99 protein-coding genes and 2 pseudogenes (2 of these 101 only partly in view) are annotated in these 114,804 nt (G+C 64.0%); 37 read left to right on the forward strand and 64 right to left on the reverse strand.

Going from position 1 to position 114,804, the window contains the following annotated elements:
- The 3 genes from KSS95_RS19350 to fabB form a co-directional block, all read left to right on the forward strand.
- A protein-coding gene (locus KSS95_RS19350; protein ID WP_217848796.1) for an ATP-binding protein crosses the window boundary here: on the forward strand, positions 1-681 show its end. Its footprint begins 1,239 nt before the window's first position; 681 of the gene's 1,920 nt are visible here — the last part of the coding sequence; its start codon lies beyond the left edge, outside the window; it ends in the stop codon at positions 679-681.
- A gap of 206 nt (positions 682-887) precedes the next feature.
- The gene (gene fabA / locus KSS95_RS19355) at positions 888-1,403 is read left to right on the forward strand and encodes a 3-hydroxyacyl-[acyl-carrier-protein] dehydratase FabA (RefSeq protein ID WP_011534736.1); all 516 of its coding nucleotides are present in this window, start codon (positions 888-890) and stop codon (positions 1,401-1,403) included.
- Positions 1,404-1,414: 11 nt separating this feature from the next.
- Positions 1,415-2,632, forward strand: coding sequence for a beta-ketoacyl-ACP synthase I (gene fabB / locus KSS95_RS19360; protein WP_217848798.1), 1,218 nt, complete (start codon positions 1,415-1,417; stop codon positions 2,630-2,632).
- A gap of 128 nt (positions 2,633-2,760) precedes the next feature.
- On the opposite strand, the gene KSS95_RS24915 is transcribed toward fabB, so the two are convergent.
- The 3 genes and pseudogenes from KSS95_RS24915 to KSS95_RS19370 all read right to left on the reverse strand — a co-directional run bounded on the left by KSS95_RS24915 (position 2,761) and on the right by KSS95_RS19370 (position 5,509).
- Positions 2,761-3,624 carry a methyl-accepting chemotaxis protein gene (locus tag KSS95_RS24915; RefSeq protein ID WP_437179625.1) on the reverse strand — a complete coding sequence of 288 codons (864 nt, stop codon included), beginning with the start codon at positions 3,622-3,624 and terminating at the stop codon, positions 2,761-2,763.
- Positions 3,616-4,419 (reverse strand): annotated as a pseudogene (locus tag KSS95_RS24920) (MCP four helix bundle domain-containing protein); the annotation flags it as partial. The gene KSS95_RS24915 and the pseudogene KSS95_RS24920, both read right to left, overlap by 9 nt.
- An 82-nt stretch (positions 4,420-4,501) precedes the next feature.
- On the reverse strand, positions 4,502-5,509 hold the full coding sequence (locus tag KSS95_RS19370) for an amidohydrolase family protein (RefSeq protein WP_217848802.1): 1,008 nt from the start codon (positions 5,507-5,509) through the stop codon (positions 4,502-4,504).
- A 115-nt stretch (positions 5,510-5,624) separates the two neighbouring features.
- Between KSS95_RS19370 and KSS95_RS19375 the strand changes: the two genes are divergently transcribed.
- On the forward strand, positions 5,625-6,488 hold the full coding sequence (locus KSS95_RS19375) for a pirin family protein (protein ID WP_217848804.1): 864 nt from the start codon (positions 5,625-5,627) through the stop codon (positions 6,486-6,488).
- Between the two features lie 116 nt (positions 6,489-6,604).
- Here KSS95_RS19375 and KSS95_RS19380 read toward each other — a convergent pair whose 3' ends face one another.
- From KSS95_RS19380 to KSS95_RS19395, 4 genes are all read right to left on the reverse strand, one after another.
- A complete protein-coding gene (locus tag KSS95_RS19380; protein ID WP_217848806.1) occupies positions 6,605-7,330 on the reverse strand; it encodes a dienelactone hydrolase family protein in 726 nt (241 codons plus the stop codon).
- 108 nt (positions 7,331-7,438) lie between these two features.
- Positions 7,439-9,346, reverse strand: coding sequence for a molecular chaperone HtpG (htpG, locus tag KSS95_RS19385; RefSeq protein WP_217848808.1), 1,908 nt, complete (start codon positions 9,344-9,346; stop codon positions 7,439-7,441).
- A gap of 95 nt (positions 9,347-9,441) precedes the next feature.
- The gene (locus KSS95_RS19390; RefSeq protein ID WP_217848810.1) at positions 9,442-9,900 is read right to left on the reverse strand and encodes a PaaI family thioesterase; all 459 of its coding nucleotides are present in this window, start codon (positions 9,898-9,900) and stop codon (positions 9,442-9,444) included.
- Positions 9,897-10,373, reverse strand: coding sequence for a PaaI family thioesterase (locus KSS95_RS19395; RefSeq protein WP_217848812.1), 477 nt, complete (start codon positions 10,371-10,373; stop codon positions 9,897-9,899). The genes KSS95_RS19390 and KSS95_RS19395 overlap by 4 nt, the downstream gene beginning before the upstream one ends.
- Before the next feature lie 136 nt (positions 10,374-10,509).
- On the opposite strand from KSS95_RS19395, the gene KSS95_RS19400 reads away from it, so the two are divergent.
- Positions 10,510-10,794, forward strand: a complete 285-nt coding sequence (locus KSS95_RS19400) for a hypothetical protein (protein WP_134693145.1) — start codon at positions 10,510-10,512, stop codon at positions 10,792-10,794.
- Between the two features lie 67 nt (positions 10,795-10,861).
- Here the strand turns inward: KSS95_RS19400 and KSS95_RS19405 are convergent, their stop codons facing one another.
- The 11 genes from KSS95_RS19405 to sdhC form a co-directional block, all read right to left on the reverse strand.
- The gene (locus KSS95_RS19405; protein ID WP_217848814.1) at positions 10,862-11,605 is read right to left on the reverse strand and encodes a DUF599 domain-containing protein; all 744 of its coding nucleotides are present in this window, start codon (positions 11,603-11,605) and stop codon (positions 10,862-10,864) included.
- A gap of 212 nt (positions 11,606-11,817) precedes the next feature.
- Entirely contained in the window at positions 11,818-13,131 is a 1,314-nt protein-coding gene (brnQ, locus tag KSS95_RS19410; RefSeq protein WP_217848816.1) for a branched-chain amino acid transport system II carrier protein, read from the reverse strand.
- Between the two features lie 461 nt (positions 13,132-13,592).
- On the reverse strand, positions 13,593-14,477 hold the full coding sequence (sucD, locus tag KSS95_RS19415) for a succinate--CoA ligase subunit alpha (protein ID WP_004376004.1): 885 nt from the start codon (positions 14,475-14,477) through the stop codon (positions 13,593-13,595).
- Positions 14,477-15,643 (reverse strand): ADP-forming succinate--CoA ligase subunit beta, encoded by a 1,167-nt coding sequence (sucC, locus tag KSS95_RS19420; protein ID WP_011534748.1) that lies wholly within the window; start codon positions 15,641-15,643, stop codon positions 14,477-14,479. Before sucC ends, sucD begins: the two co-directional genes overlap by 1 nt.
- 171 nt (positions 15,644-15,814) lie before the next feature.
- Complete coding sequence (gene lpdA, locus KSS95_RS19425) at positions 15,815-17,251, reverse strand: dihydrolipoyl dehydrogenase (protein ID WP_102684708.1); 1,437 nt, start codon at positions 17,249-17,251, stop codon at positions 15,815-15,817.
- Between the two features lie 92 nt (positions 17,252-17,343).
- A complete protein-coding gene (gene odhB, locus KSS95_RS19430) occupies positions 17,344-18,567 on the reverse strand; it encodes a 2-oxoglutarate dehydrogenase complex dihydrolipoyllysine-residue succinyltransferase (RefSeq protein ID WP_102684707.1) in 1,224 nt (407 codons plus the stop codon).
- Positions 18,568-18,609: 42 nt separating this feature from the next.
- Complete coding sequence (locus KSS95_RS19435) at positions 18,610-21,441, reverse strand: 2-oxoglutarate dehydrogenase E1 component (RefSeq protein ID WP_134693149.1); 2,832 nt, start codon at positions 21,439-21,441, stop codon at positions 18,610-18,612.
- A 243-nt stretch (positions 21,442-21,684) separates the two neighbouring features.
- On the reverse strand, positions 21,685-22,389 hold the full coding sequence (locus tag KSS95_RS19440; protein WP_012315348.1) for a succinate dehydrogenase iron-sulfur subunit: 705 nt from the start codon (positions 22,387-22,389) through the stop codon (positions 21,685-21,687).
- An 11-nt stretch (positions 22,390-22,400) separates the two neighbouring features.
- Positions 22,401-24,173: a succinate dehydrogenase flavoprotein subunit gene (gene sdhA, locus KSS95_RS19445; protein ID WP_194790991.1), complete on the reverse strand. Its 1,773-nt coding sequence runs from the start codon at positions 24,171-24,173 to the stop codon at positions 22,401-22,403.
- A gap of 3 nt (positions 24,174-24,176) precedes the next feature.
- Positions 24,177-24,545, reverse strand: coding sequence for a succinate dehydrogenase, hydrophobic membrane anchor protein (gene sdhD, locus KSS95_RS19450; protein ID WP_011534754.1), 369 nt, complete (start codon positions 24,543-24,545; stop codon positions 24,177-24,179).
- The gene (sdhC, locus tag KSS95_RS19455) at positions 24,539-24,925 is read right to left on the reverse strand and encodes a succinate dehydrogenase, cytochrome b556 subunit (RefSeq protein WP_023628897.1); all 387 of its coding nucleotides are present in this window, start codon (positions 24,923-24,925) and stop codon (positions 24,539-24,541) included. Before sdhC ends, sdhD begins: the two co-directional genes overlap by 7 nt.
- Before the next feature lie 352 nt (positions 24,926-25,277).
- On the opposite strand from sdhC, the gene gltA reads away from it, so the two are divergent.
- Positions 25,278-26,567 carry a citrate synthase gene (gene gltA / locus KSS95_RS19460; RefSeq protein WP_134693150.1) on the forward strand — a complete coding sequence of 430 codons (1,290 nt, stop codon included), beginning with the start codon at positions 25,278-25,280 and terminating at the stop codon, positions 26,565-26,567.
- 181 nt (positions 26,568-26,748) lie between these two features.
- Here the strand turns inward: gltA and KSS95_RS19465 are convergent, their stop codons facing one another.
- The 6 genes and pseudogenes from KSS95_RS19465 to uraH form a co-directional block, all read right to left on the reverse strand.
- Positions 26,749-27,354, reverse strand: coding sequence for an START domain-containing protein (locus tag KSS95_RS19465; RefSeq protein WP_217854039.1), 606 nt, complete (start codon positions 27,352-27,354; stop codon positions 26,749-26,751).
- A gap of 33 nt (positions 27,355-27,387) precedes the next feature.
- The gene (locus KSS95_RS19470) at positions 27,388-27,642 is read right to left on the reverse strand and encodes a YkgJ family cysteine cluster protein (RefSeq protein WP_217848818.1); all 255 of its coding nucleotides are present in this window, start codon (positions 27,640-27,642) and stop codon (positions 27,388-27,390) included.
- A gap of 107 nt (positions 27,643-27,749) precedes the next feature.
- Complete coding sequence (locus tag KSS95_RS19475; protein ID WP_217848820.1) at positions 27,750-28,247, reverse strand: hypothetical protein; 498 nt, start codon at positions 28,245-28,247, stop codon at positions 27,750-27,752.
- Positions 28,248-28,307: 60 nt separating this feature from the next.
- Positions 28,308-29,750, reverse strand: coding sequence for an aminotransferase-like domain-containing protein (locus tag KSS95_RS19480; RefSeq protein WP_217854040.1), 1,443 nt, complete (start codon positions 29,748-29,750; stop codon positions 28,308-28,310).
- Positions 29,751-29,896: 146 nt separating this feature from the next.
- A pseudogene (locus KSS95_RS19485) lies at positions 29,897-30,157 on the reverse strand (methyl-accepting chemotaxis protein); the annotation flags it as partial.
- Positions 30,158-30,237: 80 nt separating this feature from the next.
- Positions 30,238-30,591 (reverse strand): hydroxyisourate hydrolase, encoded by a 354-nt coding sequence (uraH, locus tag KSS95_RS19490; protein ID WP_217848822.1) that lies wholly within the window; start codon positions 30,589-30,591, stop codon positions 30,238-30,240.
- 378 nt (positions 30,592-30,969) lie between these two features.
- Between uraH and puuE the strand changes: the two genes are divergently transcribed.
- The 7 genes from puuE to KSS95_RS19525 all read left to right on the forward strand — a co-directional run bounded on the left by puuE (position 30,970) and on the right by KSS95_RS19525 (position 37,967).
- A complete protein-coding gene (gene puuE / locus KSS95_RS19495; protein ID WP_217848824.1) occupies positions 30,970-31,896 on the forward strand; it encodes an allantoinase PuuE in 927 nt (308 codons plus the stop codon).
- A complete protein-coding gene (gene uraD / locus KSS95_RS19500; protein ID WP_217848826.1) occupies positions 31,896-32,411 on the forward strand; it encodes a 2-oxo-4-hydroxy-4-carboxy-5-ureidoimidazoline decarboxylase in 516 nt (171 codons plus the stop codon). Before puuE ends, uraD begins: the two co-directional genes overlap by 1 nt.
- 103 nt (positions 32,412-32,514) lie before the next feature.
- A complete protein-coding gene (locus tag KSS95_RS19505) occupies positions 32,515-33,018 on the forward strand; it encodes an ureidoglycolate lyase (protein WP_217848828.1) in 504 nt (167 codons plus the stop codon).
- A gap of 45 nt (positions 33,019-33,063) precedes the next feature.
- Complete coding sequence (locus KSS95_RS19510) at positions 33,064-34,383, forward strand: urate hydroxylase PuuD (protein ID WP_217848829.1); 1,320 nt, start codon at positions 33,064-33,066, stop codon at positions 34,381-34,383.
- A 167-nt stretch (positions 34,384-34,550) separates the two neighbouring features.
- Entirely contained in the window at positions 34,551-35,906 is a 1,356-nt protein-coding gene (locus tag KSS95_RS19515) for a nucleobase:cation symporter-2 family protein (protein WP_217848831.1), read from the forward strand.
- A gap of 141 nt (positions 35,907-36,047) precedes the next feature.
- On the forward strand, positions 36,048-36,833 hold the full coding sequence (locus KSS95_RS19520; protein WP_217848833.1) for an outer membrane protein OmpK: 786 nt from the start codon (positions 36,048-36,050) through the stop codon (positions 36,831-36,833).
- Positions 36,834-37,184: 351 nt separating this feature from the next.
- Entirely contained in the window at positions 37,185-37,967 is a 783-nt protein-coding gene (locus KSS95_RS19525) for an outer membrane protein OmpK (protein ID WP_217848835.1), read from the forward strand.
- A gap of 159 nt (positions 37,968-38,126) precedes the next feature.
- Here the strand turns inward: KSS95_RS19525 and KSS95_RS19530 are convergent, their stop codons facing one another.
- Positions 38,127-39,041 carry a DUF808 domain-containing protein gene (locus KSS95_RS19530; protein ID WP_217848836.1) on the reverse strand — a complete coding sequence of 305 codons (915 nt, stop codon included), beginning with the start codon at positions 39,039-39,041 and terminating at the stop codon, positions 38,127-38,129.
- 132 nt (positions 39,042-39,173) lie between these two features.
- Here KSS95_RS19530 and KSS95_RS19535 point away from each other — a divergent pair, with 132 nt between their 5' ends.
- Positions 39,174-39,785: a TetR/AcrR family transcriptional regulator gene (locus tag KSS95_RS19535; protein WP_217848838.1), complete on the forward strand. Its 612-nt coding sequence runs from the start codon at positions 39,174-39,176 to the stop codon at positions 39,783-39,785.
- A gap of 125 nt (positions 39,786-39,910) precedes the next feature.
- Here KSS95_RS19535 and KSS95_RS19540 read toward each other — a convergent pair whose 3' ends face one another.
- Entirely contained in the window at positions 39,911-40,351 is a 441-nt protein-coding gene (locus tag KSS95_RS19540) for a GlcG/HbpS family heme-binding protein (RefSeq protein WP_217848840.1), read from the reverse strand.
- A gap of 257 nt (positions 40,352-40,608) precedes the next feature.
- On the opposite strand from KSS95_RS19540, the gene gcl reads away from it, so the two are divergent.
- From gcl to KSS95_RS19580, 8 genes are all read left to right on the forward strand, one after another.
- Entirely contained in the window at positions 40,609-42,384 is a 1,776-nt protein-coding gene (gene gcl, locus KSS95_RS19545) for a glyoxylate carboligase (protein WP_217848842.1), read from the forward strand.
- A 52-nt stretch (positions 42,385-42,436) separates the two neighbouring features.
- Entirely contained in the window at positions 42,437-43,219 is a 783-nt protein-coding gene (hyi, locus tag KSS95_RS19550) for a hydroxypyruvate isomerase (RefSeq protein WP_217848844.1), read from the forward strand.
- Positions 43,220-43,396: 177 nt separating this feature from the next.
- Positions 43,397-44,290: a 2-hydroxy-3-oxopropionate reductase gene (locus KSS95_RS19555; RefSeq protein WP_217848846.1), complete on the forward strand. Its 894-nt coding sequence runs from the start codon at positions 43,397-43,399 to the stop codon at positions 44,288-44,290.
- 260 nt (positions 44,291-44,550) lie between these two features.
- The gene (locus tag KSS95_RS19560) at positions 44,551-45,825 is read left to right on the forward strand and encodes a glycerate kinase type-2 family protein (RefSeq protein ID WP_217848848.1); all 1,275 of its coding nucleotides are present in this window, start codon (positions 44,551-44,553) and stop codon (positions 45,823-45,825) included.
- Positions 45,822-47,237, forward strand: a complete 1,416-nt coding sequence (gene pyk, locus KSS95_RS19565; RefSeq protein ID WP_217848850.1) for a pyruvate kinase — start codon at positions 45,822-45,824, stop codon at positions 47,235-47,237. Before KSS95_RS19560 ends, pyk begins: the two co-directional genes overlap by 4 nt.
- Before the next feature lie 207 nt (positions 47,238-47,444).
- Positions 47,445-48,320 carry an urea transporter gene (locus KSS95_RS19570; RefSeq protein WP_217848852.1) on the forward strand — a complete coding sequence of 292 codons (876 nt, stop codon included), beginning with the start codon at positions 47,445-47,447 and terminating at the stop codon, positions 48,318-48,320.
- A gap of 45 nt (positions 48,321-48,365) precedes the next feature.
- On the forward strand, positions 48,366-49,187 hold the full coding sequence (locus tag KSS95_RS19575; RefSeq protein WP_217848854.1) for an ion transporter: 822 nt from the start codon (positions 48,366-48,368) through the stop codon (positions 49,185-49,187).
- A gap of 165 nt (positions 49,188-49,352) precedes the next feature.
- A complete protein-coding gene (locus KSS95_RS19580) occupies positions 49,353-50,351 on the forward strand; it encodes a sulfate ABC transporter substrate-binding protein (RefSeq protein WP_217848856.1) in 999 nt (332 codons plus the stop codon).
- Positions 50,352-50,420: 69 nt separating this feature from the next.
- Here KSS95_RS19580 and KSS95_RS19585 read toward each other — a convergent pair whose 3' ends face one another.
- Positions 50,421-51,350 (reverse strand): class I SAM-dependent methyltransferase, encoded by a 930-nt coding sequence (locus KSS95_RS19585; protein WP_217848858.1) that lies wholly within the window; start codon positions 51,348-51,350, stop codon positions 50,421-50,423.
- Between the two features lie 160 nt (positions 51,351-51,510).
- Here KSS95_RS19585 and KSS95_RS19590 point away from each other — a divergent pair, with 160 nt between their 5' ends.
- Positions 51,511-52,140 carry a DsbA family oxidoreductase gene (locus KSS95_RS19590; RefSeq protein ID WP_217848860.1) on the forward strand — a complete coding sequence of 210 codons (630 nt, stop codon included), beginning with the start codon at positions 51,511-51,513 and terminating at the stop codon, positions 52,138-52,140.
- 10 nt (positions 52,141-52,150) lie between these two features.
- Here the strand turns inward: KSS95_RS19590 and KSS95_RS19595 are convergent, their stop codons facing one another.
- The 12 genes from KSS95_RS19595 to KSS95_RS19650 all read right to left on the reverse strand — a co-directional run bounded on the left by KSS95_RS19595 (position 52,151) and on the right by KSS95_RS19650 (position 72,019).
- The gene (locus tag KSS95_RS19595) at positions 52,151-53,053 is read right to left on the reverse strand and encodes a LysR family transcriptional regulator (protein ID WP_217848862.1); all 903 of its coding nucleotides are present in this window, start codon (positions 53,051-53,053) and stop codon (positions 52,151-52,153) included.
- Positions 53,054-53,142: 89 nt separating this feature from the next.
- Positions 53,143-53,463, reverse strand: coding sequence for a hypothetical protein (locus KSS95_RS19600; RefSeq protein ID WP_217848864.1), 321 nt, complete (start codon positions 53,461-53,463; stop codon positions 53,143-53,145).
- Between the two features lie 266 nt (positions 53,464-53,729).
- The gene (locus KSS95_RS19605; RefSeq protein ID WP_217848866.1) at positions 53,730-54,089 is read right to left on the reverse strand and encodes a hypothetical protein; all 360 of its coding nucleotides are present in this window, start codon (positions 54,087-54,089) and stop codon (positions 53,730-53,732) included.
- A 237-nt stretch (positions 54,090-54,326) separates the two neighbouring features.
- Entirely contained in the window at positions 54,327-54,674 is a 348-nt protein-coding gene (locus tag KSS95_RS19610; protein WP_217848867.1) for a DUF3969 family protein, read from the reverse strand.
- Positions 54,675-54,785: 111 nt separating this feature from the next.
- Positions 54,786-55,292, reverse strand: coding sequence for a hypothetical protein (locus KSS95_RS19615; protein WP_225935533.1), 507 nt, complete (start codon positions 55,290-55,292; stop codon positions 54,786-54,788).
- Positions 55,289-55,558: a polymorphic toxin type 24 domain-containing protein gene (locus tag KSS95_RS24705; RefSeq protein WP_217848869.1), complete on the reverse strand. Its 270-nt coding sequence runs from the start codon at positions 55,556-55,558 to the stop codon at positions 55,289-55,291. Before KSS95_RS24705 ends, KSS95_RS19615 begins: the two co-directional genes overlap by 4 nt.
- 245 nt (positions 55,559-55,803) lie before the next feature.
- Positions 55,804-56,205: a hypothetical protein gene (locus KSS95_RS19625; protein ID WP_217848871.1), complete on the reverse strand. Its 402-nt coding sequence runs from the start codon at positions 56,203-56,205 to the stop codon at positions 55,804-55,806.
- 501 nt (positions 56,206-56,706) lie between these two features.
- Positions 56,707-57,027, reverse strand: a complete 321-nt coding sequence (locus tag KSS95_RS19630) for a hypothetical protein (RefSeq protein WP_217848873.1) — start codon at positions 57,025-57,027, stop codon at positions 56,707-56,709.
- Positions 57,028-57,674: 647 nt separating this feature from the next.
- Positions 57,675-58,124, reverse strand: a complete 450-nt coding sequence (locus tag KSS95_RS19635) for a hypothetical protein (protein ID WP_217848875.1) — start codon at positions 58,122-58,124, stop codon at positions 57,675-57,677.
- Between the two features lie 7 nt (positions 58,125-58,131).
- Complete coding sequence (locus KSS95_RS19640; protein WP_217848877.1) at positions 58,132-69,210, reverse strand: two-partner secretion domain-containing protein; 11,079 nt, start codon at positions 69,208-69,210, stop codon at positions 58,132-58,134.
- A gap of 88 nt (positions 69,211-69,298) precedes the next feature.
- Positions 69,299-70,993, reverse strand: a complete 1,695-nt coding sequence (locus tag KSS95_RS19645) for a ShlB/FhaC/HecB family hemolysin secretion/activation protein (protein ID WP_217848879.1) — start codon at positions 70,991-70,993, stop codon at positions 69,299-69,301.
- Positions 70,994-71,122: 129 nt separating this feature from the next.
- Complete coding sequence (locus tag KSS95_RS19650; RefSeq protein ID WP_217848881.1) at positions 71,123-72,019, reverse strand: DMT family transporter; 897 nt, start codon at positions 72,017-72,019, stop codon at positions 71,123-71,125.
- Positions 72,020-72,152: 133 nt separating this feature from the next.
- Here KSS95_RS19650 and KSS95_RS19655 point away from each other — a divergent pair, with 133 nt between their 5' ends.
- The 3 genes from KSS95_RS19655 to KSS95_RS19665 all read left to right on the forward strand — a co-directional run bounded on the left by KSS95_RS19655 (position 72,153) and on the right by KSS95_RS19665 (position 75,458).
- The gene (locus KSS95_RS19655) at positions 72,153-72,590 is read left to right on the forward strand and encodes an Lrp/AsnC family transcriptional regulator (RefSeq protein ID WP_217848882.1); all 438 of its coding nucleotides are present in this window, start codon (positions 72,153-72,155) and stop codon (positions 72,588-72,590) included.
- Between the two features lie 586 nt (positions 72,591-73,176).
- The gene (locus KSS95_RS19660) at positions 73,177-74,712 is read left to right on the forward strand and encodes an NCS1 family nucleobase:cation symporter-1 (protein WP_217848884.1); all 1,536 of its coding nucleotides are present in this window, start codon (positions 73,177-73,179) and stop codon (positions 74,710-74,712) included.
- Positions 74,713-74,729: 17 nt separating this feature from the next.
- Entirely contained in the window at positions 74,730-75,458 is a 729-nt protein-coding gene (locus KSS95_RS19665; RefSeq protein WP_217848886.1) for an aspartate/glutamate racemase family protein, read from the forward strand.
- Between the two features lie 441 nt (positions 75,459-75,899).
- Here the strand turns inward: KSS95_RS19665 and KSS95_RS19670 are convergent, their stop codons facing one another.
- From KSS95_RS19670 to KSS95_RS19680, 3 genes are all read right to left on the reverse strand, one after another.
- Positions 75,900-77,093, reverse strand: a complete 1,194-nt coding sequence (locus KSS95_RS19670; RefSeq protein WP_217848887.1) for a D-amino acid dehydrogenase — start codon at positions 77,091-77,093, stop codon at positions 75,900-75,902.
- A gap of 196 nt (positions 77,094-77,289) precedes the next feature.
- Positions 77,290-77,628, reverse strand: a complete 339-nt coding sequence (locus KSS95_RS19675; protein WP_217848889.1) for an FKBP-type peptidyl-prolyl cis-trans isomerase — start codon at positions 77,626-77,628, stop codon at positions 77,290-77,292.
- 75 nt (positions 77,629-77,703) lie between these two features.
- Positions 77,704-78,117: a GFA family protein gene (locus KSS95_RS19680; RefSeq protein WP_217848891.1), complete on the reverse strand. Its 414-nt coding sequence runs from the start codon at positions 78,115-78,117 to the stop codon at positions 77,704-77,706.
- Between the two features lie 1,396 nt (positions 78,118-79,513).
- Between KSS95_RS19680 and KSS95_RS19685 the strand changes: the two genes are divergently transcribed.
- The 6 genes from KSS95_RS19685 to KSS95_RS19710 are packed head-to-tail and all read left to right on the forward strand — an operon-like array spanning position 79,514 to position 86,335.
- Complete coding sequence (locus tag KSS95_RS19685) at positions 79,514-80,473, forward strand: AAA family ATPase (protein ID WP_134693940.1); 960 nt, start codon at positions 79,514-79,516, stop codon at positions 80,471-80,473.
- A gap of 3 nt (positions 80,474-80,476) precedes the next feature.
- Positions 80,477-81,421 carry a DUF58 domain-containing protein gene (locus KSS95_RS19690; RefSeq protein ID WP_217848893.1) on the forward strand — a complete coding sequence of 315 codons (945 nt, stop codon included), beginning with the start codon at positions 80,477-80,479 and terminating at the stop codon, positions 81,419-81,421.
- 13 nt (positions 81,422-81,434) lie between these two features.
- Positions 81,435-81,929 carry a DUF4381 domain-containing protein gene (locus KSS95_RS19695; RefSeq protein WP_217848895.1) on the forward strand — a complete coding sequence of 165 codons (495 nt, stop codon included), beginning with the start codon at positions 81,435-81,437 and terminating at the stop codon, positions 81,927-81,929.
- On the forward strand, positions 81,922-82,998 hold the full coding sequence (locus tag KSS95_RS19700; protein WP_217848897.1) for a vWA domain-containing protein: 1,077 nt from the start codon (positions 81,922-81,924) through the stop codon (positions 82,996-82,998). The genes KSS95_RS19695 and KSS95_RS19700 overlap by 8 nt, the downstream gene beginning before the upstream one ends.
- A complete protein-coding gene (locus KSS95_RS19705) occupies positions 82,995-84,713 on the forward strand; it encodes a vWA domain-containing protein (protein ID WP_217848899.1) in 1,719 nt (572 codons plus the stop codon). The genes KSS95_RS19700 and KSS95_RS19705 overlap by 4 nt, the downstream gene beginning before the upstream one ends.
- Positions 84,710-86,335, forward strand: a complete 1,626-nt coding sequence (locus KSS95_RS19710) for a BatD family protein (RefSeq protein ID WP_217848901.1) — start codon at positions 84,710-84,712, stop codon at positions 86,333-86,335. The genes KSS95_RS19705 and KSS95_RS19710 overlap by 4 nt, the downstream gene beginning before the upstream one ends.
- 83 nt (positions 86,336-86,418) lie before the next feature.
- Here KSS95_RS19710 and KSS95_RS19715 read toward each other — a convergent pair whose 3' ends face one another.
- Entirely contained in the window at positions 86,419-86,844 is a 426-nt protein-coding gene (locus KSS95_RS19715) for a DUF2628 domain-containing protein (protein ID WP_217848903.1), read from the reverse strand.
- 332 nt (positions 86,845-87,176) lie between these two features.
- Here KSS95_RS19715 and KSS95_RS19720 point away from each other — a divergent pair, with 332 nt between their 5' ends.
- Genes KSS95_RS19720 through KSS95_RS19730 form a run of 3 tightly spaced genes read left to right on the forward strand, consistent with a single transcriptional unit; the run spans position 87,177 to position 92,646 of the window.
- Entirely contained in the window at positions 87,177-88,415 is a 1,239-nt protein-coding gene (locus KSS95_RS19720; RefSeq protein ID WP_217848905.1) for an exonuclease SbcCD subunit D C-terminal domain-containing protein, read from the forward strand.
- Positions 88,412-92,056, forward strand: a complete 3,645-nt coding sequence (locus tag KSS95_RS19725; RefSeq protein ID WP_217848907.1) for an AAA family ATPase — start codon at positions 88,412-88,414, stop codon at positions 92,054-92,056. The genes KSS95_RS19720 and KSS95_RS19725 overlap by 4 nt, the downstream gene beginning before the upstream one ends.
- On the forward strand, positions 92,053-92,646 hold the full coding sequence (locus KSS95_RS19730) for a glutathione S-transferase (RefSeq protein ID WP_217854042.1): 594 nt from the start codon (positions 92,053-92,055) through the stop codon (positions 92,644-92,646). The genes KSS95_RS19725 and KSS95_RS19730 overlap by 4 nt, the downstream gene beginning before the upstream one ends.
- Before the next feature lie 149 nt (positions 92,647-92,795).
- Here KSS95_RS19730 and KSS95_RS19735 read toward each other — a convergent pair whose 3' ends face one another.
- From KSS95_RS19735 to KSS95_RS19785, 11 genes are all read right to left on the reverse strand, one after another.
- Positions 92,796-92,972, reverse strand: coding sequence for a hypothetical protein (locus KSS95_RS19735; RefSeq protein WP_217848909.1), 177 nt, complete (start codon positions 92,970-92,972; stop codon positions 92,796-92,798).
- Between the two features lie 260 nt (positions 92,973-93,232).
- Positions 93,233-94,363 carry a lactonase family protein gene (locus KSS95_RS19740; protein ID WP_217848911.1) on the reverse strand — a complete coding sequence of 377 codons (1,131 nt, stop codon included), beginning with the start codon at positions 94,361-94,363 and terminating at the stop codon, positions 93,233-93,235.
- The gene (locus KSS95_RS19745) at positions 94,329-94,619 is read right to left on the reverse strand and encodes a DUF5629 family protein (RefSeq protein WP_217848913.1); all 291 of its coding nucleotides are present in this window, start codon (positions 94,617-94,619) and stop codon (positions 94,329-94,331) included. Before KSS95_RS19745 ends, KSS95_RS19740 begins: the two co-directional genes overlap by 35 nt.
- Before the next feature lie 109 nt (positions 94,620-94,728).
- Positions 94,729-97,122, reverse strand: coding sequence for an efflux RND transporter permease subunit (locus tag KSS95_RS19750; RefSeq protein ID WP_217848914.1), 2,394 nt, complete (start codon positions 97,120-97,122; stop codon positions 94,729-94,731).
- Positions 97,119-98,135 (reverse strand): WD40/YVTN/BNR-like repeat-containing protein, encoded by a 1,017-nt coding sequence (locus tag KSS95_RS19755; RefSeq protein WP_217848916.1) that lies wholly within the window; start codon positions 98,133-98,135, stop codon positions 97,119-97,121. Before KSS95_RS19755 ends, KSS95_RS19750 begins: the two co-directional genes overlap by 4 nt.
- Before the next feature lie 268 nt (positions 98,136-98,403).
- Complete coding sequence (gene pepN, locus KSS95_RS19760; protein ID WP_217848918.1) at positions 98,404-101,061, reverse strand: aminopeptidase N; 2,658 nt, start codon at positions 101,059-101,061, stop codon at positions 98,404-98,406.
- A 13-nt stretch (positions 101,062-101,074) separates the two neighbouring features.
- Positions 101,075-101,905, reverse strand: a complete 831-nt coding sequence (locus KSS95_RS19765; RefSeq protein ID WP_217848920.1) for a DUF2797 domain-containing protein — start codon at positions 101,903-101,905, stop codon at positions 101,075-101,077.
- Positions 101,902-102,162, reverse strand: a complete 261-nt coding sequence (locus KSS95_RS19770) for a YeaC family protein (protein ID WP_133328852.1) — start codon at positions 102,160-102,162, stop codon at positions 101,902-101,904. The genes KSS95_RS19765 and KSS95_RS19770 overlap by 4 nt, the downstream gene beginning before the upstream one ends.
- Before the next feature lie 13 nt (positions 102,163-102,175).
- A complete protein-coding gene (locus tag KSS95_RS19775; RefSeq protein WP_217848922.1) occupies positions 102,176-103,048 on the reverse strand; it encodes a rhomboid family intramembrane serine protease in 873 nt (290 codons plus the stop codon).
- Complete coding sequence (locus KSS95_RS19780) at positions 103,045-104,016, reverse strand: metallophosphoesterase (RefSeq protein WP_217848925.1); 972 nt, start codon at positions 104,014-104,016, stop codon at positions 103,045-103,047. The genes KSS95_RS19775 and KSS95_RS19780 overlap by 4 nt, the downstream gene beginning before the upstream one ends.
- Positions 104,016-104,906: an NAD(+) kinase gene (locus KSS95_RS19785; RefSeq protein WP_134693921.1), complete on the reverse strand. Its 891-nt coding sequence runs from the start codon at positions 104,904-104,906 to the stop codon at positions 104,016-104,018. The genes KSS95_RS19780 and KSS95_RS19785 overlap by 1 nt, the downstream gene beginning before the upstream one ends.
- Positions 104,907-104,949: 43 nt before the next feature.
- Between KSS95_RS19785 and KSS95_RS19790 the strand changes: the two genes are divergently transcribed.
- Both KSS95_RS19790 and KSS95_RS19795 read left to right on the forward strand, forming a co-directional pair.
- Complete coding sequence (locus tag KSS95_RS19790) at positions 104,950-105,939, forward strand: DUF1853 family protein (protein WP_217848928.1); 990 nt, start codon at positions 104,950-104,952, stop codon at positions 105,937-105,939.
- 127 nt (positions 105,940-106,066) lie between these two features.
- Entirely contained in the window at positions 106,067-106,612 is a 546-nt protein-coding gene (locus tag KSS95_RS19795; RefSeq protein WP_217848930.1) for a cytochrome b, read from the forward strand.
- Here KSS95_RS19795 and KSS95_RS19800 read toward each other — a convergent pair.
- From KSS95_RS19800 to ccmD, 10 genes are all read right to left on the reverse strand, one after another.
- Positions 106,603-107,496: a 1-aminocyclopropane-1-carboxylate deaminase/D-cysteine desulfhydrase gene (locus KSS95_RS19800; protein ID WP_217848932.1), complete on the reverse strand. Its 894-nt coding sequence runs from the start codon at positions 107,494-107,496 to the stop codon at positions 106,603-106,605. The two genes, KSS95_RS19795 and KSS95_RS19800, sit on opposite strands and share 10 nt — an antisense overlap.
- Positions 107,489-107,710, reverse strand: a complete 222-nt coding sequence (locus KSS95_RS19805) for a hypothetical protein (RefSeq protein WP_217848934.1) — start codon at positions 107,708-107,710, stop codon at positions 107,489-107,491. Before KSS95_RS19805 ends, KSS95_RS19800 begins: the two co-directional genes overlap by 8 nt.
- An 867-nt stretch (positions 107,711-108,577) precedes the next feature.
- Entirely contained in the window at positions 108,578-109,516 is a 939-nt protein-coding gene (locus tag KSS95_RS19810; RefSeq protein ID WP_217848936.1) for a 2-hydroxyacid dehydrogenase, read from the reverse strand.
- Positions 109,517-109,593: 77 nt separating this feature from the next.
- Positions 109,594-110,019, reverse strand: a complete 426-nt coding sequence (locus KSS95_RS19815) for a hypothetical protein (protein WP_217848938.1) — start codon at positions 110,017-110,019, stop codon at positions 109,594-109,596.
- A 12-nt stretch (positions 110,020-110,031) separates the two neighbouring features.
- Positions 110,032-111,219 carry a c-type cytochrome biogenesis protein CcmI gene (gene ccmI, locus KSS95_RS19820; RefSeq protein ID WP_217848940.1) on the reverse strand — a complete coding sequence of 396 codons (1,188 nt, stop codon included), beginning with the start codon at positions 111,217-111,219 and terminating at the stop codon, positions 110,032-110,034.
- Positions 111,212-111,688, reverse strand: a complete 477-nt coding sequence (locus tag KSS95_RS19825; RefSeq protein WP_217848942.1) for a cytochrome c-type biogenesis protein — start codon at positions 111,686-111,688, stop codon at positions 111,212-111,214. Before KSS95_RS19825 ends, ccmI begins: the two co-directional genes overlap by 8 nt.
- Complete coding sequence (locus KSS95_RS19830) at positions 111,685-112,221, reverse strand: DsbE family thiol:disulfide interchange protein (protein WP_217848944.1); 537 nt, start codon at positions 112,219-112,221, stop codon at positions 111,685-111,687. The genes KSS95_RS19825 and KSS95_RS19830 overlap by 4 nt, the downstream gene beginning before the upstream one ends.
- Positions 112,218-114,191, reverse strand: a complete 1,974-nt coding sequence (locus tag KSS95_RS19835) for a heme lyase CcmF/NrfE family subunit (RefSeq protein ID WP_217854043.1) — start codon at positions 114,189-114,191, stop codon at positions 112,218-112,220. Before KSS95_RS19835 ends, KSS95_RS19830 begins: the two co-directional genes overlap by 4 nt.
- Positions 114,192-114,202: 11 nt before the next feature.
- On the reverse strand, positions 114,203-114,658 hold the full coding sequence (gene ccmE, locus KSS95_RS19840; protein ID WP_217848946.1) for a cytochrome c maturation protein CcmE: 456 nt from the start codon (positions 114,656-114,658) through the stop codon (positions 114,203-114,205).
- A protein-coding gene (ccmD, locus tag KSS95_RS19845; RefSeq protein ID WP_011534872.1) for a heme exporter protein CcmD crosses the window boundary here: on the reverse strand, positions 114,655-114,804 show its 3' portion. Its footprint extends 27 nt past the window's final position; only the last 150 of its 177 coding nucleotides appear in the window; the start codon falls outside the window, past its right edge; the stop codon is at positions 114,655-114,657. The genes ccmE and ccmD overlap by 4 nt, the downstream gene beginning before the upstream one ends.

Consider the following 114,804-nt stretch of genomic DNA (forward strand, 5'->3'; position numbering starts at 1 on the left):
TTGCTGTGGCTCACCTGCACGGTGCGCGACACCGGTATCGGCATCGACAGCAATCGCCTGGAAATGATGTTCGTCGCCTTCCAGCAGGCCGACAGTTCGATCTCCCGGCGCTATGGCGGCACTGGCCTGGGCCTGTCGATCGCCCGCACCCTGGCCGAACGCATGGGTGGCCAACTGCGTGGCGAAAGCCGCGAGGGCCTGGGCTCGACCTTCACCCTGGAGATGCCCCTGGCCCTGGCCAGCGCGCCTGTTGCGCCGGAACCTGCGCAACCGCTGATCCACGACAACGGCGGGCGCATCCTGCTGGTGGAAGATAACCCGGTCAACCAGAGCGTCATCGAGGCCATGCTGCGCAGCCTGGGCTTCGAGGTGAAACTGGCCATGGACGGCGCCCAGGCCATCGACCTGGTGAGCCAGCAACCCTTTGCCGCCGTCTTGATGGACTGCCGCCTGCCGCAGGTCGACGGCTTCGAGGCAACCCGGCGCATCCGCCTGCTGCCCCAGGCCGCCGAGCTGCCGATCATCGCCCTGACCGCCAGCGCCCTGGAGGGCGATCGCGAGCGTTGCCTGGCCGCCGGCATGAACGACTACCTGAGCAAACCCTTCAAACGCACCGATCTGCAGCGCATTCTCGGCCGCTGGCTACCCGGCCGGACAGCCGCGACTGGCGATAAATGCTAAAGTGCGGCAGTCTTAAAGACTGGACAGGACCGCCGCAGGACCTGAAAATAACATTTCAGTGCACACCTGTACTTCTTTTGCCAGGTGCGCTGTGACTTTCACTACAACGCAATAGTCTACCTGTAGGCTGCCGCCCCGAACGCAGAGCGATTCGGATCGGCCGGGAAGATTCATCCCCTGCCACAGGGGGTTATTGAGGAGCTCGCATGACCAAACAAAACGCCTTTACCCGGGAAGACCTGCTGCGCTGCAGTCGCGGTGAGCTGTTCGGCCCCGGTAATGCGCAACTGCCCGCCCCGAACATGCTGATGGTCGATCGCATCACCCACATCAGCGAGGAAGGCGGCAAGTTCGGCAAAGGTGAATTGGTCGCCGAGCTGGATATCAATCCGGACCTGTGGTTCTTCGCCTGCCACTTCGAAGGCGATCCGGTGATGCCGGGCTGCCTGGGCCTGGACGCCATGTGGCAGCTGGTCGGTTTCTTCCTCGGCTGGCAAGGCCTGCCGGGCCGCGGTCGCGCCCTGGGTTCGGGCGAAGTGAAGTTCTTCGGCCAGGTCCTGCCTAGCGCCAAGAAAGTCACCTACAACATTCATATCAAGCGTGTCCTCAAGGGCAAGCTGAACATGGCCATCGCCGACGGCTCGGTCAGCGTCGACGGTCGCGAGATCTACACCGCCGAAGGCCTGCGGGTCGGCGTGTTCACCTCCACTGACAATTTCTAAGGGTTATTCGCATGCGCCGCGTCGTTATCACTGGTCTGGGCATCGTATCGTGCCTGGGCAATGACAAAGCTACCGTCACCGAAAACCTGCGCAACAGCCGTCCGGGTATCCGTTACAACCCGGAATACAAGGAACAGGGGCTGCGTAGCCAGGTTTCCGGCTCCATCGACCTCAACCTCGAAGAACTGATCGACCGCAAGGTCTACCGCTTCGTCGGCCACGCTGCCGCCTACGCCTACCTGGCGATGCAGGACGCGATCAAGGACGCCGGCCTGACCGAAGAGCAGGTCTCCAACCCGCGTACCGGCCTGGTTGCCGGCTCCGGCGGCGCCTCGACCCTGAACCAGATGGAAGCGCTGGATACCCTGCGCGAAAAAGGCGTCAAGCGTGTCGGCCCGTACCGCGTCACCCGCACCATGGGCAGCACCGTGTCGGCGTGCCTGGCCACCCCGTTCAAGATCAAGGGCATCAACTACTCGATCTCGTCGGCCTGCGCCACCTCGGCACACTGCATCGGCACCGCCCTGGAGCAGATCCAGTGGGGCAAGCAGGACATCGTCTTCGCCGGTGGTGGTGAAGAAGAGCACTGGAGCCAGTCGTTCCTGTTCGATGCCATGGGCGCCCTGTCGACCAAGCGCAACGACACCCCGGAACTGGCCTCGCGCGCCTACGACGCCGACCGTGACGGCTTCGTCATCGCCGGTGGCGGCGGCATGGTAGTGGTCGAGGAGCTCGAGCACGCCCTGGCCCGCGGCGCCAAGATCTACGCCGAGATCGTCGGCTATGGCGCCACCTCCGACGGCTACGACATGGTCGCCCCGAGCGGCGAAGGCGCGATCCGCTGCATGCAGCAGGCGCTGTCCACCGTCGACACCCCGATCGACTACCTGAACACCCACGGCACCTCCACCCCGGTCGGCGACGTCGCCGAGATGAAGGGCGTGCGTGAAGTGTTCGGCGCCAAGGCACCGAAGATCAGCTCGACCAAGAGCCTGTCCGGTCACTCGCTGGGCGCCGCTGGCGTGCACGAGGCGATCTACTGCCTGCTGATGATGGAAAACGACTTCATCGCCGGCTCCGCCAACATCGACGAGCTGGACCCTGAAGTGGCCGACCTGCCGATCGTGCGCAAGACCGAAGACGCCAAGCTCACCACCGTGATGAGCAACAGCTTCGGTTTCGGCGGCACCAACGCCACCCTGGTGCTCAAGCGCTGGGAAGGCAAGTGATCGGCTGACACGCTGAACGAGAACGCCCGGACCTCAGGTCCGGGCGTTTTTGTTTGTGCTTCAGCCCAACTTCTCCCCCTGTAGGAGCGGCCTTGCCGGGCCGCTCCTACAGGGGGGGGTGATGAACGTCAAACAGAGAACCGCTGCACCAGGGTATTGAGGTCCACCGCCAGGCGTGACAGCGCCTGGCTGGCGGCGGAGGTTTGCTCGGCCCCGGCCGACGACTGATGCGCCAGGTCACGAATGGTGGTCAGGTTGCGGTCCACCTCCCGCGCCACCTGGGCCTGTTGCTCCGAGGCACTGGCAATCACCAGGTTACGCTCGTTGATCTGGCCGATGGCCGCGGCAATCGCCTCCAGGGCATCACCCGCGGCATGGGCGCCGTCCAGGGTCGAGCGCGCCTGGGCATCGCTGTGCTGCATGCCCTGCACCGCCCGCTCGGCACCGCTGCGGATGGCGACGATCATCTGCTCGATCTCCTGGGTCGAACTTTGCGTGCGATGCGCCAGGGCCCGCACCTCGTCGGCAACCACGGCGAAACCACGCCCGGCCTCCCCGGCCCTCGCCGCCTCGATGGCGGCATTGAGCGCCAGCAGGTTGGTCTGCTCGGCAATCGAGCCGATCACATCCAGCACCTTGCTGATGTCGTGCACCTGCTGCGCAAGCTGGCCGACCTCCTCGGCATTGCCCGCCACACCGCTGGCCAATGCCTCGATGGCGGCGACCGTGCCGCGCACCTGCTCGCGCCCTTCGCGGGCGATCTGGTCGCAGCTGCGGGACGCCTCGGAGGTGGCCACCGCATTGCTCGCCACCTCCTCCACCGCCGCGGTCATCTGGTTGACCGCCGTGGCGGCCTGCTCGATCTCCATGCTCTGTTGCTGCAGGCCGCGGGTGGCATCCTCGGTGACCGCGCTCAGTTCCTCGGAGGCTGAAGCCAACTGGCTGGCCGAATCGGAAATCCGCCCGATGGTCTCACGCAGGCTCTGCTGCATGCTCTTGAGCGCCGCCAGCAGACGTGCCGGCTCGTCATCGCCCTGCACGGTGATCTGCGGCGTCAGGTCGCCTGTGGCCACCGTTTCGGCTACCTGCAGCGACTGCCCGAGCGGGCGCACGATACTGCGGGTCAGGGCCAGGGCCAGCACCACGGTCAAGCTCAGGGCGACCACCAGCAGCACGCCAACCCACACCTTGGCTGCGCTGTACACCGCCTCGGCCAGGTCGGTGGCGGTATTGGCCTGGTGGTTGTTCAGCTCGATCAGTTGGTTGAGGGTGCTGGTCATCTGGTCGGCCAGCTGGTTCATCTCGCCATTGACCAGTGCCGCCGCGGCATCGATGCGCCTTTCGCTGGCCAGCTGCACCACCTGGCCCTGCAAGACCATGTACTGGCGCTCCAGGCCCTGGTAGCGGTCGAACAGGCTGCGTTCCTCGGGCAGCACGATCAGCCCGTCATAGTGATTCTGCGCCTTGCTCAGCCCCCCTTTGATCTCATCGATGCGCGCGCGGTTCTGCTGCTGGGCGGCCGGGTCGGTGTTGACCAGCAGGCGCAGGGTCAAGGCGCGGATGCGCAACATGTCCTGGGTCATGCTACCCACCGAGATCACGCTGGGCAGCCAGTTGTTGTCCACCTGTTCGGACTGCTGGCGCATGTTGGTCATCTGTTGCAGGGCAAAACCACCCAGGGCCACCACCAGCAGCGCCATGATGCCGAAGCCAAGGCCAGCGCGCGGGGCGATATTCAAGCGTCTCAGGCTCATTTCCAGGATCCCTCCCATCAGCGTTGATTCCATTGCCTAAAGAAGGTATCGGGCCATTTGGGATTTGCGTAAGACGAAAAGGCAATATCAAAACGCTATCCGCGATTGAAAGGCGCTACTTCACGTTTTTTGGCAGCAGATCGAGAAAATTCCGCCGGCTCACCTGCTCTGCCACGGCCGCAGGCAAGGCATCGAGGAAGGGATCGAAGCCGTGCAGCTGTTCGCCCAGGCTGGCGAACCGCCCGACCAGGTCGGAGCCCAGCATGAACCGGCTCGGGAAGCGCTCGACCAGCTCGACCCAGGCCTTGCGCGGCACACCCTCGCCATCGAGCAGGTAGGGTTCGAGCACGCTCCAGGACAGATCCACGTACAGGTTCGGGTAATCCTCCAGCAACCGGCTTAGTACCGGCAGCAGAAAATCCATCTGTTCCTGGTGGCGGTGGATCTCCAGGCTGCTGCCAGCATGGGCCCAGATGAAGCGGGTGTGCGGATGGTTGCGCAGCGGCTCCTCGATCTCGGCCAGGTACAAGGGGTTGCGCTCGCGCTTGGAAGTGATGTTCGAGTGCAGCAGCACCGGCAGGTCGCGTTCGGCGGCCAGATGGTAGATGCGGGTCATGGCTTCGTTGTTGGCCCTGGGCGTATCACCGCTGGTCAGCGCGGTGAGGTCGTCGTGGCGAGTGAAGACTTCGCCGATGCCTTGCCACAGGCCAGGGTAGAGTTCGAGCATGCGCTCGATATGGCTGACGGCGTTCTTGTCCACCGGATTGAAACCGCTGAGAAACGGATGGAAGCGCCGCCGCTGCTCGGCCGGCAGTTTCTCCAGGGCCGCCGCCACATACAGGTCGGTGGCGCTGTACCAGTACGCATCGGCGTCATCACCAGCGTAATAGCGCGGGCGCTTGGGCTCATCCTCGTGCCACTTCTTGGCCACCGGGATGCCGGAGATCATCGACTGCTCGACCCCGGCTTCATCCATCGCCTTGAGCAAGGCTGGCATGCCTTCGGTTTCCTGGAAGAAATCCACATAGTGCAGGTGCGCATCGCTATAGCGGTAGTCGCGGGCGTGCACGCTGTCGAGCAGGCCCGTGCCCAACAACAGGCAGGCCAATGTGCGGGCGATCATCTCAGGCTCCTTTGCCGATACCGTAAGAGTAGACCCGGCACCGGCACCGACGGTTCAGCCGCGGGCCGCGAACCGCTATGCTTGCAGGCGTCACCTGCCCGCCCGGAGTTTCACCATGAGCAGCCCCCTGGTCATCCGCCCACGCGCCGAGTCGGTCGAGGGCCAACCCATCCTGCGCCCGCTGCCCTCGGCCCAGTGCCGCAGCGTCGGGCCCTTCGTGTTCTTCGACCATATGCTGGAAACCGACTACGCCCCAGGCCATGGCATGGACATCCGCCAGCACCCGCACATCGGCCTGTCGACGCTTACCTATCTGTTCGAAGGGACAATCCTGCACAAGGACAGCCTCGGCTCGGCGCAGCGGGTGCTGCCGGGCGACGTCAGCTGGATGACGGCCGGCAGCGGCGTGGCACATGTCGAGCGCACGCCTGAAGACGCCCTGGCCCAAGGTTCACGCCTGCACGGGCTGCAGGTATGGCTGGCGTCGCCACGCGAACAGGAGCAAGGCGCGCCCAGCTACAGCCATCACCCGGCGGCCAGCCTGCCGGTCAGCGACAGCCTGGGGGTGCGTATCTGCATGATTGCCGGTAGCGGGTTCTGCCTGGAATCGCCGGTGCCAGTGCTGTCCCCTACCCTTTACGCGCATGTGCGGATGCAGCCGGCAACCACGCTACAGGTACCGAACGAGCACGTGCAGCGGGCGCTGTACCTGCTTGATGGTGAGCTGATGATGAACGACGAGGATGTGGATCCGTGCAGCCTGATGCTCCTGCCGGAAGGCGAAGAGGTGACGCTGTATGCGCAGGGTGACTGCCAGCTGGTGCTGATTGGTGGCGCGCCGCTGGATGGCCCGCGGCGGATGAACTGGAACTTTGTCGCCAGTGATGCGCAGCTGATCGAACAGGCCCGGGCCAGGTGGGCTGCGGGGGATTGGCCGGTGGTGCCGGGGGAAACCTCAAGAATCGAATTGCCGCGCTGATTTTGGGGCTGCTTTGCAGCCCAACGCGACACAAGGCCGCTCCTACAGGGGGAACGCGTAACCCTTGTAGGAGCGGCCTTGTGTCGCGTTGGGCCGCACAGCGGCCCCATGCAAACTCAGCGCTGGAACACTTCGCTCAGCAGGTTGTGCATCGAGCGGAACGCCCGCTCGGAGGTGCGCCGGTCATACTGCATCTTGCCCGGCACGTTGGCATTCGGGTCGGTGAACGAGTGCACCGCACCGCCATAGCTGAGCAGCTGCCAGTCGACCTTGGCGGCATTCATTTCCTCTTCGAACGCCGGCAGTTGCTCCTTGGGTACCAACGGGTCGGACGCGCCATGCAGCACCAGCACCGAGCCCTTGATGCGCTTGGCGTCCTCGGGGTTCGGCGTATCCAGCGTGCCATGGAACGACACCGCCGCCTTCAGCTCGGCGCCGGTACGGGCCAACTCCAGGGCACAGCAGCCACCGAAGCAGAAACCGAAGGTGGCGACCTTGCCCGGCACCAGCCGCGCCTTCGACTGCCCCAGCAACTGCGCCAGCGCTTCGTGCATGCGCTTGCGCAGCTCGGCGCGATCGTTCTTCAGCGGCATCATTGCCGCGCCCGCCTCATCGGCATTGGCTGGGCGCACCGATTGGCCATAAAGGTCGGCGATCAGCACCACGTAGCCTTGCTCCGCCACTTCCTTGGCGATTCGTACGGCGCCCTCGCCGATACCCATCCAGTTCGGCGCCATCACCAGGCCCGGCTGCGGCAACGCGTCCGGGGTATAGACCAGGCGGCTTTCATAGGCCTTGCCTGACAGGTGATAGACCAGCGACTCGACGATGACCTTGCTCATTCAGCTCTCCTTGGGCTTGCACGGGTCAGAACAGGATAGATGCTCCCACCGCTGCAATTTTCCTCGAATGAAAAAAAGCCCGCCGAAGCGGGCTTTGTCTGCGTCAGATCAAGCGGACAGCTCGACCAGCAGCTTGTTCAGACGACGCACATAGGCCGCCGGGTCCTTCAAGCTGTCGCCCGCCGCCAGCGCCGCCTGGTCGAACAGGATGTGCGACAGCTCGGCGAAGCGGTCTTCGCTCTGCTCGCCATCGAGCTTCTCGATCAGCGGGTGGCTCGGGTTGAACTCGAAGATCGGCTTGGACTCTGGCACCTTCTGCCCGCTGGCCTCGAGGATCTGGCGCATCTGCAGGCCCAGGTCCTGCTCGCCGATGGCGAGGATCGCCGGCGAGTCGGTCAGGCGGTGCGAGACACGCACCTCGGCCACGCTGTCACCCAGCGCGCCCTTCAGGCGCTCGACCAGGCCTTCCTTGTCCTTGGCGACTTCTTCCTGGGCCTTCTTGTCCTCTTCGGAGTCCAGCTTGCCCAGGTCCAGGTCGCCACGGGCGACATCGACGAAGGCCTTGCCATCGAACTCGTTGAGGTAGCTCATCAGCCACTCGTCGATGCGATCGGTCAGCAGCAGCACTTCGATGCCTTTCTTGCGGAAGACTTCCAGGTGCGGGCTGTTCTTGACCTGGGCGTGGGACTCGCCGGTCAGGAAGTAGATCTTGTCCTGGCCTTCCTTGGCGCGTGCCAGGTAATCGGCCAGGGCCACGCTCTGCTCACCGCTGTCGTCATGGGTGGAGGCGAAGCGCAGCAGGCCTGCGATCTTCTCCTTGTTGGCGAAGTCTTCCGCCGGGCCTTCCTTCATCACCTGGCCGAAGTTCTTCCAGAAGCCCTTGTACTGCTCTGGCTCGTTCTTCGCCAGCTTCTCCAGCATGTCCAGCACGCGCTTGGTCAGCGCGGTCTTCATCGACTCGATGATCGGATCCTTCTGCAGGATCTCGCGGGAGACGTTCAGCGACAGGTCGTTGGAGTCGACCACGCCCTTGATGAAGCGCAGGTACAGCGGCAGGAACGACTCGGCCTGGTCCATGATGAACACACGCTGCACATACAGCTTCAGGCCGCGTGGCGCTTCGCGCTGGTACAGGTCGAACGGCGCGCGGGCCGGCACATACAGCAGCGAGCTGTACTCAAGCTTGCCCTCGACCTTGTTGTGGCTCCAGGCCAGCGGGTTCTCGAAGTCGTGGCTGATGTGCTTGTAGAACTCCTGGTACTCCTCGTCCTTGACCTCGGTACGCGGACGGGTCCACAGGGCGCTGGCGCGGTTGACGGTTTCCCACTCCTGCGCTGGCTGCTCTTCGCCTTCGGCGGCAGCGGCCTGCTCCTTGGGCAACTCGATCGGCAGGGCGATGTGGTCGGAGTACTTCTTGACGATGTTGCGCAGGCGCCAGCCATCGGCGAACTCGTCTTCACCGGCCTTCAGGTGCAGGACGATGCGGGTGCCGCGCTGCGGCTTGTCGACGGTGGCGACTTCGAACTCACCCTCGCCCTTGGACGACCAGTGCACGCCCTCGGCGGCCGGCAGGCCGGCACGGCGGCTGAACACGTCGACCTTGTCGGCAACGATGAAGGCCGAGTAGAAACCCACGCCGAACTGACCGATCAGGTGCGAATCCTTCTTCTGGTCACCGGTGAGGTTCTTCATGAAGTCGGCGGTGCCGGACTTGGCGATGGTGCCCAGGTGGGCGATGACGTCCTCGCGGCTCATGCCGATACCGTTGTCCTCGAGGGTCACGGTGTTGGCGGCCTTGTCGAAGCTGACGCGGATCTTCAGGTCGGCGTCGCCTTCGAGCAGCTCAGGCTTGGCCAGGGCCTCGAAGCGCAGCTTGTCGGCGGCGTCGGAGGCGTTGGAGATCAGTTCGCGCAGGAAGATCTCCTTGTTCGAGTACAGGGAATGGATCATGAGGTGCAGCAGCTGCTTCACCTCGGTCTGGAAGCCCAGGGTTTCTTTTTGAGTCTCCACACTCATGGTCTTCAAAACTCCAATCTGTTGGTTGGTGGCGCCCGACGGCCGTCATGGCCTGCGTTTTATGGCGGATGTCCAGCAGATGGGGGCAGCCCCGACTATTTCAAGGGCTGTTCCGGTTCGATCTTGAAATGCGCCCGCGCCGTGGCGATCGGCGCGTCGCGATCACCCTGCCAGGCGGTGATGGCGACATTGGTCACCCGCCGGCCCTGGCGCCACAGCTGGCACTGGGCGAAGGTGTCGCGGTAGTGCCCGGCGCGCAGGTAGTCGATGGAAAAATCGATGATTTTCGGAATGCTCGCGCTTTCGCTGTAGATCAGCAGGTACAGCGCCGCCGACAGCTCCATGAAACCGGCGATCACCCCGCCATGGATCGCCGGCAACAACGGGTTGCCGATGTTGTCGGGGTTGGCCGGCAGGTGGAACAGCAGGTCGTCGCCCTGGCGCTCGCAGCGGATGCCAATCAACCCGGCGTAGGGAATCAACGCCAGCAACGGCTGGTAGTCGCACCGGGCATGGGCCTGGTTCAGTTGCTGGCGAATATCGGCCGGGATCATGCGCGCTGCTCCTTGAGGCTGTTGCCGAAGCGGATGCCGCCCTTGATGTCCTGGCCCAGGCGCATGAAGGTGCCGACCACCTGGCAGATCGGCTGCGCCGGATCGTCCTGGTAGGCCGTGCCGCGGGTGAAGATCACATCGCGGGTCACCCGGTAGCACAGGGCGTGGCCGTAGATATCCTTGCCCGCCTCGGCCGGGTGCATGTAGTCGATACGCAAATCCAGGGTCGGACACACCTCGAAGCGTGGCAAGGCACACAAGGTGGCCATGCCGCAGGTGGTGTCCATCAGGGTGGTCAGGACCCCGCCATGCACCGCACCGCTCTGCGGATTGCCGACGATGGCCGGCGACCAGGGCAACACCAGGGTCATGCCCTGGGCATCGGCGTGATGCACACGCATGTTCAACACCTGGCAATGTTTAAGCGCCGACAGGAAACGTTCGGCCATGCCCTGCAAGGCAGTGTCGTTCATTATCAACCCCGCATGAAATCACTGAAAAGTCCATATAGCTCGGGCAGTTATATATCTGTAACCTGGGTGGAACTTATTCGCCCCCGGCGAACTCGAAGGAACAAGTAAAGTTATTCCACCAAGGAGAGACACCCCCATGCGTAAACCTTTTGCTTTTGCTCTGATGCTGGCCGCTGCCATGGGCCTGGCTGCTTGCGATAAAGCGAGCGAAGACAAGGCCCAGGACGCACAGCAACACGCCGAGCAGGCCCAGGAAAAGATGGGCGAAGCTCAGGATAAATTGAACGACGCCGCCAAGGAAAACGCCGAAGCCGCCAAAGATCAGGCCGAAGCGCAGCAGAAGGCCGCCGAGGAAGCCGCACCGGCTACCCCAGCGCCAGAAACCGCGCCAGCGACCCCTGCCGAACCTGCCAAGCAGTAATCGCGCAGCATAAAAAAACCCGACGCTGTCGGGTTTTTTTATGCCGGGTATTTATAGCTGAAAGGCTTCAGCCGACACTATTGGAACTGTCCCTGTCCACCGCAGACGTGGCCGTGGGGGTGAATACCATCACTTCCAATACATGGGAATGGAACTCCCGGCGATACAAAATGAATACCACGCCGACACTCATGACCATGAACAGCCACGGGCCGATGAACCAACTCAACATGGCCATGCCGAAATAATAAGAACGCAGGCCCAGGTTGAACTGGTTGGCGGCCAGCGACAGCACCCTCGCTGCCCGGGAAGCGAAGGCCTTGCGCTCCAGTTCGTTGACCTCGCGCTCGCCGATCATCGGCGCCGAGCCCACCAGCACGGCCGCGAAGTTGTATTGGCGCATGCACCAGCTGAAGGTGAAGAAGGCATAGACGAACACCGTCGCCAGGCACAGCAGCTTGATTTCGGACATGCCCTGGGACGCCTGCTGCACCAGCGGCAGGTCGGCCAGCAACGACAAGGCGCGGTCCGAGGCGCCCAGCACGGTGAGGATGCCGGCGAGGATGATCAGCGTGCTGGAGGCGAAGAACGACGCATTGCGCTCCAGGTTGCCGATTACGCTGGCGTCGGCGATGCGGTTGTCACGCAGCAGCATGCGGCGCATCCAGTCTTCGCGGTACAGGTGCAGCACGCTGGCCAGGCAGGCGGTGTCACGCCCCTTCCAGGTGGCATAGCGGGTGTAGCCACCCCAGCAGATGGCGAACCAGCAGACGGCCAGGAGGTTGCCCAGGTTGTTTAGGATGAAGCTCATGCAGGAACCCCATGAAAGAGAAACAGTCCGCATTCGACGCCAGGATTCGGTAAAAGGCACGCCATCGAATAAAAATCGCCGGACAGGCCCCCGATTGCGTCGGAACAGGCCACAAAAAACCCCGCGCCTCTCGGCAGCGGGGTTTCGACATCCACCCTGGGCAGGCGCTCTGCGGCTTGTGGCCAGCACCCTGCCCTTGCGGCTTCAATCCATCAGGCCAGCGCCTCGCGCGGCTTGCCGAGCAAGCGGTCGCAAACCACGGCAGCGCCCAGGGTGATGACCGAAGGCACCAGCCAGGCCAGGCCCTGGTCGCTCAGCGGCAGGTGGGCCATGGCGTCCGGCAGCATGTGCGCCAGGCTGCTGCCCTTGATCGCGTCGACCATGCCGAACAGCAGCGACACCAGCATTACCGGGGCCAGGATACGCACCGGCGAGTTCCACAGCTCTTTGACGAAGCTCAGGCCCACCACCACGATGCACGGCGGGTAGATGGCCGTCAGCACCGGGATCGAGAACATGATCAGCTTGGTCAGGCCAAGGTTGGAGATCAGCAGCGAGAAGCCGGCGAGAATCACCACCAGGGCGCGGTACGACAGCGGCAGGATCTGGCTGAAGTACTCGGCGCAGGCACAGGTCAGGCCAACGGCGGTCACCAGGCAGGCCAGGGCGATCAGCACGGCAAGGAAACCGCTGCCGAGCGAACCGAAGGTGTGCTGCACGTAGGCATGCAACACGGCCGCGCCGTTGCTGGCGCCCATGGCAATGTCATGGCTGCCGGCGCCCAGGCGGAACAGGCTGATGTAGACCAGGGCCAGGCCGACACCGGCGATCAGGCCGGCGATGATGGCGTAGCGGGTGATCAACTGCGGCGACTCGACACCACGCGAGCGAATGGCATTGACGATGACGATGCCGAACACCAGTGCACCGAGGGTGTCCATGGTCAGGTAGCCGTTGATGAAGCCTTGGGAGAACGGCGCGGCGACGTATTGCGGCTGCGCTTCGCCGATGGTGCCAGCCGGCAGCGCGAAGGCGGCAATGCCGAGCACGGCCAGGGCGATGATCTTCAGCGGGGCGAGGAAGCGGCCGACGGTATCGAGCAGCTTGCCCGGGTACATCGACACGGCCAGCACCACCAGGAAGTACACCAGGCTGTAGATGAACAGCGCCGTCGGGCTCTCGCCGGTCAGCGGCGCGACGCCTACCTCGAACGACACGGTCGCGGTGCGCGGGGTGGCGAACAGCGGGCCCACCGACAGGTAGCACACCGCTGCCAGCAGGCCGCCGAAGAACTTGCCGATCGGGCTGCTCAGGGCGTCCATGCCGCCACCGACCTTGGCCAGGGCGACCACGGTGATGACCGGCAGGCCCACGGCGGTGACCAGGAAGCCAAGCGCCGCCATCCACACGTGTGGACCGGACTGCAGGCCGACGATGGGCGGGAAGATGATGTTGCCGGCGCCGACGAACAGCGCGAACGTCATAAAGCCAAGCGCCAGGATATCCTGGCCTTTTAACACTTTCATTTAAGGAAATACCACACTGCTGAAATCGGGAGTCGGAGGGGATTTCCCACAGGATTAAGGGAAATGCTGCCCGGCTTGGTGAGCCAGACCCGTTTAGCGTGTCGTTCCCTTTTGGGGTACGGGCACAGAGTGAACGCGTAGGGTACCTGTTTTGCCTGACAAACGCACTGGCACAGTGCTGCTTGTCCGATGTGCGTATGTGTTTGTCGTCTGGTTGAACGTGTCAGGCGACAATTTATTGCGTATTTGAGTGATTGTCTGGTTGAAAACACTGATTGAAGTGATCAAATTTTCCGTAGGAGCCGGCCTTGCCGGCGAACACCGGCTAAGCCGGTGCCTCCCTGCGCGTCGCCTATGTTCGCCGGCAAGGCCGGCTCCTACACCAGACCGTGCACAGCCACGGAAACGACAAAGGCCACCCGAGGGTGGCCTTTGTGCGCGTGGGGGGTATTGCGTGTTGCTTACTTCTTGACTTCCCAGCCAGTCAGCTCGGCCAGGGCCTTGCCGATGTCAGCCAGGGAACGCACGGTTTTCACACCGGCGTCCTGCAGGGCGGCGAACTTCTCGTCCGCAGTACCCTTGCCACCAGAGATGATGGCGCCAGCGTGGCCCATGCGCTTGCCCGCAGGTGCAGTTACACCGGCGATGTAGGAAACGACAGGCTTGGTCACGTTGGCCTTGATGTAGGCCGCGGCTTCTTCTTCAGCCGAACCGCCGATCTCACCGATCATGACGATCGCTTCGGTCTTCGGGTCTTCCTGGAACAGCTTCAGGATATCGATGAAGTTGGAGCCCGGAATCGGGTCACCGCCGATGCCGACGCAGGTCGACTGGCCGAAACCGGCGTCGGTGGTCTGCTTGACGGCTTCGTAGGTCAGGGTGCCGGAACGCGAAACGATACCGACTTTGCCTGGCAGGTGGATGTGGCCTGGCATGATGCCGATCTTGCACTCGCCCGGGGTGATGACACCTGGGCAGTTAGGGCCGATCAGGGTAACGCCCAGCTCGTCGCACTTGACCTTGGCGTCCAGCATGTCGAGGGTAGGAATACCCTCGGTGATGCAGACGATCAGCTTGATGCCACCGAAGGCGGCTTCCAGGATCGAGTCCTTGCAGAACGGCGCCGGTACGTAGATCACCGACGCGTCGGCGCCGGTGGCTTCTACTGCTTCCTTGACGGTGTTGAACACCGGCAGGCCCAGGTGGGTGGTGCCACCCTTGCCTGGGGTGACGCCGCCGACCATCTTGGTGCCGTAGGCGATAGCCTGTTCGGAGTGGAAGGTACCCTGCGAGCCGGTGAAGCCCTGGCAGATGACTTTGGTGTCTTTATTGATCAGGACGCTCATTACTTGCCCTCCGCAGCTTTGACAACTTGTTGAGCAGCGTCGGTCAGGCTGGTTGCCGCAATGATGTTCAAACCGCTTTCTGCCAGTACTTTAGCGCCCAGTTCGGCGTTGTTGCCTTCGAGGCGAACGACGACCGGAACCTTGACGCCGACTTCTTTCACTGCACCGATGATGCCTTCGGCAATCATGTCGCAGCGAACGATGCCGCCGAAGATGTTGACCAGAACGGCCGCGACATTGCTGTCGGACAGAATGATCTTGAACGCTTCGGTAACGCGCTCTTTGGTAGCGCCGCCGCCCACGTCGAGGAAGTTGGCTGGCTTGCCGCCGTGCAGGTTGACGATGTCCATGGTACCCATGGCCAGGCCGGCACCGTTGACCATGCAGCCGATGTTGCCTTCGAGGGCGACGTAGTTCAGTTCGAACTTGGCGGCGTGGGCTTCACGGGCGTCGTCCTGCGACGGGTCGTGGAAGGTTTTCAGCTTAGGCTGACGATACATGGCGTTGGCGTCGATGTTGATCTTGGCATCGAGGCAGTGCAGATCGCCATCGGCCTTGATCACCAGCGGGTTCACTTCCAGCAGGGCCAGATCGTGATCCTTGAACAGCTTGGCCAGGCCTACGAAGATCTTGGCGAACTGTTGAACTTGCTTGCCTTCCAGACCCAGCTGGAATGCCAGTTCACGGCCCTGGAACGGCTGAGCGCCGACCAGTGGGTCGATAGTGGCCTTGAGGATCTTCTCAGGCGTTTCGTGAGCGACTTTCTCGATGTCCACGCCACCTTCGGTGGACGCCATGAACACGATGCGACGGCTCGAACGATCGACGACAGCGCCCAGGTACAGCTCTTTGGCGATGTCGGTGCAGGATTCGACCAGGATCTTGGAAACTGGCTGGCCATTGGCGTCGGTCTGGTAGGTCACCAGGTTCTTGCCCAGCCACTGCGCAGCGAACGCCTTGGCGTCTTCCTTGCTGCGAACCAGCTTGACGCCGCCCGCCTTGCCGCGACCACCGGCGTGAACCTGGGCCTTAACAACCCACTCGGAACCGCCGATCTTGTCGCAGGCTTCTGCCGCTTGCTCAGGGGTATCGACTGCGAAACCCTTGGAAACTGGCAGGCCGTATTCAGCGAACAGCTGCTTACCCTGATACTCGTGAAGATTCATGCTTTTTACCGTCTTCGTTAGGTACTGCGCTTCGGCGCTGCGCCATCACTGGCGCCGCACCACCTGTGACCGTTGACCCCGGGTTTCCCGTGTGATCCGGTCCGGCGGACGTTCCGCGGTGAGTCTTGCACGCAAGACCCACGACGGGCAGCCCGCCGTGGTTTCTTATAATTAACGCTTCTTACGGTTGGCGACGTGAATGGCACCGCCATTCACCGCCAGCGCTGCTTCATGCAGCGCTTCGGACAGGGTCGGATGGCTGAAGACCATCATGCCCAGATCCTCGGCACTGGTGCCGAATTCCATTGCGATCGCGCCCTGCTGCACCAGCTCGGCAGCCGATGGGCCGATCACGTGCACACCCAGTACGCGGTCGGTCTTGGCATCGGCGATGACCTTGACGAAACCGCCGGTGTCGTTGGCCGCCATCGCACGGCCGCTGGCCGCGAACGGGAAGGTGCCCACGTTAACCTCAACGCCTTCGGCTTTCAACGCCTGTTCGGTCTTGCCGACCCAGGCGATTTCCGGGTGGGTGTAGATGACCGACGGGATCAGGTCGTAGTTCATCTGCGCCTTGTGGCCCTTGATGCGCTCGACGACCATGATGCCCTCTTCCGAGGCCTTGTGCGCCAGCATCATGCCGCGCACCACGTCACCGATGGCAAACACGCCCGGCACGCTGGTGGCGCAGTGATCGTCGACGAAGATGTAGCCACGCTCGTCGATGGTCACGCCGCTGTCGGCGGCCAGCAGGTCAGTGGTCACCGGACGACGGCCGACCGCGACGATCAGCTTGTCGAAGGTGATCTTCTGCTCGCCTTCGGCGTTGGTGTAGGTCACTTCGACTTCGTTGCCGTTGACTTTCGAGCCGGTGACGCGCGCGCCCAGCTTGATGTCCAGGCCTTGCTTGGTCAGGGTCTTCTGGGCTTCTTTCGACACGGCGGTGTCGGCAGCCATCAGGAAGGTGTCCAGGGCTTCCAGGACGGTCACTTCAGCACCCAGGCGAGCCCATACCGAGCCCAGCTCCAGGCCGATCACGCCAGCACCGATAACGCCCAGGCGCTTGGGCACGGCCTGGAATTCCAGGGCGCCGGTGGAGTCGACGATGACGTTCTGGTCGACCGGAGCCGGTGGAATGTCGATCGGACGCGAACCGGAAGCCAGGATCACGTTCTCGGCTTCGATGACTTCGGTGGTGCCGTCAGCCTTGGTGACTTCGACCTTCTTGCCAGCCAGCAGCTTGCCGTGGCCCTGGATCGAAGTCACGCCGTTGGCCTTGAACAGGGTGGCGACGCCACCGGTCAGGTTCTTGACGATGCCGGCCTTGCGGCCAACCATCGCGGCGACGTCCATCTTCACTTCGCCAGTGGAGATGCCGTGGACGTTGAAGCTCTCTTTGGCTTCCTTGTATTTCCAGGAGCTGTCCAGCAGCGCCTTGGAAGGAATGCAGCCCACGTTCAGGCAGGTGCCGCCCAGGGCCAGCTTGCCCTCGGCGTCGGTGTACTTCTCGATACAGGCAGTCTTCAGACCAAGCTGGGCAGCCTTGATGGCAGCCACATAGCCGCCAGGACCTGCACCAATCACCACTACGTCGAATTTCTGGGTCATAAAAGATTCCTTATCAGCTACAAGCTACAAGCCGCGAACCGTGCGGCCCCGCCTCTTGCGAGGCCGGGGCCGGACGATAGGCAGCTAGTTGATTAGATGTCCAGCAGCAGGCGAGACGGATCTTCCAGCAGGTTCTTGATGGTCACCAGGAAGGTTACCGCTTCCTTGCCGTCGATCAGGCGGTGGTCGTAGGACAGCGCCAGGTACATCATCGGGCGGATCACCACTTGGCCATTGATGGCCATCGGGCGCTGGATGATGTTGTGCATGCCCAGGATGGCTGCCTGCGGCGGGTTGACGATCGGGGTCGACATCATCGAGCCGAAGGTACCACCGTTGGTGATGGTGAAGGTACCGCCGGTCATCTCTTCGATGGCCAGCTTGCCGTCACGGGCCTTCTTGCCGAAGGTGGCGATGCCGTTCTCGATCTCGGCCAGCGACATCGACTCGGCGTTGCGCAGCACCGGAACCACCAGGCCACGGTCGCTGGAGACCGCGACGCCGACGTCGGCATAACCGTGGTAGACGATGTCGTTGCCGTCGATCGAGGCGTTGACGGCCGGGAAGCGCTTCAGCGCCTCGGTGGCAGCCTTGACGAAGAACGACATGAAGCCCAGGCGCACGCCGTTGTGGGTCTTCTCGAACAGGTCCTTGTACTTCGAACGCAGGGCCATGACTTCGGTCATGTCGACTTCGTTGAAGGTGGTCAGCATGGCCATGTTCGACTGGGCTTCGACCAGACGCTCGGCGATCTTGGCGCGCAGGCGGGTCATCGGCACGCGCTTCTCGGTGCGGTCGCCTGCGGCAACCACAACCGGGGCAGCAGCAGCGGCGGCGGCAGGCTTGGCAGCCGGCGCCGGGGCCGATTTCTTGTTGGCGACGGCGGCGACGACGTCTTCCTTGGTGATGCGACCGCCTTTGCCGGTGCCGGCAACGGTCGCCAGGTCGATGCCGTTCTCTTCAGCCAGCTTGCGCGCGGCCGGGGCGGCAACCGGGTCGTCTTCGCCAGCGTCGGCAGCAGCGGCGGCAGCCGGAGCAGCAGCGGCCGGGGCGGCAGCAGGCGCGGCGGCGGCAGCGCCACCTTCAACGATCGAGCCCAGGACTTCGTCGGACAGGACGGTGTCGCCCTCGCCCTTGACGATGGCACCCAGCACGCCATCGGCGGTGGCCAGGACTTCCAGGACGACTTTGTCGGTTTCGATGTCGACGATCAGCTCGTCACGCTTGACGGCGTCGCCCGGCTGCTTGTGCCAGGTGGCAACGGTGCCGTCGGCGACCGATTCCGGGAAGGTTGGGGCTTTGATCTCGATAGCCATTAGCAGTGTTTCCTTAAATTCGGTTTCAGGTGCGCGAAGGCGTTAGACAGTGAAGGCGTCTTGCAGCAGTTTTTCCTGCTGTTCGGCGTGCTTCGATGCGTAACCACAAGCTGGCGCGGCGGATGCGTCGCGACCGGCGTACTCCAGGACCAGCGCCTTGTTGTGGCGGCCCAGGATACGGCGCATGTGGTGCTGGCTGCTGTACCAGGCGCCCTGGTTCATCGGTTCTTCCTGACACCAGACCGCATGCTTGAGGTTGGTGTACGGCGCCAGGATTTCGACCAGGTCGTCCTCAGGGAACGGATACAGCTGCTCGATACGCACGATGGCGATGTCTTCGCGGCCTTCGGCACGGCGTTTTTCCAGCAGGTCGTAGTAGACCTTGCCACCACACAGCACCAGGCGCTCGACCTTGGCCGGATCGATCGCGTCGATTTCCGGGATCACGGTCTGGAACGAGCCTTCGGCCAGGTCTTCCAGGGTCGAGATGGCCAGCTTGTGGCGCAGCAGCGACTTCGGCGTCAGGACGATCAGCGGCTTGCGCAGCGGACGAATGACCTGGCGACGCAGCAGGTGGTAGATCTGTGCCGGGGTGGTCGGTACGCAGACCTGGATGTTGTGCTCGGCGCACAGCTGCAGGTAGCGCTCCAGGCGCGCGGAGGAGTGCTCCGGGCCCTGCCCTTCATAGCCGTGTGGCAGCAGCATGGTCAGACCGCACAGGCGGCCCCACTTGTGCTCGCCGCTGGTGATGAACTGGTCGATCACCACTTGCGCACCGTTGGCGAAGTCGCCGAACTGGGCTTCCCAGATCACCAGCGCGTTCGGCGTGGTGGTCGAGTAGCCGTATTCGAAGGCCAGTACCGCTTCTTCCGAGAGGAAGGAGTCGTACAGGTCGAAACGCGGCTGGCCCGGGAACAGGTTCTTCAGCGGTACGTAGGTGCTGGCGTCCTTCTGGTTGTGCAGCACCGCGTGACGGTGCGAGAAGGTGCCACGGCCGATGTCCTGGCCGGTCATGCGGATCGGGTGACCTTCGAACTGCAGGGTGGCGTAGGCCATGGTCTCTGCATAGCCCCAGTTGATCGGCAAGCCACCGGCCTGCATCTTCTGGCGGTCTTCGTAGATCTTCGCGACCTGGCGCTGGACGACGAAGCCTTCCGGCAGTTCCAGCAGCTTGGCCGACAGTTCCTGCAGGGTCTTGAGGTCGAAGCGGGTGTCGTGACGCGCGGTCCAGGCATGGCCCAGGTAGGGGCGCCAGTCGACGAACAGCTCGCGGTTCGGCTCCTTGACCAGGCTCTTGACCACGTGCAGGCCGTTGTCCAGCGCGTTGCGGTACTCGTCGATCTTGGCCTGGGCGCGCTCGGCGTCGATGCGACCGGCCTGGATCAGCGCCTCTGCATACAACTCGCGCGTGGTGCGCTGCTTGCTGATCTGCTGGTACATCAACGGCTGGGTGCCGTTCGGCTCGTCGGCCTCGTTGTGGCCGCGACGACGGTAGCAGACCAGGTCGATGACCACGTCACGCTTGAACTGCATGCGGTAGTCGATGGCCAGCTGGGTGACGAACAGCACCGCTTCCGGGTCATCGCCGTTCACGTGCAGGATCGGCGCCTGGATCATCTTGGCAACGTCGGTGGCGTACTCGGTGGAGCGCGCGTCCAGCGGGTTGCTGATGGTGAAGCCAACCTGGTTGTTGATCACGATGTGCACGGTGCCGCCGGTCTTGAAACCGCGGGTCTGCGACATCTGGAAGGTTTCCATGACCACACCCTGGCCGGCGAACGCAGCGTCGCCGTGGATGGAGATCGGCAGAACCTTGTCACCCACGGTGTCGTTACGACGGTCCTGGCGGGCGCGAACCGAACCTTCCACCACTGGCGAGACGATTTCCAGGTGGGAAGGGTTGAACGCCATGGCCAGGTGCACTTCGCCACCGGTGGTCATCACGTTGGAGGAGAAGCCCTGGTGATACTTCACGTCACCGGAGCCCAGCTCGTTCATCTTCTTGCCTTCGAACTCGTCGAACAGCTCGCGCGGGTTCTTGCCGAAGGTGTTGACGAGCACGTTCAGGCGGCCACGGTGGGCCATGCCGATCACGACTTCCTTGGTGCCGTAGGAACCGGAGCGCTGGATCATTTCGTCCAGCATCGGGATCAGGCTTTCGCCGCCTTCCAGGCCGAAACGCTTGGTACCTGGGTACTTGGTGCCCAGGTACTTCTCCAGGCCCTCACCGGCCGTGACGCGTTCGAGCAGGTGAGCCTGCACGTCGGCGGAGAATTCCGGACGGCCACGTACGCTTTCCAGGCGCTGCTGGAACCAGCTGCGTTGCTCGGAATCGACGATGTGGGTGAATTCGGCACCAATGGTGCGACAATATGTCTTCTCGAGCGCCTCGAAGATTTCGCGTAGGCTCGCTTCCTCTTTGCCGATGAACAGGTCGCCGGCACGGAAGGTCGTATCAAGATCGGCATTGGTCAAGCCGTAGTGATTGATCGACAGGTCTACGGGCGCAGGACGCTGCCACAACCCCAACGGGTCGAGCTTGGCAGCCTGATGGCCGCGCATACGATAGGCCTGGATCAGTCGCAGAACTTCAACCTGCTTCTTCTCGTGTTCACTGCTCACGCTCCCGGCGGAAACCGGTTGGGCGCGGCGCTGGTTCTTTGCCAGCAGTACGAAATGGTCGCGGATCGTCGAGTGCGATACATCGGTAGCGGTGCTGCCGTCGGCGGGCAATTTCTGGAAGTAAGTGCGCCACTCTTCTGGCACAGCGTTAGGGTCGTGCAGGTAGAGCTCATAAAGCTCTTCCACATATGCAGCGTTACCACCTGAAAGGTGGGCGCTTTCCCACATGCGCTGCATCACGCTTTCTTGCATGCTTGGTCACCCTCGGTTAGGGGACTGATCGGCGAGAGCCACAGCAAACCTGGAAAAGTCCGAACACAGCGACTGAACCACGCCACCTGGATCCTGCTGATTTTCCGGGTACCAGCCCGGAAGCCCCTGCTGGTCTCATATCTTCATAGGTAATGAGCGCGGGCGTTATCGGCCCTTGCTCGGGTTTTACCTCGGTGCGGGCTCACCACCCGCACCTCGGCTTACTGCAGGTACAACGGTGAATCAGGTGCCGCTTTGCAGCAGCATGTTACGCACGTGACCGATTGCCTTGGTCGGGTTCAGACCCTTCGGGCACACGTTCACGCAGTTCATGATCCCGCGGCAGCGGAATACGCTGAACGGGTCATCCAGGGACGCCAGGCGCTCCTGAGTCTTGGTGTCACGGCTGTCGGCCAGGAAGCGATAGGCCTGCAGCAGCGCGGCGGGGCCCAGGAACTTGTCCGGGTTCCACCAGAACGATGGGCAGGAGGTCGAGCAGCAAGCGCACAGGATGCACTCGTACAGACCGTCCAGCTTGTCGCGATCTTCCGGCGACTGCAGACGCTCGATGGCCGGGGCCGGCGTGTCGTTCTGCAGGAACGGCTTCACCTTCTCGTACTGCTTGTAGAAGATGCTCATATCGACGACCAAGTCACGAATGACCGGCAGGCCCGGCAGCGGGCGCAGCACCAGCTTGTTGCCCTTAACCACGCCCGACAGCGGGGTGATGCAGGCCAGGCCGTTCTTGCCGTTCATGTTCATGCCATCGGAACCGCAAACGCCTTCACGGCAGGAGCGACGGTACGAGAAGCCCTCGTCCTTCTCCTTGATCAGCGCCAGCACGTCCAGCACCATCAGGTCCTTGCCGCCGGTATCGACGTCGAACGACTCCATCTTGGGCGCCGAGTCGGTGTCCGGGTTGTAACGATAAACTTCGACTTTCAACATAGCGGCCACCCTTAGTAAGTCCGGACTTTTGGTTCGAAGGCAGGAACTGTCTTCGGCGCAAAGTTGACGCCACGCTTGGCGACGCGCTTCTCACCCGGGTAGTACAGGGTGTGGCACAGCCAGTTTTCGTCGTCACGGTCTTCGAAGTCTTCACGGGCATGCGCGCCGCGGGACTCTTTACGGGCTTCGGCCGCAATGGCGGTAGCTTCGGCGACTTCCAGCAGGTTCTGCAGCTCCAGCGCCTCGATACGCGCGGTGTTGAAGGCCTGGGACTTGTCGTTGATCTTGACGTTGGCGATGCGGTCACGCAGGCCGGCCAGTTGCTCGATGCCCTTCTGCATGTATTCGCCGGTACGGAACACACCGAAGTAGTTCTGCATGCAGCTCTGCAGCTCGCGCTTCAGGCTGGCAACGTCTTCGCCGCTGGTACGCTCGTTGAGCTTGTTCAGACGGTTCAGGGCAACATCGACGTCGGTGTCGCTGGCATCGCGGTACTCGACGCCATCGCTCAGCGCCTTCTCCAGGTGCAGGCCGGCGGCGCGACCGAAGACCACCAGGTCGAGCAGCGAGTTGCCGCCCAGGCGGTTGGCACCGTGAACCGATACGCACGCCACTTCACCCACGGCGAACAGACCCGGAATGATGTGATCCTTGCCTTCGGCGTCCATGGTGATGGCCTGGCCGTGAATGTTGGTGGCAACGCCGCCCATCATGTAGTGGCAGGTCGGCACGACCGGAACCGGCGCGACCACCGGGTCGACGTGGGCGAAGGTCTTGGACAGTTCGCAGATGCCTGGCAGGCGGCTGTGCAGCACTTCCTCGCCCAGGTGATCCAGCTTCAGCAGCACGTGGTCCTTGTTCGGGCCCACGCCGTTGCCGGCGATGATTTCCTTGACCATGGAACGGGCAACCACGTCGCGGCCGGCCAGGTCTTTGGCGTTCGGCGCGTAACGCTCCATGAAGCGCTCGCCGTGGGCGTTGATCAGGTAGCCACCCTCACCGCGGCAACCTTCGGTGACCAGTACACCGGCGCCGGCGATGCCGGTCGGGTGGAACTGCCACATCTCGATGTCCTGCACCGGCACGCCGGCACGCAGGGCCATGCCGATACCGTCGCCGGTATTGATCAGGGCGTTGGTGGTGGAGGCGTAGATACGGCCGGCACCGCCAGTGGCCAGTACGGTGGCCTTGGACTTGATGTACATGGTTTCGCCGGTTTCGATGCAGATCGCGATCACACCGACGAAAGCGCCGTCCTGGTTCTTCACCAGGTCAACGGCGTAGTACTCGTTGAGGAAGGTGGTGCCTGCCTTCAGGTTGCCCTGGTACAGGGTGTGCAGCAGCGCGTGACCGGTACGGTCGGAGGCAGCGCAGGTACGGGCAGCCTGGCCACCCTTGCCGAAGTCCTTGGACTGGCCACCGAACGGACGCTGATAGATGCGACCGGTTTCGGTACGGGAGAACGGCAGGCCCATGTGGTCCAGCTCGAAGACCGCGGCCGGGCCTTCCTGACACATGTACTCGATAGCGTCCTGGTCACCGATGTAGTCGGAGCCCTTGACGGTATCGTACATGTGCCAGCGCCAGTCGTCGTTCGGGTCGGCCGAAGCGATGGCGCAGGTGATGCCGCCCTGGGCGGAAACGGTGTGCGAACGGGTCGGGAAGACCTTGGTGACCACGGCGGTCTTGTGGCCGCCTTGAGCCAGTTGCAGCGCTGCGCGCATGCCTGCCCCGCCGCCACCGATGATGATGGCGTCGAAGGAAATGGTTGGAATGTTAGCCATGAATCAGATACCCCAGAGAATCTGCACACCCCAGACGAAGTAAGCGAACATCGCAACGCCGCATACCGCCTGGAACAGGAAACGAATCGCAGTCGCCGACTTGCCGAACGACATCGGCGTCAGGTAGTCGGTGGCAATGGTCCACATGCCGACCCAGGCGTGAGCGCCCAGGGCAACCAGGGCCAGCAGACTGAAGATACGCATCGCGTTGTTGGAGAACAGACCGTGCCACTGGGCGTAGTCGATGCCCGGGTGGGCGGCGAGGTAGCCGATCAGGAAGATGAAGTAAGCCGCGAGAACGACCGCCGAGACGCGCTGCGCCATCCAGTCATAGAGGCCCGAACGCGACAGGTTCGTGACATTAGTTACCATACCCAAACTCCCGCCAGAACGATCAGCACCACGGAGATGACGATCACGATTTTCGAGCCCAGCTTGCCGCCTTCCAGCGTCTCACCGACACCCATGTCCATGATCAGGTGGCGCACACCTGCCACGAGGTGGTACAGCAGGCCGGACAGCAGGCCCCAGGTCACCAGTTTGGCCAGCGGGCTGGTCAGACACGCCTTCACCTCGGCAAAGCCTTCCTCGGAACCCAGCGACTTGCCCAATGCGTAAAGCATGATGGCAAGGCCGAGGAACAGGATGACGCCGGAGATACGGTGAAGAATGGACGTGTACGCGGTGATCGGGAGTTTGATGGTCCTTAGGTCTAGGTTTACAGGTCGTTGGCTTTTCACGGCTTTTTTCACACTGAAGAGCCCCTAGCTAACAGGGCAAAGTTGTTGGTAAGTGTACTGGTCAGGTACCCACCACCCAGGAGAGCGACGACACCCAGCAGGACGGGCTGGAAAGCCCCTGGGAGTCGGCTGCCGAGTATAGACAGTTAGGCTGCTCATGACAACGTGAGGGGCTCGCCCAAATAGCGCATTGCCTTTAATGAACAAAAGGCGTAAACGGGCGAGAATTTCGTGAAAAACCAGGCCTTAGAGGGCGTTTCAACCAGCCTTTAGGCAAATTGACATTCGAATTTATCCCTCTATAGTGGTGCGGGCCCTGCGTGGGGGGTCTGTCTGATGATTTCAAGCATTAATAGGAGGCCACATGGCTGACAAAAAAGCGCAGTTGATCATCGAGGGCGCTGCCCCCGTCGAGCTGCCCATTTTAACCGGCACCGTTGGTCCCGATGTTATCGACGTCCGCGGGTTGGGGGCATCCGGCCACTTCACCTTCGACCCCGGCTTCATGGCGACCGCCTCGTGCGAGTCGAAGATCACCTACATCGACGGCGACAAGGGTGTCCTGCTGCACCGCGGCTACCCGATCGAACAGCTCGCCGAGCAATCGGACTACCTCGAGACCTGCTACCTGCTGCTCAACGGCGAACTGCCCAATGCCGAGCAGAAGGCCCAGTTCGTCAGCACCGTGAAGAACCACACCATGGTTCACGAGCAGTTGAAGTCGTTCTTCAACGGCTTCCGTCGCGACGCTCACCCCATGGCGGTGATGTGCGGCGTGGTCGGCGCCCTGTCGGCGTTCTATCACGACTCGCTGGACATCAATAACCCGCAGCACCGCGAGATCTCCGCCGTGCGCCTGGTCGCGAAAATGCCGACCCTGGCGGCGATGGTCTACAAGTACTCCATGGGCCAGCCCATGATGTACCCGCGCAACGACCTGTCGTACGCGGAAAACTTCCTGCACATGATGTTCAACACCCCGTGCGAGATCAAACCGATCAGCCCGGTGCTGGCCAAGGCGATGGACCGGATCTTCATCCTCCACGCCGACCACGAGCAGAACGCCTCCACCTCCACCGTGCGCCTGGCGGGCTCCTCGGGTGCCAACCCGTTCGCCTGTATCGCCGCCGGCATCGCCGCGCTGTGGGGCCCTGCCCACGGCGGCGCGAACGAAGCCGTGCTGACCATGCTCGATGAAATCGGCGATGTCTCGAACATCGACAAGTTCATCGCCAAGGCCAAGGACAAGAACGACCCGTTCAAGCTCATGGGCTTCGGTCACCGCGTGTACAAGAACCGCGACCCGCGCGCCACCGTGATGAAGAAGACCTGCGACGAAGTGCTCGGCGAGCTGGGCATCAAGAACGACCCGCAGCTGGAACTGGCCATGCGCCTGGAAGAGATCGCCCTCACCGATCCGTACTTCGTCGAGCGCTCGCTGTACCCGAACGTCGACTTCTACTCGGGCATCATTCTCAAGGCCATCGGCATCCCGACCAGCATGTTCACCGTGATCTTCGCCCTGGCACGTACCGTGGGCTGGATCTCGCACTGGAAGGAAATGCTCTCCGGCCCGTACAAGATCGGCCGTCCGCGCCAGCTGTACACCGGTCACGAGCAGCGCGACATCGTTGCGCTGAAAGACCGCAAGTAAGCCTGCCGGCCGAACGCAAGAAGGCTGCCCTCGGGCAGCCTTTTTTGTTCCGATCTGCCCAACCCCCTTGTAGGAGCGGCCTTGTGTCGCGAAAAGGGCGCGCAGCGCCCTCAGGGTCTTGGCAGCCGTGGAGATTGTCGGGGCCCGCGCAGACCAGCGCCGACAGGGCGCAAGCTAGCCTTCAGTGCTTCTCGGCACGCTCTTTCAACCCCTTGAGGGTATTGAACGGCGCATCCACCACGAACTTGTTGGCCAGCCACGACGGCACGCTACCACCCGGCTCGGTGTGCACCTGGTAGGTCACCTCAGTGCTGTCGCCCTTGGGCACCAGCTTCCAGAAGCCCTCCACCTGGGCGACACGCACGAAACCCTTCTCTTCCGGCAGATACGTCGGCTGCTCCTGAAGCTTGCGGGTCAGGCTGCCATCGGCTTCCTGGACCGTGGTCACATGCAGGATCGAATCCCGCGGCGTCACCGGCCAGGGCGTGTTGAACTGGGTGTAGGTCCAGCTCTGCTCGCCCTCGGTCTTGAGCAATTTCTGAGTCTTGCACTCATGAATCCAGGCGCAGGCGCCCACCACGTCCTCCTGCAACGCCTTGACCTTGGCCAACGGCGCCTTGATCACGGTCACACCGCGATAAGCCTTGTACTTGGAGCCCGCCACTTCGCTGAGGGAGACCTTGATGCCCTCCTCGTCCTTGGCCACCTGCCAGTTCTCGGCCCAGGCCGCCGGCGCCAGCACCACTCCCATGCCACACAGCAGGGCAATACGCTTGATCGATCTCATCATGTTGTTCCTTGTTGTCGAAGATCCAACCTGTCACGCCGCCGTCACCTGCTCCAGCCACCCGATGATGCGGATGGCCTCGTCGCGATCGCTGCCACAGATGTCCACTTGCGCCTTGAAGCCGCCACACACCGGCGGCCGCTCGGGCTTGCCGAACAGCGCACAGAGGTTATCGACATTCAGGTGCAGGCAACGTTCGCCGGCCGGCTTGCCCTGGGGCATGCCTGGAATCGGCGAACTGATGGACGGGGCGATGCAGCAGGCACCACAACCCTCGCGGCATTTCATGACAACAGGACTCCCAGGAGCAAAGCGGGACGAACGTCCCTGGATACTAACCGCTCAAACACACGTTTGAAATTACCGGACGGATGAAATCGCGCGTGACCCAATAGTCAGTTGCGAAATTCGAAATCGATGGCCGCCCCTTCCACTTCGCGGCGGCTGTCGTTGCGCAGTTGCAACTGCATTTCGTTGCTGATCAGCCGACCATTGAGCTGGAAGGGGCTGCTGTCGGATTCAGGCTTGGTGGGAAACATCGAGGGCAGCAAGGGCTTGCGTACCACCGGCGTATCCCCCAGGTCCGGCTCGAGATGCCTGACCAGCTCGCTGGGCAGGCTCAAGTCGACCTTGGCCTTGGGCAGCGGCTTGGCGAGCGCCTTGCTGACCGGTTTAGCCTTGGGCTTTGGCTTGGACTTGGGTTTAGCCTTGGCCTGAGGCTTTGCCGCCACCTTGGGCTTGGCGCTCGCCTTGGGCTTGGCAGGCGCCTTGGCGGCAGCCTTGCCTTGGGCACTCCGAGCCTTGGCCACGGGCTCGGCGGCCTGGGCCGCGGCACTGGGCAACCAGGGCAAGGCGAGACACAGGGCGAGGACGAGGGGACGAAGCGCGTTCATGAGTACCGGGGGCAACCTTTAAAACGCGTATGCTCCCTGTTCCCCGCGCATCTGACAAGCCTACAAAAGTGAGAGCGACATCTCCTGGCACAATTGCCGGGCCAGCAGGCCCAGCGTGATCACCGCGCGCTCGGCCTCCTTGTTCCAGGGAATGGCGCAATTGAGCCGGATACAGTGGTTGAATTGCTCGGTATTGCTGAAGATCAGCCCTGGGGCGATGCTGATGCCCTGCTCCAGCGCCCGCACGTGCAAGTCCTGGGTGTTGACGCGCCCCGGCAGGCTCACCCAGAGAATGAACCCGCCGGTGGGCCGGGTCATCTGCGTGCCTTCGGGGAAGTGCTGCTGCACGGCCAGCTGGTAGGCGCTGAGGTTCTTGCGGTATTCCTGGCGGATGTAGCGCAGGTGGCGGTCATAGCCACCGTTCTCCAGGTAGGCCGCCACCCCCATTTGCGTCACGCTGCACGCCGAGTGGGTAGTGAAAGTCTGCAGGCGCTGGATCTCGTCCTGGTAGCGCCCGGCGATCATCCAGCCGACGCGCACGCCCGGCGACAAGGTCTTGGAAAAGCTCGAGCAGTAGATCACCCGGTCGAGGCGATCGAACGCCTTGAGCGCCTTGGTACGCCCTTGCTCGAACATCAGCTCGCCATAGATGTCGTCCTCGACGATCTGGATATCGAAGTCCGAGGCCAGGCGCAGCAATTGCTTCTGCCGCTCCTCCGGCATGGTTCCGCCCAGCGGGTTGCTCAAGCGCGGCGTCAACACCAGGGCCTTGATCGACCACTGGTTGGCCGCCAGCTGCAAGGCTTCAAGGCTGATCCCGGTGGCCGGATCGCTGGGGATTTCGATGACCTTCAGGCCCAGCAGGTCCGCCAGCTGCAGCAACCCATAGTAGGTCGGCGATTCGGCGGCGATCAGATCCCCGGGGCGGGTCAGCACCCGCAACGACATTTGCAGGGCATCGACACAACCGTGGGTCACCACCACTTCGCGCGGATCGACCAGGACCCCGGCGTCGCGCATGCGAATGGCGATCTGCCGACGCAGCGGCTCGAACCCTGGGCTGAACATATAGCTGAAGGCGCGCGGGCTGTGGAAACGGGTGACCTTGGCCAGTTGCTGGTGCAGCGCGCGCACCGGCAGGTAGTCGACATGCGGCACCGCCGCGCCGAACGGGAACACGCCGTCACGGCGCGCCTCGACCAGCACCTGCTGGATGATGCTGGCACGGGTGACCAGGCCAGGCCGTTCGACGCGGGCGATGTCCGGGGTTTGCGCGGTCAGGGCGGGGGTCTGGTGCACGTAATAGCCCGACTGCGGCCGGGCGCGGATCAGGCCCTGGTCTTCGAGGTTGGCGTACGCCTGCAGCACGGTGGCGTGGCTGACATTGAGCTGGGCGCTCATCTTGCGTACCGAAGGCACGCGCTCGCCGGGCTGATAGACACCACGCCGGATATCGTCGGCCAGTTGCTGGGCGATGCGCTGGTACAACAGCAGGTTGGTCATGGCGTTGTCTCGAAGCACGGACGGGATCGTTGTTCTTGTGCGGCTCACTGCCGGAGCCAGAATACCGTAACAGTTGCAAAGTGTACTGGGACAGATCGCAGGATAGTCAAGATTACAGTTACGTAACAGAGGGAATCTGCACGGCAGGACCGGCGTGCCGACGAACGATCGCCATCGCGGCGATTGTCGACCCGCGCAGCAAAACCACCCTGGCTGAGCTGGGCAACGTACTCGATCAATTGCCGGATCGACTCGACCCGGCTGCGATTGACCAGCCACAGCCTGAACAACTCGACCAGCAGCGCCGAGGCCAGCATCACCAGCACGGCCAGCCACAAGGTACGCTCGGCGCTGCCATTGATCTGCGCGGAGCGGCCACCGGCATTGGTGCGCAACTGCTCGACCAGCACGCACAAACAACGGACGAAAAAAAGCCCGCCAGTGTGAGAGCGGGCCAAGGACCTACGAAGATTCTTCTAGCGACCAACTAGCTTCCACGGTAGGTCGAGTAACTGTAAGGCGAGATCAGCAATGGCACGTGGTAGTGCTCCTGCTGCTCGTCGATGCCAAAGCGCAGCACGACCACGTCGAGGAACGCGGCGTCCGGCAGCTTCACGCCCTTGGCGCGGTAGTAGTCACCGGCACTGAACTGCAACTGATAGACGCCGGTCCGGTAATCGTCGCCTTGCAGCAGCGGCGCGTCGACGCGGCCATCGCTGTTGGTCAGTGCGCTGTTCAGCAGCTCCAGCTGCTGGCCCTCTACGCGATACAGCTCGACCTTGATCGAGCTGCCCGGGCAGCCATGCGCGGCGTCCAGTACGTGTGTGGTCAAACGTCCCATTTGCTTGTCGCCTCTTGTCGTATGCGTGGGCAAAAAATACACGGCAATCACCGGGCACAGGGCCTGCGGCGTGCGGGAATGAAGCCATTAAGACAGTTTACCGACAAATTGTACACAATTTTTTATCCGCTTCCGGGGCAACCTTCGCAAAGACTCCGCCAGTCGCAAAGACACGGCCCATGCATACGCCAACACCATTAGCTGACCAAGCAGGCAGGTTTCTTGCAAGGTTTTTTGCGCCGACAAATGGGCAGAAATGCGGAAAAACAGGCTTACAAAAGATTTAAGAACTTGTATACAATCACTCCATCCGGTGGTGCGACACCCTGACGCGGCCCGCCCACCCCCCGCACTAAACGTACAAGAAGGAAGACTGCAGTGAGCGCTGACTACCCTCGCGACCTGATCGGTTACGGCAACAACCCACCTCATCCGCAATGGCCGGGGAATGCCCGCATTGCACTGTCCTTCGTGCTCAACTACGAAGAAGGTGGCGAGCGCAACATCCTGCACGGCGACAAGGAGTCCGAAGCGTTCCTTTCCGAAATGGTCGCCGCCCAGCCGCTGCAGGGCGCGCGCAACATGAGCATGGAGTCGCTCTACGAATACGGCAGCCGCGCCGGCGTCTGGCGCCTGCTCAAGCTGTTCAAGGACAGCGGCGTGCCGCTGACCGTGTTCGCCGTGGCCATGGCCGCCCAGCGCCATCCCGACGTGATTCGCGCGATGGTCGAGGCCGGCCACGAAATCTGCAGCCACGGCTACCGCTGGATCGACTACCAGTACATGGACGAGGCCCAGGAACGCGAGCACATGCTCGAAGCCATCCGCATCCTCACCGAGCTCACCGGCGAGCGCCCGCAAGGCTGGTACACCGGCCGCACCGGCCCGAACACCCGGCGCCTGGTGATGGAGGAAGGCGGCTTCCTCTACGACAGCGACACCTACGACGACGACCTGCCCTACTGGGAGCCGAACAACCCCACCGGCAAGCCGCACCTGGTGATCCCCTACACCCTGGACACCAACGACATGCGCTTCACCCAGGTGCAGGGCTTCAACTGCGGCGAACAGTTCTTCCAGTACCTCAAGGATGCTTTCGACGTGCTTTACGCCGAAGGCGCCGAAGCGCCGAAGATGCTCTCGATCGGCCTGCACTGCCGCCTGGTCGGCCGCCCGGCGCGCCTGGCCGCGCTCAAGCGTTTCGTCGACTACGCCAAGAGCCACGAGCAGGTCTGGTTCGCCCGTCGCGTGGACATCGCCCGCCACTGGCACGCCACCCATCCGTACAAGAAAGAGAACGCCTGATGACCGCCTTCACTACCCTCACCCCCTCCACCCTGGACCGCGCCGCCTTCGTCGAGGCCTTCGCCGACATCTACGAGCACTCGCCGTGGGTCGCCGAAAAAGCCTACGACCTCGGCCAGCTGGGTGAACTGGACGAGATCGAGGCGCTGCACCAGCGCATGAGCGACATTCTGCTGAGCGCCAAGCACGCCGACCAGCTGGCGCTGATCAACGCCCACCCGGACCTCGCCGGCAAGGCCGCGATCCAGGGCGAGCTGACCGAATCGAGCACCAACGAACAGGCCGGCGCCGGTATCCACCAGTGCAGCGCCGAGGAGTTCGCCCGTTTCACCGAACTGAACGACGCCTACAAGGCCAAGTTCCAGTTCCCGTTCATCATGGCGGTCAAGGGCAGCAACCGGCACCAGATCCTCGCCGCCTTCGAAAACCGCATCCACAACGACCCGGATGCCGAGTTCAAGGAAGCCCTGGCGCAGATCAACCTGATCGCCCTGTTCCGCCTGCTGCAGCTGTAAGGCACAGGCTGCGCCCTGGCCCGAGTGCGTGACGCGTCCGCACCCAGGGCCCCGGCCAGCCAGGCCACCAACATCCAGAACAACGAATAGAAGAGATAACCGCATGCGCACCCTGATGATCGAACCCCTGAGCAAAGAAGCCTTCGCCCCCTTCGGTGACGTGATCGAAACCGATGGCAGCGACCACTTCATGATCAACAACGGTTCGACCATGCGCTTCCACAAGCTCGCCACGGTCGAGACCGCCGAGCCCGAGGACAAGGCGATCATCAGCATCTTCCGCGCCGATGCGCTGGACATGCCGCTGACCGTACGCATGCTGGAACGCCATCCGCTGGGCAGCCAGGCTTTCATCCCGCTGCTCGGCAACCCCTTTCTGATCGTGGTCGCGCCCGTTGGCGATGCACCTGTATCAGGCTTGGTCCGCGCCTTCCGCAGTAATGGCAGGCAGGGCATTAATTACCATCGCGGCGTCTGGCACCACCCGGTGCTGACGATCGAAAAGCGGGATGACTTCCTGGTGGTTGATCGCAGTGGTTCCGGCAACAACTGCGATGAGCATTACTTCCCCGAGGAACAGATGTTGATCCTCAATCCCCACCAATAAGAAAGGGTCGGTCATCGAACAGGTGACTGGCGAGAGGTAAATACTGTGGAAGCACACCTTCACGAATGGCTGAACCTGAGCATTCGCTGGGTTCACATGATCACCGGCGTGGCCTGGATCGGTGCATCGTTCTACTTTGTCTGGCTGGAGAACCACCTGAACCGCAGCAACCCGCGCGATGGGTTGTCGGGCGACCTCTGGGCCATCCACGGTGGCGGCATCTACCACCTGGAAAAATACAAGCTGGCACCGCCGAAAATGCCCGAGAACCTGCACTGGTTCAAATGGGAAGCCTACTTCACCTGGATGTCCGGGATCGCCTTGCTGTGCGTGGTGTTCTACTGGAACCCGACGCTGTACCTGCTGGCCCCGGGCAGCACCCTGAGCGGTGCCGAGGGCGTGGCCATCGGTATCGGCTCGCTGATCGCCGGCTGGTTCATCTACGACTTCCTCTGCGACTCGCCCCTGGGCAAGAAGCCGGCCCTGCTCGGCGCCGTGCTGTTCGTGCTGATCATCGCCGCCTGCTGGGGCTTCAGCCTGGTGTTCAGCGGCCGTGGCGCCTACCTGCACACCGGCGCGATCATCGGCACCATCATGGTGGGCAACGTGTTCCGCATCATCATGCCGGCCCAGCGCCAGTTGGTGGCGGCCATCGAGAACAACCAGACCCCCGACCCGGTGCTGCCGGCCAAGGGCCTGCTGCGTTCGCGCCACAACAACTACTTCACCCTGCCGGTGCTGTTCATCATGATCAGCAACCACTTCCCGAGCACCTACGGCAGCCAGTACAACTGGCTGATCCTGGCCGGGATCGCGGTGGCCGCGGTGTTGATCCGTCACTACTTCAACACCCGCCACGACAGCAACAAGTACGCCTGGACCCTGCCTGTGGGCGCCCTGGCGATGATCTGCCTGGCCTACGTGACCGGCCCCAAGCCGCTGCCGAGCGCTCCTGAGCAGGCCGCCGCCAAGGTCGAGTACCAGCCGCTGCCGGCCACCGCCGTCGGTGGCAAGACTGCCGCCGAGCTGCGCGCCGAGGAGGCCGCCAAGCCTGCCCAGGTGCCTGCCGAGCAACCGGCCCAGGCCAGTGCCCAGGCCGCCACCGGCGGCTTCGGCAAGATCCACGACGTCATCCAGGAACGCTGCACCGTGTGCCACTCGGCCAAGCCGACCAGCCCGCTGTTCAGCGCCGCCCCGGCCGGCGTGATGTTCGACACCCCGCAGCAGATCCAGGCCCAGGCCGCGCGCATCCAGGCGCAGGCCGTGGCCAGCCAGATCATGCCGCTGGGCAACATCACCCAGATGACCGTCGAGGAACGCAAACTGGTCGGCGACTGGATCGCCAAAGGCGCGCAGGTCAACTAAAAAGCAGCCGCAAGCTGCAAGCTTCAAGCCTCAAGCTGTAAGTCGTCAGGCAACAAGCAAGCATCGAGCCTCAGGCTTCGAGCGGAAACCACAAGCTTCTACTTGAAGCTTGCCGCTTGAAGCTTGTGGCTTGGATCCGAGAATAAAAACAAAACTCGAGGTGCTGCATGTCCGAATCACCCAAGGCGTACATCCCCGTTGCGCCGCCACGACAGCCCCTGCCCCTGTTCCAGCTGATCCTGGTGGGTCTGCAACACGTGCTGCTGATGTACGGGGGCGCCATCGCCGTGCCCCTGATCATCGGCCAGGCCGCCGGCCTGTCCCGCGAGGAAGTCGCCTTCCTGATCAACGCCGACCTGCTGGTCGCCGGCGTTGCCACCATCATCCAATCCTTCGGTATCGGCCCGGTCGGCATTCGCATGCCGGTCATGATGGGCGCCAGCTTCGCCGCGGTCGGCAGCATGGTGGCCATGGCCGGCATGCCCGGCGTCGGCCTGCAGGGGATCTTCGGCGCGACCATCGCCGCCGGCTTCTTCGGCATGCTGATCGCGCCGTTCATGTCCAAGGTCGTGCGCTTCTTCCCGCCGCTGGTGACCGGCACGGTCATCACCTCCATCGGCCTGTCGCTGTTCCCGGTGGCGGTCAACTGGGCCGGCGGCGGGCAACAGGCCACGGCCTTCGGCGCGCCGATCTACCTGATGGTCGCCGGCCTGGTGCTGGCGGTGATCCTGCTGATCAACCGCTTCATGCGTGGTTTCTGGGTCAACGTCTCGGTGCTGGTGGGCATGGGCCTGGGCTACATCCTCGCCGGCTCCATCGGCATGGTCGACCTGTCGGGCCTGGACCAGGCGCCGTGGCTGCAGGTGGTCACCCCGCTGCACTTCGGCATGCCGACCTTCAGCCTGGCGCCGATCCTGTCGATGTGCCTGGTGGTGGTGATCATCTTCGTCGAGTCCACCGGCATGTTCCTCGCCCTGGGCAAGGTGACCGACCGTGAAGTGACCCCGGGGATGCTGCGCCGCGGCTTGCTGTGCGACGCCGGCGCCTCGTTCATCGCCGGTTTCTTCAACACCTTCACCCACTCCTCGTTCGCCCAGAACATCGGCCTGGTGCAGATGACCGGGGTGCGCTGCCGCTACGTCACGGTGATGGCCGGGGCGCTGCTGATCCTGCTCAGCCTGCTGCCCAAGGCGGCATTCTTGATCGCCTCGATCCCGCCTGCGGTACTGGGCGGCGCGTCCATCGCCATGTTCGGCATGGTCACCGCCACCGGGATCAAGATCCTCCAGGAGGCGGACATCGCCGACCGTCGCAACCAGCTGCTGGTGGCGGTGAGCGTCGGTTTCGGCCTGATCCCGGTGGTGCGCCCGGAGTTCTTCGCGCAGATGCCGCAGTGGATGGAACCGATCACCCACAGCGGTATCGCCATGGCCACCCTCAGCGCTCTGGTGCTGAACCTGTTGTTCAACATCCTCGGCGGCGCCGAGCGCGCCGCGCACAACGACGCCTGTCATCAGCATTGAGTGACCAGGGGCGGCGCCTCGCCGGCCGCCCCGCTCCACCCCTGTCGTAACGCACTACCGTCGGCCCGCCGGAATGGGCCGCCCGGGGCGCCTGCGCGCCAAAAAAGCCCAAACAAAAACAATAAGTCCGGGAATCACAACATGAAGCGCATCACCTCGTCCGTTTTGCTCGGCAGCACCTTGCTGGCCACCCTCCCCGCCCACGCCGGCGAATGGCTGCAGTGGCACGGCGAAAGCCTGACCTACCTGTATGGCAAGGACTTCAAGGTCAACCCTTCGATCCAGCAGACGATCACCTTCGAGCACGCCAACAAATGGAAGTACGGCGATACCTTCCTGTTCGTCGACAAGATCTTCTACAACGGCAAGGCCGACCCTGGCAAAGGCGTGACCACCTACTACGGCGAGTTCAGCCCGCGCCTGTCGTTCGGCAAGATCCTCGATCGCAACCTGGCCTTCGGCCCGATCAAGGATGTGCTGCTGGCCATGACCTACGAACGTGGCGAGGGCGACAACGAGGCCTACCTGATCGGCCCCGGCTTCGACCTGAACGTACCCGGCTTCAACTACTTCACCCTGAACTTCTACGTGCGCAACACCGAAGGCAGCCGCCCCGGCGACAACGTCTGGCAGATCACCCCGGCCTGGTCGTACACCATCCCGGTGGGCAAGTCCGACATTCTGATCGACGGTTACATCGATTGGGTGGTGGACAACGACCAGACCCGCCGCGGCACCTACCACGCCAACCTGCAGTTCAACCCACAGGTCAAGTACGACCTGGGCAAGGCCTTGAACCTGGGCGCCAAGCAGCTCTACGTGGGCTTTGAGTACAGCTACTGGAAGGACAAGTACGGCATCGACAGCCGCGGCAACCTGGACAGCAACCAGAGTGTCGCCAGTGCCCTGGTGAAGGTGCATTTCTAACCCGACGGGCGCTCGCCCAACCCTGTGACACCGTGCTCCGGGACGGAGCACTTGAGGCCCAGCGCGCAAGTGAGTAATCTGCGCGCCCCCTCGATCGGGGCAGGAAGGATCCTGCCCGCGTTTGCTGACCGCCAAGTCAATGATTCCGGGCGGTTGGCCGACGTGTTGCCAGCGTGAAATACCCATTTCATCCGTTCAGAAAGACGTCGAGCAGGATGGTTGTGCCCAACGTGGAAAAGTTGGCGCAGCTCTTGCCAAACAGCTGTGGCCAATCGAAAAAAGCTGACCCAAAAGACAAGAACAGCGCCCGAGCGCTGACAACAGATCCAACTCAAGGGAGCGACACTCGCAATGCGTACCATCAACAGCCTGATCCTCGCCGGCGGCCTGCTGGCCTGCGGCGCCAGCCAAGCCGGCGACCTGCTGCAATGGCAGAACAACAGCCTGACCTACCTGTGGGGCAAGAACTTCAAGGTCAACCCCGAAACCCAGCAGACTGTCACCTTCGAGCACGCCGATGCATGGAAGTACGGCGACAACTTCTTCTTCTTCGACAAGATCTTCTACCAGGGCAAGAAAGACGCCAGCAACGGCCCCAACACCTACTACGGCGAGTTCAGCCCGCGCCTGTCGTTCGGCAAGATCTTCGACCAGAAGCTCGAGTTCGGCCCAGTGAAGGACGTGTTGCTGGCGATGACCTACGAGTTTGGCGAGGGTGACACCGAGTCGTACCTGATCGGCCCCGGCTTCGACCTGGCGATCCCTGGCTTCGACTACTTCCAGCTGAACTTCTACCAGCGCACCACTGACGGCAGCCGTCCGGGCGACAACGTCTGGCAGATCACCCCGGTGTGGTCCTACACCCTCCCGGTGGGCTCCTCCGACATTCTCATCGATGGCTTCATGGACTGGGTGGTGGACAACGACGAGAACCGTCGCGGCACCTATCAGGCGAACCTGCACTTCAACCCACAGGTCAAGTACGACCTGGGCAAGGCCTTGCACCTGGGCGAGAAGCAGTTGTACGTGGGTATCGAGTACGACTACTGGAAGAACAAGTACGGCATCAAGGACAGCGATGCCTTCACCACCGATCAGAACACCATGAGCTTCCTGGTGAAGGTGCACTTCTGATCTGATGCATAACCTGTAGCAGCGACCTTGCGTCGCGAAGGGCCGCGCAGCGGCCCTGGCGATTTTGCATGATGCCGAGATCCTGGGGCCGCTGCGCGGCCCTTTCGCGACGCAAGGCCGCTCCTACGGGCGATCCGGGAAAAGCCCCGGCCAGGCGCTTCAGTTGGCCTGTTTTACCGCCCGCCACAACTTGCTCGCCACAGCTACCACCGCCAGCACCACAGCCCCGGCAATCACCCCCGCCACACCATTGAGCAGCGCCCCGGTCAACGCCCCACCCCGGCCTTCGCTGAACGCCTCGATAGCGTGATGCAACGGCGCGATGCCATGCACCAGGATGCCGCCACCGACCAGGAACATCGCCGCGGTGCCGATCACCGACAGGCTCTTCATCATGTACGGCGCCGCGCGCAGGATGCCGTTACCCACGGCGCGGGCCAGGCTCGACGCCTTCTGCGTCATCCACAGCCCCAGGTCGTCGAGCTTGACGATACCGGCCACCAGGCCGTAGACCCCCAGGGTCATGACGATGGCGATGCCCGACAGCACGATGATCTGCTGGCTCAGCGGCGCATCGGCCACGGTGCCCAGGGTGATGGCGATGATCTCGGCAGAGAGGATGAAGTCGGTGCGCACCGCGCCCTTGATCTTGCTTTCCTCATAAGCCACCAGGTCGACATTGGCATCGGCCACCGCCTCCTTGCGCGCCTCATGCTCAGCCTGGTCCTGCGCCTTGCTGTGCAGGAACTTGTGCGCCAGTTTCTCGAAGCCCTCGAAGCACAGGTAGGCGCCACCGAGCATCAGCAGCGGGGTCACCGCCCAAGGGATGAACGCGCTGATCAACAGCGCCGCCGGCACCAGGATCGCCTTGTTCAGCAGCGAGCCCTTGGCCACCGCCCAGACCACCGGGATCTCCCGCTCGGCGCGCACGCCGGTGACCTGCTGGGCGTTGAGCGCCAGGTCGTCGCCCAGCACCCCGGCGGTCTTCTTCGCCGCGACCTTGGTCATCAGCGAGACATCGTCGAGCACCGTGGCGATGTCGTCGATCAATACCAGTAGACTGCTTCCTGCCATGTTTGCCTGTTTCCAGTGGGTTGAATGCTGCGGATTCTAGCCGAAAGTCGCTGCCTTGAGCGTCCGTCGGAGCGGGTGCTACCATGCCGGACCCTTCTTGCAAGGGGCCAGACACGAGGAAGATCCCCGACAATGAGCACCATTCGCGAGCGCAACAAGGAACTGATCCTGCGCGCGGCCAGTGAAGAATTCGCCGACAAGGGCTTCGCCGCCACCAAGACCAGCGATATCGCGGCCAAGGCCGGCTTGCCCAAGCCGAACGTCTATTACTATTTCAAGTCGAAGGAAAACCTCTACCGCGAGGTGCTGGAGAGCATCATCGCGCCGATCATGCAGGCGTCGACGCCGTTCAACGCCGACGGTGATCCGCAAGAGGTGTTGAGCGCCTACATTCGCTCGAAGGTGCGCATCTCCCGCGACCTGCCGCATGCCTCCAAGGTGTTCGCCAGCGAGATCATGCACGGCGCGCCGCACCTGTCGCCGCGCCAGGTCGAGCAGCTCAACGAGCAGGCCCGGCACAACATCGAATGCATCCAGCGCTGGCTCGAACGCGGGCAGATCGCCAATGTCGACCCGCACCACCTGATGTTCAGCATCTGGGCGGCGACCCAGACCTACGCCGATTTCGACTGGCAGATTGCCGTGGTGACCGGCAAGGCCAAGCTGGACGACAGCGACTACGACGCGGCGGCCGAGACCATCATCCGCCTGGTGCTCAAGGGCTGCGAGCCTGAGGCCGCCTGACAGGCCAACGGGGCTGCTTTGCAGCCCATCGCGACACAAGGCCGCTCCTACAGAGGTTACGCATTTCCCTGTAGGAGCGGCCTTGTGTCGCGATGGGCCGCAGAGCGGCCCCAAAATGACGAGCCTTACGCAGCAACCCCCGCATCCGCCGTCAGCCCCACCTCTTCGATCGCACTGATCGCGCACTGCTCGTCGATATCCGACGTATCCCCACTGATCCCCACCGCGCCCAGCACCTTGCCCTGCTGATCACGCACCAGCACGCCACCCGGCACCGGCACCACCGACCGTTCGCCAAGGCCGTTCAAGGCGGCATAGAAGGCCGGGCGCTGCTGCGAGTCCAGCGCCAGCAGGCGCGAGCCCTTGCCCAGCGCCACCGCGCCCCAGGCCTTGCCGATGGCCACCTCGGGGCGCAACAGGCTGGCGCCATCCTCGCGCTGCAACGCCAGCAGGTGCCCACCGGCGTCGAGCACCGCCACGGTCAGGGGCGCGGCGTTGATCTTGCGGCCGGCGGCCAGCGCGGCGTTGACCACGCCAACGGCCTGTTTCAGGGTCAATGCGTTCATGAAAAGGTCCTCTTCTTGTTGTGAGAAGCCCTGAGGGCAGTTGAAAACCAATAGACAAGATAGAACACAACAAAGGCACAGTTTGTATACAATTTTTTAATTCATTCTCTCTCAGTGCGACGAAATGCCGCCTTTCCGTGGCATGACCGCTGAGTCAAAGCTGCCGACGAAAATGGATTGACCTTTTGCGCCGAGCATGAATACACTCTGCCGCAACACAAGTTGTATACAATTACAAAATCGATGAGGCACAACCCATGAGCAAAATGAGAGCAATCGATGCAGCCGTTCTGGTCATGCGCCGTGAAGGTGTAGATACCGCGTTCGGCATTCCAGGGGCTGCCATCAACCCGCTGTATTCGGCCCTGAAGAAAGTCGGTGGCATCGATCACGTCCTCGCTCGCCACGTCGAAGGTGCCTCGCACATGGCCGAGGGCTACACCCGCGCCAACCCGGGCAACATCGGCGTGTGCATCGGCACCTCCGGCCCTGCCGGCACCGACATGGTCACCGGCCTGTACAGTGCCTCGGCCGACTCCATCCCGATCCTCTGCATCACCGGCCAAGCCCCGCGTGCGCGCCTGCACAAGGAAGACTTCCAGGCCGTCGACATCACCAGCATCGTCAAGCCGGTGACCAAGTGGGCCACCACCGTGCTGGAGCCGGGCCAGGTGCCCTACGCGTTCCAGAAGGCCTTCTTCGAGATGCGCACTGGCCGCCCAGGCCCGGTGCTGATCGACCTGCCGTTCGACGTGCAGATGGCCGAGATCGAGTTCGACATCGATGCCTACGAGCCGCTGCCCGTGACCAAGCCAGCCGCGACCCGCAAGCAGGCGGAAAAAGCCCTGGCCATGCTCAATGACGCCGAGCGTCCGCTGCTGGTGGCCGGTGGCGGCATCATCAACGCCGACGCCAGCGACAAGTTGGTCGCGTTCGCCGAACTGACCGGCGTGCCGGTGGTACCGACCCTGATGGGCTGGGGCACCCTCCCGGACGACCACGAACTGATGGTCGGCATGGTCGGCCTGCAGACCTCGCACCGCTACGGCAACGCCACGCTGCTCAAATCCGACCTGGTGTTCGGTATCGGCAACCGCTGGGCCAACCGCCACACCGGCTCCGTCGACGTCTACACCGAAGGCCGCCGCTTCATCCACGTCGATATCGAACCGACCCAGATCGGCCGGGTATTCACCCCCGACCTGGGCATCGTCTCCGACGCAGGCGCCGCCCTGGAGGTGTTCCTCGAAGTGGCCCGCGAGTGGAAGGCCGCAGGCAAGCTCAAGTGCCGCAAGGCCTGGCTGGAAGACTGCCAGCAGCGCAAGGCGAGCCTGCAGCGCAAGACCAACTTCGACAACGTGCCGGTCAAGCCGCAGCGCGTGTACCAGGAAATGAACGAGGTGTTCGGCAAGGACACCTGCTACGTCAGCACCATCGGCCTGTCGCAGATCGCCGGCGCGCAGTTCCTCCACGTGTACAAGCCGCGCCACTGGATCAACTGCGGCCAGGCCGGCCCACTGGGTTGGACCATCCCGGCGGCCCTCGGCGTGGTCAAGGCCGACCCGAAGCGCAAGGTGGTCGCGCTGTCCGGTGACTACGACTTCCAGTTCATGATCGAAGAGCTGGCCGTCGGCGCGCAGTTCAACCTGCCGTACGTCCACGTGCTGGTGAACAACGCCTACCTCGGCCTGATCCGCCAGGCCCAGCGTGGTTTCGACATGGATTACTGTGTACAACTGGCGTTCGAGAACATCAACTCGACCGACGCCGCCACCTACGGGGTCGACCACGTCGCCGTGGTCGAAGGCCTGGGCTGCAAGGCCATCCGCGTGTTCGAACCGGCCGAGATCGCCCCTGCCCTGCTCAAGGCGCAGAAGATGGCCGAAGAGTTCCGCGTACCGGTGGTGGTCGAGGTGATCCTCGAGCGCGTCACCAACATTTCCATGGGCACCGAGATCAACGCGGTCAACGAATTCGAAGACCTCGCCCTGGTCGGCAACGACGCGCCAACCGCCATCTCGCTGCTGGACTGATCGCCTGACGCCCCCGGCATGCCCGGGGGCCTTCATCGCAAGGAGACAACCCATGCCTCGCTTCGCTGCCAACTTGTCCATGCTGTTCACCGAACAGGACTTCCTGGCCCGCTTCAAGGCGGCCGCCGACGCCGGTTTCAGCGGTGTCGAATACCTGTTCCCGTACGACTTCGACGCCACCCAGATCAAGCAGCAGCTCGACACCCACGGCCTGACCCAGGTGCTGTTCAACCTTCCTGCGGGCGACTGGTCGAAAGGTGAGCGCGGTATCACCTGCCACCCCGACCGCGTCGAAGAGTTCCGCGCCGGGGTCGACAAGGCCATCGAATACGCCAAGGTGCTGGGCAACACCCAGGTCAACGCCCTGGCCGGCATCCGCCCGCAAGGCCCGGACTGCGCCACCGTGCGCAAGACTTTCGTGGACAACCTGCGCTACGCCGCCGACAAGCTCAAGGCCGCCGGCATCCGCCTGGTCATGGAAATGATCAACACCCGCGACATCCCCGGCTTCTACCTGAACACCACCCAGCAGGCTTTGGAGATCCAGGCCGAGGTAGGCAGCGACAACCTGTTCCTGCAGTACGACATCTACCACATGCAGATCATGGAAGGTGACCTGGCGCGCACCCTGGAAACCCACCTGAAGCTGATCAACCACGTGCAGCTGGCCGATAACCCCGGCCGCCACGAACCAGGCACCGGCGAGATCAACTACCGCTTCCTGTTCGAGCACCTGGACCGCATCGGCTACCAGGGCTGGGTGGGCGCGGAATACAAGCCCAGGACCACCACTGAAGCCGGCCTGGGCTGGCTCAAGACGCACAACGCAATCTAAGGATGCACTCGGTCCCTGTAGGAGCGGCCTTGTGTCGCGATGGGCTGCGCAGCAGCCCCCGGCAATCGCTGAATTGACCGAAATCGTGGGGCCGCTTCGCGCCCCAATCGCGACACAAGGCCGCTCCTACAAGGGCCAGGTCGCCTGCTCATACAAATACAAAGAGGCAGAACTCTCATGGCTAAAATCGGTTTCCTCGGCACCGGCATCATGGGCAAGCCCATGGCCCAGAACCTGCAAAAGGCAGGTCACAGCATCTTCGTTTCCACCCACCACGACGCCGCCCCGGCCGACCTGATCGCCGCTGGCGCCGTGGCCCTGGCCAACCCGAAGGAAGTGGCCCAGGAAGCTGAATTCATCATCGTCATGGTGCCAGACACCCCGCAGGTCGAAGCGGTCCTGTTCGGTGAGAACGGTGTCGTCGAAGGTGTCGGCCCGAACAAGGTGGTGATCGACATGAGCTCGATCTCGCCCACCGCCACCAAGGCCTTCGCCGAGAAGATCAAGGCCACCGGCGCCGCCTACCTGGACGCCCCGGTATCCGGTGGCGAAGTCGGCGCCAAGGCCGGCACCCTGAGCATCATGGTCGGCGGCTGCCCGAAAGCCTTCGAGCGTGCCTTGGCGCTGTTCGAAGCCATGGGCAAGAACATCACCCGCGTCGGCGGCAACGGCGACGGCCAGACCGCCAAGGTGGCCAACCAGATCATCGTCGCCCTGAACATCCAGGCCGTCGGCGAAGCCCTGCTGTTCGCCGCCAAGAACGGCGCGGACCCAGCCAAGGTGCGCGAAGCGCTGATGGGCGGCTTCGCCTCGTCGAAGATCCTCGAAGTGCACGCCGAGCGCATGATCAAGGGCACCTTCGACCCGGGCTTCCGCATCAACCTGCACCAGAAGGACCTGAACCTGGCCCTGCAAGGCGCCAAGGAGCTGGGCATCAACCTGCCCAACACTTCCAACGCCCAGCAAGTGTTCAGCACCTGCGTGGCACTGGGCGGCGGCAACTGGGACCACTCGGCGCTGATCAAGGGCCTGGAGCACATGGCCAACTTCTCGATCCGCGACGACAAGTGATTTGAATCCGGGGGCTGCTGCGCAGCCCTTTCGCGACACAAGGCCGCCCCTACAGGCGGTACGCAATCCCCTGTAGGAGCGGCCTTGTGCCGCGATAGGGGCGCAAAGCGCCCCCAAGATCTCAGATTCAACACCGGTGAACCTGCAACCACAGGCTCACCTGGTGACCCCGAGCAACACCCGCCCCTGGTTCGGCCTGCACGGAGGCAGTTCCAGGGGCGTTTTCGATTCTGCAGAACAACAATAACTGGGAGCCTGCCATGTCGGTCGATCCGCAAAAACTTCTCCGCGAGCTGTTCGACACAGCCATCGCCGCCGCCCACCCGCGCCAGGTCCTCGAACCCCACCTGCCCGCCGACCGTAGCGGCCGGGTCATCGTCATCGGCGCCGGCAAGGCCGCCGCCGCCATGGCCGAAGTGGTCGAGAAGAGCTGGCAGGGCGAGGTCTCGGGCCTGGTCGTGACCCGCTACGGCCACGGCGCCAACTGCCAGAAGATCGAGGTGGTCGAAGCCGCCCACCCGGTCCCCGACGCCGCCGGCCTGGCCGTGGCCAAGCGTGTGCTGGCCCTGGTCAGCAACCTCAGCGAAGACGACCGGGTCATCTTCCTGCTCTCCGGCGGCGGCTCGGCCCTGCTGGCCCTGCCAGCCGAAGGCCTGACCCTGGCCGACAAGCAGCAGATCAACAAGGCGCTGCTCAAGTCCGGCGCCACCATCGGCGAGATGAACTGCGTGCGCAAGCACCTCTCGGCGATCAAGGGCGGCCGCCTGGCCAAGGCCTGCTGGCCGGCCACCGTCTACACCTACGCGATCTCCGACGTGCCCGGCGACCTCGCCACGGTCATCGCCTCCGGCCCCACCGTGGCCGACCCGAGCACCTCGGCCGACGCCCTGGCGATCCTCAAGCGCTACGACATCCAGGCGCCGCAAGCGGTGCTCGACTGGCTGCACAACCCCGCCTCGGAAACCGTCAAGGCCGACGACCCGGCGCTGGCGCGCAGCCACTTCCAGCTGATCGCCCGCCCCCAGCAATCGCTCGAGGCTGCCGCGGTAAAAGCCCGCCAGGCCGGCTTCAGCCCACTGATCCTCGGCGACCTGGAAGGCGAGTCGCGCGAAGTGGCCAAGGTCCATGCCGGCATCGCCCGGCAGATCGTGCTGCACGGCCAGCCGCTCAAGGCGCCTTGCGTGATCCTCTCCGGCGGCGAGACCACCGTCACCGTGCGCGGCAACGGCCGTGGCGGGCGCAACGCCGAGTTTTTGCTCAGCCTCACCGAAAGCCTCAAGGGCCTGCCGGGCGTGCATGCCCTGGCCGGTGATACCGACGGTATCGACGGCTCGGAAGAAAACGCCGGCGCCTTCATGACCCCAAGCAGCTACACCCGCGCCGAAGCCCTGGGCCTGTCGGCCAGCGATGAGCTGGACAACAACAACGGCTATGGCTACTTCGCCGCCCTCGATGCGTTGATCGTCACCGAGCCGACCCGCACCAACGTCAACGATTTCCGCGCCATCCTGATCCTCGAGACTGCCCAATCATGACGCCTGATAAAAAAGTAAAGATCCTCGCCACCCTCGGCCCTGCGATCGAAGGCATCGACGACATCCGCCAACTGGTCGAAGCCGGGGTGAACATCTTCCGCCTCAACTTCAGCCACGGCGAGCACGCCGACCACGCCCTGCGCTACCAGTGGATCCGCGAAGTCGAGCAGCAGCTCAACTACCCGCTGGGCATCCTCATGGACCTGCAAGGGCCGAAGCTGCGCGTGGGCCGCTTCGCCGACGGCAAGGTCCAGCTGCAACGCGGCCAGGCCCTGCGCCTGGACCTGGACAAGACCCCCGGCGACAGCCGCCGGGTCAACCTACCGCACCCAGAGATCATCGCCGCCCTCGAGCCGGGCATGGACCTGCTGCTGGACGACGGCAAGCTGCGCCTGCGGGTCACCGCCAAGCACAGCGACGCGATCGACACCGAAGTGCTCAACGGTGGCGAGCTGTCCGACCGCAAGGGCGTCAACGTGCCGCAAGCGGTGCTCGACCTCTCCCCGCTCACCGAGAAGGACCGCCGCGACCTGGCCTTCGGCCTGGAGCTGGGCGTGGACTGGGTGGCCCTGTCGTTCGTCCAGCGCCCCGAGGACATCACCGAAGCGCGCCAGTTGATCGGTGACCGCGCCTACCTGATGGCCAAGATCGAGAAGCCTTCGGCGGTCGAGCAGTTGCAGGCCATCGCCGAGCTGTCCGACGCGATCATGGTCGCCCGTGGCGACCTGGGCGTGGAGGTGCCGGCCGAGAGCGTGCCGCAGATCCAGAAGCGCATCATCGGCACCTGCCGCCAGCTGGGCAAACCGGTGGTGGTGGCCACCCAGATGCTCGAATCGATGCGCTTCTCGCCGGCCCCGACCCGCGCCGAGGTCACCGACGTGGCCAACGCCGTGGCCGAAGGCGCGGACGCGGTGATGCTGTCGGCCGAGACCGCTTCGGGCGACTACCCGCTGGAAGCGGTGCAGATGATGAGCAAGATCATCCGCCAGGTGGAAAACGGCCCGGACTACCAGGCCCAGCTCGACGTCGGCCGGCCCAAGGCCGAGGCCACGGTGTCGGATGCCATCAGCTGCGCGATCCGCCGCATCAGCGGTATCTTGCCGGTGGCGGTGCTGGTCAACTACAGCGAGTCGGGGGCCTCGACCCTGCGCGCCGCCCGCGAGCGGCCACGGGCGCCGATCCTCAACCTGACGCCGAACCTGAACACCGCGCGGCGCCTGAGCGTGACCTGGGGCGTGCACTCGGTGGTCAACGACCGCCTGCGCCAGGTCGACGAGGTGGTCTCCACCGCATTGGAAATCGCCCAGGCCCAAGGCATGGCCAGCCGCGGCGACACCCTGCTGATCACCGCCGGTGTGCCTTTCGGCAAGCCGGGCTCGACTAACACCTTGCGGATCGAGACCTTGGTCTGAGATCGCCGGGGGCGCTCTGCGCTCCTTTCGCGACACAAGGCCGCTCCTACAGGGATCGCACCCAGGCATGAATACACGATCCCTGTAGGAGCGGCCTTGTGTCGCGATTGCAGGGCGCAGCCCTGCCCATACACCGATGCAAAAGAACTGCGCAAAACCGAGCCCCAAAGAGGCCCACCGCTCCCCCACTCACCGTATCGACTGCCCATGTACACCAAGAATTTCATCAACCCGTGCCCCGACTGGGCCACGGCCTTGCTCAACGGCTTCAGCCAGGTGCTGCTGCTGCGCAACCCGTTGTGCGGCCTGTGCTGCCTGCTGGCGATCCTGCTGACCGCGCCGAACCTGGTCGGCGGCGCCCTGCTCGGGGCCCTGGCCGGCCTGCTCACCGCCCAGCGCCGCGGCTACGAACGCGCCGACCGCCAGGCCGGGCTGTACTGCTACAACGGCGTGCTCATCGGCCTGCTGATCAGCGCCGTGCTGCCCTGGTCGGCGATCCTGCCGCCGCTGATCATCGCCGCCGGCGGCCTGTCGAGCATGCTCACCCACCAGTGGCGCAAGCGCGGCGGCAAGCTGCTGATCGCCTATACCGCGCCCTTCGTGCTGCTCGGCTGGGCCACCCTGCTGCTGGCCAGCCCCGCGGCCAACGGCCCGGTCGAGGCCGATGTGGCCTATGCCCTGCTGCGCGGGGTCGGGCAGATCTTCCTGCTGGACAAGCCCATGGCCGGCCTGCTGATCGTCATCGGCCTGTACCTCGCCAACCCCTATGCCGCCACCTGGGCCCTGATCGGCTCAGCCATCGGCGGCGGTTTCGCCTTGCTGGCCGGTGAAACCCAGGCTGCCTGGCTGGGCCTGTATGGCTTCAACGCCGCGTTGGCCGCCCTGGCCTTCAGCCGCCAGGGCGAGAAACCCTGGGTGACCTTGCTTGCCATCGCCTGCGCCCTGCTGCTGCAAGCGCTGTTCAACCTGCTGCCGATTGCCGGGCTGACCGCCCCGTTCGTGACCGCCTGTTGGTTGATGCACCTGGGCAGCCACCTGGCCCGGCTCAACCAGCGTCGCGACGCGCCTCGCTTGCACAGCTGAAACCCAACCCCTAGGCTCTGCCCATTCGCACAAGGGAACGAGCCCATGGACAACCCCGCGAGCCTGCGCGAGCGGCTCTACGTCATCGTCTTCCAGACCGACACCACGGCCGGAAGGCGCTTCGACAAGATTCTCCTGCTGATCATCCTGGCCAGCCTGGTCACGGTGATCCTCGACAGCATCGACGACGTGCACCAGAACTATGCCGGGCTGCTGGCCGGCATCGAGTGGGGCTTCACGGCGATCTTCCTCGCCGAGTACCTCACCCGCCTGTACTGCTCGCCCAAGCCGCTGCGCTACGCCTTCAGCTTCTACGGGCTGGTCGACCTGCTGGCGATCGTGCCGGGGATCATCGCCCTGTACTACAGCGACGCCCAGTACCTGCTGATGATCCGCGTGGTGCGCATGCTGCGGATCTTCCGCGTGCTCAAGCTCAGCCCCTACCTCAAGCAGGCCCACTACCTGCTGGCGGCGCTGCAGGGCAGCAAGCAGAAGATCATCGTGTTCCTGGTCAGCGTCTCGACCCTGGTCACCGTGTTCGGCACCCTGATGTACGTGATCGAAGGCCCCGAGCATGGCTTTACCAGCATCCCCAAGGGCATCTACTGGGCCATCGTCACCCTGACCACCGTGGGTTTTGGCGACATCGTGCCGAAGACCCCGCTGGGCCAGGTGCTGTCGTCGCTGGTGATGATCACCGGTTACTCGATCATCGCCGTGCCCACCGGCATCTTCACCGCCGAGCTGGCCAATGCCCTGCGCGGCGAGCAGTTGCAGCATGACTGCCCGAGCTGCGCCAAGAAGCACCATGAGCACGGCGCGGCGTTCTGTTCGCGGTGTGGCAATGCGTTGTTTGCAAAGCTGTGAAGCGTTCGCCGGCAAGCCGGCCCCTAGCGCAGGGCCGGCTTGCCGGCGAACAGGGCGACACCGACATAACCAAAGACCGTTTTGTTCTTTAGCCCGCGCAAAGCCACCCGCTATAGTCGCTGGCATATCGCCAACCCTTTGAACCAGAACAAGGAATTCGCCCCAGTGAAAAAACTGTTAAGTGCCTCGCTCCTGACCGCCGGCCTTGCCCTGGGCAACCTCGCCCAAGCCGCGCCCACCCTACTCAACGTCTCTTACGACGTGATGCGCGACTTCTACAAGGACTACAACCCGGCGTTCCAGAAACACTGGCAAGCCGAGCACAACGAGAAGGTCAACGTGCAGATGTCCTTCGGCGGTTCGAGCAAGCAGGCCCGCGCGGTGATCGATGGCCTGCCGGCCGATGTCATCACCATGAACATGGCCACCGACATCAACGCCCTGGTCGACAACGGCAAGCTGGTGCCGGACAACTGGGTCACGCGCCTGCCGAACAACAGCGCGCCGTTCACCTCGGCCACCGTGTTCATCGTGCGCAAGGGCAACCCCAAGGCGCTGAAGGACTGGCCCGACCTGCTCAAGGACGGCGTGCAGGTGATCGTGCCCAACCCAAAGACCTCGGGCAACGGCCGCTACACCTACCTCTCGGCCTGGGGCTACGTGCTCAAGCAGGGCGGTGACGAGGCCAAGGCCCGCGACTTCGTCGGCAAGCTGTTCAAGCAGGCGCCGGTGCTCGACACCGGTGGCCGCGCCGCCACCACCACCTTCATGACCAACCAGATCGGCGATGTGCTGGTCACCTTCGAGAACGAAGCCGAGATGATCGCCCGCGAGTTCGGCCGCGACCAGTTCGAGGTGGTCTACCCGAGCGTGTCGGCCGAGGCCGAGCCGCCGGTGAGCGTGGTCGACAAGGTGGTGGCCAGGAAAGGCACCCAGGCTGTGGCCGAGGAATACCTGAAGTACCTGTGGTCGCCAGCGGCCCAGGAAATTGCCGCCAACAACTACCTGCGCCCGCGTGACGCGACGGTGTTGGCCAAGTACACCGACCGCTTCCCGAAAGTGGATTTCCTCTCGGTGGAAAAAACCTTCGGTGACTGGCGCACCGTGCAGAAGACCCACTTCAACGACGGCGGCGTGTTCGACCAGATCTACACCGACAAGTAAGCCTCCTTCGCCAGCATTACCCGGCTCCTGCACCTGTAGGAGCCAGCCTTGCTGGCGAACAGCCCGCCCTCAAGGCTGCTGGCGAAACACCAACGCCTTCAACCCACCTTCAGGGTCGGCATCGGCAAACTCCGGCGGGTTCGCCAACCGCTCGACGAACGCCAACCCCGGCGCCTGCTCGGCCATGCCATCGATCAAGAACTGCGGCCCGATCCCTGGATCGTTGACGCAGGCCAGCACCGTCCCCCCCTCGTGCAACAACTCCGGCAACCGCCGCAGGATCTTGGCGTAGTCCTGGGTCAGCACGAAGCTGCCGCGCTGGAAGGTCGGCGGGTCGATGATGATCAGGTCGTACGGCCCGTACTTGCGCACCTTGCCCCACGACTTGAACAGCTCATGCCCCAGGTATGCCACGCGCGAGGCGTCATGGCCATTGAGCCGATGGTTGTCGCGCCCGCGCGACAGCGCCGACTTGGCCATGTCCAGGTTGACCACCTGCTCGGCGCCACCGGCAATCGCCGCCACCGAGAACCCGCAGGTGTAGGCGAACAGGTTGAGTACCCGCTTGCCCGCCGCCTGCTCGCGCACCCAGCGCCGGCCATAACGCATGTCCAGGAACAGGCCGTTGTTCTGGCGCACGCCGAGGTCGAGCAGGTAGCGCAGGCCATCCTCGACCACCTCGCGCTGCTGGCAAGGTTCGCCGAGCAACCATTGGCCCGGGCTGTCGGGCAGGTAGCGGTGTTGCAGCAGCATGGCCTGGCCGGTCCACTGCGGCCGTTCGGCCAGGGCGCGCAGCATCGCCTCGAGCTCGGCCAACTGGCCCTCGGGCGGCTCGCGAAACAGCGCCACCAGCAGCACGCCATCAAGCCAGTCGACGGTGATCTGCTCCAGCCCCGGCCAGCAGCGGCCACGGCCATGGAATAGGCGACGGGTTTCGCTCGGGGCGGGGTCGAGGGCGGCGAGCAGGTGCTGCTCGAGGGTAACGATGGCTGGGCTCATGGAGGTCTTGGATCAGGCAAAAACGCCATTCTACCCGCTCGATACCGGCACTGGCCGCCATTGATGAACAGGATGAGTGGATTGGCGCCATTTTTGTCGCTTTTTTCCCAGCCAGGTACTGGGGATAGTGCCGCCCTCCCCTTTGCAAACGGAATTGCCCATGCGCCCGCTCAAGGTCGAATTTTTCCACGATGCCGTCTGTGCCTGGTGTTTCGTGCTGGCGCCACGCCTGCAAGCGCTGCAGGCCGAACTGAACCTGGACATCCAGCACCGCACCTTCATCCTGCAAACCAGCCGCGAGGCGATGATCGAGCGCTTCGGCTCGATGACCCAGGCCAAGCAGACCATCCTCGAGCACTGGCGCGCCTGCGCCGAGGCCGAAGACACCCCGCGCATCAATATCGAGGGCATGCGCCAACAGGCCTTCGACTACCCCACCGGCCTGCTCGCCGGCCTGGCCTGCCAGGCCGCCACGCTGCTGGCCGGCAACCCCGGCCACGCCAGGATGTTCGAACGCCTGCAAGAGGCGCACCTGGTGGAAAACCGCAATATCGGCGACCACGCCACGGTGCTGACCCTTGCCGAGGAAGCGGGCCTGGACACCGCCGCATTCGCCTTGGCGTTCTACGAGCAGGCGCCACAACTGCTGCACGACGAGCTGGCGTTGGGTCAGCGCCTGGGCATCCGTTCGGTGCCCAGCCTGGTGATCGACGGGCGCTACCTGGTATCAGGCGCCCTGGGCCTGGATGAGTTGCGCCAGGCCATCGTTCGCGTGCGCGAGGCGCAGTAGGCGGGCAGCCTCACGGCTCGGCGGGGCACTGCTGCCGGCAACCCTGGCGCAGGCCCTGGGCCAGCCGCTGCACCTGTGGGCTATGCCGAGAGGCTTCTGGATAGCCTATGTACATCGGCACCTCGCGTGTCTGCTGGTGCTGCAGCTTGACCCGCCGCAAGCGCCCTTGGCGCAGCCCAGGGTTCACGCAGTGTTCCGGCAACCAGGCAAAACCCAGCCCCTGTTCGACAAAGCGTTCGGCGGTTGCCAGGCTGCTTACCGTCCAACGCTGGGAGGTGCCCAGCCAACCGCTGTTTTGCGAGTGACGGATGCCAGAGTCGCGAATCACCACCTGGCGATGCGGCCTGATGTCATCCAGGCTCAGCTTGCCCTGCGCCAGGGCCAACGGATGCTCGGCGCCCGCCACGCAGACCAGGGTGATGTTCAGCAGCAGCTCCTGCACGTAACCCGCCGGCAGGCGGCTGGCGATGGCCAGTTCGACCTTGCCGTCCTCGAGCAGCTCGCACGCCCCGGAAAGCGCAGGTTCGTACAAACGGATGCGCTGATCCGGGTAGTCCTCGGCGAACGCCACCAGCGCCTGCTGCAGCACTTCGAGGGGGAACAATACATCCACTGCCAGCGCCTGTTCGCTGAACAACCCCGGTTGGTACTGGTTGGCCAGGTGCTCGAGCTTCTGCGCCGCGCCGAGCAGGTGCTTGGCCTGGGGCAACAGCGCCTGGCCCAGAGGGGTGAGCACGGCCTTGCGCCCCTCGATGACGAACAACTCCTGGCCGAGCAACTGCGCCATGCGGTTGACCGCGTGGCTGACCGCCGACTGCGACTTGAACAGGCGCTCGCCGGCTTGCTGGAAGCCGCCGCATTCGACGGTGCAGACGAATGCCCGCCATTGTTCGAGACTGATTTTGGAAAACATGACGACTTCCTTGTTCTGGACGGCGGCCGGTAACAGGCGGGGGTAGGTATTTTCCCTCCGGGAAAATAGATTCACCCTTTTGCGCTGAATCAATCAACAGAGAATGATGAAAAATAAAATGACACCCTTTCGCCCTCAAGGTCGCTAAATCTATAACGCACCCTATCAAGACCAGAGTCCAACTTGTCTACATGCATATGCATCAGCTGAGTCAACCCGCCACCAAAATCTTCAATCGCAAGCTGGCTGACATCGAAGAACCTCACACGCACAACAGCGCCACCTATTTCTTCAGGTACCGAAACGGATAGAAACAGGTCATAGGCCACTCCCTCATCATTCAATTGAATATCGATAGAACGCAAGCAATTATGAGCAACCAACACCTCATTCAACTCAGCACTGTGCACTGCCCTTCCCCCTGTTTCCCTCAACCCCATTCAATCTCTACTTTCCGTTAATTGACAGCTCAACCTGAATTCCTATACCGCCGCCAGATGCCAACACAAACAATACAGCTTATTCATATTCTTCCAAATCACTAGCAAGCCACGACTCTCCGCACTATCAAGATAAAACTTTACTACCAGCCGAATTTAGAGCAGCAAAAATAATTCCGCCTTATTCTCCTTGCCCTGCGCTCCCTGGATGGCACGTTCGCGCTTATTGTGAAACATCAAGCCAAACAAAATTTCGCCAAGTAACAAAACACTTCCGCAGCATCTACCAGCATCGCCGCCTCATCTTCGATCAATTGACAAAACCCTCTATTTTTAAAATGAGCGTACACCTCCACAAACTCAGAAGCAATATCTTGAGTAAACGGATCCTCCGCTACAAACTCCAACCCAGCTTTTACAGGAATTATAAACAATGAGACATAGGCGGCCAAGCGAACGTCCTCGACTTTAGATTGAAAATAGTTTTCCATCTCATCATAGGCGTAACCAAACGCCTGATACAATGTCAGGCTTCGCTCACCACCCCCTCGCTGAAACATTAGCTCCACCTCGGACCTAATCTCTAAATATTTCATCTATCACCTAAAAATCGCGCAAATACATCAACTGAACATTTGGGCACCTTTCCCTTAACCTAACCGAAAAAGGCGAAAAAGGGGACAGATTTATTTTCTCCACTCTAATTTCGGCCTGCCCTGCATGGCTGCTAGATCCCTTCGCCGCTAGGAGCCGAAATTAAAGTAGAAAAAATAAATCCGCCCCCTTTTCCGTCTTTTTCCGTCCCTTTTTCCACCCTACCACCAACATATGAACTACCTGAACTCCATATATTCTGAATAAGCATCTAGCGGCACTGTAGCGCTCAAATACGCCGAAAAAGCATCAATCAGTCGAGCAATCTCGCCATCAAACTTCCCGGGCAATAGACCAAGCACATCATCCAGCTCGCAACATTCCATAACCAGATCACAGACAACAGAGGAAATTCCTTTCTCTCTCAAAATATTTGACACCCCAGGCGAGAACAACAAGCGCTCTGCCTCACCCAGCTCTACTACACCATTCCTAACTGACACAAGCAACCCAATCGAAGCCATCGCTACAAATCGCCCTGCCTCCTCCCTATTAAGAATCTTTATCTTCAGATAAAAGTTGGTCACTTTACATTACTCCAGCTCGATTTCAGCAAAAAGGGGACAGATTTATTTCCCCTACTCTAATCCCCGCCCACCTACATGACAGCTAGCTCCCTTCGCTGCCAGGAACCGGAATTAGAGTAGGAAAAATAAATCCGTCCCCTTTTCCCCACGCACTTCATGGAACGTGACCACCGGCCCATACTCCTGATCGGAGTTGGTAGCCTCAACGTGAAATCTTCTATCCGGGAATCGCTCCTTTAACACCATTCGCCAGGACATAGCCAGCACATTGGAAAGTTGCTCAAATACAACCTCACCCACGGAAGATCCACACCCTGAAAACACATCATAAAGATGAGTGTGATTCAACATTTTTTCAACTCCGGCTTTATCGCCTGAAAAATGCTGCAGCCAGATGCGAAACGCGGCCTCATCAAATTTCATGGCTAATATCACCGAATCCTCAAACACAACAAAATCCGGAAATAGCCACTTACAAAAAATCAAACTATCCTCTGGGCTTACGACATCCTCAACATAAGAAAATATGTCAATAGACTCAGGATCCTGCCAGCCAGCTCGCCAAGCCTCAAATTTTTTTAGCCCTATTATTTCCGCAAAAAATTTAACTGTTTTCATGGTATCTCTTCCAAGGTTGCTGGTCTTGGTGGTAGTTTTGAGGAAGGCGACTGAACTCTAATCGATCCATCCGGCAACTTGTTACGCCCATACTCAATAACATGAGGTGTTGGAATATTCGTATGGGCTGCCCCTGTTACGTCAACTCGCTTCAAGATCATCCCTTGTGAGTCATAAACCGCGTAACTAGTAATATTCCTTCGATTGTCAGCTCTGTAAAGAGTCCCATTAGCTGGCCCGTTTACCTTATCGAAGTTCCCACTCACCTTGGTCGCATTCTCTAGAGGTCCACCGATGAGATTGGCAGCATTGCGAGGATTCGGAAGCGCAGCGAAAAGGGGACAGATTTATTTTCCCTGCTCTAATCTCGCCCTACCTACATGTAGGCTAGATCCGTTCGCCGCCAGGAACCGAAATTAGAGTAGGAAAAATAAATCCGCCCCCTTTTCCCGTCGCCCCCTTTTCCCGTCGCCCCCTTTTCCCGCCCCGCCCCTTTTGTTTACCCCTTTTTTTATTTATTAGACAGGGACTTCTTTGAGTATCGCTCTTCTAATATTTCAGCAGACCTTAGAACATCCCTCCCCTCATCAGAAAAGAAAGCAGAGTAAACATAAGCTGCAACTTTCATCAGGAGAACGTAGTCAGATACTGGGATACTTGAAATTTCCACATCACCCAAAAAGAAACTAACCTCATCGAATTCTTCCGGGTCGTCCCAGTCCTGATCAAGAGAGTAAAAAAAACCCTCACTCACAGAGAAGCCAACTCCCCGCGAAGCGTCATAGATAAACGTAGGAAAACTAGTTCGCCCTCTCACTATAGAGGCCTCTAACAGTTCATAAAGGTCCTCATAATCCAGATCAGTTGAAGCAAATGATTCCTTGAGGCTTTCAAGCCAAGCCAAGCTAGCCATCAGTTCGTCCTCGGCGGCATAGTAATGAAGGAGTTTGTTATCTCTCCAGTTTTGCTATTACGTGTCACTTGGAAGTAATAGCCGTCAACCTTAATACTAGCCTCTCTCAACGCCGGACTGGTTTTGAACAAAGCCTCGGCCTGAACTTCCGCGCGACTAGACATATCAGCCACCTTGCTATCCGATAGCACCTTTGGATCGCATGTCGTTTTCGTGGATGTAGGCTTATACCCACCAATCAATTCACCCTTAGTGTTGGCTCTAGGCAACTGATAACGGTACTCAACAAGACCTGGAAAGCGGGCGTCCGTGATTTTGTTAGAAAAAATGGGACAGATTTATTTTCCCCACTCTAATCTCGGCCCACCTACATGACAGCTAGATCCCTTCGCTGCCAGGAGCTGGAATTAGAGTAGGAAAAATAAATCTGTCCCCTTTTCCTTTAACCTGTCCCCTTTTCCTTTCGTCCCCTTTTCCCTTTCCCAAGCCTTCTTTCCCTCGCTACTTACCCCTAAACGGATCAAACAAAATACTCTCCCCAAGCACCCTTGCCTCCAAAGCAAGAGTATCCAAAGAACAAAATAACTCATCCGCCCCCCCTGTTGCTCTTGACATATCTTTCAACTCAAGCCGCAACCGATCCAACTGATCTCCAGAGTACAACCCATAATCATCAAGACACAGCTCCGAGAGCAATGGATAATTTTTAGAATCCGCATTTATAAGCATTGAAATGGCGTCTTTAGGAATTTCAATTACCTTAAGCACTCCATCCCCCCCCGCAGCGGCCCTTTCCTTACTCCACAACAGAGCACAGTACATTCAGAATATTTTCCCTGGAAAAGCGTTCACAAGATTACCTTTATGATCAGTAATTATTGTCATAATGCTCGCTTGCTTACCTCCAGCCTTCGCGTCGAAAAAAGGGGACAAAAAAGGGGACGACAAAAAAGGGGACAGATTTATTTTCCCCACTCTAATCTCGGCCTACCTACATGACAGCTAGATCCCTTCGCTGCCAGGAGCTGGAATTAGAGTAGGAAAAATAAATCTGTTCCCTTTTCGCTTGCCCCCTTTTCGCTTGCCCCCTTTTCGCTTCCCTTTTCGCTTCCCTTTTCGCTTCCCTTTTCGCTTCCCTTTTCGCTTTTCGTTCTTTCGACACCGCAGGGACCAAAGTTAGAGCAAAGAAAATAGATCTGTCCGCTTTTTCGGCGACCCACCTTACGACAAGAAATTACAACAACTTTTACACCGCGCAATAAATCGAGAATCAAAAAAGGGAATCAAAAAGGGACAGATTTATTTTTCCTACTCTAATGTCGGCCTACCTGCATGGCTGCTCGACCCCTTCGACCACACTGGGGTCGAAAAATAGGAAAAATACATCTATCCACTTTTCATTTTCTTTTTTCATACTTGTCCCCTTTTCCGTTTTTTCTGCTACTTTTCTGCTTTCGCTATTGACTCCATCACCCAGCGTCACCAGACCTTAACTTACAAATAATAGATTTTTGATCTGCGCTTCTAAACACCAATGTGCCGGAAAAATAATACGCCATCAAACTAACTGCATCAGGATTATTCGCCCTCGCCCTCATTAGCTCTTTCAAAACCAATGAAGCACTTAGTCGATGCGAAAACAAACGACCTACAAATTGTCTTATAGTATTACCCCCCCCACTTTCTAAAAGCTCCCTCATCAACTGCACCTGCTGCCGCTTTGCCAAATGCACTCGTGCGGCGACAGCAGCAGCGAGGCGAACATTAAAAACTATCAGATCACGAACAACCTGTAATTTTTCATTCTCTGAAATCGATCTAACTTCGCAACACAGTTCATTTTCGTCCCGCGAATTTCTATTGACCGACAACCTGGCGATCAGCTCTTCAACTTGTTCACTTCTCGACTGCCCATTCATACTCCGCTCACTCATACATTTTGAAAATATCTTGCGGCAATTTGACAATCGGCGCAGCACCCGCAGGAGGTTGATAATGCCCAGAATGGTTATCCCAATTCTTCAAACCTCCTTTTTGTGAGAAGTGGATCTGCCCTGCAAAATCGACTTCCCCTCCTTTCGATAATGAGAGATGACCTGAAACCACATTATCCCTTGGGGGGGCTATATAAATTTTTCCGTCCACCTGAATAAAATCATACTTTCCTTTAGGTGTACGCATACCACCTGGCACACGATACTTATAGCCTCCCTCTGTCTTAACCAGTTCATACCGCGGCCCCGGGGTGACGGGATCATTCGGATATAAATTCTTGAACTTCCCGCTTGTCTGCTCACCTCCACTTGAGCTTTTCGTCCCAACAGGAATATCACAAGGCCCACCAGTATTGTGCACCCACGTCCTAAGATCCCCCACATAGAACGTATGCCCCACATCCACCGTCAGGTTAAACGTCTTCCCAACCGGCTTGTACAACCGCGCCGAGACCACCCGAGTCGACGTCCCTTCACCCTCTCCATCCGCCAGCGACTGCAGCAGATCCCCCTGCCGTAGCTCGCCCATCTGCACAAAGTCACGCTTGGCGGGTACGTAGAACGGGTGGCTCGGTGTCACCAACAATGTTTCCGATCTTACCGCGCCATCGGTACGGGTGCTCTCCAGGGCCAGGCGATAGATCGGCTGGTCGTCCCGCTCATGGGTCGCGGTGATCGCCGCGGCAAACGGCTTGCCGCCGTGCTCTGGCTTGGTCCACACCAAATCGCCGACCTTGAGCGTTTCAATCGCCCGGTCGCCATCCGGCGTTGCCACCAGGGTGCCAGCTGCGAAGCAACGCGGGCATGGCGGGACCTTCGCGCCCTCACCTGGGCTGACCTTGCCCTCTCCGGATTTGCCCTTACCGCCCCCCGTCGCGGCGACTGCGCCTCGACCACCGGCCATGATGGCCAGCGCCCCGGTCGTACCCAGTTCGGTGATCAGGGTAGCCTTTTCCTGGATCGTCAATTTACGACCAGCGGCATTGTCCAGCCATGATGTTTCCGTATCCCATCGCTGAAGCCCGGCTTGCTCCGCAGGCGTCAACCAGCCTTCCTTGATGAGTTTCGCGGTGAACAGGTCCTTATCGGGCACAAACAAGCCGCCGGTACCGGCAGGGTTCATCGACGGCATCAGGTGTTGCCCTGGGTTGCCATTGAGCAAACCGACGGTGTCGTATCCCTGGTTCCTAAAGAACGCAATCAGTTCCTTGGCAACCGGGCTGTCGATGACAATCGCACTGTCGACCAGTCCCTGCGCACACGCACGCGTCTTGCAGTCGTCCATCGCCTTCGAGCGGGCGATGGAGATGCTTTCGTATCGATCGACGATGTCCTGGATCCGGCCCGCCGTGCACTGCTTGGTTGCCCGACATGCCTTCAACTCACCCAGCATGCGCTCCGCAGTCGGGTGATCGAGGTTGTTGTATTGGGTAGCGTTCTGCGCCACCCAGCCTGCCACCTGCTGCCCTTTCTCATCGGCCCCCAAACCTGCGGCCACGGTCAGCCCCAGCAACTGCGAGGTCATGGTCAGCAGTTGCTCATGCGACTCCCCGGGGAAAATGTGTTCACCAACGGTGGCGACGAAGGCTTCGTTCGCACCTGCCGCAATCGCCCCTGTACGGAAATCACCACCCGCGGCCTCGGCGATCAGGCCACCGACCAAGGCGTGCGCCACAGTCTTGGTTGGCAGCCCTTCGAAGTACAGCTTGTCGCCAAGTCGCTTGTAGATGGCCGCCGACAGCGCATTGCCCACGAAGGTCTTGCCGGCATCGGTCAGGTTGCTACCCAGGCTGCTCCCTTCCAGCGCGGATTTGGCAACAGCGCCTATCGCTGCCTGCGAGCCGGTGTAACCGGCAAACTTGCCAAAGCCCGAAAGCTTGCTCAGATCGAAGCCAAAGGTAGGTTTGTTCAGGTCCTCGGCGGAAATACCAAACGCATCATTGAGATAAGCAGCGGTAACCCCGGCGGTAATTGCGCCTGTGGCATACCCCTTCAGGCTGCTCGATGAGGTCACATCCTTGAACACCGCCCCAAGGTTGCCACGGTTGTTGATGCCGCTGACAACGGCGTTGTTGGTGGCCGCTGTGGCAATGCTGCTCAGTGCCACGTTTGCCCAACCGGCTGAAACTGTCGAACCGACCACCGCGCCATTGGCCACGGCACTGGCGGTCGCGGTTCCGCTTGCGGCCAAAGCCGAGCCGGAACCTGCCACGGCACCTGTGGCATTGCCAATCATTGCGCCAGCCGCCCCTGCCGTCAGGTAGGTGACGATGATGGCAATGACGATCTGCGCCCCGGCCCCAAGCCCGGAATGGCTGTACTTGAAGGAATCATGCACCTCCTTCACCTGCCGCCAGTCCACATCCCCGCGCTTCTCGACTTCCTTCAACCAAGCCAACTGCGGATCGGCTGCGACCATGGCGTCGATGCTCTGGCTGATGGTCGCCTGGTCGACATGTTTCACATCGACCTTCAAGCCATCCACCGCCTTGATCACCAGATCACCATTGGCGGTCAGCTGGCTCTGACGCAGGGTCTCGTCGGTGCTGCCCTTGCCCTTCATGCTGTTCCAGGCAAGGTCACCCTTGCTCTTCTCGTGACTCTCCTGATGCATGTCCTTGACTGCTTCGAAGGTCACCGAACCGCCGCTATCAATGGTCAGGTCCGCACCGGAGGCGAGCTTCGCGCCCTGGTACAGCTGGTCACCGCCGCTCTCGAGGGTGAGGTCGCCACCACTGGTGATCGCACTCCCCACCGCCTTGACGTCGGTCACTTCATCACGCTGGGTCTTCTTGCTCCCCCAACCACCCTTCTTGTTCATGTCATACAGCGAGTACTGGCTGTCGTTGGCGGCCAGCAGCTCGAGCTTGTCGCCGGCCACCAGGTAGGCTTCGTCGCCGGCGCTGGCCTTGCTCGCCACCATGCGCAGGTCGCGCCCGGCGTCGATGGTCAGGTCGCCGCCGGCCTTCACTTCGGCCGACTGCTGCTCGACGTCGTCCTCCTGGCGCTCGTACTTGGTCTTGCCTTTCTTGCCCTTGGCGTAGCTGTGCTCCTCGTTCGCCGCGGCGGCCAGGGTCACGTCGCGCCCGGCCTGCAGGGCCAGGTCGCGGCGGGCCTCGATCTCGCTGGCGACGATGCTCAGGTCCTGGCCGGCCGTGGCGGTGAGGTTGCCGCCGGCCTTCACCTCGCTGCCGTACTGGGTGATGCTGGTGTCGTGGCCACTGACGCGGCGGCGCTGGTACTCGTGGCTGTCGACACCTTCCTGGCTGGCGATGATCAGGTCACGGCCGGCATCCATGTCGATGTTGCCACCGGCCTGCACGGCACCGCCGACAATGCCGATGTCCTGCCCCGCCGTGATCGTCAGGTTGTTCGCCGCCTCGATGCGCGCGGCGGTGTCGACCAGGTCCTTGGTCACGTGCTCACCGCCCGCGCTGCCCTCAAGGCGGGTGACGCTGCGTTCGTTGATCACGTCGCCGGTCAACGCGGTGAGGCTCACTTCACGCCCGGCGATGATCCCGCCCTGGGCGTTGCGGATCGACTCGGTGGCCAGCATGTCCAGGCGCCCGCCCGCTTCCATCAACCCGGCGTTGCCGATGTTGCTGGCGCTGACGGCGAGGTTGTTGCTGGCGCGCAAGGTGCCGACGTTGACCAGCTCGCCACCGCTGATCAGGTTGACGTCGCGGCCCTGGATCAACGCGCCGTTAGGGGCCACGCGGCCGTTGGCGTGGGCCAGGTACAGCACCGGGGCGAGCACCTTCTCGCCGTTGACCTCGACCTGCTCCATCCAGACGATGTCGTGGGTCAGCGCCGCCACCTGCTCGGCGCTGAGCGACACGCCCACGCTCAGCGACAGCTTGTCCTTGCTGGCGATGGCGTTGTCCATCAGGTAGCGGAACAGCGTCTCGTCGCTGGTCATGCCGTCGATGTAGCGCTGGCCGGTACGGGCCACCACCGCCTCGCGGATCAGGCGCTGCTCGTAGAGGCCGTCGCCCAGGCGCTTGATGGCCTGGTCCGGCTTGACGTCGAGCTGGCCGAGCATGTAGTCGGAGCTGAGGAACTGCTTGAGGTCGGTCAGGACCGGGTTGGTCTCTACCAGGTACTTGTGCGCGACATTCGGCACGCCGCGCTCAGGCACGCCCTGGACCAGCTTGACGCCGGCGGCCAGGCCGCCCAGCGCCACGCCGGAACCGGCCACGGCGCCTTGGGCAGATGCCGCGGCGTCGGCGCCAAGGGCCTGCGCGGCGCGGCTGTCGGCACCGGAGGTGGTGGCCAGCGGCGCAATGAAGGTGCCGCTGCCGGCCTGGGTGCGGTCAGCGGTCGCGCCCAGGGCGTCGCCGCTGACGGCGGCCTGGCCGGCCTGGCTGCTGATGCGGAACAGGCCGTTGCTGCCCTGGGGCAGGCTGAAGCTGGGCAGGGTGACCGGGTTGACCTGGCGCTGGGCCAGGTCCGGCGGCAACTGCGGGTTGAGCGCGCGCACCTGGGTCTGGGCCTGGCGCGCATCGGCGGTGGCATCGCCACGGGCATTGATGGTGCCGGCACCGGCCTGGTTGACGCGCACCACGCTGTTGTCGATGCGCTGGGTGGCGTTGATGGTCACTGCGCCGGCCGACTGCACCACCGCCGGGGCGACCACGGCGCCAGCGATCGGCGTCTTGTTGTCGATGACGTTGTAGATGCTGGCATGCGGGTAGCCAGACGCGGCCATGACCTGATCGAGGGTCAGCGAACCGGGGTTCTGGTTGAACTGGTTCTTGGCGTTGATGAACGCGTTGTACTGGCCGCGATCACGGGTGTACATGCTGGCGGTAAGGTTGCGTTGCTCGCCGCCACCGGCGCCCTTGTTCTCGAACACGGCCGTGTTGATGGCGATATCGCCGGCCGCCGAGACACTGCTGTAGTGGTTGCGGAACGCGTCACCGGCAAAGTTCAGCTTGCCGCCGGTGGTGATGAAGGCTGTAGGGCTGTCCTGGTCAATGACATCCTGCCAGCTCTCGGTGGCCGAGAAGTACAGCTCGCAGCCCTTGCCTTTGCAGCGGTCGTCGGAATAGACGTTGACGTAGCCGGCGACCAGCTTCTGCTTGGAGCTCAAGTGTTCCTTGCGGTTGAGCAAGGTATCCACCGCCAGGGTCATGCTGGCGGCGCTTTCCATGCTGGCCGAGATATTGTCCAGCAACACGGCGCGGGCGCTGCCGTTGCCGGCCAGGTCCAGGCCGCCGAGGCTGTAGATATCGCCGTAGTAGTTGCTCAGGCTGCCCACGCGCAGGGTCATGTCGTTGCCACTGAACACCAGGCCGCGCTGGTTGCTCAGGTTGTTGGCGGTCAGTGTCACCGCGGCGGCGCCGCCGAGGGTGCCGCGGTTTTCCAGGCTGGCGGCGTTGACCGTGAGGCCATCGAGGGCGGTCAGGCGACCGTCGTTGCTCAGCAGGTTGCGGGCCGTCACCACGCCGCTGGCGCCAGCGGCCAGGCTGGCGCTATTGGCCAGGCGGATATCGGTGGCGCTCAACCCCAGGGTGCCGAGGCTGGTCAGGCGGCCATTGCCGTCGTAGTTGCCGGTGAGGTCCAACTGCAGGCTGCCGTCACTGGCCAGCAGACCATCGTTGCTCCAGTCGCCACCGCGGCCCTTGAAACTCTCGACCGCCAGCAGCTTGCCGCTGGCCGTCTGCACGAAACGCCCGATGTCCAGCTCCAGGCGCCGGGCCTGCAGCACGCTGCTGTTGGTCCAGCTGGCGGCGCCGATGCTCAGCAGGCCATCGGTATGCAGCACGCCGCCGGCCTGGGTGACTTTGTCCGAGGCCAGGCCGAAGGTGCCAAGGCCGGTGTGCAGCAGTTGCCCGCCGCTGTTGCTCAGGCCGCCGATCTGCAGGTCGAGGTCGTGGTTGGCGGTGGCCAGCACACCGTTGTCGTTGAGCAGGTTGCCCGCGATGATGAAACGGCTGGTGCCGGTCTTGCCGAGCGCGCGCAGGTTGCCGGTGCGGTTGTCGAGTTCGCTGGCGCGCAGCAGCAGGTCACCTTCGCTTTCCAGTTGGCCGAGGCCGTTGTACAGGGCGCCGTCCAGGCCGAAGTCGATGCGCCCGGCGCCGATCTTGCCGCTCTGGTTGAACAGTTGCTGGCCCTGCAGGTGCAGCAGCCCGGCGGCATACAGGCCGCCACCGCGGTTGTCGAACTCGGCGCTGACGAGCTGGTTGTCGCCACCCAGGGCCGAGAGATAGCCACCCTGGTTGTTCACCCGGGTGTCGGCCTTGATGTCCACCGATTGCGCCTGGGTGGTGCCGCCGCCGTTGTCGAACAGGCCGGCGAAGACGCCCTTGAACAGGCCCTTGGCCGCGCTGAGCATGCCGCTGCCGCCGTTGTCGAGGCTCGCGGCGTGCAGCTCGAGGCCGCCCGCCTGGCTCTCCAGGCGCCCGCCGTGGTTGTTCAACGCCTTGTCCAGGCGCACTTCGATGCCGCCCTGGCTTTTCAGCGTACCGGCCTGGTTGTCCAGGGCATTGGCATGGATGTCGAGCTTGCCGTGTTCGCTGAACAGCAGGCCATCCTGGCCGTTGAGCAGGTCGCCGCCCAGGCGCAGTACCAGGTTCTGCTGGCTGGCCAGGTTACCGCCAAGGCTGTTGTCCAGCGTCGTTGCGTCGACGCGCAACAGGCCGTGGCTGATCAGCTTGCCGCCGTTGTTGGCGACACGGCCGGTGTTGAGCAGCAGGTCGGCGCCACTGACCAGGCGCGCGCCGTCGGTGTTGACCAGGGCCTCGGCCAAGGTCAGCTCAAGCAGCGCGCGGCTGGTCAGCTGGCCCTTGGCGTTTTCCAGGCGCTTGCCTGTGACAGTGATCGCCTGGCCGTTGACCTGCCCGCCCTGGTTGTCGATGACGGTGCCGTCCTGGTCGAACGCCAGGTCGCCGGTGGCGGAAATCAGGCCGCCGCCGCTGTTGTCGAGCTGGTCGCTGACACTGAGGGTGATGGCCTGCTCGGAAGAAACGATGCCCTTGCTGTTATGCAGGCTGGCCGCGCTGATCTGCTGGTGACCCTTGCTGACCAGGGCGCCCAGTTCGCGGTTGTCGAGGGTACCGGCCAGGGTCACGGTGAGGTCACCGTCCTTGCTGGACAGGGTGCCTTCGCCGCTGTTGTTAAGATCAACACCCTTGGCCAGCAGGCCCTGGGCGCCGGAGATCAGGCCCTTGGCGCTGTTGTCCAGCAGTGGCGCCTCCACCGTCAGCTGGCCATCGCTGAGGATGCGCCCCTGCTGGTTGTCGATGCGCTGGGCGAGCAGCTGGTAGGATTGCTGGCTGGTGATTTCGCCGGCGCTGTTGTCGAGCTTGCGCAGGTTCTGGATGTTCAGTGGGCCGTTGGCGCTGATCAGGCCGCCCTGGTTCTGCAGGTCGCCGCCGTTCAGGTCGAGGTCGAGCTTCTGTTCGCCGATCAGCCGCCCCTGGCGCTGGATCAACGCGCTGACGCGCAGCAGCAGGTCGCCCTTGGCGGAAATTTCACCGCCCTGGCTGGAATCGACCTGCGCCGCCACCAAGGTCAACGCGCCATCGCTGTGGATCCGGCCGCCGCGCAGCAGGGCATCGGCGCCGTTGCGCAACTCGCCGGTGGTCAGCTTCATGGCCTGCTTGCTGCTCAGGGCACCGCCACGGTTGTCGAGCTCGCTGCTGTCGACGGTCAGCGCCGCCTGGCTGATGAGCTGGCCGCCTTGATGGTTGTCCAACTGGCCGGTAGTGACGGTCACCCCGGTGTTGCCCGACAACAGGCCGCGCTCGGCGTTGAGCAAGCTGGCGCTGGTCACGGTCAGCCCGCCCACGGCGGACAGGATGCCCTCGTCGTGGTTGTCGAGCTGGCCGTCGATCGTTGCCTTGAGAGTCCGGCCGCTGGCCAGGCTGCCGCCGCTGTAGTTGTCGAGGCTGCCGGCCCCGACCTCGAGGTCGTGGCTGGCCGACAACACCCCCTTCAGGCTGTTGTCGAGCACGCCGGCGATGCGCAGGGTCAGGTCCTGGCTGCTGACCACCCGCCCACCGCGGTTGTCGAGGCGGCTGGCGACCAGGCTGAAACCCTGATTGCTGGAAATCTCGCCCGCGTCACGGTTGTCCACCACCCCCATCTGACGCAACAACAGGCTGCCCGGCGAACGCAGCAGGCCGCCGTTGCGGTTCACCAGCCGACCGTGCTGCAGGTCGAGGTCGATGCCAGTTTCACTGACCAGTTGCCCGTGGTCGTTCTGGTCGAGGCCGGTCAGGGTGGCATCGATCTGGCCGGCGGCGCTGATGCGGCCATAGCCGTAGTTGTCGAGCTGGGTGGCGACCAGCAGCAGGCTGCCGGCACCGATATTGCCCTTGGCGCTGTTGTCGATGGCGCCGCTGCGCAGCTCGGCGTGCTGCTGGGCGCTGATCACGCCGAGGTGGCTGTTGTCCAGGCGAGCGGCCTTGAGCAGCAGCCCGGCGTTGCTCACCAGGGTGCCGCCCTGGTTGTCCAGCAGGTCCTGGCTGGTCAGGTCCAGGGCCGCGTTGGCCGAAACCTTGCCGCCCTGGCGGTTGAGCAGCGTGCCGGTATTCAGGGTGACGCTGGCGTCACTGACGATCAGGCCGGCGTCGCTGTTGTCCAGCTGGCCGTCCAGGGTCACGTCGATGTGCGTGTGGCTGCTCAGCTTGCCGCCGTTGTTGAGCAGCTCGGTACCGTGCAGGCTCAGGCGGTCATAGCCACTGAGCAGGCCCTTGTTCTGGTTGAGCAGGCGCTGCACGGTGAGGGTCAGGCCACGGTCGCCGATGACCTTGCCGCCCTGGTTGTCCAGCAATTGGCTGGCATTGAGGATGACCTTGCCGGTGCTGGAAATCTCACCCTGCTGGTTGAGGATACGCGCCGCGCTGATGTCGGCCACGGTGGTCGCGCCAATCTTGCCGCCCTGCTGGTTGTCGAGGGTGTCGGCGGTGAGCAGCAGGCTGCCCAGGCTGGTCAAGCTGCCGCCTTGATGGTTCAACGTTCCCAGGTGGGCCTCGAGGTCGCCCTTGGCGGTGATGTTGCCCAGCCGCTCGTTGTCGACCTTGCCGGCGACCAGCTCGAGGCGGCCGTCACTCTGCAGGTGGCCGGCATCGCTGTTGGCCAGGCTGGCGACATCGATACGGGCCTTGCCCTGGGTGGTGGCCGCGCCCTTGTCACGGTTGTCGAAATGCCCGCCGGTGACGGTCAGCGAGCGGTCGGCGAGGACCAGGCCGCCGCGGTTGTCGAGGCGCTCGCTGCCATGCAGGGTCAGGTCGCCGAGACTCGACAGCAGGCCGTTGTCGCGGTTGTCCAGGGTCGCCACCTTGATGCCCAGGGTGCCGTCGCTGCGCAGGTTGCCCTTGCCGCTGTTGTCCAGGGCCACGGCCTTGAGGTCGAGCAGGCGCTTGGCCGATACCAGGCCGAGGCGGTTGTCGATGTCGGCGCTGGCGTTGATCAGGACATCGCCGCCAAGCAACTGGCCGCCACCGTTGAGCAGGCCGGCGGTGGTGATGTCCAGGCGGTCGGCGCTGAGCTTGCCGCCGCCCTGGTTGTCCAGCAGCGCATGGGTGGTCAGCTTGGCCTGGCGGTCACTGCCGACCAGGCCTTTGTCACGGTTGTCCAACCGGGTGGCGGTGACCTGCAGGCCGCCCTGGCCCACCAGGCGGCCGCCCCGGTTGTCGAGGTTTGCGCTGACATCCACCACGGCCTGGCCCTTGCCTTGCAGCAGGCCCTGGTCACGGTTGTCGAGGGTGCCGGCGTTGACCGTCAGGGTGTCGTCGGCCAGTACCTGGCCTTTGCGGTTGTCCAGCTGGCCTGCCGTCAAGGTGGTGGCTCGGCCCTTGACGGTGCCGCCCTGGTTGTCGAGGAGGGTGCTGGCGGTAGCCTCAAGGGTGCGGTTGGCCACCACGCTGCCACGGTTGCGCAGGCTCTGGCCAGTGAGGGTCACATCGCCGTGGGCATTACGGGTGTTGTCCGGCTCCACGCCAGCTTCGATGATGCCCTGGTTGTCGATTTGCGCGCCGGCCACGGTGATGCTGTCCCTGGCGGCGAGGCTCTGGCCGACGCTCACCTCGTCGCGCACCCGCACGGTGGCGCTGCCGGCCGCGTAAGTCTTGCCGGTCAGCTCGGTGCTCTGCGCGGCGATCTTCAGGTTGCCGGCACTGGAAGTCTGCGCCAGGGTCACCTTGCCGTTGGCGTCCACCTGGATGTCACCGGTGGTGGCGGCCATGTTGCCGGCCAGCTTGACGCCCACGCCCTGTTCGGTGCCGACCAGGCGAATGGTGTTGGCATACATGCCGCCCAGCGCCGCGCTGTCGATGGCCAGCAGTGGTTTGGCGCTGCCGTCCTCGGCACGTGGGGTGGCCTGCAAGGTGTCGGCCTGGACATCGTTGCGCCCGGTGACGATGTTCAACTGCCTGGCATGCAGTTCGGTGTTGAGCTTGGCGCTGCGGGTGATCAGGTCGAACTGGTCGAGGTTGCGGGCATTGAGCGCATCGCCTTCGATGGCGATGTCGCCACCGTCCACCTGGAAGCGGTCGAGGCGCTCGCCGTCCATGATCGGCTTGCCGGTGGTGAGGGTGGCCCGCGGCGTGTTGATGAAGCCGCAGCCCTTGCAGGTGATGCCGTGGGGGTTGGCGACGATGACCCGGGCGGCCTGCCCGGCCACCTCGGTATAGCCTTGCAGGGTACTGCGGTTGCCACCGGTGACCTGGTTGAGGATCACCTGGGCGGCCTGGCCGCGCAGGTTGGGGTTGCCGATGATGATGCCGCCCAGCTGGGTCGATTGGGTCTTGCTGGTGGCGTTGTTGAGGATCAGCCCGTTGCTGCCGACGTTGTAGTCGCGGAAGGTGTTGGTCGACAGGCCGCTGCCATTGGGTGTGGCGATATTGACGATCGGCACCCCGTTGCCGGCCTGGTTGATGCTGGTATTGGCATTGGCCGCCGCATCGACGGTCAGCTGCGCGGCCGTGGCGACGATGGGGTTGAGAAACAGCACCCCCGCGACGATCAGGGCGATGCATTGGTTCAGGGGGGTGCGAATATCCATGTCGAACGAACTCCAGGCGCTGCTCGGGCCAGTTGCAGGCGCGCCCCTGACGGAGCGGCGGTGTCACGGGTAATGAGGGGGTCGAGGCTCAGAAGAACGCGTCGACACGGAAGTAGATCGGGTGCTCACGGCGGGTGATGACGTCGGGGCGTTGCAGCGAGCGGGCAAAGGTGGCGCTGGCGGCGAAGTACTGGCCGCGCACATTGAACTCGAAGGCGTTGCCGCTCAGGCGACCATGGTCCTGGCCATTGCCGTGCTGGCCCTTGATCACCCCGGCGTCATAGGCCACGGCCATGCCGTATTCGCGCAACCAGGGCTGCAGTGGCGCCCAGGTGACCGGGCGACGCCAGCGCAACTGGTTGCGCCAGTAACCGCCGCTATCGCCGGTAAGGGTCTGCTCCTTGAAGCCACGCACCGAGGTCAGCCCGCCGACGCTGATGCGCTGGCCGCTGTAAAGGGCGTCCTCGCTGCGCTGGCCGGTGGCCAGGCTGTCGAAGCTGAACTGTTCGCCCCACAGCTGGAACGGCTGCAGGTAGCTCAGGGTCAGGGTGTACTTGTTATAGCGCGCCACCGGCTCGTTGCCGTGGGGGTCACCCGCGCCCTGGGCATCGAGGGCGCCAATGCCCTGCTGCCAGCCGGCGTCCAGGTTGACGAAGGCGTTGCCGATGCGCCGGCCATGGTTGACGCCCAGCTGGCGCTCGGTGATGCGGGTGCTGGAGACATCGATCAGGGTGTCGTCCAGGTAGTTGCGTGCGCGCAGGTGGCTGATGCCCAGGTTCACCGCGGTCTTGCTCAGGCTGTCCCGGTGGATCACCCGTTCGGCCTGGAACTGGTGCACGGCATTGTCGCCGTCGAGCTTGAAGGGGAAGCCGCTGGAGGTGTCGCGGGTGCGGTAGTAGTTGCGGTTGTAGCTGTAGTTGAAGGTCCACCAGCCCCACGGCAGGTTGTAGTTCAGGCCCTGGCTGTCGCTATGGCGCCACTGGTCGCTGACCACGTCGCGGCCACTGCGCAGGCTGAGCTGGTCAGCCAGGCCCAGCGGGCTGTCCCATTCGAAGCCCAGGTCCATCTGCTGCTCGCCACTGCTGGCATCGCCGTTATTGTGCCGGCTGGCCGAGACCCGCCAGGGCTTGTCGCGTTCACCCTTGAGCTGCACCCGGCTACCGCCCACGGCCTGGCCCGGCACCAGTTCCACCTCGGCCCGACGCGAGGGCAGGCGGCCCAATTGGTCGACCATCTGCTCCATCTGGCGCAGGTCGAGCACCTCGCCCACCCTGCCGGGGAACGTCATGGCCAGCTCCCGAGGGCTGGCCAGGCTCGAGCTGTCCAGGCCTTCGAGGCGCCCCTCGACGACGATGATCTGCAGCACGCCACTGCCCAGGTCCTGCTGCGGCAGGTAGGCACGGGTGGTCAGGTAGCCACGGTCCAGGTAATGGTCGGTAATCCGCTTGAGCAACGCATTGAACCGGGCAACCGGCAGGCACTGGCCTTCATCGTCTGCCAGCAGGGCATGGCGTTGGCCCTCGCTGAGCAGCGTCGCACCCTGCAGGTCGATGCGCTCGATCTGGAAGCAGCGGCCGTCTTCGCTGGGCTGTGCCGGGGCCTGTGGGGCCTGCTTGCCAGGCAACTGTTGCAGCTCCTCGAGGCGCTTGCGCTGCTCTTGCAGCAGGTTCTCCTGGCGATCGCGGATCAAATCCCGATCACCGGGGGACTGGAACGGCGCGGCGCTGGCAAACAAGGGCAACAGCGCAAGGCCTGTGGCCACGGCGCGAAAGGAACGGGACATGCAGGGTGATCCATCACTTGGGAATGGGTCGCATCACTGCGACAAAGGCGCGCAGAGTACTAGAGGGTCAGCGCGCCATCAACTAGCCATTACCGACAAAAACTGTCGGATGATTTACCCGCCCAGCACTCAAGCCTGCTGCGTGCCCCGCGCCCCTCGCAACCACCAGCCCTGCTGCATCCCCGCTGCCGCCAGCAGGATCAAGCCCACCCCCAGCCATTGCAACGGCGCCAGGCGATGGCCGAAGGCGAACCAGTCGACCAGAATCGCCGCGATCGGGTAGATGAACGACAAGGCGCCGGTCAGCGCCGTGGGCAGGCGCTGGATGGCGCTGTACAACAGCACGTACATCACCCCGGTGTGGACCATGCCCAGGGTCAGCAGGCTGCCCAGTGCCGGCCACTCGCCCGGCAGGCCGCCAAGCTTGACCCAGGGGGCCAGCAGCAGCACGCCGGTGCTGACCTGCACCAGGGCGATCAGGTGCGGCGGGGTGCCGGTCAGGCGCTTGATGATCAACGCCGCCAACGCATACAGAAACGCCGCGCCCAACGCCAGGACGATCCCCAGCAGGTACGCCTCGCCACTGGCCTGGCCGCTGCCATGGGCACCGACGATGGCCAGCATGCCGACGAAGGCCACGCTCAGCCAGGTCAGCTTGGCCAAGGTGATCTTTTCGCCGAGAAACAACGCCGCCAGCCCCACCAGCATGAACGGCTGGACGTTGTACACCGCCGTGCCGATGGCGATCGACGCCCGGGAGTAGGAGGCGAACAGCAACACCCAGTTGCCGACGATGGCCACGCCACTGACCACCGCCAGCAGGAAGGTGGCGCGGGTCAGCACGCCGGGCTTGAACAAGCCCATGGCCGCGCAGATCGCCAGCAAGGTCAGGGCGCCGAACACGCAGCGCCAGAACACCACGTCCAGCACCGGTTGGCCGGACACCAGCACGAACCAGCCAATGGTCCCGGAGATCAGCATGGCGGCGATCATTTCCAGGGAACCGCGACGCAACCCATTGTCCATCTCACACCTCCTGTCGACGATGGCCACAGTATGCGTGGGGCAACTTGCGTCCTTCCAGCGGATTACCAAGGCCAAATCCACCAATGGCCTTTACTATCAAGGCCAAATCCGTCACTTGCCTAATGAGGTAGTCATGACCGACACCATCGACCAGTTGCTGATCAGTACCCTGATGGAAGATTCGCGCCGCTCGCTCAAAGCCCTGGCGCAGATCAGTGGCCTGTCGGCGCCGAGCGTCAGTGAACGCCTGCGCCGCCTGGAGGAGCGCGGCGTGCTGCGCGGCTATACGGTCGAGGTCGACCCACGCAGCTTCGGCTACCAATTGCAGGCCATCGTGCGCATCCGCCCGTTGCCTGGGCAGTTGCAGGAGGTGGAGCGGCAGATCATCGCCATTGCCGAATTCACCGAGTGCGACAAGGTCACCGGTGAGGACTGCTTCATCGCGCGCTTGCAGGTGCGCTCGATGGAACAGCTCGATACCCTGCTCGACCGGCTCAATGTACTGGCCGAGACCAACACCGCGATCATCAAGAAGACCCCGGTGAAGCGGCGGCTGCCGCCGATGGCCTGAGCGCGCGCAGGGATCGAGCTGCGCCCAAGCCATGCGCTCCCCCTGCAGGAGCCTGCCTGGCTGGCGAACCCAGCGACGCGGTACCTGGCACCGGCACGCCGGTGTTCGCCGGCAAGCCCGCTCCCAGCGTTGCGCTCACAACCTTCACAGCGCTGAATGTGTATACATAAATGTCACCTAAAGTGCCATTTTTGTGTGCACTTACCCCAGGTAACGCCCCAATCCGTTACACATTTACCGCATATAAATCTGACCAATTGATCAACTAACAACAGCAGAACAAAATATAACCTGTTCATTCGGTCAACTTATAATTAATGAGTTTCATCTACTTAGCTTTCAACAAGATAGATTCAAAGTAATGGCTCCATAGAAGTTGGTTTCCCGCTGGCATGGAACTGGCTTTTGTGTGTCTGTGTTTTGTATACAAATTAAGCGAAACATAAATACACAAGAACCCGCAGCGTCGCCCCAGCGGCGACCGTTGCGCCCAGAACCCAGTGATGCCAACGCCTGCACCGACGAGATGGCGAGCCCGTGCGCCAGCGCCCGCTCATCGCAGTCACGCGCATCAGGAGCCGCCGGAATGAGTAGCAGCCTCCCCCTTGCCCCTGAACTTTCCGTTGCCAGCACCAGCCCTTCCAGCACCACCCTCGAAGGCCATCCGGCCGACCTCGAGCTGAGCCCGCGCCTGCACAACCGCGACCTGGCCCCGACCAAGCTCGCCGGACGCCGCTGGGGGGGCTACAGCATCTTCGCGCTATGGACCAACGACGTGCACAACATCGCCAACTACTCCTTCGCCATGGGGCTGTTCGCCCTTGGCCTGGGCGGCTGGCAGATCCTCCTGTCGCTGGCGATCGGCGCGGCGCTGGTGTACTTCTTCATGAACCTGTCCGGCTACATGGGCCAGAAGACCGGGGTCCCCTTCCCGGTGATCAGCCGCATCGCCTTCGGCATCCATGGCGCGCAGCTGCCGGCGCTGATCCGCGCGGTGATCGCCATCGCCTGGTTCGGCATCCAGACCTACCTGGCCTCGGTGGTGCTGCGGGTGCTGCTCAGCGCGGTGTGGCCGCAGGTAGCGGCCTACGACCAGGACAGCATCCTCGGCCTGTCGAGCCTGGGCTGGGCGTGCTTCGTGGCGATCTGGCTGGTGCAGTTGGTGATCCTCGCCTACGGCATGGAGATGGTGCGCCGCTACGAGGCCTTCGCCGGCCCGGTGATCCTGCTGACCGTGGCGAGCCTGGCGGTGTTCATGTACTTCAAGGCCGACGCGCGCATCGCCTGGTCGGTGGCGGCACCGCTGAGCGGCTACGAGATGTGGCGCAACATCTTCGCCGGCGGCGCCCTGTGGCTGGCGATCTACGGCACCCTGGTGCTGAACTTCTGCGACTTCGCCCGCAGCGCGCCATGCCGCAAGACCATCCGCGTCGGCAACTTCTGGGGCCTGCCGGTGAACATCCTGGTGTTCGCCGCGATCACCGTGGTGCTGTGCGGCGCGCAGTTCCAGATCAACGGCCAGATCATCGACAGCCCAACCCAGATCGTCGCCAGTATCCCCAACACCGCGTTCCTGGTGCTGGGCTGCCTGGCCTTCCTGATCGTCACCGTGGCGGTGAACATCATGGCCAACTTCGTCGCCCCGGCCTTCGTGCTCAGCAACCTGGCGCCACGCCACCTGAACTTCCGCCGCGCCGGGCTGATCAGCGCGACGCTGGCCGTGGTGATCCTGCCGTGGAACCTCTATAACAGCCCCTTGGTGATCGTGTACTTCCTCTCCGGCCTGGGCGCCCTGCTCGGCCCGCTGTACGGCGTGATCATGGCCGACTACTGGCTGCTGCGTAAGGGCCGCATCAACGTTCCGCAGCTGTACAGCGAACACCCCGCCGGCGCCTACCACTATAGCCGCGGCATCAACCTGCGCGCGGTGGCGGCGTTCATCCCCGCCGCGCTGCTGGCCATCGTCCTGGCCCTGGTGCCCAACTTCCACAGCGTCGCGCCGTTCTCCTGGCTGATCGGTGCCGGCATCGCCGCCGCCGTGTACCTGCTGGTCGCTCCGCGCCACGGCCACTACCACGACGTCAGCGGCGAATGCATCGCCGTCGACCACAGCAGCCATTGATTTCAAGGAGATCCGCCATGCGTATCCTGATCGCCAACGTCAACACCACCAGCGCCATCACCGAGGCCATCGCCGAGCAAGCGCGCAGCGTCGCCGCCCCGGGCACCGAGATCGTCGGCCTGACCCCCTGGTTCGGCGCCGAATCGGTGGAGGGCAATTTCGAGAGCTACCTGGCCGCCATCGCCGTGATGGACCGGGTGCTGGCCTACGACCAGCCCTATGACGCGGTCATCCAGGCCGGCTACGGCGAGCATGGCCGGGAGGGTTTGCAGGAACTGCTGAACGTGCCGGTGGTGGACATCACCGACGCCGCCGCCAGCACCGCGATGTACCTGGGCCATGCCTATTCGGTGGTCACCACCCTGGATCGCACGGTGCCGCTGATCGAGGACCGCCTGAAGCTGTCCGGCCTGTACCAGCGCTGCGCTTCGGTACGCGCCAGTGGCCTGGCGGTTCTGGAGCTCGAACAAGACCCGCAACGCGCGGTGCAGGCCATCGTCGAGCAAGCCGAGCGCGCGGTACGCGAGGACAAGGCCGAGGTGATCTGCCTGGGCTGCGGCGGCATGGCCGGGCTCGATGAGCAGATCCGCCAGCGCACCGGGGTGCCGGTGGTGGATGGGGTGAGTGCGGCGGTGACCATCGCCGAGTCGCTGGTGCGCCTGGGCCTGAGCACCTCCAAGGTGCGCACCTATGCCACGCCGCGGGCGAAGCAGGTGCTGGGCTGGCCGATGCGCTTCGGCCGCTGAGCCCTTTGGCGCGGTCCCTGTGGCAGCGGACGTGCCCGCGAACAGCGGTGCCTGCTTCGCCAGCAAGGCTGGCTCCTACAGGTACTGCAGGCCGTAACCGTTGTAGGAGCCGGCCTTGCCGGCGAACACCGGCGTTGCCGGTGCCATCCACCGCGTCGCCTGGTTCGCCAGCAAGCTGGCTCCTACAGGGATTGCAGGCCGTAACGTTGTAGGCGCCGGCTTGCCGGCGAACACCGGCGTTGCCGGTGCCATCCTCCGCGTCGCCTGGTTCGCCAGCAAGCGGCTCCTACAGGGATTGCAGGCGGTAACGTTGTAGGAGCCGGCCTTGCCGGCGAACACCGGCGCTGCCGGTGCCATCCTCCGCGGTGCCTGGTTCGCCAGCAAGGCTGGCTCCTACAGCAGGTGCGCATGGTTTGAGGGGCCTGGGGCAGGCCCGCGCACTCAGCGCAACAACGTCGCCAGCCGCTCGGCGCTGCCGCAGGCCAGGGTGAACCCCAGGGCGCCATGCCCCAGGTTCAGCCATAGGTTGCGGTAGCCCGTGGCGCCGACGATCGGCACGCCGCTCGGCGTCGCCGGGCGCATCCCCGCCCACTCCACCGCCTGCTGGTAGTCGGCGGCCTGGGGCAGCGTCTCCCAGGCCAGCCGGCGCATGCTCCTGAGCCGGCCGGCATCGACCGACTCGTCATAGCCGACGATGTCGACCATCGCCGCCACCCGCAGCTGGTCATCCAACCTGGCGTAGACAATCTTGCGCTCGTAGTCGGTGAGGCTGACCTCGGGTGCTTCGTGGCTGGCGCCAATCGGCGCGGTGAGGCTGTAGCCCTTGAGCGGATACACCGGCAGCTTGAGCCCCGGCAGGGCCAGGCCGGCGCTGCGGTGCCCGGCGCAAAGCACCAGGCGTTGCACCGCCAGGCGCTGCTGGCCCAGCTGCAGCGCGACCACGCGTTGATCCTGCGCGACCAGCCGTGTCACCGGCTGGCCCACGTGCATCCGGCAGCGCCCCGAGGCCTGCAGGCGCTCGGCCAGGCGCAGGCAGAAACGGTGGCAATCGGCAACCTCCTCGGCGGCGGTGAACACCCCGCCGACGAAAGGCGCCTGAGCCAGCGCCGGGTCGAGCCCGCGCACCGCCACGGCATCCAGCACCTGTTGGCTGTCGGGGTCGAGCAGTTGGGCGCGAGCCTGGGCAAAGGCGCCTTGCGTGCGAAAGGCCACGAGCTTGCCGTTGCGCCGCCAGGCGAAGCCGTCGAGGCCGTCCTCTTCGCGCCAGCGCTGCAACACCACCTGGCTGTGCAGGGCAAGGTTCAGCAGTTGCGCCGTGTGACGGCGATTGACCGAGCGCCGGCAAGCCAACAGGAAGGCCGCCAGCCAGCGCCACTGCGCCGGGTCCAGGCGCAGGCGCAAGCGCAGCGGCGAGTCGCCGCGCAGCAGCCAGCCGAGGGCCTGCCAGGGCACCCCGGCATCCGCCAGCGGCGCTACGTAACGATAGGAAAGTTGCCCGCCATTGGCGAAGCTGGTGGCGCTGGCCACGCTGTCGCGGGCCTCGACCAGGTCGACCTGCCAGCCGTCACGCACCAGTGCGTAGGCCGTAGCCAGGCCAACCACGCCGCCGCCGATCACTGTTACCTGCCGGTTCATCCCTGCCTTCCTGTCCTGGGCGTCAGCAGCGACAGTAGCAGCAACCGCAGCAAGACGACATTGCCCCGCGGCCGAAGCCGCAGGGCATCCTTGTCGTGATCGCCATCCATGGCGGGGTCGTCCGTGACTACGCGTGCCGTTCCGTGGACAGGCTCAAGGTTAGCGTGCCTGTGTTGCCGAATTGTTGCGTGGCGGATCAGTCGTCGCGGGTCAGCACTTCGAGCAGTTCGATCTCGAAGGTCAGGTCCGAATCAGGCGGGATCGCGCCCACGCTGCGTTCGCCATAGCCCAGGTGCGCCGGCACCAGCAGCTTGCGCTTGCCGCCGACGCGCATGCCCATCAGGCCCTGGTCCCACCCCTTGATCACCCGGCCGGTGCCGATCACGCACTGGAACGGCTTGCCGCGCGCCCACGACGAGTCGAACTCGCTGCCGTCGGCCAGGGTACCGCGGTACTGGGTGGTGATCAGCGCGCCCTTGACCACGGTCTTGCCGTCGCCTTGCTGGAGATCGATGACTTGCAGCTCACTGCTCATGGCAGGTTCCTCGAAGCGGTTTTTCAGTGGCCGCCGTTTTCTCAGGAATGTCGTGGTTTGGCAAGGCGGGCAGGCTCAGGACGGGGCGAATTGATCGAACACCTGCTGGCCGGTGAGGTTCTCGGTCTGGTTGCTGAAGCAATACCAGGTGGGTTTTTCGTCGATGAAGATCTGTTCGGTGAAGGTCCAGGTTTGTTCACCATCCAGCACACCGACCGGGACCACGCACATGCCGGTTGCCTTCAGGCGGTAGAACAGGTGCGTGCCGCACTTGGCGCAGAAGCCGCGCTCAGCCCAGGCGGATGAGTCGTAGACGCTGGGCGCGGGGCCTTCGATCTCCGGGGGTTGGCTGCACTGCACCGCCAGTAGCGGGCCGCCGGTCCACTTGCGGCACATGCTGCAGTGACAGGCGCTGACGTGGGTGTTTTCCAGGGTGAGTTTCAGGTGGGTGGCCTTGCACAGGCAGGTGCCTTGTTTTTCCAGGGGCATTGGGGGGCTCCTTGCTGTTGTTTTTGGGGAGTTGGAGTATAGGTCGTGGGGGGGGATCTGGATCTGGATCTGGATCTGGATCTGGATCTGGATCTGGATCTGGATCTGGATCTGGATCTGGATCTGGATCTGGATCTGGATCTGGATCTGCAGTGATTGTTTTGATTTTTTTATGCGCATTCGTAGATGATGTCGACATTTAGTCACCCTTTCGCCCTTACGGCGACCTACTTTTGCACGCGGGCAAAAGTAGGCAAAAACCGCTGGCTCCATTCATCCGGCCCCTACGCTGCGCTCCGGGGTTCCCTCGCTCCGTTCTTGCTCCCGTGGGTACCGCGCTGCAGGGCCCATCCTGGGCCCCAGCGCTCGACGGCCATCCATGGCCGTCGCCCCACTACGCAAGAACTCCACTCGGCCTCCTGAAGTCGCAATTGGCGGCGCCTGGACCATCGCGCGCTTAGAAGCAAAATCAACAGCAGATCAAGAGCAGATCAAGAGCAGATCAAGAGCAGATCAAGAGCAGATCAAGAGCAGATCAAGAGCAGAGATATTGGTTTGTTAGTTGGAAATGTGTTGTTTGTTCCGCCACCATCGTGGGGCCACCCGTTCCCACGCTTGGCCGCTTTATCGAGTTGGCGTGGGAGCGGGCGTGCCCCGTGATGCGATCCGGAGTTCCCACTGATTCAACTAGCGACTAGCTGCGCCAGTGCAGGCGCCGCCTGTAACTTCGCGACTTCAGGAGGCCGAACGCAGGCCTTGCGTAGGGAGGTGACGGGCATGGATGCCCGTCAAGCGCTGGGGCCCAGGATGGGCCCTACAGCGCGGTCCTCCCGGGAGCAAGGCCGGAGTGAGGGAACCCCGGAGCGAAGCGTAGGGGCCGGATGAATGGAGCGCAGCGTTTTTTGGTTACTTTTTGTCGCGTTTGACAAAAAGTGACTCGCCGTAAGGGCGAAAAGGTGACTAAGCGTCGATATAGCCAATGAATGCGCTTACATCTGTAAATACCCACGCCGACCGACTTTGACTTTGACTTTGACTTTGACTTTGACTTTCAGAGCGTAGGTTTTAAAAGTTATACGCTAATTCATTGACGATGGCGACGCATACTCACCTTTCGGCCCAACGGCGGCCTACTTCTCTCTCTTGGAAAAAAATCAGACCTCCTCACAGGTAATAGCTGACCTAGAAACAACCACCGCCAACACACAAATGACTCTCAACCCACGCCCCCATCCCACCCCCCTCGCGCAATAGCTACCCATAGCCCCGCACCTATCCTTTATACGATTTTTGCAAACCGCCATTGGTCGCCACCCCCCCGGATGGATTAAAGTATCCACCCCCGCCCGGCAACCGCTCCCAGCGCGCCAGGGCCCATCCCCAGGAACCCTCGACGATGGAACACCGTGAGGCGCTGATCGCGCTGCGCACCTTTCTCTCTTCCCAGATCCTCGGCCAGGAAAAACTGGTCGAGCGCCTGCTCATCGTGCTCCTGGCCGACGGCCACATGCTCGTCGAAGGCGCCCCGGGCCTGGCCAAGACCAAGGCCATCAAGGAACTCGCCGAAGGGATCGAAGCCCAGTTCCATCGCATCCAGTTCACCCCCGACCTGCTGCCCGCCGACATCACCGGCACCGAAATCTATCGCCCGGAAACCGGCAGCTTCGTGTTCCAGCAAGGCCCGATCTTCCACAACCTGGTGCTCGCCGACGAAATCAACCGCGCCCCAGCCAAGGTCCAGTCGGCCCTGCTCGAAGCCATGGCCGAACGCCAGGTCAGCGTCGGGCGCAGCACCTACGAACTGTCGCCGCTGTTCCTGGTGATGGCCACGCAGAACCCGATCGAACAGGAAGGCACCTACCCGCTGCCCGAAGCCCAGCTCGACCGCTTCCTGATGCACGTGAAGATCGGCTTCCCCGACGCCGCCGTCGAACGGCGCATCCTCCTGCAGGCCCGCGGCGAGGCGCTGGGCGGCGAGGTCAAGCCCGAGCGCCGGGTCAGCCAGCAGGCAATCTTCGCCGCGCGCAAGGAAATCCTCGGCCTGTACATGGCCGACGCCGTGGAGGAATACCTGGTGCAACTGGTCATGGCCACCCGCACCCCGGCCAAGTTCGACAGCGAGCTGGCCGACTGGATCGCCTACGGCGCCAGCCCCCGCGGCTCGATCGCCCTCGACCGCTGCGCCCGCGCCCACGCCTGGCTGGCCGGGCGCGACTTCGTCAGCCCCGAGGATATCCAGGCGGTGCTGTTCGACGTGCTGCGCCACCGCGTCATCCTCTCGTTCGAGGCCGAAGCCGCCGGGGTCGACCAGGACCGCGTGGTCCAGCGCATCCTCGACGTCGTCGCCGTCGCCTGACCCATGCCCACCGCGCACGTGGCCGAACCCGGCATCCGCATCGGCCTCGCCGAGCTGATCGACATGCGTCACCGCGTGCGCGAGATCCAGCTGTTCTCGCGCCCCGGCCAGCGCAGCCCGCTGGTCGGCCTGCACCACTCCCGGCTGCGCGGGCGCGGCGTCGACTTCGACCAGGTGCGCGTGTACCAGGCCGGCGACGACGTGCGCAACATCGACTGGCGCGTCACCGCCCGCACCCAGGAGCCGCACACCAAGCTGTTCCACGAAGAGCGCGAACGACCGATCTTCATCATGGTCGAGCAGAGCCAGCGGCTGTTCTTCGGCTCCGGGCTGATGTTCAAGTCGGTGCTCGCCGCCCAGGCCGCGGCGCTGTTTGGCTGGGCAGCGCTAGGCCACAACGACCGCATCGGCGGCCTGGTGTTCGGCGACAACGACCACCTGGAGATCAAGCCACGGCGCAGCAAGCAGAGCCTGCTGCAATTGCTCAACCGCCTGGCCAAGGTCAACCAGGCCCTGCACACCGAAGCCGTGCCGCAACCCGACAGCCTCGGCCTGGCCCTGCGCCGGGCGCGCGAAGTGCTGCGCCCAGGCAGCCTGGCCATCGTCATCTGCGACGAACGCGCCCTCAGCGCCAGCGTCGAGCAGCACCTGGCGATGCTCTCGCGCCATTGCGACGTGCTGCTGATGCCGGTCAGCGACCCCCTCGACCACGCCCTGCCCGCCGCCGGCCTGCTGCGCTTCGCCCAGCGCAGCGCGCAGTTGGAGCTCGACACCCTCGACGCCAACCTGCGCCAGGCCTACCGCCAGCAAGCCGAGGCGCGCATCGAGCGCTGGGAGCTGCTGGCGCAGAAGCTGCGCGTGGTGCTGATGCCGCTGAGCACCCAGAGCGACATGATCGAACAACTGCGCGAGTACCTGAACGCGCAACGCCCACGGAACGCATCATGAAGGGCGGCCAGCGATGAACCCGCTCGACCAGTTGCAGCCGCTGATCGCCCCGCAGGCAATCAGCCTGTGGCCACCTGCTCCGGGCTGGTGGCTGCTGCTCGCCCTGCTGCCGTTGCTCGGCTGGGGCCTGTGGCGCCTGCGCCACTGGCGCCCACGCAAGGCCCGGGTGGTGCGCGCCGAACAGCCCCTGGACCCGGTGCGCGTCGAAGCCCTGGCCGAGCTCGCCCGGCTGCCACGCCCTTACGATGGCGCCCCGGCCGGCGCCTGGCTGCAGCAGATCAACGCCTTGCTCAAGCGCTTGTGCCGCAACCACTACCCCGGCGCCAACAGCCACACCCTCAATGGCCGCCAGTGGCTGGCGTTTCTCGACAACCGCTGCCCGGCCGCCGGTCTGACCCGCTGGATGGTGCTGGTCGAAGGCGCCTACAAGCCCGAGTGCAAGCTCGACGACAAGGCCATCGCCGGGCTTGCCCAGGCGGTCGACACCTGGATCCGCAAGCATGTTTGAACTGGCCTGGCCGTGGCTCTTCCTGCTGCTACCGCTGCCCTGGCTGGCGCGCTTGCTGCTGCCCGCCGCCGACAGTGGCGAGCCGGTGCTCAAGGTGGGCTTTCTCGATGAGCTCGAAGGCCTGGCCGGGCGGCGCGCGCGGCTGAACCTGCCGACCTGGCGCCAGCAGGCGCCGTTCCTGCTGATCTGGCTGCTCCTGCTGCTGGCTGCGGCGCGACCGCAGTGGCTGGGCGAGCCGGTACCGGTGTCGGCCAGCGGCCGCGACCTGCTGGTGGCAGTGGATGTGTCCGGGTCCATGGACTTCCCCGACATGCAGTGGCAAAACGATGAAATCAGCCGCCTGGACCTGGTCAAGGCGCTGATGGGTGATTTTCTCCAGGACCGCCAGGGCGACCGGGTCGGCCTGATCCTGTTCGGCAGCCAGGCCTACCTGCAGGCACCGCTGACCTTCGACCGACGCACCGTGCGCACCTTCCTCGACGAAGCGCAGATCGGCATCGCCGGCAAGAACACCGCCATCGGCGACGCCATTGGCCTGGCGCTCAAGCGCCTGCGCCAGCGCCCCGCGCAGAGCCGGGTGCTGATCCTGATCACCGACGGCGCCAACAACGGCGGGCAGATCCACCCGCTGACCGCCGCGCGCCTGGCCGCTCAGGAAGGCGTGCGCATCTACACCATCGGCATCGGCGCCAACCCCGAGGCCAGCGGCACCCCCGGCCTACTCGGGCTGAACCCAAGCCTGGACCTGGACGAAGCCGCGCTCAAGGAGATCGCCGACATCACCCATGGCAGCTATTTCCGCGCCCACGACGGCGCCGAACTGGGCGCCATCGGCGACACCCTCGACCAGTTGGAGCCGGTGGCCCAGCAACCCACCCAGGCGCGCACCGCCACCGAGCTGTATGCCTGGCCACTGGGCCTGGCGTTGTTGCTCAGCGTGCTCTTGGTGGTGGCCGTGCAGTGGCCGGACAACCTGCTGCAACGCCTGCTGCGCAAGCCGCGCTTCCTGCAACCGCACCCGGAATGGCGCCAGCGCCTCAAGCGCCTGCGCCTGAGGAGGCGACGATGATCGACCTCTGGCCACAATGGTTGCGCCCGCTCTGGCTACTGGCGGTGCCGCTGCTCGGCTGGCTGCTGTTCAAACTCTGGCACCGGCGCAAGCGCGCCGGGCGTTGGCAGTTGATCCTGCCGCAGCCGTTCCACGCCGTGCTGCTCGGCGGCGGGCGCGGCGGCAGCGGCAAACTGCCCTGGATCGCCCTGGGCCTGGCCTGGCTGCTGGTAGTGCTGGCGCTGCTCGGGCCAAGCTGGCAGCGCCTGGAAGAAACCCGCCAACGCCCGGCCGACCCGTTGGTGATCCTGCTCGAGCTGACGCCGCAGATGCTCGCCGAGGACAGCGCGCCCAATCGCCTGGAGCAGGCCCGACGCAAGGTGCTCGACCTGCTCGAGCACCGCCGTGACAGCCAGACCGCGCTGATCGTCTATGCCGGCTCCGCCCATACCCTGGTACCGCTGTCCGACGACCTGGGCACCACCCGCAACCTGCTCGAGGCGATCGACCCTTCGATCATGCCGCAGCCCGGCCAGCGGGCTGACCTGGCCGTGCGCAAAGGCCTGGCCTTGCTGGCCCAGAGCGGCCTGGGCCAAGGCCGCCTGCTGCTGATCGGCTCGGCACTGAGCGAGCAGGAACGCGCCGGCATCCTCCAGGCCCTGGGTCGCCAGGGCCCAAGCCTGTTGATGCTGGGTATCGGCAGTGCCGAGGGCGCGCCGGTGCGCCAGGCCAACGGCGAGTACCTGAAGGACGCGCAAGGCGCCATCCTCGTGCCGCGCCTGGACAGCGCCTCGCTCAAGGCTTTCATCAGCGGCACCGGCGGGCGCTACCGCCATGCCCGCATCGACGACCTCGACCTGCGTGGCCTGGGGCTGTTCGACAACCCGCGCCTGCTGCACAACGACGGCCAGACCTTGCAACTGGACAGCTGGGCCGACCAGGGATACTGGTTGCTGCTGCCCCTGTTGCTGCTCGCCGCCTGCGCCGGCCGGCGCGGCTGGTTGTTCTGCCTGCCGCTGCTGCTGGCGCTGCCGCAGCCGAGCCAGGCCTTCGAGTTCAACGACCTGTGGCTGCGCCCGGACCAGCAGGGCCAACGGCTGCTCGAACGGCAACAACCGACCGCCGCCGCCAGGCACTTCGCAGACCCACAATGGCGCGGCATGGCCCTGTACCAGGCCGGCGACTTCGAAGGCGCGGCAGCGGCCTTCGCCCAAGGCAGTAGCGCCGCCGCGCACTACAATCGAGGCAATGCCCTGGCCCGCGCCGGTGAGCTGGAAGCGGCGCTGGACGCCTACGAGCAAGCCCTGGAGCGCCAGCCCGAGCTCAAGCCTGCGCTGGACAACCAGGCGCTGGTCCAGCAACTGTTGCAGCAACGCCAGGCCAAGGCCCAGGAGCAACCCGCCGACGCCGATGCCCAGGGCAGCCCGGGCAACGACACCGAGGGCAACAGCAGCTCGGCCAGCAGCCAGCCCCAGGGCACGCCCGGCAGCGACGAGCAGGCCCAGGCCCAGGCTTCCGGCGACAGCAACGGCAACACCCAGGCACCGCCCGGCAACACCGGCGGCGACGATGACAGCGTCACCCAGCCGCCACAGCGGCCGCTCTCCACCAGCCTCGACGCCGAACAGCGCCAGGCCCTGGAACAATGGCTGCGGGAGATTCCCGACAACCCGGCAGAGCTGCTGCGGCGCAAATTCTGGTACGAACAGCAATTGCATCAGGAAACCCCACGATGAGTCGCCTCGGCGTCTGTCTCCTTGGCCTGCTGTGGAGCCTCGCGGCCCAGGCCGAACCTACCCTGCAGGCCAGTGTCGACCGCACGCGCCTGGAGGCCGGCGAAACCCTGGAACTGACCCTCGAGAGCCAGGACGTGACCCAGTTCGGCAAGCCCGACCTGCGCGCCCTGGAAAGCGACTTCGAAGTGCGCGGCACGCGCCAGCTCAACAGCCTGCACAGCCTGGACGGCGAAACCCGCGCCAGCACCCGCTGGATCATCACCCTGCTACCACGGCGCAGCGGCAGCCTGAGCATCGCGCCACTGCAACTGGGGCAGGCCCGCAGCCAGCCGATCGAGCTGCAGGTGCAGCAGGCCGACAGCCAGCGCCCGGACGTGGCCTCCCAGGTGTTCATCGAGGCCACCCTCGACAGCAATGTCGTGTATGTCCAGGCCCAGGCCGTGCTGACCCTGCGCATCTACCACTCGGTGGCGCTGTACGATGACAGCAGCCTCAGCCCGCTACAGCTGGAAAACGCCAAGGTCGACCCGCTGGGTGAATCGCGCACCTACGAAAAAGACATCAATGGCGTACGCCATGGCGTGATCGAAACCCGCTACGCGCTCTACCCGCAACAGAGCGGCCCGCTCGAAGTGCCGCCACTGAAGTTCACCGCCACCGCCGCCGACAACGGCGAACAGCCCGCCGGCACGCCGCGGGTCGGGCGCCAGGTGCAGGTCAGCTCGCTGCCGTTGCGCCTGGAGGTCAAGCCGATCCCTGCCGGCTACCCGGCCGACCGCCCATGGCTGCCGGCGCGCAGCCTGACCCTGGAAGAACACTGGAACCCCGACCCGGCCCGGCAAGCCACGCAAATCGGCGACTCGCTGACCCGCAACGTCACCCTGCGCGCCGAGGGCCTGTCGAGCACCCAGTTGCCGCCGTTGCCGGCTACCGAGGCCGTCGGCCTGCGCCGCTATCCGGACCAACCGCTGCTGCGCAACGAAATCAGCGAGCGCGGCATGATCGCCAACCGCGAGGAGCGCGAGGCACTGGTGCCGACCCACAGCGGCCAACTGGCGCTGCCAGCGCTGGAGCTCACCTGGTGGAACACCCGCGAGGATCATCTGGAACACAGCAGCCTGCCGGCACGCACCCTGGATGTGCAGGACAATCCGGCCCTGAGCGCGGAAACCCCAGTGGGCGACAGCCGCGTCGGCAACGCCCTGCTCTGGCCTTGGCAACTGGCCACGCTGGTGCTGGCCCTGACCACCCTGGCCGGCTTCGCCCTGTGGTGGCGTGCCCGCTCGCAACCGGCAGTGTTGCGCGCCGCGCAGAGCGGCCCAAGCCCGCGGACCCTGCTCGACGACCTCAAGCGCGCCTGCCAGGCCAACGACCCGCAGGCCACGCGCCAGGCGCTGGACGCCTGGGCACGGCAGCAGCCAGAAACCCTGGCCGAGATGGCGGCGCGTTTCGTGCCGTTGTCCGATGCGCTGGATGGGTTGAATGGGGCGTTGTACAGCGAGAGTGGCCAGTATTGGCATGGCGATGAGCTGTGGCGGGCGATCGGCACCATCCCGCCCGCCGAACAGGTGCTGACACCGGCCGGGGAAACCGGCAACCTGCCGCCGCTATATCCGAAATGAAACGGGCGCTCATCACCGCGTCGGTAATGAGCGCCCGCCTGCGGCCAGGCATGGCGCGAGCAGCGCCGCCCTGGGGGTGGCGATTACTTCTCGAACGGGTTCCAGCCTTGCTGGCCCTTGACCTCCTTGAGGTAGTAGGCGTAGTTGGTCACGGTGGCCCACAACGCCGCCAGGCCACAGTTCACGCCGGTGTCCACGGCGCGTGGCAGCTCAGTGCCGGTGATGCCTTCGTAAAAGCCCAGCGCCACCCCCACAAGCACCGAAATCCCCAGCAACGCCAGGTTCTTCTTCCACAGGCCAAGCACGAACAGGTAGATCGGCCCGAAGAAGAACGCCAGCCAGTTCATGTTGATCAGCAGGCGCTTGCCCAGCGGCAGTGCCTTGAAGGCTTGCTTGAAGCGTGGGTCACGAGGGCCGCCGCTGTGCTCGAAGAAAGCGAAACGCTCCTGCCATTTCGGCTTGTAGCGGCTCAGGTCGGCCGGGGCTTGGGTTTGGGGAATACTTTCCATTGCAGATCCTTAGACATTCGATAAAGCAGGTCTCACACGGCGACAGCATCCCTGCCACCACGCGCATGGTTACTGAAACCCTCGGCCCACGCGCAAGCGCGCCAGGGACGATGGTGTCCGGGACGACGATGCGAAAGGGATTGGCGCGGACGCGATGCGGGGCTTCATGAAACATCCTTGTTTCAAAATATTTAACCATTCGCGGGAATATCCAACAAGCGGCCATGCCGACGCCGATGCCCAAGGCCGACTTGGGTTACCATACGCGCCCTTGCGCGAGCCCATTCATGACACGCGGCGGCTTGCCTGATTCGACAAACCACAGGTCAACCATGCGTCTGTTTCACACCTCCGACTGGCACCTGGGCCAAAGCCTGCACGGCCAGGAACGCGACTTCGAACACGCCTGCTTCCTCGACTGGCTGCTCGGCCAGCTGCGCCTGCGCCAGCCCGACGCCCTGCTGATCGCCGGCGACATCTTCGACACCGTCAACCCGCCGGTCAAAGCCCAGGAACGGCTCTACGACTTCATCGTCCAGGCCCACGAACAACAGCCCAAGCTGGACATCGTGATGATCGCCGGCAACCACGATTCCGGCTCGCGCATCGAGCTGCCGGCGCCGCTGATGCGCCGCCTGCGCACCCATGCCCTGGGCCGTGTGCACTGGCTCGATGAAGGCCAGCTGGACGCCGAGCGCCTGCTGATTCCGCTGACCAATGCCCGTGGCAAGGTCTGCGCCTGGTGCCTGGCCCTGCCCTTCCTGCGCCCGGCCGAAGTCACCGGCCCGGCCCTGGGCGACGATTACCTCAAGGGCATCACCCAGGTGCACGAGCAACTGATCGGCGCCGCGCAAAAAGTCCGCAAGAAGGACCAGGCACTGGTCGCCGTCAGCCACGCGCACATGGCCGGCGGCAGCATCAGCGAGGACTCCGAGCGCAGCCTGATCATCGGCAATGCCGAGGCGCTGCCGGCGCGGCTGTTCGACAAGGCCATCAGCTATGTCGCCCTCGGCCACCTGCACAAGCCACAGCAGGTCAACCGCGAGCAGCGCATCCGCTACAGCGGCGCGCCGATCCCGCTGTCGTTCGCCGAGATCAACTACCCGCACCAAGTGCTGGAAGTGGAGCTGCAGGGCAGCGAGCTGGTCAGCGTCGAGGCGCGCCTGGTCCCCCGCGCCGTGGCCCTGCAACGGGTCGGCCCGGCGCCGCTGGGCGAACTGCTCGAACAGCTCGCCCAGCTGCCGATGATCGACCTGCTCGAAGACCCCAACCGCCAGCCCTGGCTGGAGGTACGGGTGCGCCTGGACGAACCGCAACCGGACCTGCGCCAGCAGATCGAGACCGCCCTGCAGGGCAAGGCCGTGCGCCTGGTGCGCATCAGCGCCGAGTACGCCGGCCCCGGGCGCCAGGAGGACGACGAGCAGGCGTTCGTCGAGCTGGCCCAGATGACCCCGCAAGACCTGTTTGGCCGCGCCTGGGAGCAGGCCTACGGCAACGCCGCCGACGAGCAGGCCCTGGCCGACTTCGCCGAGTTGCTGCAAGACGTGCTGCAAGAAGAGGAACAGCCATGAAGATTCTCGCCATCCGCTTGAAGAACCTGGCCTCCCTTGCCGGCCCCATCGACATCGACTTCACCGCCGAGCCCCTGGCCAGCGCGGGCCTGTTCGCCATCACCGGGCCCACCGGCGCCGGCAAGAGCACCCTGCTCGACGCCCTGTGCCTGGCGCTGTTCGGCAGCGTGCCGCGGCTCAACGACATCGCCCGGGAAGCCAAGGTGCCCGATGCCGACGGCGACATCCCCACCTCCGACCCCCGCAACCTGCTGCGCCGCGGTACCGGCAGCGGCTTCGCCGAAGTGGATTTCGTCGGAATCGACGGGCGCCGCTACCGTGCCCGCTGGGAGGCCAACCGCGCCCGCGAGAAGGCCACCGGCAAGTTGCAGAACAGCCGCCAGAGCCTCTACGACCTGGACAGCGAGCAACTGCTGGGCAGTGGCAAGAACGAATACAAGCAACTGGTCGAAGCCCGCCTGGGCCTGAACTTCGAGCAGTTCACCCGTGCGGTGATGCTGGCCCAGAGCGAGTTCGGCGCCTTCCTCAAGGCCGACGACCGTGAGCGCAGCGAACTGCTGGAAAAGCTCACCAACACCGCGATCTACACCCGCCTTGGCCAACGGGCCTTCAGCAAGGCACGGGAAACCGGCGAGGTTCACAACGACCTGAAAAAGCAGGCCGAGCACCTGCTGCCGATGGAGGCCGAAGCCCGCGCCGCCCTCGACCAGGCGCTGGCACAGGCCCAGCAGCAGTTCAAGGCCGAGCAGGCACGCCAGCGCCAGCTGGAACAGCAGCGCACCTGGCTTGCCGAACAGCAGCGCCTGCAGGCCCAGCACAGCGAAGCCGGCACGGCGCTGCACGATGCGCAACACCAGTGGCAGCAACTGGCCGAACAACGCGTCGACCTGCAACGCCTGGAACGCCTGGCGCCCCAGCGTCACCAGTTCCACCGCCAGCAGCACCTGGCCGGGCAACTGGCTCCCGTGCTGGCCGATATCGACCAGCAACAGCGCCAACAAACCGAACTGCAGCAACACACCGACGCGCTGCAACAAGCCCTGGAAACAGCCCGCCAGCAACTGGTCCAGCACCAGGCCCTGCATGGCGCAAACGCCCCGCGCCTGCGCCAGGCCTTTGCCGCCCAGGGCGACCTGGCGCGCCTGGACAGCGAACTTGCCGAGCAACGCCAAGCCTGCACCCAGGCCGAACAGGACGTCGATACAGCCCGCCAGCAGTTGCAGCAACTTGAAGACAACCAGCAACGCAGCCTGCAGCAACTGGCCCGGATCGACAGCGCCCTGGCTGAAAGCGAACTGCTTGGCACCCTGGCCGACGCCTGGCAGGCCTACCTGCCGCAACTCAAGCAGGTGATGCTGATTGGCGGCCGCCTGGCCCAGGGCCGCGAGGAACTACCCGGCCTGCAGGCCCAGGCCAGCCAGGCCAACGCCCAGCTGCAAGCCCAGCGCGAGCACTTCGAGTTGCTGTTCCGCGAGGCGGGGGCCGAACCCCAGGCGCTGGCCGAGCAGATCGACCTGCTCGGCAGCATGCTCCAGGACAACCGCAAGCAGCAGCGCGCGGTCGAGGAACTGTCGCGCCTGCATGGCCGCGAAAGGGAACTGCGCGCCAACCTCGACGCACTGCACGAACGCCAGCAGCAGGCCATGCAGCAACGCCAGCAACTGATCGGCGAAGGCACGGCGGCCAAGGCCGAACTGGAAAGTGCCGAACAAGCCTTGACCCTGACCCGCCAGTTGCTCGAGCGCCAGCGCCTGGCGCGCAACACCAGCGTCGAGGAACTGCGCGCGCAACTGCGCGACGGCGAGCCCTGCCCGGTTTGCGGCAGCGCCGAACACCCGTTCCATCAGCCCGAAGCGCTGCTGCACAGCCTTGGGCGCCACGACCAGGCCGAGGAAGCCGCGGCGCAGCAGCAGGTCGAACAGCTCAATACCAGGTTGGTGGAGCTGCGCACCCAGCTGGGCGTGGTCAATGCCCAGCTCAAGGATTACCAGCAGCAACAGCAGCAGTTGGGCGAACAGCTCCAGACCGTGCTTGAGCAGGTTCAGGCGCATGCCCTGTGGCCAGCGCTGGCGCCGCAGGACGACAGCGCCCGTGGCAAGTGGCTCGACAGCCAGCTGCGCCGCCTTGGCGAGGAGATCGACAGCGACGAGAAACGCCAGGGCGCCCTGCTCGCCCTGCACAAGGATGCTGCCCGCCTCACCCAGCAATTGCAGGCCGCCAGCGAAGCCCAGCAACAGGCCCAGCGCCACCTCGACCAGCAGCACCAGGCCCTGGCCGCCGACGAGCAACAACTTGCGCAAGCCCTCGAAAGCCTCCAAAGCGTGCTGCCCCCAGAGATTCTCCAGGCCCTGCGCGACGACCCGGCCAACGCCTTCCTCGGCCTCGACCAGCAGATTGCCCAACGTCGCCAGCAACTCGACCTGCGCAAGGACGAGCTGGAAGAACAACAGGCTCGCCAGACCCAGCTGGACAAACAGCGCGATCAGCAACAGGCCCGCCTGCACAGCCAGCAGCAGCTGCAACAGAAGCTCGCCGCGCTGGACGAACAACGCCGCCAGGCCCAGGCCACCCTGGGCGAGCTGCTCGGTGAACAGCCCAGCGCCGAAGCCTGGCAACAGCACATGGACAGCCAGCTGGAACAGGCCCGCGCCGCCGAGGCTGACAGCGCTCGACAACTGCAAGCGCTGCACACCCAGGGCGTGCAACTGGCCGGCGAGCTCAAGGCCAACCAGCAGCGCCAGCAGGCACTGGAGCAGGAGCATCAGCAGCTGCAGGGCGACATCGCCCAGTGGCGCAGCGAACACCCAGAGCTGGACGACGCAGGCCTGGAGCGCCTGCTGGCCATCGACGACAGCCAGGTGGGCGAACTGCGCCAACGCCTGCAGGCCGCTGAAAAAGCCGTCGAGCAAGGCCGCGTGCTGCTAGGGGAGCGTGAGCAGCAGCTGCAGCAACACACCGCCCAGGCCCATGATGAACTGCCCGTCGAAGCCCTGGAATCGGCCCTCGCCGAGCTGGTCGCGCAGTTGCCGGCCCAAGAGCAGCAATGTGCCGAACTGCGCGCCCGACAGGCCGAGGATCAGCGCCGCCAACAGGCCAGCCAGGCCCTCGCCGAACAGATCGAAACAGCACGCCTGCAATGGCAACGCTGGGCCCGCCTGAACCAGCTGATCGGCTCGGCCTCGGGCGACGTGTTCCGCAAGATCGCTCAGGGTTACAACCTTGACCTGCTGCTGCACCACGCCAACAGCCAGCTGCGCCAGTTGGCCAGGCGCTATCGCCTCAAGCGCGGTGGCAGCGCCCTGGGCCTGCTGGTGCTGGACACCGAGATGGGCGACGAACTGCGCTCGGTGCATTCGTTGTCGGGCGGCGAGACCTTCCTGGTCTCCCTGGCCCTGGCCTTGGGCCTGGCGTCGATGGCGTCGAGCACCTTGCGTATCGAATCGCTGTTCATCGACGAGGGCTTCGGCAGCCTCGACCCCGAGTCGCTGCAACTGGCCATGGACGCCCTGGACGGCCTGCAGGCCCAGGGCCGCAAGGTGGCAGTGATCTCCCACGTACAGGAAATGCACGAGCGCATCCCGGTGCAGATCCAGGTACGCCGCCAGGGCAACGGCCTGAGCGATGTCGAGGTGTGTGGGTGATTCTTTACTCGTTCCGCCGCTGCCCCTGGGCCATGCGCGCGCGCCTGGCCCTGCGCTACGCCGGGTGCGCGGTGCAGGTGGTCGAAGTGAAGATGAAGGAAAAGCCGGCCGAGCTGCTGGCACTGTCGCCCAAGGGCACGGTGCCGGTGCTCGACAGCGGTGCCGGGGTGCTGGAAGAGAGCCTGGACATCATGCGCTGGGCGCTCGAGCGACACGACCCCGAGGATTGGCGCCTGCTGGCCGACCCGGTCGCGGCGCGCCAGGCCGATGCGCTGATCGCCCGCAACGACAGTACGTTCAAGGCGCAGGTGAACTTGTACAAGTATGCCGAACGCTATCCCGAACATGCCCGGGAGCATTATCGACAACAGGCCGAGGCCTGGCTGGCCGAGCTGGAAAACCTGCTCGCCGACCGCGCCTTCCTGTTTGCCAACCACCCAAGTCTGGCCGACGCCGCGCTGCTGCCGTTGATGCGCCAGTTTGCCGGGGTCGAACCCGAATGGTTCGCCGAGGCGGCTTATCCGCGACTGCGCAGCTGGCTGCAAGGGTGGCTGGATTCAGCCTTGTTCAAAGCCGTCATGGCCAAATGAAACGCTGTCACAGCGCCAGGATCGGCGCGGACATCAGCAACAACACAACCGCCGTGATACGCCACATCATGCTCTGCCCCTTCGGAGAGTCAAAAATTTAGCGTCAAATTAAATCACATGGCGTTGTGCTATTACCAACGGCTTTACACTCAATGGGAATGCTTGCTCAGCGCGGCATGGAAATGCGCGCTCTGCTGCAAGTACTTTTGCGTGTAGCTGTGGGTGTTGGCGACCTTGCCGCCCTGCTCCAGCTGGGCGTGAGCGGGCAGGACAACCGAAGCGGAAATGGCGGAAGCGGCGATGACCGGGAAGAGATTGAAGTTCATGTGGGCGGACCTCGACATCGGTGGTTTTGACATTGCCCCGTCGGGGCCTTGGGTCAAAACTTACGCCGATGGGGGCGCCTGCTGAAATTCATTGCGGCAGTAGCGATTATTACGCCTATCGATAATAGGACGCGCGCCCTGTAGGAGCGGCCTTGTGTCGCGATAGGGCTGCACAGCAGCCCCCAGCGATTTCTGCTTTCACGCTGAAACCCTGGGGCCGCGCTGCGGCCCTTTCGCGACACAAGGCCGCTCCTACACGTTTACTCGACAAACTTGAGGTCCGAAGGCGCCGGCTGCTCAAGCTTCTGCACGGTGTCACCGAGCTTGCCGTTGCGCGGGTCGCGGCGCAGGACCACGATCTGGTTGCTTTTCTGGTTCGCCACCAGCAGGTAGTTGCCATCCGGATCGAGGGCGAACTCGCGGGGATGATCGCCCTCCACCGAGCGCCGCTGCAGCAAGGTCAGCTGGCCGTCGTCCTTGCCCACCGCATACACCACGATCTCGTTGGCGGTACCGCGATTGCTGACATACAGGAAACGCCCATCGGCCGACAGGTGCAGACCGCCAGCGGCCTTCGCCTGCGCCTCCTGGCGCTCGGTCAGCGGCAGGCGCTGGCGCTCGGTCAAAGCACCGTCACGCACATCGAACACCACCACCTCGGCGCTCATTTCCAGCGTCAGGTAGGCATGTCGACCCTTGGCATCGAACAGCAGGTGGCGCGGGCCGCTACCTGGCGGCAGATCCACCGACGGCGGTATAGCCGGGCTCAGCGGATGCTCGGGGCTGGCGCCGTCGTAGCGGTAGATGAACACTTTGTCCGCGCCCAGGTCGCAGGCGTACAGGTGGCGGCCATCGGGCGACAGCACCAGCGAATGCACATGGGCACTGGCCTGGCGCTCGGGATTGACCTTGCTCGGCGTATGCCGGGCCTGCTGCACCGCAGGCTTGAGCTTGCCATCCCTGGCCACCGGGATCACCACCAGGCTGCCACCCGGGTCGGGTGCCACCGCGTAGTTGGCGACGAACAGGTAGCGCTGGTCGTGGCTGAGGCTGGCGTGGGTCGGCTCGTCGCCCAGGCTGGGGACCTGGTTCAACGCTTTGATCTCGCCATTTTTGCCCAGCGAGAAACTGCTGACCTGGCCCTGGGGCGTTTCATTGACCGCGAACAACTGGCGCTGGTCAGCCGACAGCACCAGCCACGAAGGGCTGACGCTCTTGACCACCTGTCGGGGTATGGCGTCGATCTGACCAGTGTGGGAATTGAAGTCGTAGCGGTAGATTCCTTCGCTGCCGTTGTCGGTGTAGCTGCCCACCAGCAACGTGGCGGCCTGGGCGTTGACTGACAAAGCCATGAGGCTAGCGGTCAGCAGGCGTGTCCATTTCCTGTTCATCGTCTTCTTCATCCGGGGCACGAAAAGCACTCATACAGACTAGACGATGCTCGCCTTCGTCACTGGCCAGGCTCCAGTCATCGCCCGTGCCGGTGGCGGCGGCGACCTGGTCGGGGCTGAAGGTCCAGCGGCGCAGTTGGCGACCGTCCATGCATTCGATGCTCAGGCCGGATTCGTCGAAGGTGAAATCGAAAGCGTGCAGGCCGTCGATCAGCAGCATGTCGCAGGATTCGAGGGCGGTGGCGAGGGTGGTCATGGCAGTACCATTTCAGACAAATGCCACCATTATACGCAATCGCAGGTCATGCCCGCTCCCACGCCAAGCACATCGTGGGAGCAGGCATGACCTGCGATCCTGGCGACACTCAATGGGCGAAGATCGACCCGCCCTCCTTGCCTGCCAGCTTGGCCGGCTTGATCAGGAACCGCGCCAGCGCCGGCAACAGCCACAGTGCACCGAACATGTTCCACAGCAGCATGAAGGTCAGCATCAGGCCCATGTCGGCCTGGAACTTGATCGCCGAGAAGATCCAGGTGCACACGCCGATGGCCAGGCACAGGCCGGTGAACAGCACCGCCTTGCCGGTGGAGCGCAGGGTTTCGTAGTAGGCCTCCTGCAGCGGCAGACCAGCACGCAGGAAGCTTTCCAGGCGGCTGTAGATGTAGATGCCGTAGTCCACGCCGATACCCACGCCCAGCGCCACCACCGGCAGCGTGGCGACCTTGACGCCGATCCCCATGAACGCCATCAGCGCGTTGCCCAGCACCGAGGTCAGCACCAGCGGCAGGACGATGCACAGCGTCGCGGCGAAGGAGCGGAAGGTGATCATGCACATCACCGCCACGCAGATGTACACCAGGATCAGGATGGTCAGCTCGGCCGACTTGATCACCTCGTTGGTGGCCGCCTCGATGCCGGCGTTACCGGCCGCCAGGAGGAACTGCAGGCCATCCTTGTTGTGGCTGTCGGCGAAGGCCTTGGCCGCGGCGGTGACCCGCTCCAGGGTTTCGGCCTTGTGGTCGTTGAGGAACACCAGCACCGGCGCCAGCGAGCAGTCGGCGTTGTACAGGCCGTCGGCACGGGCGATGGAGTTGTTGAGGATGTCCGGGTTGCGCGACAGCGTTTCCCACTTCAGGCTGCCCTCGTTCATGCCCTTGATGACCTGCTTGGACACGGTCACCAGGGAGATGGTCGACTGCACCCCCGGGGTGTTGTCCATGGTCCACATCAACGCGTCGATCGGTGCCATGGTCGAGTGGATCGAGCAACTCTCGGCCGGGGTCTTGACCATGATCACCAACACATCGGAACTGGTCGAGTAGTTGCTGATGATGAAGCTATTGTCCTGGTTGTAGCGCGAGTCCGGGCGCAGCTCCGGGGCGCCCTGGTCGAGGTCGCCGATCTTCAGGTTCTGGCTGTACCAGAGGCCGCCGGCGAAGGCCAGCAGCGCCAGCACCACCGACACCGGCGCCACCTTGGCGCTGGCGAAGTTGGACAGCAGGCGCCAGAACGGGTGTTCACAGGTGGCGTCCTTCTTGCTGCGGGCGATGGCTTTCTGGCTGATGCCGACGTAGCTGATCGCCACCGGCAGCAGGATCAGGTTGGTGAACACGATCACCGCCACGCCGATCGAGGCGCCGATGGCCAGCTCGCGGATCACCCCGATATCGATGATCAGCAGGGTAATGAAACCCACCGCATCGGCGAGGATGGCGATCATCCCCGGCAGGAACAGCTGGCGGAAGGTGCGCCGCGCGGCGGTCAGGGCGTTGTCGGCGTCGCTGGACTGCAAGGCGATGCCGTTGATCTTCTGCACCCCGTGGGAGATGCCGATGGCGAAGATCAGGAAGGGTACCAGCATCGAGTACGGGTCCAGGCCGAAGCCCACCGCATGCATCAGCCCCAGCTGCCAGACCACCGCCACCAGGGTGGTGACCAGCACGGCGATGGTGCTGCGGATGCACCAGGTGAACCAGTACAGCAGCGCCCAGGTGATCAGCAGCGCCACGCCGAAGAACAGCGCCACCATCACCAGGCCGTCGATCAGGTCGCCGACCTTCTTGGCGAAGCCGACGATGTGGATCTTCACGTTGGGGTTCTGCGCCTGGAACTTGTCGCGGATCTTCTCCTCGAGCTGGTGCGAGAACTGCTGGTAGTCGAGCTTGACCTGCTTGCCCGGATCCTGTGGGTCGGGGTGGCTTTCCAGCAGCGGGATGTCGATGATGCTCGACTTGAAGTTGTTGGCCACCAGGCGCCCGACCTGGCCGGACTTGAGCACGTTGTCGCGCAGCGTGTCGAGGCTGTCCTGGGAGCCGTTGTAGGTGTTGGGGATGACCTCGCCGCCGGAGAAGCCCTCTTCGGTGACCTCGCTCCAGCGCACGCTGGGGCTCCACAGCGACTTGAGGCCCGCGCGATCGACACCGGGGATGTAGAACACCTCGTCATGGATCTGGCGCAGGGTCTCCATGTAGTCCTTGTCGAAAATGTCGCCGTTGACCGCCTCGACCGACACGCGCACGGTGTTGCCGAGGTTGGCCAGGTCGTTGCGGTGCTCCATCATCTGCTCGATGAACGGGTGCTGCAGCGGGATCATCTTCTCGAAACTGGTGGACGGGCGGATCTGCGTGGCCTGCCAGAACAGGAACACGCTGACCAGCAGGCAGATGGCGATGACCGCCGGACGATTGTTGAAGATCAGGCGTTCCAGCAGGGTGGCCTTGTCCTTGTGCTGCATGTCGAAACTCTCCCGGCTGGTCATGGACGCACCTCCTCTACGCCGTCGGCCGAGGCCAGGTGCACGCCGCCTTGCCCAACCAGCAGCAGGCCGCCGACGCCCAGGCCGCTGACGCCCGACAGGGCGATGCGGTCGGCGCGGTTGCGCACGCTGAAGGTTTGGCCATCGTCATGGCTGCGCAGCACGCTGCCACCGTTGCCGACCAGCACCAGGCTGCCGTCCTCGAGAAGCGTAGCGCTTGCCAGGCCGAATTCGAGCGGGCCGCGTTCAGCCTTGAGCGCGATCGGCTGCCAGCTGTCGCCGAAATCGGTGGAGCGGAACAGGTTGCCGCGCAGGCCGTAGGCCAGCAGGGTGTTGGGCTGGGCGGTGCCGATCACGCCGAACAGCGAGCCCTCGTAGGGGCCCTGGACCTTGGTCCAGCTCTGGCCGTTGTCGCTGGAGCGGAACATGCTGCCCTGCTCGCCGACGATGAACAGGCCGGCGTCCTTCACCTGGGTGATACCGTTGAGGTGCAGCTGGTCGGGGTTATCCAGGCGCTCGGCGACGTCCTGCCAGTGCTGGCCGCCATCGAGCGTTTCCAGCAAGGCACCGTAGGCGCCCACGGCAAAGCCGTGCTGCGGGTCGAGGAAGCGCACATCGAGCAAGGGGGCTTCACGGGACAAGTCTTCGAACTGCTTGCTCCAGGTGGCGCCGCCGTCGCTGCTGGCGAGGATCTGCGCGTCATGGCCAACGGCCCAGCCGCGCTTGTCGTCGACGAAAAACACGCCGGTGAGCAGTTGCCGGGTGGGTACCCGGGCTTGGGTCCAGGTCTTGCCCTGGTCGTCGGAGAACAGGATGTGGCCGCGATCACCGACCACCACCAGGCGTTGCCCGGCATGGGTGGCGCCGATCAGCAGGCTCTGGCTGGCCTTGGCCGATTCCACCGAATAGTCGTCGGCGGCCACCGCCGCCTCGACATTGCCAGCGCCGATGCCCAGCACCAATGCCAGCATCGCGCCTGTCGCCAGCCGGCGACGTGGCGTAATCCGCTCTCTCATGACTGCCCCCTGTTGTGTTCTTGTGGTGGGTCAATCTATTGCCAGGTACTGCCGAAACCCCTGTTCCAGAGGCCTGGAATAGCTTCTGGCCATGCTATCGGGATTGTCCGACAGAACACAACGAGCGGGACGTTATGTTTTGTTAACCACAAAAAACCGGGGCCGCCTTGCGGCCCATCGCGACACAAGGCCGCTCCTACAGAGATTCGCGATCCCCTGTAGGAGCGGCCTTGTGTCGCGAAAGGGCTGCGCAGCAGCCCCAAGGGTCTCAAGCGAGACTTTTGCTCACCACCTCATACACATCGCTGGACAGCGCTCCCGACGCAAGGATCCGCTCCAGTTCGCCCTTCATCAGCGCCTGACGCTGCTCGTCGTACTTGCGCCAGCGGGTCAGCGGTGCCAGCAGACGCGAGGCGATCTGCGGGTTCAGCGCGTTGAGCTCGATCACCAGGTCTGCCAGGAAGCGATAGCCCGAGCCATCGACCGCATGGAAGTTGACCAGGTTCTGCCCGGCGAAGCCTCCGATCAGCGCGCGCACCTTGTTCGGGTTCTTCAGGGTGAAGGCCGGGTGCTGCATCAGCGTCTTGACCCGCGCCAATCCACCTGGTTGGCTGCTCGCCGCCTGTACGCTGAACCACTGGTCCATGACCAGCGGGTTGTCCTTGAAGTGCTCGGCGAAGCTTTCCAGGGCCTTGGCCCGCTCGGCCTCGAACGGTGAGTTGACCAGCACCGCCAGGGCGGTGAGGCGCTCGGTCATGTTGTCGCACTGGTCGAACTGCTCCAGGGTCGCCTCGAGCACCTGCGCCTTGCCGCCCAGCATCAGGTATGACAGCGCGATGTTCTGCAGGCTGCGACGGGCGAAGTGCTCGGCCGAGGCCAGGTACGGTGTCTTGCGCGAGACCTCGCGGTTGGCCTGGTAGCGCGCCCACAGGGCGTCGAACAGCTGCTCGGCGATCTGCTGGCGGGCGAACTCGCGGGCAGCGTGGATCGCATCGACATCGGCCACCTGGCTGATCTCGGTGAGATAAGCCTCACCCGGCAGCGAGAGCATCTCGGCGACCATGGCCGGGTCCAGCGCTTCGTTGCCCAGCACGGTGCCCAGGGCGGTGATAAGACGCTGGTCGAGCTGCAGCGCTTGGCCACGCTGATGCTGGCCAATCAGCTCCTGCAGCACCTGCACCGACAACTGCTGCCCCGCTTCCCAGCGGTTGAAGCCGTCGCTGTCGTGCTGCATCAGGAACATCAACTGGTCGCGGTCGTACGGGAAACCCAGCTTGACCGGCGCGCTGAAGCCACGCAGCAGCGATGGCAACGGCTTGGCGGTGATGCCTGCGAAGGTGAAGGTCTGCTCGGCCTCGGTCACCGACAGCACGCGGCTGGTGCCGGCAGCCTGCGCTTCGCCGACCAGGCGCAGCGGCAGGTCGTTGCCTGCGGCGTCCAGCAGGCCCAGCGCCACAGGAATCACGAACGGCAGCTTCTCGACCTTGTCCGGCGTCGGCGGGCAGCTCTGGCGGAAGGTCAGGCTGTAGGTCTGCGCGGCGGCGTCAAACTGCTCGCTGACCTCCAGGCGCGGCGTGCCGGCCTGGCTGTACCAGCGCTTGAACTGGGTCAGGTCGACGCCGTTGGCGTCTTCCATGGCCTTGATGAAGTCGTCGGTGGTCACCGCCTGGCCATCGTGGCGCTCGAAGTACAGGTCGCTGCCCTTGCGGAAGCCCTCGGCGCCCAGCAGGGTGTGGACCATGCCCACCACTTCGGCGCCCTTCTCGTACACCGTCAGGGTGTAGAAGTTGGAGATCTCGATGAAGCTTTCCGGGCGCACCGGGTGGGCCATGGGGCCGGCATCCTCGGCGAACTGGTGGGTGCGCAGGTAGGCGACATCCTCGATGCGCTTGACCGTGCGCGAGTTCATGTCGGCGCTGAACTCGGCGTCGCGGTATACCGTGAAGCCTTCCTTGAGCGACAGCTGGAACCAGTCGCGGCAGGTCACGCGGTTGCCCGACCAGTTGTGGAAATACTCGTGGGCGACCACGCCCTCGACGCGCTGGTGCGCGGCGTCGGTGGCGGTTTCGGCGCGGGCCAGCACGCAGCTGGAGTTGAAGATGTTCAGGCCCTTGTTTTCCATGGCGCCCATGTTGAAGTCGTTGACCGCGACGATCATGAAGATGTCCAGGTCGTATTCACGGCCATAGACTTCCTCGTCCCAGCGCATGGACTTCTTCAGGCTGACCATGGCGTGGTCGCACTTGTCGAGGTTTTCCGGCTCGACATAGATGCGCAGCGCCACGTCGCGACCCGACTGGCGGGTAAAGGTATCCTCGACGCACCACAGGTCGCCGGCCACCAGAGCGAACAGGTAGGCCGGCTTCTTGAACGGGTCTTCCCAGGTCGCCCAGTGCCGGCCATCCTCGGACGGGCCGCTGCCAACCGGGTTGCCGTTGGACAGCAGCACCGGGTAACGATGCTGTTCGGCGATCACCGTGGTGGTGAAGGTGCTCATCACATCCGGGCGGTCGAGGTAATAGGTGATCTTGCGGAAACCCTCGGCCTCGCACTGGGTGCAGAACATCTTGCCGGACTTGTACAGGCCTTCCAGCGCGGTGTTGCTCTCCGGGTGGATCTTCACACTGGTGTCCAGGGTGAAGCGCTCGCGCTTCGGCTGCACGGTGAGGCTGTCGTCGTCGAGCTGGTAGTCGTTGGCGCCCAGTGCCTGGTCGTCCAGTTGCACGCTCAGCAGCTCCAGCTGCTGGCCGTCGAGCACCAGCGGCGGCAGGCCGGCGCCACGCTCGGGGTTGCGGCGCATGAGCAACTGCGCATGGACCAGGCTGTGGTCCTCGAACAGCTCGAAAGTCAGGTGGGTCTCTTCGATCAGGTAGTCGGGCGCCTGATAGTCCTTGAGGTGGATCACTTGCGGTTGTTCGGTGCGCATGGTGACGGTCCTTTTACTGAAGCACGGCCAGTTGGTAGGCCGTGTACTTGCGAATGTTGATCACGCCGGTGTCGAAGATCAGGTACTGGCCCTTGATCCCCAGCAGCGTGCCTTCCACGACCGGGTCCTTGTCGAGGTTGAAACTGACGATTTTTTTCGGGTAGGCCTCGACCGGGTAGCGCATCTGCACCACCTCGGCGTCGGGCAACGGCTGGATGGCCTGCAGGCCGAAGCGCTCGTGCAAACTGCGGATGCCGTCGGCGCAAGCGTCGAAGATCTGTTCGCGAATGGCCGGCAGGTCGAGCACCTCGGCATCGCCCTTGAGCAGCGCGCGCCAGTTGGTGCGATCCGGCACCTGGCTGCGCAGCACGTCCTCGACCAGCCCGGATTGCTGGCGGGTGGCCACGCGCATGATCGGCAGCGCCTGGCTGGCGCCCTGGTCGAGCCAGCGGGTGGGCAACTGGGTGGCGCGGGTGATGCCGACCTTGATGCCCGACGAGTTGGCCAGGTAGACCACATGGTCGGTCATGCAGAACTGCTCGCCCCACGAGGGTTCGCGGCAGGTGCCGGCGTCGTAATGGCATTTTTCCGGAGCCATGATGCACACGTCGCACTGGGCCAGCTTGGTCATGCATGGGTAGCAGTAACCCTGGCTGAAGCTGGTCTTGGTGCGCTTGCCGCAATGGCTGCAATGGATCGCGCCCAGGTACTCCAGGCGGATCGACTGGCCGATCAACGGATTGACCGGTACCTCGGTGTCATCCAGGCGGAAACTGTATTGAACGACCGGTGCGTCCAGGCGCACCGCCATCTTGCTCAAAGAGCCACGAGCGAGTTCGATCAATGTACCGAGTCCGACTTGAACAAAATGTTGGCGATTGGCGCGGACTTCGAGGCGCACTCCTGCGGGCCCATGTAGCCGGTGCGCTGCTCTTCGGGGAGGTTTTTCATTTCCCAGGCGATCACCGCCTGCAACGACAGCTCTTTCTGTTCGGCGGTCAGCTTGCGGCCGTCGGACCATTTGCCGATCTCCACGGCCGTCTTCAGGCTCTGGTAGATCTCGGGGGTGATGTTTTCGATCATTTGCGCGAAAGTGGACATGCGGTCTCCTCAGTCAGGCGGACAGTCTACGCCTGGCGAGGGCTCCACCCAAGAGCCCGGTCAGGCATCCGATGAGCAACCCGCCGACATGGGCGGCGTTGGCGATCTGGCCGAAGCCAAGCAAGGTGATGAGGCCGGACAGGCACACCAGCAGCCAGATCAATAGGCTGCCCACCGTGCCCGGTGGCAGACGATAGACCTTGTCGGGCGCCAGCCGCTGATACAACCAGACATGCCCCAGCAACCCGTACAGCACGCCGGACAAGCCCCCGAACAGGCTCGGTCCGCTGGTGAAATGCTGAGCCAGGTTCGACACCAGAGCAAACAGCAAGGTCAGCGCCAGCAGTGGCCAAGGCCCCTGACGCCGCTCCACACGCCGCCCCAGCTCCCAGTACCACAAGGCATTCATCAGCAGATGCAGCCAGCCGAAATGCACAAGCATCGGCGACACCAGCCGCCACCACTGGCCTTCGGCCATTTCCTGGGCCAGCGAAGTGAAATACAGATAGTCACCCTGCACCTCGAACTGCAGGAAGGTGAACCAGCCAAGGGTCGCCAGGTTGGCGCCCAAAGCGGTGATGGCCGCGACCAGCAGGCTGGCAATCAGCACGAACAGGGTCATTTTTGCCGCGCGCAGCTGTTCGGCCAAGGGCGGACGTCGCTCGACCACCATGACCGATCCACGCCTGCGGCGGACCTCGGCCTCGCCTTCGGGGAAGCGCTGGTACAGCCCGCGAACGCGCTCGGCCAGCGCCTCATCCACCCACAGCACGTGCTGCCCCTCCTCCTCGCTGACCTGGTGCCTGATGTCCAGGCGCGCCAACAGGTCGAGGAAACCCTGCAGGTCGACCTCCCGCCCCAGGCGCAGCGCCGCAACCGGGGTCACTGGCTGGCCTGCGGGCGTTCGACATCGACCCAGACGAACTTGTGCGGGTCGATGCGGGTTTCGTCGTCCAGCCGATAAGCCGCCAGCTTGCCGTAGAGCACTGCGCTGTAGTCCAGGCAGGCCAGGTTGGCGCGGATCGGCGCGGGCCGGCCGCTGCGCCAGTAATGACCGACGAACAGCAGCGGTTCGTCCTCGGCGTAGCGCAACAGGGCGTTCTTCTGGCTGTGGCTCAACGGCGTGCGGGCCACCTCGTCGGGTAGCGCGTCGGGCTGGAAGACGATATCGCCGTAGGTCTGCGGGTCTTCTTCCCAGAACTTGGTGCGGAAGAAGGCGCGGGTCAGGCCATCGCCGCCGGTCAGGGTCAGGCCATCCGGCAGGCGCATGTCGGTGCCGCGCAGCAGGCGGTTGCACACGGTCGAGGCGAAACTGCCGGACACCGCCGAGGCCTGCACGAAGTGCTCGTCGATACAACCGCTGGGGTATTGCTGACGCAGCGGCGCGATCAGCTGCGGGTCCCAGCAGGCATGCACCAGGCGGAAACGCCCGGCGTCGACGAACAGCGGCAAGGTGTAGAACCACTGGAGGAAGTCGTGCCAGTCGCCGGGGTGCTGGGCGAACTGGGTGAGGGTCTCGTCGATCAGCCGCGCGTGCCGGGGGGTGTGCTCGCGCACAAAGGCCTTGCCGCTCCCCGGCAGCGCCGGGGTGACCCAGGCCAGGGCGTTGTATTCGTGGTTGCCCATGATGCAGAAGGCCTGGCCGGCCTCGACCATGTCATGGACGATGTGCAGCGCCTCGCGAATGCGCTGGCCGCGGTCGACGATATCGCCGAGGAACAGCGCCTGGCGCCGTGGGTGGCGCCAGACCCCGCCGACCCGCTTGTAGCCGAGGGTGTCGAGCAGGCGCTCGAGGGTCAGTGCGCAACCGTGCACGTCGCCGATGATATCGAAACTGCGCGCCGGATCGAACATCAGTCGTCCCTGCCTCCCAGGCGGCTGCCCCAGCCGAGCTTGGTGCGGCAGACCTCGTAGTAGTTGTGGTCCAGCGGATGGATCAAGCGCAGCTTCTGCGGCTTCTTGCTCACCGTGATGGTGTCGCCAGGGGCACAGGTGAAGTGGTTCTGACCGTCGCAGGACACCTGCGGGTAGATCTGCAGGTCCTTGGACACGACGATCTTCAGCTCGCTGTTGCCGTCCACCACGATCGGCCGGCCCGACAGGGTATGCGGGTACATCGGCACGATGACGATGGCGTCGAGCTTGGGGTGCATGATCGGGCCGCCGGCGGACAGCGCATAGGCCGTGGAGCCGGTGGGCGTGGCGACGATCAGGCCGTCGGCCTTCTGGCTGCAGACGAACTGGCCGTCGATGTAGATTTCGAACTCGATCATCCGCGTCGACTTGCCCGGGTGCAGCACCACGTCGTTGAGCGCGTCGCCCTGGCCGATAGCCTCGTGATGGCGGCGGACCTCGGCCTGCAGCAGGAAGCGGTTTTCCACCAGGTAATGGCCGTCGAGTACCTCGGCGACCTTCTCCTCGAGCTCGTCGGGGCGGATATCGGTGAGAAAGCCCAGGTTGCCACGGTTGATGCCCAGCACCGGTACATTGTGCCGGGCCAAGGCGCGGGCGGCACCGAGCAGGCTGCCGTCGCCACCGACGACGATGACCAGGTCGCAGACTTCGCCCAGCAGCTTGCGCGTGGAGGTCTGCAGGCCGTGGCCGGGCAGCACTTCGGCGATGGCATCCTCGAGGATCACGTGCAGGTGGCGCTCGAGGAGGAATTTTTTCAGTCGGCGAATGGTGTCGAGCACCTGGGAGCTGCCAAGGCGTCCGATGATACCGATATTGCGAAATTGCTCCATGGTGCTCCTGCAAAGCTCTGCGGCGGGTGACAATGGCGCGATTATGGGCGAAAGGACTGGCCAGCGGCAAACCGGCTATGCTCGCAGGATGATGCCCTTCGCCGACCTCCAGCCCCTGCCCCGCCAACTGCGCCATCCAGCCGTGCGCGACCTGGCCTGGACGCTGCTCGCCCCGCCGCTGCTGGCGCAGTGTGCCTGCCCGCAACGCCACCCGCTCAGTGCCAGTGACTGGGCCGGCGACCCAGGGCGCCTGGCCGCCTGGCTCGCCGGCCTGGACCGAGACCCCAGCCCGCTGCTGGCCTGGCTGGCGCGCCTGACCAGCCGCCGCCTGGGCTTGTACTACGAAGCGCTGTGGCAGTTTGCCCTACGCCAGGCCCCAGGGGTCGAATTGCTCGCGGCCAACCTGGCGATCCGCGATGGCGGGCGCACCCTGGGCGAGTTGGACATCCTGTTGCGCGACCGCGAAGGCGATCATCACCTGGAGCTGGCGATCAAGCTCTACCTGGGGCCGCCGCAGGGCGACGGGCATGACCCGGCGCACTGGATCGGCCCCGGCTGTCATGACCGCCTCGGCAGCAAGCTGGGGCACCTGGCCGGGCATCAGCTGCCGATGTCCGCCCAGCCCCACAGCCGGGCGGCATTGGCCGAACGGGGAGTGACCGCAGCCGCGGCGCACCTGTGGCTAGGCGGTTACCTGTTCTATCCCTGGCCAGGACATGCCGAAGCGCCGACCGGCGCCCATCCGGCGCACCTGCGCGGGCGCTGGCTGCATCGGCGGGAATGGCCGGGGTACGCGGCGCAGTGGCCTGCCGCTCACTGGCAACCCTTGCCCCGCCATGCCTGGTTGGCACCGGCCCGGGTGCAGCCCCAGGCCTGCTGGAGCAGCAGGCAATTTCACGACTGGTTGGCGGCACTGGATGAACTGGCGCCGGCGCAACTGCTGGTGCGTCTGGAGGAGGACACGGACGGCGCCTGGCAGGAGGCCGAGCGGTTGTTCCTGGTGGCGAACCTTTGGCCCCTGTTGCGGCCTTGACCTGCCAGCCCTTGCTGGCGAAACCGCTGAAACAGACCCAGCGCAACGAAATTTTTACCGCGACCGTTTACAGTGGGTACCAGGCGCCAGCAAGAGCGTCTTCCCGACCTGATGACGAGGACCCACCATGGTTTCATCCACCCCCGCGGCCCATTACGCGCGGCTGTCGATTGCCCTGCACTGGCTGATGCTGGTGCTGCTGGCTGCCGTCTACGCCTGCATCGAGCTGCGCGGCCTGTTCCCCAAGGGCAGCGCCGAACGCGACCTGATGAAAGACCTGCACTTCATGCTTGGCCTGAGCGTGTTCGTGCTGGTCTGGCTGCGCCTGGCCCTGCGCCTGTCGCGCCCGACCCCGCCGATCGTACCCAGGCCGCCGGCCTGGCAGACCGGCCTGTCGCACCTGGTGCACCTGCTGCTGTACCTGATGATGATCGGCCTGCCCCTGGCCGGCTGGGCGCTGCTCAGCGCCGCCGACAAGCCGATCCCGTTCTTCGGCCTGGAGCTCCCGGCCATTGCCGCGCCGGACCAGGACCTGGCCAAGTTCATCAAGGGCTGGCATGAACGCATTGGCAGCTGGGGCTACTGGCTGATCGGCCTGCACGCCGTGGCCGGGCTCTATCACCACTACGTGCGCCGCGACAACACGCTGCTGCGCATGCTGCCCTACAAGTAGCCACGTCTCCCCTGCAGGCCTCCGGTATGCAGGACCACCAGGCGGGTGCCGGGCGCGAACCGCCCGGCCTCGACCTCATCGCGCAGGGCCAGCAGTGCCTTGCCGGTGTACAGGGCCTCCAGCGGTATTGCCGTTTGCCGTTCGGTGTCGTCGATGAAGCTCAGCAATGCTGGGTCGATTCTGGCGAAGCCGCCGCGGCTGGCGTCGTGCAACCGATAGCCCGCCTCCCCGGCCAGCGCGGCGATCTGCGCTGGCACGCCATGGTCAGCCGGCACCGCCAGCGCGCCATGCACCGGGTGTTCACCCGCCTCTGCCAGCACCAAGCCGGCCAGGGTGGTGCCGGTACCGACGGCCAGCCACCAGGCGTCGTAGTCTGCCCAGCCGAGCGTGGCCAGTTGCGCCCGGCACTGCTCGACGATCAGCGCGCAGCCTTGCGCGCCGCCCAAGCCGCCGCCGCCTTCGGCAATGCACTGCCATCCGGGGTAGCGGGCCTGCCAGGGCGCCCAGAACTCGGGCGCGTGACGCGCTCGGTAGCCGCCGTAGCCGAGCCAGTGGAGCTGCATGCCCAGTGCCTGCAGGTCACGCACGGTTGGCGTGTCCTGGGGCTGGCCGCGCAGCAGCCCGGCGCTGGCGAAGCCGAAGCGCTTGCCGGCGGCGGCGAGGGCGTGAAGGTGGTTGGAGTGGTTGCCCCCGAGACTGATCAGGCCCGGAGCGCCGGCCTCGCGCGCGGCAAGCAGATGGTGACGCAGCTTGAACCATTTGTTGCCGCTGATCAGCGGGTCGATCAGGTCCAGACGCAGGATGGCCCCTTCTATGCCCGCGCGGCGCAGCCAAGGCAAGTCGAGGCGTTGCAAGGGGGCTTGGGGCAGGGAGAACTCAGACATGACAGGAGTTTATCTGATCGCGCTGCTGGGCATGCAGCGCTCTTGTGCTTGTGAAGTTGCCCTTGCCCTTGCCCTTGCCCTTGCCCTTGCCCTTGCCGATCAAGAGGCTGACGCCAAACCCTGCGAGCGACAGCTGCGCCAGTGCAGGCGCCGCGCGTAACTTCGCGACTTCAGGAGGCCGAACGCAGGCCTTGCGTAGGGAGGTGACGGGCATGGATGCCCGTCAAGCGCTGGGGCCCAGGATGGGCCCTACAGCGCGGTCCTCCCGGGAGCAAGGCCGGAGTGAGGGAACCCGGAGCGGAGCGTAGGGCCGGATGAATGGAGCGCAGCGTTTTTTGGTTACTTTTTGTCGCGTTTGACAAAAAGTGACTCGCCGTAAGGGCGAAAAGGTGATTAAGCGTCGATATAGCCAATGAATGCGCTTACCTCTGTGAATACCCACGCCGATCGACTTTGACTGTGACTTTGACTTTGACTTTCAGAGCGTGAGTTTTGAAAGTTATACGCGCATTCATTGGCGATGGTGACGCATAGTCACCTTTCCGCCCTTACGGCGGGTCCCTTTTTGAAGGATCAAAAAGGAACCAAAAAATCCTCGCTCCATTCATCCGGCCCCTACGCTGCGCTCCGGGGTTCCCTCGCTCCGTTCTTGCTCCCGTGGGTACCGCGCTGTAGGGCCCATCCTGGGCCCCAGCGCTCGACGGCCATCCATGGCCGTCGCCCCACTACGCAAGAACTCCGCTCGGCCTCCTGAAGTCGCAATGAGTGTCGCCTGAACTATCGCGCGCTTAGAAGCAAAATCAAAAACAGATCAAAAACAGATCAATAACAGATCAATAACAGATCAAAAAAACACTATCCCTTGCTCTACGGCACAACGATAGCAAGCTGCTGTAGTCGTGAAAAATTGACCAGGTTTACACACGAAAAAAAATCAACGCCAACCGACTCTTTCCGACAAAACAGCGATCTAAAACCAACACCACACATCGCTACTTAATAAAGCCAGCGCGATCAACCCCGGAACCCGCCACGCAAGCAATCAAAGACCACATAAGTAAACGGCCTGCCCCGCGAACAATCACGCACAAACCGGCGTCAGCACCGGCTCGCCGGCGAAGAACGCCTGCAGGTTACGCAGCACCAGGCCCACCGTGTCCCGCGCCGCCTCCGGCGACTGCCCCGCCACATGCGGCGTGAGCACCGTGTTGCCCAGCGCCTTGAGCGCCTCCGGCACCGCCGGCTCGTCATCGAATACATCCAGCGCCGCCCCAGCGATCACGCCGCCGCGCAAGGCGCCGACCAACGCCTCGGTATCCACCACACTGGCCCGGGCAATGTTGACCAGGTAACCCTCGGCGCCCAACGCCTCCAGCACCGCGGCATCGACCAGGTGCCGAGTGCCGTTGCCACCGGGCGTGGCCACCACCAGGATATCCACCGCATCGGCCAGGTGCAGCGGGCTGTCGTACCAGGTATAGGGCACCTCGGCGCGCGGCGTGCGGCTGTGGTAGCTGACGCTCATGTCAAAGCCCTGGGCAGCCCGCCGGGCAATGGCCTGGCCCACCGCGCCCAGGCCGATGATACCCAGGCGCTTGCCACTCACCGATGGGCTGATCACCCGGTTCCACTGGCCACGCCGGGTGCTGGCGTCGGCCCGGGGGATATCGCGCAACAGCGCCAGCAACAAGGCCATGGCATGGTCGGCGACAGGGCCTGCATTGGCACCGGCGCCATTGGTGACAGTGATGCCACGGGCAGCGGCGGCGGCCAGGTCGACCTGCTCGTAACCGGCACCGATCACGCAGATGATCCGCAGCTTGACCAGGGTGGCGATTTCAGCGGCGTTCAGGCCCAGCGGGCCACGGGTCAGCACTGCATCGATCTCGCCGGCATGCCGGGCGATGGCCTCGGCACGCATCTGCGCCGAGGGTGCGCGGATCAGCCGGTAGCCGGCCTGCTCCAGTAGCGGTAGGTAGTCATCGACGGTTTCCACCAGCACCAGGACTGTCTTGCTCATGCCACCCTCCGGTCGAATGCGAAGGGGGATTATGCCAGTTGTTGGCGCCGCCGGCCCTGTCGCGGGGCCAACGATAATTATTGCCCGAACGCCCTGCCCAGCCCACCCGGCACACCGCTGCTGTCGGTGTCCTGCCACGGCCCGGCAGGGCTCAGCGACCAGCTCCAGCCATTGTTCCAACGGTAGTAGGTGCGCTGGCGGTAGAAGGTGTTGGGTTGTTTCTCCAGTACATAGACCCCAAGCTTCGGGTCCCAGTGGCTGGCGCCGCCAGGTGGCGGCGCGAAGCTGGCAGAGGTGCGCGGCATCGGCTTGGGCAGCGCCGCCGGCTTGCTCGGCTGGCTACCGGGCTGGCCACCCGGCAGGGGCTTGACCACCGGCCCCTGGTGCGGGGGCGGCGTGGTCTCGATCGGCGGCAGCGGTTCGCGCTCGCCCGGCTGCTGCACCGTACACGCGCCAAGACCCAGGGCCAAGGAGATCAGGGTCAAGCGGACGATGCTGTTCATGGAGGTGCTCTCTTATGAGTCGGGGCTGTCGATGGTCACATGCTGGGTGCCCTGGGTTGCAGTGGCCAACGGCGCGCTCTGGCCCTTCCACTCACCCTGGGTGGGCTGCCCGGCGCGGGAGACGCGGGCTACCAATTGGACTTCGGCGAAGTCCGACAGTTTCATCTGCGCCATCATCGCGTCGGCGTCCGACAGCTCCACTTCGATCGGCAGCTGCGCCACCGTCACCCGCTTGGCCGCCAACGGCATGGGCGGGCCCTTGACCGCGCGGGCGAAGATGAACACGGTGTCGTCCGGGCGCACCTTGTCCTTGAGCGCCGCGGCCAGTTCGACCCGTACTTTCAGGCGCGCCGCCTCGACAACCTTGCCGCCGCCGGCCTTGAGCCTGTCGGCGGCGCGGTCGATACCGCCCTGCAGCGCGGCGCGCGAGGCGTCGCCCTCGGGCAGTTGCGCCAGCAGGCGCTGCCAGTAGTCGATGGCCTCCTGGAAACGCTCGCCCTCGAAGGCGGCAATACCGCGCAGGCCCAGGCTGGTGACTTCACGCGGGTCGGCCTTCAGGGCTTCGTCGGTGAGCGCCTGCAACTGCGTCGACCACTGCTTGTCGGCGGCAAAGTACAGCGCCTGGGCCCATTGCCCGAGCAGCTCGGGCTGGCGCCCGGCCAGGCTCACCGCGCGTTCGAAAGCCTTGGCCGCGTCCGCCGGGCGCTGTTCGGCCATGTAGGCACGACCGAGGAAGTACAGCCCTTCTGCCGAATCTGGCTGGGCCTGTACCGCACGCTCCAGGCGCGTGGTCATCTCTGCCATCGATTGCGGCGCATGGGCGAACTCCTGGGTCAGTGCCACCTTGTCAGCGGCACCGAAGTGCAGGTACAGCCCCAACGCCATGGCCGGCACCAGGATCGCCGCCAGCAGCGGGATGACCTTGCCCAGGTGGCCCTGGCGGGCCAGGTCGTGGCGCTCGGTATCGGCCAGCAGTTCGCGGGCCGCCTCGTCGCGGCCCTTGGCCAGCTGTTGTGCATCGAGCACACCGGCGGCCTGCTGGGCGGCCAGCTCGGCGACACGCTCCTGGTACAGCGCCACGTTGAGGGCGGTACGGTCCTGTTCGGCCTGCTGGCGACGATGGCCGCGCAGGATCGGCAACAGCAGGAAAGCCAGGGCGGCGAGCAGCAGCAGGCCCGCGCTAAGCCAGAATTCAGTCATGGGTACGTTCTTTTTCCAACAGTTTGGCGAGACGCTCGCGTTCGTCGGCGGACAGTTCGGTGTTGCCGGCCACGGCTTGGCCGCGGCGCCGGCGGACGATCACCGCGAGCACCACGAAGCCCCCGGCCAGGAGGATCCCGGGGCCGAACCAGAGCAGCCAGGTGCGGCCGCTGAGCGCCGGCTTGTAGCGCACGAAATCGCCATAGCGGTCGACCATGAAGTCGACGATCTGCTGGTTGCTCTGGCCTTCGCCGAGCATGCGGAAGATCTCGCGGCGCAGGTCGGCGGCGATCGGCGCGTTGGAGTCGGCGATGTCCTGGTTCTGGCATTTCGGGCAACGCAGCTCCTTGGTCAGCTGCTGGTAGCGCTCACGCTCGGCTGCGTCGCGAAACTGATAGGTATCGATGGCGGCCTTGGCCATCCCGGCCAGGCCCAGCCCCAACACCACGGCGGCAAGCCAGCGCTTCATGGCCGGGCCTCGTCGACCAGGCCCTGGTACAGCGGCGCCAACTGCTCACGCCACACCGTGGCATCGACCACCCCGACATGCTTGTAGCGGATGATGCCCTTGGCGTCGATCAGGAAGGTTTCCGGCGCGCCGTACACGCCCAGGTCCAGGCCCAGCGTGCCCTGCGGATCGGCGATGTTCAACTGGTAGGGGTTGTGGAACTCAGCCAGCCATTTCAGCGCGGCGGCGTTGTCGTCCTTGTAGTTGACGCCATGGATCACCACCCCCTGTTCAGCCAGCTGGTTCAGGTAGGGGTGCTCGACCTTGCACGATGGGCACCAGGTGCCCCACACGTTGACCAGTGCCGGGCGCCCCAGCAGGTCGGCCTGGGTCAGGTTGCGCTCGCCCTGCACCGTGGCCAGCGAGAACGCCGGGAACGGCTTGCCGATCATCGCCGAGGGCAACTCGTCGGGCTTGAGGAACAACCCCTTGTAGAGAAAGACCGCCACCAGCAGGAACACCGCCAGTGGCACTACCATGATCCAACGCTTCATGCAGTTGCTCCAGACACGCCCAGGGCCTCACGCACCCGGGTCTTGACCTTGACGCGGTAGCGCCGGTCGAGGGCCGCCAGCAAACCGCCCAGGCCGGTCAGCAGACCGCCCAGCCAGATCCAGCGGACATAGGGTTTGATATGCACCCGCACCGCCCAGGCGCCGTTTTCCAGCGGCTCGCCCAGGGCGACGTACAGGTCGCGGGTGAAACCGGCATCGATGCCGGCCTCGGTCATCATCGACTGCTGCACGGTGTACAGGCGCTTTTCCGGGTGCAGCACCGACACTTCACGGCCCTCGCGCGAAACACGAATGGTGCCCTTGTCGGAAATGAAGTTCGGGCCTTCGAAGTGCCTGGCGCCCTCGAACAGGAAGTGATAGCCGCCCAGTTCGACGGTTTCACCCGGCGCCATGCGCAAGTCGCGCTCGGCGCTGTTGTTGCTCGACAACACCACGCCCAGGGCGCACACCACCAGCCCCAGGTGGGCCAGCTGCATGCCCCAGTAGCTGCGCGAGAGGCCACCCAGGCCCTTGGCCAGGCCCTTGTGCCGGGTCTTGTCGAGGATGTCGCGCACACCGCTGAGCACCACCCAGGCGGCCAGGGCGAACACGCTCAGGGCCGGCCAGTCGAAGTCGTCGACCAGCAGCCCGGCCAGCGGCGCCAGTACCGCGCTGCCGATCAGCACCGGGGTCAGCATGCCGGCCAGCCATTTGCCGGGGGTGTCCTTCCAGCGCACCACCACGCCAACGCCGAGCACCAGCATCAGCAACGCCATCAGCGGCAGGAACAACGCATCGAAGTAGGGCGGGCCGACCGACAGCTTGGCCCCGGTCAAGGCATCGAGCACCAGCGGGTACAGGGTGCCGAGCAGGATCATCGACGCCGCCACCACCAGCACCAGGTTGTTGGCCAGCAGCAGCGTCTCGCGCGACCACAGGGCGAAGCCCACCTGGCTCTTGACCACCGGCGCACGCAAGGCGAACAGGGTCAGCGAGCCGCCGACCACGAACAACAGGAAGATCAGGATGAAGATGCCGCGCGACGGATCGGCGGCAAATGCGTGCACCGAGGTCAATACGCCGGAGCGCACCAGGAAGGTGCCCAGCAGGCTCAACGAGAAGGCGGCGATGGCCAGCAGCACCGTCCAGCTCTTGAACACGCCACGTTTTTCGGTAACCGCCAGCGAGTGGATCAACGCGGTGCCCACCAGCCAGGGCATGAACGAGGCGTTTTCCACCGGGTCCCAGAACCACCAGCCACCCCAGCCCAGCTCGTAGTAGGCCCACCACGAGCCCAGGGTGATGCCCACGCCGAGGAAGGCCCAGGCGACGATGGTCCAGGGCCGCGACCAGCGTGCCCAGGCCGCGTCCAGGCGCCCGCCGAGCAGCGCGGCGATGGCGAAGGCGAAGGCCACCGAGAAGCCGACATAGCCCATGTACAGCATGGGTGGGTGGACGATCAGGCCAAAATCCTGCAACAGCGGGTTGAGGTCGCGACCATCGCCCGGTACCTGCGGCAGCAGGCGCGAGAACGGGTTGGAGGTGATGATCAGGAAGCTCAGGAAACCCACGCTGATCATGCCCATCACCGCCAGCACCCGGGCCAGCATCACCTGCGGCAACTGGCGCGAGAAGATCGACACGGCGAAGGTCCAGCCCCCCAGGATCATCGCCCACAACAGCAGCGAGCCCTCGTGGGCGCCCCACACGGCACTGAACTTGTAGTACCAGGGCAAGGCGCTGTTGGAGTTGCTGGCGACATAGGCGACCGAGAAGTTGTCGGTCATGAAGGCGTGGGTCAGGCAGGCGAAGGCAAACGCCAGGAAGGCGAACTGGCCCCACGCCGCCGGACGCGCCAGGCTCATCCACAGGCGGTCGCCGCGCCAGGCGCCGAGCAGCGGCACGGTGGCCTGCACGGCGGCGAAGCAGATCGCCAGGATCATCGCCAACTGGCCCAGCTCGGGAATCACCAGGGCTGCATTCATGGCTTGGCCTCCCCACCCGTGGCGGCCTGGCCGCTTTCCTTCAAGGCCTTGGTGACCTCAGGCGGCATGTATTTCTCGTCGTGCTTGGCCAGCACCTCGTCGGCCACCACTACGCCGTCGGCGTTGAGCTTGCCGAGGGCGACGATGCCCTGCCCTTCACGGAACAGGTCGGGGAGGATGCCGCGGTAGGTAATCGGCACCGACTTGGTATAGTCGGTCACCACGAAACGCACGTCCAGCGAGTCGGCCGAGCGCTGCACCGAGCCTTTCTCGACCATGCCGCCGGCACGGATGCGAGTGTCCAGCGGCGCCTCGCCGTTGGCGATCTGGGTCGGGGTGTAGAACAGGTTGATGTTCTGCTGCAGGGCGCTGAGGGCAAAGCCCACCGCCACGCCGACACCGGCCAGCAGGCCGAGGATGATGAACAGGCGTTTCTTGCGCTGCGGATTCACGGTTTGCTCTCCCGGCGCAGACGGCGCGCCTCTTCTTGCAGGTAGCGACGGCGGGCCAGCAGGGGCGCGGCGACATTGAGCGCCAGCACCGCCAGGCAGATGCCATAGGCCGACCAGACGTACAGGCCATGGTGCCCCATGGCCAG

It is taken from the genome of Pseudomonas muyukensis (assembly GCF_019139535.1).
Taxonomy (GTDB): Bacteria; Pseudomonadota; Gammaproteobacteria; order Pseudomonadales; family Pseudomonadaceae; genus Aquipseudomonas; species Aquipseudomonas muyukensis.

Excerpts from the sequence above, each read along its gene's own strand:
- fabA (WP_011534736.1), top strand. The coding sequence starts at position 888 with ATGACCAAACAAAACGCCTTTACCCGGGAAGACCTGCTGCGCTGCAGT.
- fabB (WP_217848798.1), top strand. The coding sequence starts at position 1,415 with ATGCGCCGCGTCGTTATCACTGGTCTGGGCATCGTATCGTGCCTGGGC.
- KSS95_RS24915 (WP_437179625.1), bottom strand. The coding sequence starts at position 3,624 with ATGCAGCAGAGCCTGCGTGAGACCATCGGGCGGATTTCCGATTCGGCC.
- KSS95_RS19370 (WP_217848802.1), bottom strand. The coding sequence starts at position 5,509 with ATGATCGCCCGCACATTGGCCTGCCTGTTGTTGGGCACGGGCCTGCTC.
- KSS95_RS19375 (WP_217848804.1), top strand. The coding sequence starts at position 5,625 with ATGAGCAGCCCCCTGGTCATCCGCCCACGCGCCGAGTCGGTCGAGGGC.
- KSS95_RS19380 (WP_217848806.1), bottom strand. The coding sequence starts at position 7,330 with ATGAGCAAGGTCATCGTCGAGTCGCTGGTCTATCACCTGTCAGGCAAG.
- htpG (WP_217848808.1), bottom strand. The coding sequence starts at position 9,346 with ATGAGTGTGGAGACTCAAAAAGAAACCCTGGGCTTCCAGACCGAGGTG.
- KSS95_RS19390 (WP_217848810.1), bottom strand. The coding sequence starts at position 9,900 with ATGATCCCGGCCGATATTCGCCAGCAACTGAACCAGGCCCATGCCCGG.
- KSS95_RS19395 (WP_217848812.1), bottom strand. The coding sequence starts at position 10,373 with ATGAACGACACTGCCTTGCAGGGCATGGCCGAACGTTTCCTGTCGGCG.
- KSS95_RS19400 (WP_134693145.1), top strand. The coding sequence starts at position 10,510 with ATGCGTAAACCTTTTGCTTTTGCTCTGATGCTGGCCGCTGCCATGGGC.
- KSS95_RS19405 (WP_217848814.1), bottom strand. The coding sequence starts at position 11,605 with ATGAGCTTCATCCTAAACAACCTGGGCAACCTCCTGGCCGTCTGCTGG.
- brnQ (WP_217848816.1), bottom strand. The coding sequence starts at position 13,131 with ATGAAAGTGTTAAAAGGCCAGGATATCCTGGCGCTTGGCTTTATGACG.
- sucD (WP_004376004.1), bottom strand. The coding sequence starts at position 14,477 with ATGAGCGTCCTGATCAATAAAGACACCAAAGTCATCTGCCAGGGCTTC.
- sucC (WP_011534748.1), bottom strand. The coding sequence starts at position 15,643 with ATGAATCTTCACGAGTATCAGGGTAAGCAGCTGTTCGCTGAATACGGC.
- lpdA (WP_102684708.1), bottom strand. The coding sequence starts at position 17,251 with ATGACCCAGAAATTCGACGTAGTGGTGATTGGTGCAGGTCCTGGCGGC.
- odhB (WP_102684707.1), bottom strand. The coding sequence starts at position 18,567 with ATGGCTATCGAGATCAAAGCCCCAACCTTCCCGGAATCGGTCGCCGAC.
- KSS95_RS19435 (WP_134693149.1), bottom strand. The coding sequence starts at position 21,441 with ATGCAAGAAAGCGTGATGCAGCGCATGTGGGAAAGCGCCCACCTTTCA.
- KSS95_RS19440 (WP_012315348.1), bottom strand. The coding sequence starts at position 22,389 with ATGTTGAAAGTCGAAGTTTATCGTTACAACCCGGACACCGACTCGGCG.
- sdhA (WP_194790991.1), bottom strand. The coding sequence starts at position 24,173 with ATGGCTAACATTCCAACCATTTCCTTCGACGCCATCATCATCGGTGGC.
- sdhD (WP_011534754.1), bottom strand. The coding sequence starts at position 24,545 with ATGGTAACTAATGTCACGAACCTGTCGCGTTCGGGCCTCTATGACTGG.
- gltA (WP_134693150.1), top strand. The coding sequence starts at position 25,278 with ATGGCTGACAAAAAAGCGCAGTTGATCATCGAGGGCGCTGCCCCCGTC.
- KSS95_RS19465 (WP_217854039.1), bottom strand. The coding sequence starts at position 27,354 with ATGAGATCGATCAAGCGTATTGCCCTGCTGTGTGGCATGGGAGTGGTG.
- KSS95_RS19470 (WP_217848818.1), bottom strand. The coding sequence starts at position 27,642 with ATGAAATGCCGCGAGGGTTGTGGTGCCTGCTGCATCGCCCCGTCCATC.
- KSS95_RS19475 (WP_217848820.1), bottom strand. The coding sequence starts at position 28,247 with ATGAACGCGCTTCGTCCCCTCGTCCTCGCCCTGTGTCTCGCCTTGCCC.
- KSS95_RS19480 (WP_217854040.1), bottom strand. The coding sequence starts at position 29,750 with ATGACCAACCTGCTGTTGTACCAGCGCATCGCCCAGCAACTGGCCGAC.
- uraH (WP_217848822.1), bottom strand. The coding sequence starts at position 30,591 with ATGGGACGTTTGACCACACACGTACTGGACGCCGCGCATGGCTGCCCG.
- uraD (WP_217848826.1), top strand. The coding sequence starts at position 31,896 with ATGACCGCCTTCACTACCCTCACCCCCTCCACCCTGGACCGCGCCGCC.
- KSS95_RS19505 (WP_217848828.1), top strand. The coding sequence starts at position 32,515 with ATGCGCACCCTGATGATCGAACCCCTGAGCAAAGAAGCCTTCGCCCCC.
- KSS95_RS19515 (WP_217848831.1), top strand. The coding sequence starts at position 34,551 with ATGTCCGAATCACCCAAGGCGTACATCCCCGTTGCGCCGCCACGACAG.
- KSS95_RS19520 (WP_217848833.1), top strand. The coding sequence starts at position 36,048 with ATGAAGCGCATCACCTCGTCCGTTTTGCTCGGCAGCACCTTGCTGGCC.
- KSS95_RS19525 (WP_217848835.1), top strand. The coding sequence starts at position 37,185 with ATGCGTACCATCAACAGCCTGATCCTCGCCGGCGGCCTGCTGGCCTGC.
- KSS95_RS19530 (WP_217848836.1), bottom strand. The coding sequence starts at position 39,041 with ATGGCAGGAAGCAGTCTACTGGTATTGATCGACGACATCGCCACGGTG.
- KSS95_RS19535 (WP_217848838.1), top strand. The coding sequence starts at position 39,174 with ATGAGCACCATTCGCGAGCGCAACAAGGAACTGATCCTGCGCGCGGCC.
- KSS95_RS19540 (WP_217848840.1), bottom strand. The coding sequence starts at position 40,351 with ATGAACGCATTGACCCTGAAACAGGCCGTTGGCGTGGTCAACGCCGCG.
- gcl (WP_217848842.1), top strand. The coding sequence starts at position 40,609 with ATGAGCAAAATGAGAGCAATCGATGCAGCCGTTCTGGTCATGCGCCGT.
- hyi (WP_217848844.1), top strand. The coding sequence starts at position 42,437 with ATGCCTCGCTTCGCTGCCAACTTGTCCATGCTGTTCACCGAACAGGAC.
- KSS95_RS19555 (WP_217848846.1), top strand. The coding sequence starts at position 43,397 with ATGGCTAAAATCGGTTTCCTCGGCACCGGCATCATGGGCAAGCCCATG.
- KSS95_RS19560 (WP_217848848.1), top strand. The coding sequence starts at position 44,551 with ATGTCGGTCGATCCGCAAAAACTTCTCCGCGAGCTGTTCGACACAGCC.
- pyk (WP_217848850.1), top strand. The coding sequence starts at position 45,822 with ATGACGCCTGATAAAAAAGTAAAGATCCTCGCCACCCTCGGCCCTGCG.
- KSS95_RS19570 (WP_217848852.1), top strand. The coding sequence starts at position 47,445 with ATGTACACCAAGAATTTCATCAACCCGTGCCCCGACTGGGCCACGGCC.
- KSS95_RS19575 (WP_217848854.1), top strand. The coding sequence starts at position 48,366 with ATGGACAACCCCGCGAGCCTGCGCGAGCGGCTCTACGTCATCGTCTTC.
- KSS95_RS19585 (WP_217848858.1), bottom strand. The coding sequence starts at position 51,350 with ATGAGCCCAGCCATCGTTACCCTCGAGCAGCACCTGCTCGCCGCCCTC.
- KSS95_RS19590 (WP_217848860.1), top strand. The coding sequence starts at position 51,511 with ATGCGCCCGCTCAAGGTCGAATTTTTCCACGATGCCGTCTGTGCCTGG.
- KSS95_RS19595 (WP_217848862.1), bottom strand. The coding sequence starts at position 53,053 with ATGTTTTCCAAAATCAGTCTCGAACAATGGCGGGCATTCGTCTGCACC.
- KSS95_RS19605 (WP_217848866.1), bottom strand. The coding sequence starts at position 54,089 with ATGAAATATTTAGAGATTAGGTCCGAGGTGGAGCTAATGTTTCAGCGA.
- KSS95_RS19615 (WP_225935533.1), bottom strand. The coding sequence starts at position 55,292 with ATGAAAACAGTTAAATTTTTTGCGGAAATAATAGGGCTAAAAAAATTT.
- KSS95_RS19625 (WP_217848871.1), bottom strand. The coding sequence starts at position 56,205 with ATGGCTAGCTTGGCTTGGCTTGAAAGCCTCAAGGAATCATTTGCTTCA.
- KSS95_RS19630 (WP_217848873.1), bottom strand. The coding sequence starts at position 57,027 with ATGTACTGTGCTCTGTTGTGGAGTAAGGAAAGGGCCGCTGCGGGGGGG.
- KSS95_RS19635 (WP_217848875.1), bottom strand. The coding sequence starts at position 58,124 with ATGAATGGGCAGTCGAGAAGTGAACAAGTTGAAGAGCTGATCGCCAGG.
- KSS95_RS19640 (WP_217848877.1), bottom strand. The coding sequence starts at position 69,210 with ATGGATATTCGCACCCCCCTGAACCAATGCATCGCCCTGATCGTCGCG.
- KSS95_RS19645 (WP_217848879.1), bottom strand. The coding sequence starts at position 70,993 with ATGTCCCGTTCCTTTCGCGCCGTGGCCACAGGCCTTGCGCTGTTGCCC.
- KSS95_RS19650 (WP_217848881.1), bottom strand. The coding sequence starts at position 72,019 with ATGGACAATGGGTTGCGTCGCGGTTCCCTGGAAATGATCGCCGCCATG.
- KSS95_RS19655 (WP_217848882.1), top strand. The coding sequence starts at position 72,153 with ATGACCGACACCATCGACCAGTTGCTGATCAGTACCCTGATGGAAGAT.
- KSS95_RS19660 (WP_217848884.1), top strand. The coding sequence starts at position 73,177 with ATGAGTAGCAGCCTCCCCCTTGCCCCTGAACTTTCCGTTGCCAGCACC.
- KSS95_RS19665 (WP_217848886.1), top strand. The coding sequence starts at position 74,730 with ATGCGTATCCTGATCGCCAACGTCAACACCACCAGCGCCATCACCGAG.
- KSS95_RS19670 (WP_217848887.1), bottom strand. The coding sequence starts at position 77,093 with ATGAACCGGCAGGTAACAGTGATCGGCGGCGGCGTGGTTGGCCTGGCT.
- KSS95_RS19675 (WP_217848889.1), bottom strand. The coding sequence starts at position 77,628 with ATGAGCAGTGAGCTGCAAGTCATCGATCTCCAGCAAGGCGACGGCAAG.
- KSS95_RS19680 (WP_217848891.1), bottom strand. The coding sequence starts at position 78,117 with ATGCCCCTGGAAAAACAAGGCACCTGCCTGTGCAAGGCCACCCACCTG.
- KSS95_RS19685 (WP_134693940.1), top strand. The coding sequence starts at position 79,514 with ATGGAACACCGTGAGGCGCTGATCGCGCTGCGCACCTTTCTCTCTTCC.
- KSS95_RS19690 (WP_217848893.1), top strand. The coding sequence starts at position 80,477 with ATGCCCACCGCGCACGTGGCCGAACCCGGCATCCGCATCGGCCTCGCC.
- KSS95_RS19695 (WP_217848895.1), top strand. The coding sequence starts at position 81,435 with ATGAACCCGCTCGACCAGTTGCAGCCGCTGATCGCCCCGCAGGCAATC.
- KSS95_RS19700 (WP_217848897.1), top strand. The coding sequence starts at position 81,922 with ATGTTTGAACTGGCCTGGCCGTGGCTCTTCCTGCTGCTACCGCTGCCC.
- KSS95_RS19705 (WP_217848899.1), top strand. The coding sequence starts at position 82,995 with ATGATCGACCTCTGGCCACAATGGTTGCGCCCGCTCTGGCTACTGGCG.
- KSS95_RS19710 (WP_217848901.1), top strand. The coding sequence starts at position 84,710 with ATGAGTCGCCTCGGCGTCTGTCTCCTTGGCCTGCTGTGGAGCCTCGCG.
- KSS95_RS19715 (WP_217848903.1), bottom strand. The coding sequence starts at position 86,844 with ATGGAAAGTATTCCCCAAACCCAAGCCCCGGCCGACCTGAGCCGCTAC.
- KSS95_RS19720 (WP_217848905.1), top strand. The coding sequence starts at position 87,177 with ATGCGTCTGTTTCACACCTCCGACTGGCACCTGGGCCAAAGCCTGCAC.
- KSS95_RS19725 (WP_217848907.1), top strand. The coding sequence starts at position 88,412 with ATGAAGATTCTCGCCATCCGCTTGAAGAACCTGGCCTCCCTTGCCGGC.
- KSS95_RS19735 (WP_217848909.1), bottom strand. The coding sequence starts at position 92,972 with ATGAACTTCAATCTCTTCCCGGTCATCGCCGCTTCCGCCATTTCCGCT.
- KSS95_RS19740 (WP_217848911.1), bottom strand. The coding sequence starts at position 94,363 with ATGAACAGGAAATGGACACGCCTGCTGACCGCTAGCCTCATGGCTTTG.
- KSS95_RS19745 (WP_217848913.1), bottom strand. The coding sequence starts at position 94,619 with ATGACCACCCTCGCCACCGCCCTCGAATCCTGCGACATGCTGCTGATC.
- KSS95_RS19750 (WP_217848914.1), bottom strand. The coding sequence starts at position 97,122 with ATGACCAGCCGGGAGAGTTTCGACATGCAGCACAAGGACAAGGCCACC.
- KSS95_RS19755 (WP_217848916.1), bottom strand. The coding sequence starts at position 98,135 with ATGAGAGAGCGGATTACGCCACGTCGCCGGCTGGCGACAGGCGCGATG.
- pepN (WP_217848918.1), bottom strand. The coding sequence starts at position 101,061 with ATGCGCACCGAACAACCGCAAGTGATCCACCTCAAGGACTATCAGGCG.
- KSS95_RS19770 (WP_133328852.1), bottom strand. The coding sequence starts at position 102,162 with ATGTCCACTTTCGCGCAAATGATCGAAAACATCACCCCCGAGATCTAC.
- KSS95_RS19780 (WP_217848925.1), bottom strand. The coding sequence starts at position 104,016 with ATGTTCGATCCGGCGCGCAGTTTCGATATCATCGGCGACGTGCACGGT.
- KSS95_RS19785 (WP_134693921.1), bottom strand. The coding sequence starts at position 104,906 with ATGGAGCAATTTCGCAATATCGGTATCATCGGACGCCTTGGCAGCTCC.
- KSS95_RS19790 (WP_217848928.1), top strand. The coding sequence starts at position 104,950 with ATGGGCGAAAGGACTGGCCAGCGGCAAACCGGCTATGCTCGCAGGATG.
- KSS95_RS19795 (WP_217848930.1), top strand. The coding sequence starts at position 106,067 with ATGGTTTCATCCACCCCCGCGGCCCATTACGCGCGGCTGTCGATTGCC.
- KSS95_RS19800 (WP_217848932.1), bottom strand. The coding sequence starts at position 107,496 with ATGTCTGAGTTCTCCCTGCCCCAAGCCCCCTTGCAACGCCTCGACTTG.
- KSS95_RS19805 (WP_217848934.1), bottom strand. The coding sequence starts at position 107,710 with ATGCCCGTCACCTCCCTACGCAAGGCCTGCGTTCGGCCTCCTGAAGTC.
- KSS95_RS19810 (WP_217848936.1), bottom strand. The coding sequence starts at position 109,516 with ATGAGCAAGACAGTCCTGGTGCTGGTGGAAACCGTCGATGACTACCTA.
- KSS95_RS19815 (WP_217848938.1), bottom strand. The coding sequence starts at position 110,019 with ATGAACAGCATCGTCCGCTTGACCCTGATCTCCTTGGCCCTGGGTCTT.
- ccmI (WP_217848940.1), bottom strand. The coding sequence starts at position 111,219 with ATGACTGAATTCTGGCTTAGCGCGGGCCTGCTGCTGCTCGCCGCCCTG.
- KSS95_RS19825 (WP_217848942.1), bottom strand. The coding sequence starts at position 111,688 with ATGAAGCGCTGGCTTGCCGCCGTGGTGTTGGGGCTGGGCCTGGCCGGG.
- KSS95_RS19830 (WP_217848944.1), bottom strand. The coding sequence starts at position 112,221 with ATGAAGCGTTGGATCATGGTAGTGCCACTGGCGGTGTTCCTGCTGGTG.